Raw genomic sequence first — 115,343 nt, 5'->3', positions numbered from 1 at the left:
TGCTGATTGTCACATCGAGCCTCGCGTTAGTCTGGTGGGAGCGTCGCCAGGTCCTCGCCGCAAGACGCCTCATGGCGTGACCAGCAATCGCGGGTGTATGTTAGGCCATTGAGATCGTAATCCAAATGGATGATCTCGATACAGCCAAAAGAAGCTTGACTTCCTTGAAGCGTGCGGCCTCCCCCCGGCCATAGTGCTCGATATTCTTTCGATATACATATTAACTATACATGCTTAAGCGGGGTATTTTGGGACTGTCCCGACAAGAATATCGATTTAGCAAAAGGGAAGAGCCAACTGTCTACGCGAGAGAATTAGAAACAATCATTTACAATCAATCACTTAATAAACTCAAGGAAATTTCTAAAGTATATATTTATACTTTCGCTGAAAATCACATTCTATACTTTTCGAATTGAAATCGTGGCACCCTACACCACGGCGAATGCCAAGCATCTCCGATTTCTATCTTTACGTCTTCGTCAGATTTTTGTCTCCGATGACACAGGAGACAGAATTTCCAGCCCGTAGACTTACTCCATTGTGCGTTATTCTCACCACCACTCGTAGCCAGTAAGATGCAGCGAAATGTTGCCTAGTGGGGTGACGCTTTGAGAAAGATCCAACTCTTGGAGCGAAGCATGCGAATGAGATATGGCATAGCCGGACTATTGTACCTCATGCTTCTGGGCAGCGCCCATGGCGAGGAAAAGTATCTGCTGCAGCCCGGCGACAGCCTGGAAGTTTGGGTGGCTCAAGAAGACGACCTTCGTCGCAATGTCGTCGTCGAACCGGATGGTTGGGTCTCCTTCCCATTGGCAGGTCACCTCAAGGCCGAAGGCCTGACGGTTACCCAGGTCGAGGCCGCGCTCAGCGAAAAGCTGCGCCCCTTCTTCAAGGAGAACCCGAACCTCACGATCATGCTGCGCCCCGATCCGCTGCATCAGCCGAACGTATTCATGGCGGGGGAGGTCACGACCCCTGGATCGTTTCCCTATCGAAAGGGCATGACTGTCCTGCACGGCGTGAGCGTTGCTGGTGGTCTTCATCGTAGCGAGATGCTCGCTGCGGATCAGGACCGATCGATCGTGGTCAAACGCTCCATCGAAGCCGCTCAGAGCAAGCTGGAACAGCTGGCAGCACGCTACGCGCGCTTCCAGGCCGAATTGAATGGCGGCGCAACGGTCGAGGTAAACGACAAGAACAATCGTTTTATCGCACAGGAACAGACATTGCTGGACGCCTACCGGCAGAGCTTGACGGCACAGACGGCCGCCCGGCACGAGGCCGAAGCCATGGGCGCTCGCAACCTCGACTCCATCAAGGAGCAGATGGCCATTCTTGGACGGCGCATCGTCTTCGCGACACAGCGGCGGGACGCAACTGCGGCTCTGGTCGAAAAGGGTGCCCTTCAGGCGGGTCAGCAGTTTGACCGCGAAAACGAACTGGCTGAATTGCAGAGCGGCAGAAGTCAGCTCGATTCCGAAATGACCACTGTCCAGCGAGCGATGAATACTGAGATCGCCGTGATAGACACCGCCCTGCGGACGCAACGCGAGAAGCTGCTTTCGGATATCGTGGACCTTGAGCGCGACCAGCAGGCTACACGTGAAAGCCTCGCCGACGCGCAAAAGGTCATGCAAGTCTACGAAAACGGCATGACCGCGGCACGGCAGAGCAACCAGCGGACGACCGTGTTCACGATCATCCGGACCGTCGACGGCGAACCGCAGGAGATCGAGGCCAACGAAATGACGCCGTTGGAACCCGGCGATCTGGTCCGCGTCATGTATCAAACAATGGATACCGGTGCTGAGCTGAGCCTTCATACCGAAGCGCAACCTGCCAGCAATATAGCTAGTTCAGATGCATCCGCAGTTCGTTAAGAGCAGGGCTGCAAACCACCCGACGGTTTTTTCAGAGTAAGCGCACCAAAAGGGGGCGGCCGTGAATAGAGATTTCATCGTCCAGAATATCCAGTATTATTTGCAGCTGCTTTGGCGTCAGAAAATCTATTTCTTGATTCCGTCGCTGGCTATAATGGTTATCGGGTCGATATTGGTCTTCAGCCAGCCGCGAAGCTACTATGCTGAAGCGTTGCTCATCGTCGAAGGGCAACAGATTCCCTCTACTCTCGTACCAGCGACAGTGACCAATGAAAGGTTGCAGCTGCTCGAACAGCGCGTGCTGGCAAGAGACAGTCTTATCGATCTGGCCCAGCGCTACGACCTCTATCCCGCCCTACGCGGCGTTGTCAGCAACGACGTGATAGCGTCGCAGGTTCGCCTCGGCATTACGTTTACCGCTGTAACGCCTGAAGGAATGGACGCGACCGCGGCCAGTTCCATTGTCCATGTCGGCTTCAAATACTCAGACCCGAATGTCGCCGCGGCCGTGACTTCGGGGCTCGTTGACATGCTTATGAACGAAACGAAGCGCCTTCGGGTGTCGCGAGCCACAGAGACCGCGCAATTCCTGACACGCGAGGCAAATGATATCGAAGCAAAGCTGCGCGAAAAGGAAACATTCCGGGACCGTTTCGTCGAAGAAAACAAGGACTCGATGCCAAGCCGCATTCCTCAGCTGAACACGGAGCTGCAGGAAAAGGAACGGGACCTGTCGGCACTCGAAACGGTGATCGCCTCGCAGAATGAAGACGTGAGTTTGCTGGAGGCTCAGTTGCGCCTCGGCGTTGAAAATTCGGCTGACGCCGGACGTCGCAGGGCTCAGCTTGACCAGTTGCAAAACCAGATGGATGAAGCGCGGCTGATCTACTCGGACTCACATCCGCAGATCAGGGCTCTTCGGCAAAAAATAGACCTGCTGACGGCGCAAGCCGCGAGCGCAGCAACGGCCGACAGCACCGCAGCGACAACAGCCGTTCCGGCCAATCTGACGCCGGATCTCGCACTGATTTCCCAGCGCATCACGATCGCCAAGAGCCGCCAGACGTCTCTCCTGCAGCAGCGGGACCAGATGCGGGCAAGGATCACGACCCTCAAGACGGCGATTGGGCGCGGCCCCGATATCGAGGCTCAGGTGAGTGCGATCGAAACCGAGCGCGCAAGCCTTCAACGCAGCCTTGATGACATGAAGGTGAAGCTCGAAACCGCAAGGATCGGCGAGCGCCTTGAGAACGACCAGTCCGCAATGCAGATACAGGTTATCGAAACGCCGGTCGTACCTCAGTACCCGACACAGTCGCGCAAACTGTTTCTGATGGTCGTCATCGGTCTGGCGCTCGCCGCCGGCGCGGCTGCGGCGGTAGCTTCCGATATTCTGACCCCGACCATACGGGGAACTTTTGACCTCGCTGAGGCGCTCAGGGGCCAGACCCTTGTGGTGATCCCGGAGTGGTCACCCACTGACGCCACGCACGAATCGTTGCCGGCAAAGGTGGGCGCAATTTTCAGAAGGATGTTCGCGGGCATCTCCTTCGGAAAGAAATCGACTGCGTAACACACGTCCCAAGCGTGAGCGAACCAAACACGAGGTAGTGTCATGGAAATCATTGCCAGAGCTTTGCAGCGAGCGAGGTCGGTACCGCCAATCAATGTGGCACGCGCCTCGTTTCAAGAAGTGCCGAATGACCGGAGCGTGATGCTGCGCGACGGCCCAGGCGCGATCGACGAGGATATGACGGTCGAGCTTTCCCCGCGGGACCTGTTGTCCAAGCGGGTTGTTGCTTATGACAGCAATCATAGAACGACCCGATCCTATGACGTCCTGCGCAATCAGCTACAAACGATCACTCAGGATACCAGGTCGAGCCTGATTGCGGTTGCTGCGCCCACTGCGGGCTGTGGCACTACAACAGCGGCTATCAATCTGGCTCTGAGCTTCAGCCGTGTCCGCGGCACCAGCGTATTGCTGGTTGATGCAAACTTGCGAGCTCCCCGCATCCACACGATGCTCGGACTGCCCACAGCAACGTCGAACACGGATGTAGCCCAAGAACTCGCGCTCGCAGATGTCGCGGGGATACAGTTTCATGTGTTCTGCCCCACAGACCGCATCGGAAGAGCACCGAGCAAGCTCGATGTTACCGAGTTCTCGCGGCAAATGGATGCGATCCGGCGGTCGCTAAGTCCGTCGGTTACCATCATCGACCTGCCGCCAATGTTGATCGCCGATGAGGCTGCTTCCCTTGCGTCGAATGCCGACGCTGTCGTGTTGTTGTTGTCGGTCGGACAATCCAAATTGTCCGAGCTTGAGATTTGTAAGTCCTATCTGGGCGCAAAGGCCAATATCCAGGTGGTGCTGAACAAATGCCGCGCGCATGGATTGTGACCGCCTGAAAAGCGCCAATCGCCCTAGGCGAGCCAAGCCATCGACCGAAGCAAACACTGAGCGTATGGAGTTCGTGAATGTACGAAAAATACTACGGGCTAGCAGAAAAGCCGTTCTCGATTCTGCCTGATCCGAAATTTCTCTACTTCGGCCCCTCTCATTCCATGGCGTTCTCGATGCTGGAATACGGCTTGGTGAACCAAGCCGGTTTCACAGTCATCACGGGGGCGGTGGGCTCGGGAAAAACAACGCTGGTTCAGCACTTCCTTAACAGCATGCCGGAATCGACCCGCGTGGGAATGATTACGCACACCACACGCGCTGGCGGCAACCTGCTCGAGTGGATTTTGATGGCGTTCGAGCAGGGGTTCGAAGACGCCTCTTATCCGCGGCTCTACAAGCGTTTCTGCGAATTCGTCGAGAATGAGGTGAAGCGCCGCGGACGCGTTGTTCTCATCATCGACGAGGCGCAGAATCTCGCGCCCGACCGTCTGGAAGAATTGAGGATGCTGTCCAACATCAACACCAAATCCATGTTGATGCAGTTGATCCTCGTAGGCCAGGATGAATTGAGGACAACGTTGCGTCTGCCCGAACTCAGGCAGTTTGCGCAACGCGTTTCATCAGACTTCCAATTGCCCGAGCTACAGCGATCCGAGGCGCGTTCCTACATCGATCATCGTGTGCGTGTCGCAGGTGGGCAGGAGCAATTGTTTTCGCCGGCAGCGAAAACCATGATCTACGAGGCTTCGAAAGGCATCCCGCGTCAGATCAATGTTCTGGCTGATCGATGCCTCGTCTACGCCTTTGCCAAAATGAAGCAGCGTGTCAGCTCCAGTATCGTCAAGCGTGTTCTGGAAGATCGCAAGCGCCACGGGCTCTTCGCGCCCGACGAGAAGCCCTTCATGCATCAGGGGATACTGGAGCGGCGTTTTTTTGAGGATGCGGCACAATGAGACGTGCGGACCTCCTCCATATCGTCATCGTCAACTACCGCACGGCGGAGCTGGCGCTCGATAGCGTGGCCTCGTTGATGCAGCCGAACATGCTCCCTGAGGGAACACGTGTTGTTGTGGTAGACGGAGCATCCGGTGACGGCTCAGCGGTCAAGCTGCCGGCAGCGATTGTCAGCAACGGCTGGCAGGAGAGAGTCGATTTTCTCGCACTCGGTGTGAACGGCGGCTTCTCCTATGGGAACAACCGCGGCATCGAATTTCTGGCAGAACGCTACGGAAAGCCGAAATATGTACATCTCCTGAACCCTGATACGATTGCCAGGGCCGGCAGCATCACATCGCTTGTCGAGTTCATGGAAAGACACCCGCGATGCGGCATCGCCGGAAGCCAGCTCGAAGACCCTGACGGCACCCGTCAGGCCTGCGTCTTTCGCTTCCCTTCGGTGATTGGCGAGTTCGAAACCGGCATACAGTTCGGATTGCTCACCAAACTCCTCGGTCGATGGGCGGGCGTGCCCAAGCTTGCCGAAGCGCCCGCTCTCGCCGATTGGGTCTGTGGTGCCAGTATGATCATCCGTGACAGGGTTATCGACGACGTCGGCAGTCTGGACGAAGGTTATTTCCTCTACCACGAAGAGGTGGATCTTTGCCTGCGCGCGACACGCGCGGGCTGGGAGTGCTGGTATATGCCAGAAAGCCGCGTGGTGCACCTGGTCGGCCAGGCAACCGGCCTCGGCGCTCCTGGCAGACCCAAACGTCTTCCCGCCTACTGGTTTGAATCACGCCAGCGCTATTACATAAAGAACCACGGCAGTTTCTACACCGCGATAGCGAATTGCTCGTGGGTCGCGGGACACGTGCTCGGTCGTGTACGCAGAGCAGTGAAGCGCGAACCGAACTTCGACCCGCCATATCTGCTGCGAGATTTCGTCAAACATGCGCTGCGCGGGATCGGTCCGTCAGGAGCATTCCGTCGCTCCGCTACCGTCAATGCTCAATGACGCAATGGCGTGCTTTGCGCCAGCGCCCCGCAAAATCAATGCCTCCAGCAAGGCGGCCGACTGGGAAACGTCGTGCAGAGCCAGCGCGCGCTGGCGCGCCTTTTCCCCCATCGCCTCAAGGTGTGCCGCGCTTTCGCACAGAGCCGCCCGCATTGCCTCGGCAAGCGCGTCGGCGTCACCAGCAGGAACGAGCCAGCCGGTATCTGCGGTCACCAATTCAGGGATACCCGCAATATATGTCGAAATGACCGGGCGTCGGAGGGCCATGCTCTCCATCAGCACCACCGGTAGCCCTTCGGCAAAACTGGCAAGAACCATGGCACGTGCGCGCTTGATCTCGGCCATCACTCGCTCCTGGGAGACACTGCCGATGAGCGACACGACCCGTTGAAGCGAAAGACGCTCGATCTCCGCCTCGATCTGGGCACGGAGCGGCCCATCTCCCGCAAGCACCAGTTCAAAATCCACGCCTTGGCGGGCAAGTTTCGCTGCTGCCTGCAGGAGCACCAGATGCCCCTTCTGCTCACCGAGACGCGCGACGCAAACCAGGCGCTTCTCGGACGACACGCCGAACGCCGGGGCAGAGCGATAGCTACCGTCCACTCCACAACGCACGACGTGCAGCTTGTGCCAGTCCGCTGGATCGGTCCATCGCATGAGTTGGCTACGACCGAACGAACTGACCGCCACGACAAACGAGGCTGTGCCTGCCTTGAGACCAAGACCCAGCAGCGAAGCACGATCGAACTCCTCCGGGCCGTGAACTGTTATACTGTAGGGAATTCCGCAGATCTCGTGTGCAATAGCAGCGACGGTGGCAGAGTTCGTCCCGAAGTGGACATGAAGATGCTCGACTTCATCTTTCCGGCACCAGTTTGCGAGCAACATCGCTTCGACCGCATAGATCGTGTGAAGGATGTAATCGCCACGAGCGGTTGAAGCGAAACGAGACGCCAGCCGCAATGCTCTGCAGCTTCCCAGTGGCCGCCGCACCATCGTCGCCAAGCAGCCGAGCAGGACGCGAACAACCCCGAACCGCGTGATGTGAGTGGTTTTCTGAAACTCAGCCAGATCATCTGCGTCGCGAAGTTCGGCAGAATAAGGCCGTATGGCATACCTACGAACGGTATGTCCGCGCTCTTCCAGCGCTGAAATTTCGCGACGAATGAATGTGTGGCTCGGAGCGGGATACTGGTTCGTGAAATAGGCAATCTTCATGAATTGCTCGCCGGCCACTCTAAAAATACAGGATCCAGACAGGCACCTATATCAAACGCGTCTGGCAATTCTAATCTATACAAAAAGGGTAAGATTGCACCACCCTAAAGGCGGTGTAACTGTCGACTGGGATAAATATTATACTGAAACTATACTTTGACCCTGGAGGAATTTAGGTTGTACCGACGGGCTATTGCAAGAGCATCAACGACGGCCACTCCAACGGCGTGCCCGGAACAGTCCAATCGCCCTCATTGGGAGGACTCAACATCGTTGGGTCTGATGAGCACTAGTCGTGATCGCACGCTGTCTGGTGGTGCGCAGCCCTCCGAGAATGGATACGACACCACCGCTCTTGAGCTTGTGGCAGAGCGCGAGGGCAGCCCGAACACCGACGTCGGGATCGTTGTGATTGGCCGAAACGAGGGTCAGCGGCTTATCGACTGCCTTCTTTCCGTCAAAGCGCAAACCGCACGCGTCGTCTATGTCGATTCAGGATCGAAGGACGGCAGCCTCGAGCACGCCACGTCTCTCGGCGTCGTGTCGGTGGCACTGGACAATAGCCTTCCCTTCACCGCCGCGCGCGGGCGAAACACGGGTTTTGCGACGCTGACGGCGCGTTGGCCCGATGTCAGATTTGTTCAATTCATCGACGGCGACTGCCAACTCCATGAGGGATGGCTGGAACGCGCGCGGTCGTTTCTCGTTGAAAACGAGAAGGTCGCAGCCGTCTTTGGCGACCGTCGCGAACGCTTCCCGGATCGAACGGTCTTCAACGCGTTATGCGATCGCGACTGGAGCGGCTGGCCGGGTGAAGTCGACGGTTGTGGCGGCGATGTCATGATGCGGGTATCGGCATTTCGGGAGGCCGAGGGCTACTCCGACGCCGTGATCGCGGGCGAAGAACCGGAATTCTGCGTCCGGCTACGCGAAAAAGGGTGGAGCATCTGGCGCATTGCCGGTGACATGTCCCGCCACGACGCCAACATGCTGAGTTTTCGTCAATGGTGGCGCCGTGCATTGCGTGGCGGTTACGCCTTCGCAGAGGTCTCCTTTATCCATCGCAATTCGCCTTTTACGATCTGGAAGCACGATGTGACACGAACGGTGTTCTGGGCGGCTATCCTGCCGCTGATCATCGTCGTTTTCGACAGCCCAAGCATGCTCGCGCTCTACCCCCTGCAGATTCTGCGGTTGGCGTTGCGCGATGGCTTCTGGAAGGCGGAGAGCTGGCGAAACGCGCTGTTCGATGGACTGGCGAAATTCCCGGAAATGCAAGGGATCGCGAAGTTCTATCTCAACATGCTGATTGGTCGTTTGCAGACCATTATCGAATACAAGTAAGCGGAAGCGTGGAGGCAAGCGATCAAGGCAAGGGCAGAGTTTGATCTTGATCGAGCCTTCATCTTACGCTGGAATACGTACAGAAAATAGCAAATGCAAACCTCAGCATTATTGCACGAAACAAACGCTCCAAATATTTTTCGATTACATGAAAAAACAACAAACCAACACAAGAATGGATTTAATCTAAAATGACTTTGACGCATTGAATTATATATTACGCATTCTGCCACTCAGTCGAACACAACCTTGCTTCACGCTATTTTTGACTATTGCATACTCGAATATTTGCGCTTAGCATATTTGAATTCGGAAACAAAGACGTACGTGACCCATCATCTGGTTATGTGTTTCCATCGAATAAGGATGTTTAAGCTGGCGGCACACTCCCCAGTCGGGTGAACTGTGCGCATCTCAAGGTCTTCGGAACGGGCGTAATCAGTATGAAAATACAAAAGATACAGAGCCGAGCCGTTCACGCCGAGAGCTCCAAGGCCAGCGCAAATGCATTGGTTATCGAAATTGATTGGAACGCCCCAGCGACGCCAGGCGGCTCATCCGCCCTGGCGTCTCGCAAATATTCGATCACGTAGGCGTAGCATCAAATCAGGGGGTCGAGGCGATGGCGTGGCGGAATGATCGGAAGCGAAGTTTCACATTTCGCAAGCGCGTGCCACGCGGGCACGTCGCGGGTTTTGACCTAAACGGCTCTGGCGCGCACGTCTTCGCTTGCATGGCCTTGCTCATGCCGCTGCAAAGAGGGTCGAGCCTGGACCATATCCAGAATTGGGTGCTGCTGGTGAGGACCGTAGCGAGTGCGCGGGCGCATCAGAAGATGCTTGATGGCGTGAGCAATCACTCCGAAAACGAGAAGAATACTCGCTAGCTTTCCGCCGGCCCGACGCCGGACGCTCTATGCCGCCCCAGGCATACAAGCACTGTTCGACGCGGCATCCGCCCTTCGTCACCATACAGCCATAGAGCTGCAGCTCCTCCGCCCCAGGCAGCGAACGCTCGCCAGGGCGAACCATACCACTTTGGAAAAGCTTGAGCGCACAGCAGCGGGGCCCGCTTGGACCGCCCGAGGAGCGTACACGCTCCACGATTGTTTCAAATACTTTCCGGCTATACTTCGCGTTAAAGGTCGATGCATTCGAGGCGTACTTAATATTTACTTAATAAGGAGTACGTTCGGGCAATTGTTGCTCACGTTAATCCCATGTTAACTAGACTGGCGGGTTGAGGATTTTTATGATGGCCATGCCGGTCGAACAAAGCTGGAACGCCTACCGTGCGATCAGAGACAATCGCAAATGGTTCGGCTTCAATAGTGTTGCAATAACCTATGTTGCGGCAACGCTTGATTTCCTGATCTTGCTTGCGGCGAGCGCTGCGGGACACACGATCTACGAGAAAATAGCGTTCGGGACTTACGCCGACGCATCGCTATACGTTGGCATAGGCCTTCTCGTTGCAACGGTCTTCGTATTGGCGATGGGCGGAATGCATGCCTATCGTCCCTCGGAGGTTTTCTCCCTCCGCAATCAGATGGTCGCGATCTGCACCGTCCTGCCGGCAGTTATCATCTTCATGCTGGCAATCGTCTTCTTCCTGAAGATAGGTGAAACGATTTCGCGTGGCGCGATCCTGTCAACGGCGCTGCTCTCTGTCGCCGGCCTCGTATCTTCACGCCTGTTGTGGTCCGCTTATCTCAAGAAGGCGATCGCCCGCGCGTCGTTTCCAACGCGCCGCGCATTGCTGATCTGCCCTGATGCAACGCCCATGGAACCGATCATCAGGAAATCCGCCCTTGGTGGACTATCGATCAAGCACACAATGCATATCGGTGAGACCGGGACGACACGCAGTGCGTTGGTTGATGCCTACGAAAAGCATGGGATTGATGACGTCGACGAAGTCCTCATTGTCTGGGGCGACTATGGCAACCTTCCGGCCCTGGAAGAATGCCTTTCCGCGTTGAGACAGTTCTGCGTTCCTGTCAGCGTCATGTTTGGCGGCTTGGTGGGCGACATCGTCGAAGGCTTCCCGCAAGCTGTCGGAGAGAGCCGCAGCTTTCAGACGCACAGACCCCCTTTGGGCCTCTATGAGCGCGGTCTCAAGCGAGCCTTCGATGTCGTTTTCTCTGTCACGGCATTGACGGCGATGCTGCCGATTTGCCTCATCGTCGCGATCGCGATCAAGCTGGACAGCCCCGGACCGGTCTTCTTCCTGCAGTCGCGCAAGGGGTATAGCGGCCGTTCCTTCCGCATCGTGAAGTTCCGCAGCATGTCGGTCATGGAAGATGCCGCTGATATCCGGCAGGCAACACGCAATGACCCACGCGTAACCAGAGTAGGGGCGTTCATTCGTTCGTCGAGCATCGACGAGCTGCCGCAGTTCTGGAATGTGCTGAAGGGAGACATGTCCGTCGTCGGACCCCGTCCGCATGCATTGGCTCATGACAATCTTTACGGAGCCCTGATCGCCCAGTACGCTTCGCGCCGGCATGTGAAGCCTGGCCTCACCGGTTGGGCACAGATCAACGGCCATCGAGGCGAAACGCCGACCATCGAGAAAATGGCCGACCGGGTGCGTCACGACATCTGGTATATAAACAACTGGTCGCTCTGGCTCGACCTCAGAATAGTTCTGTCAACGGCACTTGGACTGAAAGATCGGAGTGACGTTTACTAAAGACTCATCGTTATCCTTGTGTTCGCGTTGGTATGAGAAGGTGCGTAGACGATGATACTTGTAACCGGCGGAGCCGGCTTTATCGGGTCGAACTTCATCCTGGACTGGCTGTCGCATAATGACGAACCGGTCTTGAACCTCGATGCCCTGACCTATGCAGGAAACCTGCACAATCTGGCATCGCTCAAGGGCGATCCGCGCTACACCTTCGTCCACGGCAATATTGCCGACGCCTCGTTGGTGGCCGGCCTGCTGTCGAGGCATGCCCCCACGGCCATTATCAATTTCGCCGCCGAGAGCCATGTTGATCGCTCGATCCACGGCCCGGAGGATTTTATTCAAACGAACATCCTTGGGACATTTCGACTGCTGGAGGCCGCCAGGGCCCATTGGTCCAGCCTCCCGAAAGGCAATGCTTTCCGGTTCCTGCACATATCCACCGACGAGGTCTTCGGGACGCTCTCTCCCGCAGATCCGGCTTTCGACGAACAGACGCCATACCAACCCAACAGTCCGTATTCGGCCAGCAAGGCGGCAAGTGACCACCTGGTGCGCGCCTACCACCACACCTACGGGATGCCGGTCCTTACGACCAACTGCTCGAACAACTATGGACCCTATCACTTCCCTGAGAAGCTCATCCCCTTGGTGATCCATAACGCGCTTCAAAGGCGCCCTTTGCCGATCTATGGCGATGGGCAGCAAATCCGGGACTGGCTCTATGTCCGGGACCATTGCAGCGCCGTTCGGCGCGTGCTGGAAGCGGGCGAGCCCGGCCAGACATACAATATCGGCGGCCTCAACGAGCGTACCAACCTGGAGGTCGTGACCTTGCTTTGCGACATCCTCGACGAACGCCGACCGAGGGCAGACGGGACGTCCTATAGCAGCCAGATCACCTACGTCACCGACCGGCCGGGGCATGACCGGCGATACGCCATCGATGCTCGCAAGATCCAGGAACAGCTCGGCTGGCGCCCTGCCGAAACATTCGACAGCGGCATTCGCAAGACCGTCGAGTGGTATCTCGAAAATCAAGCCTGGGTGAAGGATGTCACGTCAGGCAATTATCGCCACTGGATCGAGAAGCAATACGCATGAGGTTGCTGCTTCTCGGGAAGAACGGACAGGTTGGCTTGGCACTTCAGCAGTCGCTACAGCCGTTAGGCGAGGTGATCGCCTGCGGCCGAGATTCTGTCGACATCGGGGCCATAGACAGCCTTGCCGGACAACTCGACCGGCTCAACCCCGACGTTATTGTCAACGCCGCAGCCTACACCCAGGTCGACTTGGCGGAAACCGAAGTTGACGCCGCATTCCGCGTCAACGAGGCAGCCGTCAAGGTCATGGCGGATTACGCCCGCGATCATGGCGCGCTGCTCGTGCACTATTCGACGGATTATGTCTTCGATGGCCAGAAAGACGGTGCCTACGTTGAAACGGACGAGACACATCCGCTGAACGTCTACGGCCGGTCGAAACGGGCAGGCGAGGCCGCCATCGAGGCATCCGGCTGCCGCCACCTCGTGTTTCGCACGAGCTGGGTCTTTTCCGCCGATGGAACGAATTTCATCAAGACAATGCTGCGACTTGCCGCCGAACGATCGAGCCTGCGGGTCGTTGCCGACCAGTTCGGCGCACCGACAGCAGCCGAGCTGATTGCCGACGTTACGGCTCTTGCCGTCGCAGGCGATTCCAGGGGCGCGTTGGCAGGTGGGATCTACCATCTGACGTCCAGCGGAAAGACAAGCTGGTTTGAACTGGCGCGTCATGTTGTCCGGCGCGCAGGAGAGCTCGGCTTCGTCCTGAAGGCAGGCCCCGACGACATCGAGCCGGTTACGACAGAGGAATTTCCACGTCCCGCGACACGACCGAGGAACTCCTGCCTCGATACGGGCGCACTGCGTTCGGCCCTCGGCATCTCACTGCCCGACTGGACCTTGCATGTGGACCGGATACTCGATCAATTGCGAAAACGGGAACTCCAAGCGTGACAAGAAAAGGCATCATCCTGGCCGGAGGTTCCGGCACCCGCCTGCACCCGGCGACTCTTGCCATCAGCAAGCAATTGCTCCCAGTCTTCGACAAGCCCATGATCTATTACCCTCTCAGCACGTTGATGCTGGCGGGTATCAGGGACATTCTGGTTATCTCGACGCCGCAGGACATCCCGCGCTTCGAGCAGCTGCTTGGCAGCGGTCATGATTGGGGGATCAATTTCTCCTATGCCGCGCAACCATCGCCGGACGGCCTGGCACAGGCTTTCGTCATTGGCGAACAATTTCTCGACGGCGCGCCATCGGCCCTCGTATTGGGCGACAACATCTTTTACGGCCACGATCTTCCGCCACTCCTAAAGAGCGGCATGGCGCGGGAGACAGGTGCCACTGTCTTTGCCTACCACGTGCAGGATCCGGAGCGTTATGGTGTCGTCGAGTTCAACGGCGACGCACGGGTTCTATCCATCGAGGAAAAGCCTGCCAAGCCGAAGTCGAACTACGCGGTAACAGGGCTCTATTTCTATGACGGGCGCGCGGTGGAGTTTGCCAAGCAACTGCGGCCTTCGCCGCGCGGCGAGCTGGAGATCACCGATCTCAACCGTTGCTATCTCGACGATGGGAGCCTGACCGTTGAGATCATGGGCCGCGGCTATGCGTGGCTGGACACGGGAACCCACGATTCCCTTCTCGATGCGGGCCAGTTCATCTCCACGCTCGAGCGCCGGCAGGGTCTCAAGGTCTCGTGCCCTGAAGAAATTGCCTTCCGCAACCGCTGGATCGACGCGGCACAACTCGAACGCCTTGCAACCCCGCTTGCAAAAAGTGGCTACGGAAAATACCTGCTGCAGCTGCTCGCGGAGGCAGGTAGTCGATGAAGGTCACAGCGCTGGATATTGCCGACGTGTTGCTCGTGGAGCCGACCGTCCATGGCGACGAAAGAGGCTTCTTCTTCGAGAGCTTCAATCAGGCGCGCTTCGATGCAGCCGTCGGCAGAAACGTTACCTTCGTGCAGGACAATCACTCGAAATCCTCCAAGGGCGTTCTGCGCGGTCTGCACTACCAGATCGGGCAGCCACAAGGGAAACTGGTCCGCGTGGTTGAAGGCGAGGTCTTCGATGTCGCTGTCGATCTCCGCAAATCCTCACCCACCTTCGGCAGGTGGGCAAGCGCATTGCTTTCGGCCGAGAACAAGCGCCAGCTTTGGGTCCCCGAGGGCTTCGCGCATGGCTTTCTGGTGCTCTCGGAGACGGCACAATTCCTCTACAAGACAACGGACTTCTACTCGCCCGAGCACGAGCGTGCGCTGATCTGGAACGACCCGACCCTTGGCATTCGTTGGCCTGGCGACATATCGCCGGTTCTTTCACAAAAGGATGCGGTCGCACCAACGCTCGAAGCGGCAGATCTTTTCGACTAAGTTCCTTCCGGCCCTCTTCCTCCAGATTGCAGATCTGCCATCTGGACCCACAACGACCTCGCCACACACGCTAAACGCTTTCCGGAAACGTTTTGATGTGGCAAGTAGTAGGGATAAGGCTATTGCAATCGAGGAGGAAGATTGCCGCAGATGAGGGGAATTCGCCAACTCGCCAAGCACCTCGATATTTCCATCGGGACAGTTTCGCGCGCGCTGAATGGCAAGCCGGATGTCAACGAGGAGACGCGCAAGCGCGTGCTTGCCGCAGCTGAAGAGCTGGGCTACGTGGCCAACCAATCCGGTCGCAGCCTGCGACAAGGCACGACCAACGCCATCGGCATGATGGTGGAATCCAGCAAGGAAACGGTCGAAAACAGCGACAACTTCTTCCTGGGTGTGACGGGTGGCGTGCAAAGCGTGCTCTCGCGGCACAATCTCGACCTGTTCATGCTGCCGTGCCCCAATGATGAAGACCCATACGAATACATGAAGCGCATGGTTGCGCGGCAGGTTGTCGATGCGATGATCATTTCGGCGACGCAGCGGATCGACAAGCGTATCGACCTACTGGTGAAGGCGCAGATCCCGTTCGTCGCATTGGGCCGCAGTTCGTCAGGCGGCGACTACAATTGGATCGACCTGGACTTCGAGGGCGTGGCGACGAAAGCCGTCGATCGGCTTGTCTCCAAGGGGCACAGGCGCATCGCGGTCGCCGCTCCGTCGAGCGACATCAACCTCGGCTATATCTTTGTCGATGCCTACCGTCGCGCACTGGAGCGACACGGGATCGAATACGACCCCTCTCGAGTGATCCGCGTTCAATCGAGCGAGAATGGCGGCTATCATGCCGCCGAGACGATGCTTCGCCTGGAGGACCGGCCAACGGCGATCATCCTGATCTACGAACTGATGGCCATCGGCTTCTACCGGCGCATGGTGGAGGAAGGGATCTTTCCCGGGCGGGACGTGGCCGTCATCGGTTTCCGTGAGGAACCGCGTGCCAAGTTTCTTCAGCCCAGTCTGACCCGCTTTCGCATGTCGCTCGCCGATCTCGGGGTCGAACTTGCCGAAACACTTCTCGCGACCATGCCGGCCTATGCCGCGCACTATCCGGCAAGTGCCCGCAATACCATCTGGCCGCTCGAACTCGTTCCCGGCGAAAGCGACGCGTTCATACTCAAAGCGTGAAAGTTCTGCCCATGCAGCCCCGCGATCTCTTGAAGAGCATGTTTTCGGCCGCAGTCCAGGCAGCCGATCCCCTGACCGGGATAAAGGCTCACCTTCCCGCAAAGCCACAGGGAAAAACCGTCGTCATTGGTGCCGGCAAGGGCGCGGCGCAGATGGCCGGGGCACTCGAGACCGTCTGGGACGGCCCCATCGAGGGGATTGTGGTGACGCGATACGGCTATGGTTGTGAGACGAAACACATAAAAATCATCGAGGCGTCGCACCCGGTTCCCGACGACGCAGGGCTGGTCGCCGCCCGGCGCCTGGTCGCTGCCGTCAGTGACCTTACCGCCGACGACCTCGTCATTGCCTTGATCTGCGGTGGCGGCTCGGCGCTACTGCCCGCACCCCCAGAGGGTATGACGCTGGAGGACGAGATCGCGGTCAACGAGGCGCTCCTCGCCTCCGGCGCGCCGATCTCGAGTATGAATGTCGTGCGAAAACATCTGTCCACCATCAAGGGTGGGCGGCTCGCCGCGGCAACCAAGGCCCGCGTCGTCAGCCTCATTGTGTCCGACATTCCGGGCGACAATCCCGCCTATGTCGCATCGGGCCCGACGGTGCCGGACGGCTCGACCCGCCACGACGCGCTGGCGATCGTCAACCAGTACAAGCTCGCCCTGCCGCAAGCGGCCGTCGCGCATCTGTCATCGCCAGCGGCGAATGCTCCGCGTCCCGATGACCCTCGCTTTATCCGAAACGAGCACCACGTCATCGCCTCTGCCAGTGTCTCGCTCGAAGCGGCTGCCGCAGTCGCGCGATCGCACGGCATAACGCCCGCCATCCTGTCCGATTCGATCGAGGGCGAGGCGCGCGATGTCGCGCTGGTTCATGCCGCGATCGCCAGGGAAGTCCTCGGCAAGGACAGGCCATTTGCAAAGCCCGCCGTCATCCTGTCTGGTGGAGAAACGACGGTCACCCTGCGAGGCAAGGGGGGCAGGGGAGGCCGCAACGGAGAGTTTGCGCTTGCCATGGCCCTGGCGATCGATGGGCACGATCTCCACCTCCTCGCTGCCGATACCGACGGCATTGACGGCTCCGAAGATAATGCGGGCGCGTTCGCGGACGGGCAGACCGTCACGCGTCTTCGCGACGCTGGCCTTGATCCCAGACGCCTACTTGATGGCAACGACAGCTATAGCGGCTTTGCGGCGATCGGTGATCTTTTCGAGACCGGTCCGACGGGCACCAACGTCAACGACTTCCGCGCCATATTGATCGTCTGACCTCCTCAGTTGTCGATTCCGGCTTGGCGCGCCCGCCTATGTGAGAAGTGCGCCATTCTCGACTTCAATCGCGCCTATATTTTTTCATGCTGCGCTGCGATAACACCCAGCCTAAATGCCCGCATTTCCACGTGTTTTCCGCAGCATTCATGCCGCCATATCGCACTATTGACATCAAGAAACGTTTCCGCTTAGTATCGTAAACGTTTACGGGACACGTTTCGGGAGGAAAACCGGAAACTGTCCACCGGAGGAAATCGTGACATTGAATGCCGTTCTCTGCGGTTGCGGAGCCATGTCCAAGGGCTGGTTGCGCGCCATCAAGGAAACCCCGGCTCTCGCAGCCGAAATCGAGGTCAAGGGCCTCGTTGACGTCAACCCGGCGGCAGCTGACAAGCTTGCCGAGGAATTCGGACTGACCGATGCCGTGATCGGCACCGACCTTGCCGACGTCATTGCCAAATCCAAGGCCGATATCGTCTTCGACGTGGTCATCCCGACCGCGCGCTTCAACGTCGTTTCGACCGCGCTGAAGGCGGGTTGCCATGTGCTCAGCGAAAAGCCGATGGCCACATCGCTCGCCGATGGCGCCGCGCTGATCGACCTTGCTGCCGAGACCGGCAAGATCCACGCGATCATCCAGAACCGCCGCTTCATCTCCGGCGTGCGCCGCATGCGCCGCTTCGTCGAGAGCGGTGCGATCGGTGACATCACCGCCATCCATTGCGACTTCTTCCTCGCGCCGCATTTCGGCGGTTTCCGCGAGGAGATGCAGAATGTGCTGCTGCTCGATATGGCGATCCACACCTTCGACGCGGCTCGCTACGTCGCCGACAAGAAGCCGCTTGCGGTCTACTGCGTCGAGCGCAATCCGAAGGGGTCGTGGTACCAGCATGGTGCATCGGCCAACGCGACCTTCGAATTTGCCGACGACGTGGTCTTCACCTACCGCGGCTCCTGGTGCGCCGAAGGCGAGCGCACGAGCTGGGAGAGCCAATGGCGTCTCGTCGGCTCCAAGGGAATGCTAAGCTGGGACGGTGAAGAGACCTTCCGCGCTGCCGTTGCTGGCACGGAACCGGGCCTGTTGCACGGCTTCACGCCAGTTGACGTTCCGGCACCCGCACATGATGAAGAGACGCACGGCCATGCCAGCGTCATTGCCGACTTCGTGGCAGCTATCAAGACCGGCAAGACGCCGGAAACCGTCAGTTCAGACAACATCCGAAGCCTGGCCATGGTCTTCGGCGCGATCGAAAGCGCCAAGACCGGCAAGCGCATCGAAATTTCAGCATAAGGATCGAGATTGTGAGCAACCCCGCCAAGTCCATTCGTGTCGGCACCATGGTCAGCGCCTCCAAGGGCGGCGCCGATAAGCGCATCGGCCAGATCGCCGACCTGGGCTTTGAAAGCTTCGAACCCTTCTTCTGGCAGACCACCAACGGCCAGGATCTCGCAGAGCTCGGCAAGCGTTCGCTTGAGGCGATCGGTGATCGCGACATCACCATTTCCACGCTCGGCATGTTCGGCAATCCGCTGGAGACCACGGCAATCGATCTGGACACGCTGCAGGGCTGGAAAGACTGCATCGACAACGCGCATCACTTCGGCGCCACCTGCGTGGCCGGCTTTACCGGCCGTATCCGCAACAAGCCGCTGACGGACAGCCTGCCGCGCTACAAGGAAATCTGGAGCGAGCTTGCCAAGCGCGCTGCCGACAAGGGCGTGAAGATCGCCTTCGAGAACTGCGCGATGGACGGCAACTGGGCAACCGGCGACTGGAACATCGCTCACAACCCCGACGCCTGGGAACTGATGTTCAACGAGACGCCGGATGACAATATCGGCATCGAGTGGGAACCCTGCCACCAGATGGTCTATCTGATCGACCCGCTGCCGCAGATCCGCAAATGGGCGTCGAAGATTTTCCACGTCCATGGCAAGGACGCGACGATCCGCTGGGATGTCATCAAGGAGCATGGCATCTTCGGCAAGGAAAAGTTCGTTTTCATGCGGACCCCGGGCTTCGGCGACAGCAACTGGACCGACATCATTTCCGAACTGCGCCTTGCCGGCTGGTCCGGTTCCATCGACATCGAGGGCTGGCATGATCCGGTCTACCGCGATGCGCTTGAAATGACCGGTCAGGTTCATGCACTGAATTACTTGAAGCATGCCCGGGGCGGCGATTTCGTCGTCGATCCGGTCTGATAGTATCGCGGCCGGCGAGGAGGAATCGCCGGCCTTCGACAGGGATAACCACAAAGGAGGAGAACTATGGGTATCCGCAAGTTTGCAATGATCGGCGCCTTGGCGCTCGCAGGCGTCTCGCTCTTCGGTCTCGCAGCGAGGGCCGAAGACGTCACCTTGACCGTCTGGTCGCTGGACAAGGACATCCAGCCAGCACCGAACCTCGTCAAGGAATTCAATGCCCAGAACAACGGCATCAAGATCGAATACCGCCTGATCCAGTTCGATGACGTCGTCACTGAAGCGATGCGCGCCTATGCCACTGGCCAGGCTCCCGACATCATCGCGGTCGACAATCCTGAACACGCGCTGTTTTCGTCGCGCGGCGCCTTCCTCGACCTGACGGACATGATCAAGGCATCGTCGGTCATCAAGCCTGAAAACTACTTCCCCGGCCCGCTGAAGTCGGTCGAGTGGGACGGCAAGTACTACGGCATCCCGAAGGCGACCAACACGATCGCCCTCTACTATAACAAGGACATGTTCAAGGCGAAGGGTCTCGACCCGAACAAGCCGCCGCAGACCTGGGACGAACTCGTCGAGGATGCGCGCAAGCTGACGGATCCTGCCAAGAACGTCTACGGCCTAGCCTTCTCTGCCAAGGCGAACGAAGAAGGCACCTTCCAGTTCCTTCCCTGGGCGCAGATGGGCGGCGGCGGCTATGAGCACATCAACTCCGATGGTGCAGTCAAGGCGCTGACAACCTGGAAGACCATCATGGACGAGAAGCTTGCCTCCCCGGATACGCTGACCCGCGGTCAGTGGGATTCGACCGGCACCTTCAACTCCGGCAATGCCGCGATGGCCATCTCCGGTCCGTGGGAACTCGACCGCATGATGAAAGAAGCCAAGTTTGATTGGGGCGTCGCCCTGCTTCCGGTTCCGCACGAAGGCGCAGAACGCTCGTCGGCAATGGGTGATTTCAACTGGGCGATCTTCTCCAGCACCAAGCACCCGGCGGAAGCCTTCAAGGCGCTCGAGTTCTTCGCCTCGCAGGACGACAAGATGTTCAAGAACTTTGGCCAGCTGCCGGCCCGTTCCGACATCACCATCCCGGCGACCGGCGAAAAGCTTAAGGACGAGGCGCTGCAGGTGTTCATCGAACAGCTGAAGTACGCCAAGCCGCGTGGTCCGCATCCGCAGTGGCCGAAGATCTCCAAGGCAATCCAGGACGCTATTCAGGCTGCCCTGACCGGCCAGATGAGCCCGAAGGACGCGCTCGATCAGGCTGCTGACAAGATCAAGGCCGTGCTCGGCTAATCTCTCCCCGCATAACCGGATGGCCCTTGGGCCATCCCACCATTTCCTCCCGGCAGGGGCTGTCTTGAAGCGAGAGCGCAGGGCAGCCCCGTTCGGAGTATCGGAGGACCGATGAAAAGGATTCTTTCCAGCGTCAGGGACGGCCGCGGTTTCGACATCGCGCTTGTTACCTTTCCACTCCTGTTTCTCTTCGTGATGGCAGGTCTGCCGCTCATCTACAACGTCGTGATGAGCTTCCAGGAGGTTGACATGTTCAGCCTTGGAACCTTCTCGCGTCCCTTCGTCGGCTTTAGAAATTATACCGACCTTTTCGCACAGCCTGAAACCTGGCCGATCTTCCGCAACACGGTGATCTTCGTCGTCGGTTCGATTGCAGGCCAGTTCCTGATCGGCTTTGGTCTTGCGCTGTTCTTCTGGGTCAATTTTCCAGGCGCCTCATGGCTGCGCGGCCTGTTCCTGGTGTCCTGGGTCATGCCCGGCCTCGTCGTCGGCGCCATCTGGAACTGGATCCTGTCGGGCGACTTTGGTGTCCTCAACTTCATCCTGAAGGAGAGCGGCATCATCAGCAGCAACATCTTCTGGCGCTCGGATCCGCATTTCTCGCTCTATGCCGTCATTATCGCAAACGTCTGGCTCGGCACGGCCTTCAACATGATCCTGCTCTCGGTCGGCCTGTCCGGCATCCCGGGCGATCTGTATGAAGCGGCAGAACTCGACGGTGCCAACGCATGGCAGCGCTTCTGGACGATCACGCTGCCGATGATGCGCTCGACCATCGGTGCCATCGTCGCCCTCGGCCTGATCTTCACGCTTCAGCAGTTCGACCTATTCGCCGCGATTACCTCGGGCGGGCCGAACAACTCATCCAACGTCACGCAATACTGGGCCTGGGATTTGTCTTTCCGCCAATATGATTTCGCCAAGGGTGCGACGATCTCCGTCATCATGATCGTCTTCGTCATGTTCGCCTCGGTCGTCTATGTCCGTTCGACACGCCATGAGGTGCGCGGATGACCGAGACGACACGCAATCGCCTGATGCTTGTGATCGCCATCATCATGGCGGCGGTCTACCTCTTCCCGCTCTACTGGATGTACATCACGGCCCTGAAGAGCGGTTCGGAGATGTTTGCGACGCCGCCGAGCTTCTGGCCGAACCAGCCGCAGTGGGGTACCTACGGCGAAGTCTGGGAAAGCCGCGGCATGGCTCGCTACATGTGGAACTCCCTGGTCATCGCGATCGGCTCGGTGACGCTCATTACCGTTCTCGGCGTCGGCTGCGCCTACGTGCTGGCGCGCTATCGGAATGTCTGGGTGGATATCGGCCTGTTCCTGATCCTTATGCTGCAGGTCCTGCCGGCGTCACTCATGGTCACGCCTATCTTCGTGGGCTTCTCGCAGTTCGGCATGCTGAACTATCCGCGCATCGCCGTCATCATCGCGATCGCGGCAAAGAGTATGCCCTTCTTCGTCGTCCTCGTTCGCGCCACCTTCATGGCGGTGCCAATGGAACTCGAGGAAGCAGCCCTGGTCGACGGCAACTCTCGCGTCGGCGCCTTCTTCAGCATCGTGCTGCCGCTTGCCCGAAACGGCATCCTCGTCAGCGCCATCCTCATCTTCATGCAGGCCTTCGGCGAATTCGTCTATTCGAAGTCGATGATCCAGGCGGCCGAGCTTCAGCCGGCGAGCGTCGGTCTCAATTCCTTCATGGGACCGAATACCAACGAGTGGAACAACATCATGGCCTACGCCACGATGTACGTGACACCGATCCTTGCCATCTTCGTTCTCTTGCAGCGCCGCATCGTATCCGGCCTCACCTCTGGAGCCCTCAAATGACCAATCAGATCGAGCTCAGCGGCGTTAACAAGCACTACGGCGCCTTCCATGCTCTCAAGAACATCAACCTCTCCATCGCCAAGGGCACGTTCGTCGCTCTCGTCGGACCGTCAGGCTGTGGCAAGTCCACCCTGCTGCGCTCTCTCGCAGGCCTTGAAAGCATTTCCGCAGGCGAGCTGAAGATTGCAGGCGAACTGATGACCAACGTGCCGCCGCGCAAGCGCGACGTCGCCATGGTCTTCCAGTCCTATGCCCTTTACCCGCACATGACGGTCGAGCAGAACCTGACCTACAGCCTGCGCATCCGCGGTGTCGCCAAGGCGGAAGCCAAGAAGGCAGCGGAAGAGGTCGCGGCGACCACCGGCCTGTCGCACCTGTTGAAGCGCTACCCGCGCGAACTCTCGGGCGGCCAGCGCCAGCGTGTCGCCATGAGCCGTGCCATCATCCGTCATCCCAAGGCGTTTCTCTTCGATGAGCCGCTGTCGAACCTCGACGCCGCCCTGCGTGTCCACATGCGCAAGGAAATCCGCGCCCTGCACGACCGCCTGAATGCAACCTCGGTCTACGTCACCCATGACCAGATCGAGGCCATGACCATGGCCGATCACGTCGTCGTCATGCGCGAAGGCATCATCGAGCAGCAGGGCCGCCCGCTTGATCTTTATGACACGCCCGCCAACAAGTTCGTCGCCGGCTTCATCGGCTCGCCGGCCATGAATTTCATTCCGGCGGTTGTTGCCGAAGATGGTAGCAGCGTCACGATCGATCTCGGCACGGTAAAACACACCTTGTCGGTCGATCACCAGCTGCAGCCGGGTCGCAAGGTCACGCTCGGCGTTCGCCCGGAGCACATCACCATCACCTCGCCGGGGCAGGGGACATTCGATGTTCCGGTCGGCGTCGTGGAATCGACTGGATCCTCGACCTTTGTGACGGCGGAAACGACCCCCGAATTGACGATCGTCGAGACCGGGCGCGGCAATGCGCGCGCCGGCGAGACCATCGGGATCAGCGTCAATGCCGCCCAGCTCCATCTCTTCGACGAGACGAGCGGCATCCGCATCTAGTGTAAAGCGAGCGGCGGCTCCTAAACCGGGCCGCCGCATTGCAAGAGCTCAGCGTCCGCCTTCGATTTTCCGGTGGCGCTGATTGATGCCCCCCGCGCCATAAGGGTAGTCAAAGGGATGTGGCGCGCTGATGTCCGTGAGTTTCGACATTTCCTCCTCGGAAAGCGCAAGCTTGCCGGCGCCGAGGTTGTCTGCCAGCTGCTCCGTCGTGCGCGCGCCCAGGATAACCGACGTGACAGCCGGGCGAGCCAGCGTCCACGCAAGCGCCACCTGCGCCATGCTGACGCCGCGTGACTCGGCGATCTCTTCCACCGCTTCGATGATCGCCCAGGTCCGCTCCTGCGCATTGCGCTGGGCATAGGATTCCATACCGCGGCTGGGATTTTCGCCGAGACGCGTCGCTCCCTTCGGCATCTGGTCGCGCTTGTATTTTCCGGTCAGCCAGCCGCCGCCCAGAGGCGACCACGGCAAGAGTCCCATTCTGGCATCCTGGCAAGCAGCCACAATCTCCAGCTCGATATCGCGTACGAGCAAGCTGTATTGCGGCTGCAAGGTCACGGGGCGTGTATAATTCCGCGCCTTGGCAATCTCGACTGCCTTGGCGATATGCCAACCGACGTAGTTGGAGAAGCCGTAATAGCCGATCTTTCCTGCCGAGACCGCGTCATCGAGGAAGCGCAACGTTTCCTCGATCGGGGTTAGCGCATCCCAGGCATGCATCTGATAGAGATCGATGTGATCGACACCGAGCCGCTTCAGCGAGTCATCGAGCGCCTGGTTGAGATGCCGCCGCGACAGACCGATATCGTTGGGTCCCGACCCCATCGGAAACCGCCCCTTGGTGGCGATCACCGCCTGTCGCGCCTCCGTCGGACGCGCCTTCAGCCAGCGGCCGATGATCTCCTCCGATACACCGGCGCTATAAACGTCGGCGGTATCGATGAAATTGCCGCCCCAGGCGAAATAGGCGTCGAGGATCTTATGCGAGTCCTCTTCGCTTGCCTCCGCGCCAAATGTCATCGTGCCCAGGCAAAACGACGTAACCACTGCCCCGCTGGGGCCGAGCTTGCGATAATCCATGAAACATCCTCCTAGCTTGCGACCATCCCTCAACGCTGAGCGTCAGGTCGCGGATCCACTCGTCGTCGTTTCCTCCAGAACCTCATCCGGAATATCGTCGAACGAAGCGTAATTGAGATGGTAAAGGCGGGAATAGAGCTTGCGGTTCGTCATCAGCTGCTGATGGTTGCCGCTCTCGATCAGTTCCCCATTCTGCAGCACGATGATGCGATCGGCCTCGCGGATCGTCGCCAGCCGGTGGGCAATCACCAGGCCGGTGCGATTTTCCAGGAGCTTCACCAGTGCTTTCTGGATCAGCATCTCGGTATAGCTATCGATATTGGCGGTTGCTTCGTCCAACACCAGGATCTTTGCGTCGGCCACCAGCGCGCGAGCAAAGGACAGCAACTGTCTCTGCCCGAGCGAGAGATTGCCGCCGCGCTCTCCAAGCATGCTGTCATAGCCCTCCGGCAAGCGCATGATGAACTCATGCGCGCCCACCGCCTTGGCGGCCTCGATCACCTGCTCGCGCGTTGCGTCGAGCTTGTGATAGCGGATGTTCTCGAACACGGTGCCAGTGAACAGGAAGGGTTCCTGCAGCACCATGGCGATCTGGTCACCAAGTGAATCCTGCGTCAGCCTACGAACGTCGTGGCCACCAACCAAAACCTGTCCCTGCTGAACATCATAGAAGCGGTGGATCAGCGACATGCAGCTCGACTTGCCGGAACCGGTCGGGCCGACAAGAGCCACGGTTTCCCCCGGCTTGACCTTGAAGCTGACGTGCTTCAGCACCGGGTGCTGCGGATTGTAGCCGAAGACCACATCCTTGAATTCGACCGACCCATCCATGTCCTTCGAGAGCGTGACGGCGTCGGGCGCATCCTTGATGTTCACCGGAACATCGAGCACCTCGGTCAGCCGCTGGCCGGACGCCATTGCGCGCTGCATCACGGAGTACTGCAGTGTCAGCGAACGGATCGGGTCGAAGAAGCGCTGAATGTAGAACAGGAAGGCAACGAGGACACCGACGTCGAGCGCCTGATTGAGCACACGGGCCCCGCCAACGACGATAACCAGCGCCATGGCGATGCCCGTGAGGGAATCGACGATCGGAACCATCACCTGCGCATAGCGCGCCGCCGTCAGATGGGTCTGAAGATTGGCCTTCGCCTTGTCATCGTAGAGCGTGAAGTTGATCCGCTGCCGGTCCATTCCCTGCACTGCACGCACGCCATGGATCGCTTCGGCCAAGGCACCGTTCGCAACCGAGTTCGTCTCGTGCGCCGCCATGAAGGACTTTCGCGCCAGTGGTAGCCAGAAGAGGCGCACGATGAACAGGATCGGCAAGGCCGAAAGGGTCAGCAGACCGAGCTTGAAATCCAGGGAAAGCATGACGAAGACGATGCCGAACAACAGCGCGATGTCGCCGACCGACAGCACGGACGTCTCAAGGAATTCCTGCATCGAATTGACATCGCCCTGAAGGCGCGACATCAACCGGCCGACTTCGGTCTTGTCCATGAAGGAGAGCGACACCCGCTGGAGATGCGAAAACATCGCCTTGCGCATGTCGAACAGAACGTTTTCCGCGACACCCCCGACCAGCGTTTCCTGCGCGTAGCTGGCCGCGTAGTTGATAAGAATGGCGACGAGGAAAAGGATGATGGACCAGGTCAGCGCCGCATGGCTCCCACCGCGCTGCATGCCATGGTCGATGGCATAGCGAATGATCAACGGGATCAGAAGCTGCATCGCGGTAAAAGTCAGCACCGCCACCACCGACCACATGATCTGGCGCTTATAGGGATGAACGAATGCCCATATGCGTTTGATAATGTTGCCATCAAAGGCCTTGCCGAACATCTCCTCCTCGATGCGCTGCGAGCCGACGACCGCGCGCGGCGGGCGGCGTCCATCGTCGCGAACGTCGGAGCGTTCGGTCTCAAGTTCCTCGGCCATTCCATTCCTCCCTAGGCGCTGAGGGCGTCGTCGCCCGGTCGCACCTGCAGATCATAAAGTGCCTTGTACCGCCCCCCAGCGGCCAAAAGCTGTTCGTGGGTGCCGCGCTCGACGATCTCGCCGTTCTCGAAGAAGAAGATCTGGTCGGCGTGCATCAGCGAGCTCAGGCGATGAGCGACGATTATGGTGACGCGGTCGGCCGCGTATTTGCGCATGGCGGCGCGAATGCGCTGCTCCGTCGCGGCATCGATGGCCGCGGTCGAATCGTCGAACACCATGACGGCCGGCTTCAACATCAACGCGCGCGCTATCGACAGGCGTTGACGCTGGCCGCCGGACAGCGACACGCCGCGCTCGCCGACGACAGTGCCGTAGCCCGTCGGCAGGCCGAGGACGTAGTTGTGAAGCTGCGCGCTTTCGCTGGCGCGCTCGATCCGCCCCTCCTTCGCCCATGGGTCGCCGTAGGCAATGTTGTTCTCGATCGTCGTCGTGAACAGGAAGGAATCCTGCTGGACGACGGCAATCGCCCGACGCAGCGACTGGAGTGTCGCCTTGCGAATGTCCTGGCCATCGAGGGTGATCCGGCCAGCCGTTACGTCATAAAAGCGCGGAATGAGATGCGCGAGCGTCGATTTCCCGCTCCCCGGAGGACCGACGATACCGATCGTCTGGCCGCGCTTTGCTTCGAACGAAATGCCGCGAAGCACGTCGTGGGTGGGCGAGCTCGGATAGGCAAATCCGACGTTTTCGAAGCGCAACGTGCCTTCGGTCAGCGCCAATTCCTTTGCGCCGGGTTCGTCGCGGACCGCAATCTCAAGATCGAGCAGATTGAACAGCCGGGTACCGCAGGTGGATGCGCGGGCAAAGGCGTTGACCATCAGGCCGAGCTGGCGCACCGGCATCTGCAGGATCGTCATGAAGGTCAGGAACGAGGCAAGCGTGCCGACCGTAATCTGCCCCGACATCACCTTTCCGCCGCCGACCCATAGCACCAACCCCATGGCTGCAAAGAACGAGAAGGTCATGGCACTGGTGTTGACCACGCGGATGCCGACGCGCTGGTGGGCGAGCGTCAACGCGTTCTTAGAAGCCGCTTCGAACTTCATCATTTCATAGGCCTGCGCCGCAAAGGCGCGCACGACGCGGATGCCGCCAAGGTTTTCTTCCATGATGCGGGTCAGCACCGAGAGCCGTTCCTGCAGATCGAGCCAGGTCGCGCGCAACCGAAGCTGCGTTATCGAGGAGCGCCAGGCGACGAAAGGCACGAAACTCAAGGCAAGCAGGCCCAGCACCACGTCGGTCGACAAGAGCATATAGGCGCCGATACCGATCAGCATGGTGAGCAAAATCATGCGGACCAGCGCGGTGGAGAAGTACATGCGCACGCCTTCCAGGTCGAGCAGCCCCACCGTAATCAGGTCGCCGGAGTGGACGCTGTCGTGGAAGCTGAAGGAAAGGCGCTGGATTTTCTCGTAACAGGCAAGGCGCAGCTCATAGCCCATATGGTGGCCGACGCTCTCGCTGTAGTAGTTCTGGACCATCGTGAACAGGCCGCGTAGCACGCTTGCACCAAGCAGCAGCAATGCCGTCGTCAAGAGTGCGTCCTGGGCGATCTGCCCAGCCGCGCCGCCTTCCATGGCGACCTGCGTGTTGTCCACGGCGCGTCCGAGCAGGCGGGGGATCATCAGCTGGAAGGTGGATGCGATAAGGGTCGCGCCGATGGCGAGACCTGATTGCCAAGGGTGGCGAAAAGCCATGACCGTGATGCGGACAAGCGTATAGAGGCCTTTGCCCCAGCCTGCCGCAGTCGCTTTCGCCATCGAAGCCGAAGGCTTCGTCACGCGTGTTAAAGCATCGCTGCTCACAGTATGATTCCAAAACAGAGGTGTGGTCGGACGCTGACCTGAACGGCAGTAGATCCATGGACCAATTGGTTAGCGCACTTACTTTTGACGATTCGAATCGGGCATTCAAGTAAACAATTCACCAGTTGGTTATTTTATCGTGAGTGTGTCGCGCCGATGCCTGAGCGAACGAGTATGCGGCGGCTCCCGAGCCCCCGGCTACAAGGGTCGGAAGCGTCCCTCCGAACAAAAGCCTTGCCAACCCGCCGATTTCGAGCTTTCATACACTACCATTTCAATAGACTTTGCGTCGATTGAACTGCCGCCAATAGGTTGAGCGTTGGCTGACAAGGCTCCGACAGTGCCAAGCGGCAGGATGCGCTAAGGCGCCGGAAGACTTTCTCGACGCGTGAATGGCGACGCGTTGAACCCATGATCGAGACACGATGCGGATGAGCCGCAGGGGAGTTGAGATGACGGTTCAGGGACTTTTTTCTACCAGGTCGAAAGCGGCGGGACGCATCAGTTCCCTACCGCGCATTGCCATCGTCGGTCGCGGCTTTTCGGGAATGATGGCGGCCATCGCATTGATGAAGTCGGTGCGCACGCCATTTCACCTGCAGCTGTTCGATCCCAATTCGTCGGTCAGCGGCGGCGAGGCGCTGGCATCGACCCGGTCCTCCACCATCCTCAACACCCGTGTGCGCGATCTGTCGGTGGCCACAGGAAATGCCGATGATTTCAACGATTGGCTCTGTACCAACGCGGAATTCCGGGCTGCAGTGCCTGCCGCGATCCCGGGCTTCCGCCAGATATTCGTGCCCAAGCAGCTTTTCAGCGATTACGTCTATCGACGCTTTGCCGATGCACTGTCGGCCCGCAAGGACATTACCGTCCAGGTCTGCCACGAGCCTGTCGTAGCCATCCGCAGGAGCCACGGCGACCGGTTTCTCCTCGAAAGCGCAAACCCTGCAAATCCCCTGTTCGACACTGTGATCCTTGCGACCGGCTACGGCCTTCCGGCCAACGACATACCTGAGCCCGAGCCATCGCCCATCAGGGCCCAGCGTCTTGTTGCCCGGCCGCACACCGTGCTTTGCGGCAGCGGCATCCGGGTCGTCGATCAATTGCTGCAGTTGCGCGATGCCGGCTATACCGGGCAGATCACCATCATTTCGAAGCACGGCTTCCTGCCGCAGAGCCACACGCCCAACTCGGCCGATCCGGTCTTTCCCGCGGACGAGCTGCCGCAGGACCTGCCAGATATCGTTCGCTTTATCCGCGCGGCCTGCCGCCGGGCGGAAGAGGATGGGCATAGCTGGCAGGCGGTCATGAATGGCCTGCGCAAACATGCAAGATCACTCTGGCGCTCGCTGCCTGCCAGACAGAAGCACCAGTTCAACCGGCACCTGCGCGCAATTTACGACAGCCACCGCAACCGCCTGCCGGAAGCCATGTATGCGCGGCTGCGCAGCGAACTCGCCGACGGCAATACCGTTCTTCGACGCGGCACCGCGGGCAGAAGAGGACTGAGCGGCATGTTCTTCCGCCCGGCCGGCTCCTCAACGGAGGAGGTCATCCACGCCGAGCGCATCGTCGACTGCCGGTGTCGGGCACCCGACCTGAACTCGCTGCTGATGCGCAGCCTGTTGGCTGAAGGGCTGGCGGCGCGCGATGAGCTTTCACTCGGCCTTGCGGTCAATCAACGTGGCGAACTGTGCCTCGAGGGAGGCTCGATCACGGACGGGATCTTTGCAATCGGCCCACTTGGTCTTGGCAGCCTGCCTGACATCGACCTCGTCCCGGAGATCGTCAGCCAGGCCTACGCCGTTGCCGAAGCGATGGAGAAAAGGTTCTACCCGAGAAGCAAGGTGGTCTGATCAGGTGCGACGCGAGCGTCGTTCGCTGCGAACCACGAAAGCCAGCAGGCCTGCCGCCATGATCGCGAGAATGAACCAGGTGATCGCATAGACGAGGTGGTTGTTCGGGAATGAGGTCTGCGTCAGGCCACCCACCGGCAGACCACCGGGATTGGGCGTTGCATCGGCATCGATGAAATAGGGCGCGACGTCGGAAACATGCCGTTGTTCTGCAATCGCTGCCACATCACGCGCGTACCAGCGGTCATTGGCCGGATCGTTCGACTTGATCAGCGTCCCTTTAGGCTCGGTGATCCGAAGCAGGCCGGTGATCCTGACCGGACCCGAGACCTGGCCTTCAGCGCGCGAAGCCGGATCGCGTTTTTCCGTTGGAACGAAGCCGCGGTTGATCAGGATAGACGTTCCGTCGGCGAGCACCAGCGGCGTCAGGACCCAATAGCCGGGCCCAAGGGTGGTCGACGCGTAGACCAGCGTCTCCTTGTCATGAGCGAAGGTCCCCTGCGCGGCAACGCGGCGATATTCGTCGTCGGCGCGGTTGACCCCGTCCCATTGGGCGCGGGCGGGAGCATCGACGGATTCTGCATGAACTCGCTGGTCGACGCGCGCAATCAACGCCTCTTTCCAGGATAGACGTTCCACCTGCCAATAGCTCAACCCGAGCAAGGCAGCGATCAATAGCGCCATCAGGCCGCAAAACAGTGCCAGGCCGATGATCGAATGCTGTTGTTGTGCTTTTGGGGAGGTGGGATTGGTCATATCCAAAACCGTAGCGGGCGGCGTTTCCGCCGCCCGCCTCTGCCATTACGGCATGTTCTTCATCATTTCCGGGCTCATCGGCATCATGTTGGTATTCAGATGATGCATGACCCAGAGCGAACCCGAAAGCGCGATTGCGACGAGGAGAAGCGTGAAGATCAACGCCATCATCGTCCAGCCGCCTTCCGAACGCGGATTCATGTGCAGGAAGAAGACCATGTGCACGACGATCTGGATGGCGCCGAGGCCCATGATCCAGGCGGCCGTGACCGCATGGTTGTCGAAGACATCAGCCATGACCATCCAGAAGGGGATGGCCGTCAGGATAACCGACAGCACGAAGCCGATGACATAGCTCTTCAACGTGCCGTGGGCAGCCTCGTGTCCGTGGCTGTGACCATGATGGGCTTCGTGAGCATCCTCATGTGCGGGTGCGTGCGAACTCATCCGAGTACTCCCATAAGATAGACGAAGGAAAAGACGCCGATCCAGACAACGTCAAGGAAGTGCCAGAACATCGACAGGCACATCAGGCGACGACGGTTTTCCGGGATCAGGCCGTGCATCGAAACCTGGACCATCAACGTGATGAGCCAGATGATACCGAAGGTGACGTGCAGTCCGTGGGTGCCCACCAGCGTGAAGAAGCAGGACAAAAACGCACTGCGGGACGGGCCTGCACCTTCGTGGATCAGATGCGAGAACTCATACAGTTCCAGTCCGAGGAAGGCCGCGCCGAAGAGACCGGTAACAGCCAGCCAGAACAGGGTCTCTGCCTTTTTCTGACGCTCCATCTGCAGCATGGCGAAGCCATAGGTGATGGAGGACAAAAGCAGCATCGAGGTATTGATTGCCACCAGCGGCAGATCGAACAGATCCGCCGGCGACGGCCCGGCCGCATAATTGCGACCGAGGACGGCGTAGGTTGCAAACAGCACCGCGAAGATCAGGCAGTCGCTCATCAGGTAGAGCCAGAAGCCCAGCATGGTGCTGCCTTCAGGATGATGCTCTTCCGTCATGTAGAATTCAGGCTTGTCGGCCTTGTCGATTGCAATATCGCTCATGGTCTTACACCTGCTCGGCAAGCAGCGTCGTGCGCTTGCCTTCCGTTTCGATGACCTCTTCCGCGGGGATGTAGAAGTCACGCTTGTAGTTGAACGTATGGCCGATCGAGATCGCAATCATTGCGACGAACGAAAGTACCACCAGCCACCACATGTACCAGATCATCGCGAAGGCGAAGACCACGCTGATGCCGCCGAGGATGACACCGGTGCCGGTGTTCTTCGGCATGTGGATCGGCTTGAAGCCTTCCAGCGGGCGGGCGTAGCCGCGTCCCTTCATGTCATACCAGCTGTCGTGGTCATGCACGACCGGCGTGAAGGCAAAGTTGTAGTCCGGCGGCGGCGAAGACGTCGACCATTCCAGCGTACGCGCATCCCACGGGTCGCCCGTGGTGTCACGCAGCTGATCGCGCTTGAGGTAGCTGACGACGAGCTGGATCAGGAACGAAGCAATACCGATCGCAATCAGCACTGCACCGAAAGCAGCGATGATGAACCAGATCTGCAACGAAGGATCCTCGAACTGCGACACGCGACGGGTCACGCCCATCAGGCCGAGCACGTAGAGCGGCATGAAGGCGAAGTAGAAGCCGATCAGCCAGAACCAGAAGGACATCTTGCCCCAGAACGGATCGAGCTTGTAGCCGAACGCCTTCGGGAACCAGTAGGTCACGCCTGCCATGAGGCCGAACACCACACCGCCGATGATGACGTTGTGGAAGTGGGCGATCAGGAACAGCGAGTTGTGCAGCACGAAGTCTGCCGGCGGAACGGCAAGGAGAACGCCGGTCATGCCACCGATGACGAAGGTGACCATGAAGCCGATCGTCCACAGCATCGGTACTTCGTAGCGGATACGACCGCGATACATCGTGAACAGCCAGTTGAACATCTTCGCCCCCGTGGGGATCGAAATGATCATCGTGGTGATGCCGAAGAACGAGTTGACGCTTGCACCCGACCCCATCGTGAAGAAGTGGTGCAGCCACACGAGGTAGGAGAGGATGGTAATGACGACGGTCGCATAGACCATCGAGGCATAACCAAAGAGGCGCTTTCCGCAGAAGGTTGCAACGACTTCCGAGAAGATACCGAAAGCCGGCAGCACCAGGATGTACACTTCCGGGTGACCCCAGATCCAGATGAGGTTCACATACATCATCGGATTGCCACCAAGGTCGTTGGTGAAGAAGTTGGTACCGGCGTAGCGGTCAAGCGAAAGCAGCGCAAGCGTTGCCGTCAGAACCGGGAAGGTCGCGACGATGAGTACGTTGGTGCAGAGCGACGTCCAGGTGAAGACAGGCATCTTCATCATGGTCATGCCGGGAGCACGCATCTTCACGATCGTTGCGATCAGGTTGATCCCCGACAGCGTCGTTCCGATACCGGCCACCTGCAGGCCCCAGATATAATAGTCGACCCCAACCCCAGGGCTGTAATCGGAACCCGACAGCGGCGGATAGGCCAGCCAGCCGGTCTGCGCGAATTCGCCGACGAACAGCGAAATCATGATGATGATCGCGCCTGCCGTCGTCATCCAGAACGAGAAGTTGTTCAGGAAGGGGAAGGAAACGTCGCGCGCACCGATCTGCAGAGGAACCACGAAGTTCATCAGACCCGTGACGAACGGCATGGCCATGAAGAAGATCATGATGACACCGTGGGCGGTGAACACCTGGTCGTAGTGGTGCGGCGGCAGATAACCCGCCGATCCGTTGAAGGCCAGCGCCTGCTGCAGACGCATCATGATGGCATCGGAGAAACCGCGCAGCAGCATCACGAGCGCCAGGATGACGTACATGATGCCGATCTTCTTGTGATCGACGCTGGTCAGCCAATCGTTCCAGAGATAGCTCCAGAGCTTGAAGTAGGTAATGAGACCCAGAACAGCGATACCGCCGAGCGCAACCGCCGTGAACGTCGCGACCAGAATCGGCTCGTGATAGGGGATCGCTTCTAGGGTCAACCGGCCGAAGATGAACTTCAGAAGGTCAGGATTGGAAAACATGGAATAACCCGTTCATTGATGTCTTATCGACGCAAAGCGCCAGGTCTAGTTGTTGGTCTGCGGAGCAGGAGTTGTTTCGCCGGTGCTCTGGTTCATCCCGGGTATGCTATGCCCGTCATGCTGCATTCCCGGCATGTTCTGCATGTCGTCGGCCTGGCCGGCGTCGCTGGCATTGCCTGCGGCGGGTGCCGCTTCGGTGTTGCCCCGACCTTCGGTCGCTGGCGCAGCTGCACCGTGGGCGCCTTCGTTACCGTCGGCATGGCGATCGTCGTATTTGAGCTTCTCGCGGTTTTCGGCGCTTTCCTTGCCGCCGCCGCCCATCATGTCGATGTGCATCATCTCGTTCATGCACATCTTGCCCGGTGCCGCGCACATGTTCAGGATCGCATTGAAGAGATCCTTGTCGGCAGACGCGAAGTAACGCACCGGCTCGCGCTCACTCGGACGCTCAAGCTTGAGGTAGGTATCACGGTTCAGCGCCGTGCCCTGTGACTTCACCTGTGCAACCCAGGCATCAAAGCCCTGCTGGTTGAAGCCGTGGAACTTGAAGCGCATGTGCGAGAAGCCCGCACCACTGTAGTTCGCGGAAAAGCCGTCGTAGACGCCTTCCTTGTTGATGACTGCATGCAGCTTGGTCTGCATGCCCGGCATCGCATAGATCTGCCCGGCGAGCGCCGGGACATAGAACGAGTTCATGACCGACGACGACGTGATCTCGAAATTGATCGGCACATCAACCGGCGCTGCCAGTTCGTTGACAGTCGCGATGCCGAGGTCCGGATAGAAGAACAGCCACTTCCAGTCGAGCGCGACCACCTGAACGGTCAGCGGCTTGGTATCGGCAGGGATGCTCCGCTCCGCATCGATTCGATCCAGCGGACGAAACGGATCGAGCTTATGGGTGCTGATCCAGGTAATTGCGCCAAGCGCGATGATGATCGCCAGCGGAGCGGACCAGATGACCACTTCCAGACGCGTAGAATGGTGCCACTCGGGATCATAGGTCGCAGCCGTATTCGACCGACGGTACCGCCAGGCGAAAAACAGCGTGAGGAAGATCACCGGAACAATGATCAGCAGCATCAGCACGGTCGATACGACGATAAGGTCGCGCTGTTGCATGGCTATGTCGCCCGACGGCGACATGACCACCAAATTGCATCCCGCCAGCGTCAGCAGCAGCGGCAGAATGAGGAGATGGCGGGAAAACTTCGGCAGTTTTTGCACGTCTCTATGCTCTTGTTGTTTCGTCCAAACCGCGACTAAAGCACTGTATCTGATATCAACATGAGGTGTTTGGTCGCAGTGCAGCAGATTTGCCGCACTGCGGGATAAGACAGGCTGCGCCCGATGTCAAAATCCTGATATCGGCTGGAAGGATTTTTTCGCAACCCAAGCACTTTTGAAGCGCTAATATATCCGCGCGAACCGCTCCGACCACCTTTTTCGCGGCGTTTTACGGCCAGCGGACCGTAATTTTTCATCCACACCTAATTTTGCGATCGGATGATGAACTATTTACTTCGACCGGACTTGATAAGCGTGCGGGTTTGTTCAAGACTCGCTATGAGGCGCTTTGCCGCAAGCGCCTTAACGAGGGAGGCGTTGAATGGCAAATGCATCACACTATGGACCGTCGTCCACGTCGATGGAACGCGACGCAAGACAAATTCACGCGGACAAGCCGATATCGCCCGGCAGTATCGCGATCGGTGTTATCATTGGACGCATGTCGGAATTCTTCGACTTCTTCGTCTATGGTCTCGCCTCGGTCCTGGTCTTTCCGCAGCTCGTATTCCCCTTCGCGCCGGATCGCCTGACAGGCACCCTTTATTCCTTTGCGATCTTCTCGCTGGCCTTCCTGGCGCGCCCCGTCGGTTCGGTTGTGTTCATGACCATCGACCGGCTTTACGGTCGCGGAACCAAGCTCACGATCGCACTCTTCCTGCTTGGCGGCTCGACGGCCTCCATCGCCTTCCTGCCGGGATATAACGAGATCGGTGCATGGTCGATTGCGCTTCTCGCACTCTTCCGGCTCGGGCAGGGCTTCGCGCTCGGTGGCGCATGGGACGGCCTTGCGTCGCTCCTGGCGCTGAACGCTCCGCAAAATCGCCGCGGCTGGTACGCGATGATTCCGCAGCTCGGCGCACCGATCGGCTTTGCGCTGGCAAGCATTCTGTTCGGCTATTTCATCGCCAACCTCTCCAGCGAGGACTTCCTGAGCTGGGGCTGGCGTTATCCGTTCTTTGTCGCCTTCGCGATCAACGTGGTTGCGCTGTTCGCGCGTCTGCGTCTCGTCATGACCACCGAGTTCGGCACGGCCCTGGAAAAGCATGAGCTGGAAGCAGCACCGCTTCGCGACGTGCTGCGCATCCATGGACGTGACATTCTCATCGGTGCCTTCGTGCCGCTGGCAAGCTTTGCGATGTTCCATCTGGTGACCATCTTCCCGCTGGGCTGGATGAGCCTTTACGGCAACCAGCCGATCGGCACCTTCATGGTCGTCCAGATTATCGGGGCAATGGTCGGCATCGTCGCCATCATCGCGTCCGGCCTGATCGCCGACCGTATCGGCCGCCGTGGACAGCTGGCAGTCTGCGCCGTCCTCATCGCAATCTTCAGCTTCATCGGCCCCATCCTGATTGGTTCCGGATCAGAAGGACAGGATGCCTTCGTCATCATCGGCTTTGGCGTTCTCGGTCTTTCCTTCGGCCAGGCTACCGGCTCGATCTCGTCGCGCTTCGGCCGTGGCTACCGCTATACGGGCGCCGCGTTCACGTCTGACCTTGCCTGGCTCGTCGGCGCCGGCTTTGCGCCGTTGGTTGCGCTCAGCCTGTCCAGCCGCTTCGGTCTGACCTTTGTCGGCTACTACCTGCTGTCCGGCGCCATCTGCACGCTCGCAGCGTTGGCATTCAGCAAGGCGCTCGAACAGCGAGATTGAGCGCACGCATCAAAGAAAAAGCCCGCCTGGATTGCTCCAGACGGGCTTTTCTGTTTCTCGAAAGATCGGTCAGGCGTTTTCCGGCTGGGGACGCTTCGCAGCCTTCGCCGCGGTCAGTTCCGCCGTCGTGTGGTTCAAGCGGTCAGCCAGAACGCGCATGATCTCGACGGCCATCTCCGGAAAATCGCTCAGCAACTTCAAGAAATGCTCCTTGCTGATCCGAAGGACTTCGAGCGCGGAGGTCGCGCGCACAGTCGCCGTTCGCGACACGTCGCAAAGGATGGCAATCTCGCCAACGATGGAATTGGGATCGACATCGGCAACCTTGATGTCGCCTGCCGGCGAATGCACCAGAATGTCGGCAGTACCGGAAAGAACGACATAGGCCGCATCGCCTGGGTCGCCCTGATGGAAAAGATCTTGACCTATCTTGTAGGTCATTCGATCCGAGGTGAAGGCCAAAAGCTTGAGCTTGGCCGGCGCGATCCTCGAGAAGATCGGCACCCGCCGCAGCATTTCGACTTCGTCTCTCAACAGCATGAGCGTACTTACCCCCTGCCGCACATCATCAGGTGCGCCTGCTAGAATTCCATTGCGCCCCTCGTAGGGCGCTCTTACGCCGCCCTATTAAGATATTACGATAACAGTTCCTTGAACATACCGTTTTGTTCCGAAAGTTCCGGAAAATTGCCGGCTTCAACCAGTGTTCCCCGGTCAAACAGCAAAATTCGATCAAAGATCTCGGCGAGCTTCGCGTTTGAAAGCACCCAGATGATGCCAGGGCGTTCGCCTTCCTTGTGGAGACCACGGACAATGTTGTGGGTGATCTGGTCCTGCAGTCGCTGGTCGAGCGCAGAAAGCGGACGATTGAACACGAAATAATCGGAGCGCCGGATGAGCGCGCGCGCTAGGTTGAGCTTCTGGCGCTGGGCCATCGTCAGACGCTTGCCGCCGGATCCGACGTCGAACTCCAACCCGATGGAGAGCACATCGTCAAACAGGTCGAGCGAGTCGAACAGATCGCCCATGATGGCACGGATGCGATCGGAGGCATCGGCCTGCTGGTAGGCGATGCGTCCGAACAACACGTTGTCCATCAGGCTGGCCGACGAAATGAAGTGTTCCGGATCGTAACGCTCGATGAGTGCGGCCAGATCGTCTGGAATGTTCTGATGGAATTGCTTTCGGGCGCTGACGATCTTGGCCATCAGCTCATCCGTCAGCAGACCGAAACGGTGACGAGGCTCGATATAGGCAAAGCTCAGCCGGATGATCGCCTGGCGCTCCTCCGGTGTCGCATCATCGAATCGCCGGCTCTGCAGCTTCTGGAGCAGTCCCTGATAGGTGGGAATGTCATCCGCCGTCATGAACGTCAGCTGCTGGAAGAACGGATGGTCCGGCGGCAGGTCATGGAAGAGCTCCACCGCGTTCTCGGCAATCTCGAGACCCATGGCGTACAGGTCATCGCTGAGACCGGTTTCGCGGAAGAGCGCCTGGAAATAGGGATGCGCCGCAAGCCGCCGATTGTTCATCATCGGCCGCTTCATCGAGCCGAAGAGCAGGTTCTCGCCAACTGTCGCCTGCGAGTTGTAGGCATCGAAGTCGAACGGCACGACGATATTGCCGAGCTCAGATTCCTCCATACGCTTACGCAACGCGGCACGCAGGTCGACGATGTGATCGGCAAGAGTGACGTGGATGCTTGTGTCAACGACCGAACGAAGAGCCAGATCCAAGACGCCCTCCGACATCAACACGGCATCAAGCACCGGCCGAATGGTTTTCAGGATGTCCTGCGGGCCCGTGGCGCCGGCCGCGCGGTAATCCACCCAGTCGCTATTCAGGTCAAGCGCAGGATTGCCTGCCTTTTGCGCTTCGATCGCATACCACTTGGCTTCAAGCGCTGCCTGATCGTCATAGCTGGGCGTCGTCAGTGGCGCGTGCTTCAATCCATAGAGCAGGTTGTCCAGCAACGTGCCGTGGAAGAAGTAGGTATCGGCGGATGCATAAGAGATCCGGCGCCCTGTAATCGATTCCGGAAGCTCCAGCAGATCCTTGCCGTCAATGGTGATACGCCCGGTATCCGGCCACACCAGTCGCCCGAGCGCCTCGGCGAAGGCCTCGATGCCGCTCGCATTGGGCCCGACGACGGCGACCGTCTCATTCGGCCGAATCTCAACCGAGACGTGGTCGACCAATCGCGCACCGCTATCGTCGCTGACGGTGAGGTTCGTCACGACAAGCGGATAGGCGAGGGGGCCGATTGCTTCGGTCGGAACCTCCTGGATCTTGCCGTCGATAAGCGGCTCGATGTTGAACTGCTCGTAGACCTGCTGATACTTGACCTGCACGTCCTGGCGCATCTGATCCCAGTCGATCAGTTCCTTCAGCGGCCCGGGAAGATCCTTGTAGGCGCTGATCACCGCCACCAGCTGCCCGATATCCAGGCGTCCCTGTAGCGCGAGATAGCCGCCGATGGCATAGAACAGAAACGGCGTGACCTGCGCCAGGAAGTTGTTCAGAAACTTGACCAGAAACTTCCACTGATAGAGGTCATAGCGGATCGAGAAGATCAAACCGAGCCGCGTCGCAATGTCCGCACGCTCCAGGTTCGAGGTATCGTTGCTGTGGATCGTCCCGATACCGTCAACGATTTCGCCGACGCGGCCGGACAGCTCCCGCGCTGTCAGCTGGCGCTGGCGACCGAGTTCAAGCAGCCGCTTTCTCATGCGGGGAATGACGACGGCCTGAACACCGACGATCGCAGCGGCAATCATTCCGAGCCAGAAATTCTGGATGATGATGAAAGCCAGTGCCGTCAGTGCTTGCCCACCGAGAAGGGCTGGCGAAACGAAGGCGTCGCCGGTGAAGCCGCCCATTGGCTCCACCTCGTCCTTGATCATCGTGGCAATTTCGGCGGATTTTACCCGCTTGAACTGGCTGGGCGGAAAGCGCAGCACCCTGTCGATCAGTTCGAAGCGAATGCGCCGGAGCATCCGTTCGCCCAATCGGCCCTTGTAGGTGTTGATGTAGAACTTGAACAATCCGTTGAGCACGACCAGCGCAAGGAAAACCAGGCTGAGCGCCATCAGCATCTGAAGACGGTCAAGCTGAATGCCTTGGAAGAACTCGACCTTGCCGATAACAGGGAAGGTGTAGGACAGATGAAAGAAGGTCTGGGTCGCGCCTTCGCCTTCGAAGCCGGAGCCCTGGATCGGGCCGTTGACGATCTGCTTCGGGAGGTCGAATGATAGGAAATACGGTATCATCGACAACGCTACGACAGTCAGAATCCAGAGCTGCTGCAGCCGCGTGTTCGACCAGATATAGCGCGCGAGGCTTTTTTCCATTGTTAACCGTCAATTGTCTGGAAACGCCGGGGGCCGCAATCCTGTAGCGAAACAGGGAAGGAACGCCGAGAACAAGATCATGCTGTCGACCACCGGATAGAATAACAAAAACAACGCGAAGCGACGTGCGTTGATCGCGCCGATTCCCGTTGGGATTCTTTTTATATCATAGGAATTTGATAAAGTGCGAGCGTTTCAGCCGGTCATTGCGCGAATGATCTGGGCTGTTGTGTTTGCACCATCAAGATCCAAGGGCACCGAGACTTTACGGGGGTGCGCAAGCGCAGTCTCGACCGCCTCGGCCACCATCTTTGCCGTCAGGCCGCTTTCCGGCAAAACGTCCGCCAGCCCCAACATCTGGAGCCGCTCGGCCCGCACGGTCTGCTCGGTTTCGCCCCCGGCCACGAACGGGATTAGGATCGCACGGCAATCGGTTTGCAAGAGGTCTCCGACCGTGTTGTAGCCGGCCTGCGAAATCGAAACGCGCGCACCACGCAGTAGAGACGGGAAGTCCTTGCGGAAGCGCACCAGCGTCACGTTGTCAGTCGCCTGCTGCGAAAGGGCAACGAAATCCGCCTCGGGAAGATTGGGACCGCTGATCAGCAGCCACCGCAACTCCTTCGGCAGATCGGCGGCCGCAGCGTTTACAGCACGCAGAAGATCCGATCCGACCGCCCCACCGCCGGCCGATGCGATGATGTCGAAGCGCTCGGTTGGTTCCGGTGCCTGGTCAGCCGCAACGATGCCGGTATAGCGGATTTTCGAGGCAATCTCCGACGTCAGCGGGAAGGTATCTTCGAGACGAACGAAGGCAGGATCGCCGTGCACAAGCACCGTATCGAAATGATTGCGAACAAGATCAACCGTTTCGGAATCGCGGCCGGGCTTTCTGTTTTCCTGCAGGATGTCGCGCACGGAACTCAGCAGTTTTGGCCGAGGGCTTGCCTTTTCGATGGCATCGAGAAGCGGCAGAATCTCGAAGCGCATCTGGCGACGACCAAACGGAAATGCCTCTATGATGACAACATCAGGCTTGGCTTCCTCAAAAGCGGCAAGCAGGAGATCGCGCCGCCGCTCCAGAAATACCGCGTCGGCATCAACACCATTTTTGTCGGCAAGACCGGAAAAACCGACATTGCTGGCCACAACAGGCGGCAGGGCCACGGTCTTGATCCCGTCTCCGGGGAAGCCGGGAACCGGCAAACCGCCGGTTACGACTGTTACATCGAAACCATTGCGCACCAACGCATTCGCGATACGGCTGGCACGCGCGATGTGGCCGATGCCCAGCAGATGCTGAACGTAAAAGAAAATGCGCGGTGCACTCATGCGGTCTTCCGCCATTCTTCCTCAAAGAGCTTGCTGAGCTGATCGATGCTTGAGTGGTAATCGAAATGCGCGCGCACGCGTTTTTCGGCTGCCTCGCCCAGCTTGAGACGCAGCGCCGGGTCGGCTATCGCCATATGAAGTGCCTTTGCCAGGGACTCGGGGCTTTCGGGAGGAACCACCAAGCCATTTTCGCCATGGATAAGGAGTTCCGGCACACCGGATACCGACGTGGAGATGCAGGGCAGGCGCTGGCTCGACGCTTCCACCAGAACGTTTGGCAATCCATCGCGATCGCCGTTTGCCGCAATCCGGCAGGCCAGCGCGAAGATATCGGCGCGGCGGTAGTGATCGAGCACGTCCTCCTGTGCGAGCGCACCCTTCCAGGTAGTCCGCTCCGCGATGCCCAACGTCGCTGCCATCGCCTTCAGCTTCGTCAGTTCGTCGCCTCCGCCGATATGCTCGAAACGCCAGTTCAAGTCCGCCGGCAAAAGCGCCAGTGCTTCAAGCAGCGTATCGTAGCCCTTCTTCTCGACCGCCCGGCCGACGGAGAGAATGAGAACGGGATCGACCGGATCACGACCGTTCCTGTGCGATCGCTGGCCTGGGAAAGAACCGAAGCGGCCGAGATCAAGACCATGATAGCTGAGATAGACGGCATCGGTGCGAGCCGTCAGCGTGCGCATGTGATCATAGCCGTTGCGCGTGCACGTAACGGTCCAGCGTGCGCTGTTGAGCTTCTCCCCGAGATCCCAATCCGGCGACGTCCAGATGTCCTTGGCGTGGGCCGAACACGTCCAGGGAACGCCGGTCAGAATGCTCGCATATTCGGTGACTGATGCGGGCGTGTGAATGAAATGCGCGTGCAGCCAACCGCCATTGTCCGGCCACTCGCGGGCCAGCACGAAAGCCTGCCCCAGCCGCCGGAAGCGGTTGCGGGAAATGTCGCGAGGCAGGTCCTTGAAGAACCGCTTCCAAAGCGCCTTCGCGCCGGGTCTTGAAAAGCTGTGAAACAGGCCCTTCAGCACCCGGATGGGTTCCTCATGCAGATATTCAGGCAAGTAGAGGACCTTGGCCTTTATCTCGTCGTGAACCGGATGCCGCTTCTTGTCGGTCGGGCGGCGCATCGAGATCAAGGTCAGATCGAAGCCGGCCTTTTCGAGACCAAGCAATTCCTGTGCGATGAAGGTTTCCGAAAGGCGTGGGTAGCCCTTCAGGACGACAAGGATATTCCGGCGGAGCGGCAACAGGGTGACTTTCACTCGGCACTGACAATGGAGAGATGGCGGCCGCGGCTGTCCAGCCAGTGTCCAACGGTCTGCGAGATGTGGTTCAGGCCGTCGAGCTGAAGCGTGCAGCCACTCTCCGAGGGCGGCAGCCGCTGCGGCAGACGCTTCAATGCTGCAGCCATGACAGCAGGATCGGCCGATTGCTCGGGCAACAGAACATCCACCAGGCCCAGTTCGCTCGCCCGCTGGGCGCGCAGCAACTGTTCCTCGCGCGGCTTGATGCGGGGAACGATCAACGCCGGTTTGTCGAAGGACAGGATCTCGCAATAGGTGTTGTATCCACCCATGGCGACCACGCCGACGGCGCCGGCGACCAGTTCTTCCATGTGGTTGTCGAACTCGATGACCTCGACATAGGGAATCTTCGCGCCCTTTTGAACGAGCTTGGCGCGCTCGGCGGCGGGCATGTATGGCCCCAGCACGACCAGCGCTCTCTGCTGCAGGCTGGCATCATGTTCGTAGGCGTTCATGACGTCTTCGACGAGATCCGCGCCGTCGCCACCACCGCCTGTCGTCACCAGGATATAGTTGTCGTTGCGCGCGTTGATCGACGTCTTGCTGGTGGAGACGCTGCGCTGCAGGAAGCCGACGAAATCCATCTTCCGTCGAACACTGACCGGCACATCGAGGCCAACGAGCGGATCATAGAAATCCGGGGGGCCATAAACCCAGATCGAATCGTAATACTGATCGATCTTCTGCATGATCCCGTTCTTCTTCCACTCGGCGTCCAGAAGGTGCGGAGCGTCCATGATTTCGCGCAGCCCCAGCACCAGCGTCGCGCCTTGCGCCTTCAGATAGGCGAGCGTGTCTTCCACTTCGCCCTTCAAGCCCATCGGCTCCTTGTCGACGATGAAAACGTCGGGCTGAAATGTCTCCGCCGTGTGGCGAATGATCGATTCCCGCATCTTCAGGGTCTCCTGAAGATCGATATGGCTTGCCATCGACGTATATTCGCCGTTGCGAAGCTTGATCACGCTCGGAATTTTCACGAAGTCCACGCGGGCGCGATAGTCGAACGCGCCGGCGATCGTGGCTCCGGAGACAATCAGGATACTGAGCCCCCTGTAGTCCTCCACCAGCGCATGCGCGATCGCCCGACAGCGGCGCAAGTGCCCGAGTCCGAAGGTATCGTGGCTGTACATGAGGATACGGGCATCTTCCAGGCGCCGTGCCATGGGCATTCCTTCTGGGCTATTAAACACCTAGCACCGCCGGTTTCCGCGTGCCGTTGCGGCAGAGCAGCGCTCCGTCCGACTGCGCGCTATTTGTAGGGATCTGCCGCGTCACGCAAGCCGTCTCCCAGAAAGTTGAACGCCAAAATCACCAGAACGACCGGTATAATAGGAAAAAGCAACCATGGATAGAATGCAATGACGCTCACGCTCTTTGCCTCGGTGAGCAGGATGCCCCAACTGGTGATCGGCGGGCGCAGACCGAGCCCGAGGAAGCTGAGTGCGGTCTCCCCGAGAATCATGCCCGGGATCGAAATCGTCGCTGATGCGATCAGATGCGACATGAAGCCCGGAACAAGATGCCGGCCGATCACGCGGGCGGTGCTGGCGCCCATAAGCTGCGCCGCCTGAACGTAGTCCTCCTCTCGCAAGGCCAACAGCTTCGAGCGCACCGCTCGCGCAAGCCCCGTCCAGTCGATGATCCCGAGGATCACAGTAATACCGAAATAGATGACGATCGGGCTCCAAGTCACCGGCATGACGGCAGCCAGCGCCATCCAGAGTGGCAGGCTTGGCAAAGACTGCAGCACCTCGATCAGGCGTTGAACAACCAGATCGAAAATCCCGCCCCAGTAACCGGCCAGACCACCGATCACGATGCCGAGGCAAAAGCTGATCGCAATACCGATCAACCCGATGGTCAGCGAAATGCGGGCGCCATACATGATGCGCGACAGCACGTCGCGCCCCAACCGATCGGTTCCCAGAAGGAACATCTGCCCCCCAACGGCCGGGCACACCAGATGCAGGTCAGAGCTGATGAGCCCCCAGAATTTATAGCCGTCGCCGCGGCAGAAGAAGCGGATCGGCTGCACGTCGTTCGGCCTGTCCGTATACAGGCGGTGCAGCGTATCCAGATCGAGCGACATGCTGCGACCATAGACGAACGGACCGACGAACTTCCCCTCGTGGAACAGATGTACGCGCTGCGGCGGCGAATGGATGAAGTCGACATTTCGCGTGTGCAGCCCGTAGGGCGCCAGAAACTCCACGATGATGATCATGAAGTAGATCGCAACCAGGAAGATGCCCGAGGCAAGCGCCAACCGGTGTTGCTTGAACTTCCACCACATCAGCCGCTTTTGCGACGCGAGGTGCATACGCGACTGAGCAGCGGTCGCCGTCTCCGTTGCGAAAGGATCGAAGGGCGCGGTGGAAACGTAGTGCGGCAGAGGCGCACCGGGCGGAGGCAAGGGCGACATTATTTGGTGCTCCTGCCTTGAAGACGGATGCGCGGATCAAGAAACCCGAGTGCGATATCCGAAATGAGAACGCCGATGACATTCAAGAAAGCGAGGAACATCAGGAACGAGCCCGCGAGATACATGTCCTGGCTCTGCAGAGCCTTGATAAGCATGGGTCCGGTTGTCTCCAGCGACAGAACGATCGCCACGATCTCGGCACCGGATATGATCGACGGAAGGATCGACCCGATATCCGCCACGAAGAAGTTGAGCGCCATGCGCAAAGGGTATTTGATCAAGGCGCGCAGCGGATGCAGGCCTTTTGCGCGCGCGGTCATCACATACTGCTTCTGCATTTCGTCAAGCAGGTTCGCGCGCAACCGGCGGATCATCCCTGCCGTGCCGGCGGCACCGACGATGATGACCGGGATCCACAGGTGCGACAGGATCGAGCGCGCCTTTTCCCAGCTCATTGGTTCCGACAGGAACTTCTGATCCATCAGATGCCCAATTGAAATGCCGAACCAGATGTTTGCAAAATACATCAGGATCAATGCCAGCATGAAATTGGGAATGGCGATGCCGAGCAGGCCGACGAAGGTCAGCCCATAGTCGCCCCAGCTATATTGATGCGTGGCGGAATAGATACCGATCGGAAACGCGATCAGCCACGTCAGCAGGATCGTGGAGAAGGAAACCAGGATCGTGAGCCACAGGCGATCGCCGACAACATCAGACACCGGCAGCTGGTATTCGAAGGAATAGCCGAAATCGCCGTGAAGCATTCCGCCGACCCAGTAGAAGTAGCGCACGACCGCAGGCTTATCGAAACCGTACTGTTTGCGCAGCTCTTCGATTTCCTGAAGGTTGGCGTTTTCGCCCTGCGCCCGCAGCTCGGCGATCTGGCTCTCGAAGAAGTCGCCCGGCGGCAGCTCGATGATCGTGAAAACCAGTGCTGAAATGACGAAGAGCGTCGGCACCATCGCAGCAATGCGCCACAGGATGTATCTCAGCATGGATCAGGCCTCCTTGAACCAGAAGGTGTCAGGCATGTAGATGCCAAGGAAGCAGGTCGGATCGAAGCCGTAGAGTGCGCGGTCCGGCACGTTCTGAAGCTTTGCCGAGTGCAATATCGGCTGCAGGGTACTGTTGATCAGGCCGATCGAGAACACTTGCTGGGTATAGAGCGACAACATCTGATGCCAGATCGCCTCGCGCTCCTCGAACCGTGCGGTCAGGCCCCATTGGTTGAGCAGGTCAACCAGCTGCTTTGCCTCCGGCAGATCCGGTGCCGCGCCTTCCTGGCCGGCCGACAGGTAGTGCATACCCCAGAGCGGCCATTGCAACTGATCGTCGAACGTTGGCGCCAGCTGGTTCGGCACCATGTCCGCCGTCGCGACGCCGTTGTCGATCCCGAACCAGATGGACATCATGATCGTGCCGCCCATCGCCCGGTTGCGGAACACGTCGCGTTGCGAGGTCCTCACATAGAGCGCGAGGCCAACCTGGCGCCAATGGTCGCGCACAAGCTCAAGCACATCGGTATCAAGCGTGCTCTCACCGGCCGTTTCGACCGTGATTTCAGCACGGCGCCCGTCCGGCAGGAAACGGATGCCATCGCTGTCGCGCTTGGACAAGCCCAGCTCGTCGAATAGGCGGTTCGCCTCATCCGGGTCGTGGTTGATGAAAGCATCGGCGTATTCGGATTTGTAGAGCGGGCTCTCTGGCAGCACGGTATCGGCGCTCGCCTTTCCAAGACCGTAGAAGGCGACCATGTTGATCTCGTGCCGGTCGACGGCGAGCGAAAGCCCGCGGCGGAAACGGACATCCCGGAACAGATCGCGCCACACCTCATCCGCACAATTGAGGTTCGGCAGCAGGGCGACGCGCGAACCGCGGATCTGTTTCCACAGATTGACCTTCACCGGGAAACGCTTCTCGGCATCCTTCAGGAAGGTGTAGTCGTTGAAGTCGACGCCGGTGGACTGGAGGTCGGATTCACCCGCTCCCGCCTTGGCAGCAATGATCGAAGACGAACTTACATTCAGTACGAAGCGATCGACATAGGGAAGCTGGAGACCGTTCTCGTCGATGCGGTGGAAAAACGGGTTGCGAACGAACACGAACTGATCGGCCGGCGGGGCGGTCGTGTTCAGCCATGGATCGAGGGTCGGAAGCTCCGGATTTTCAGGGCGCGAAGCGCGCGACATCTTGATGTGCAGGTCGGCCCACTTCTTGACCCGGTTCTCCTTCATCAACGCCGATAGGCGAAAATCATCCTGATACTTCTTGTGGAACTGCTTGAGGTAGTGACCCGGACCATAGATCACCAGCGGCAGGGGACCCGCAAGCGCCGGCATGAAGTTTGGATTGGGCTTATCCCAGCTGTAGCGCACAGTCAGCGGATCGAGCATTTCGAAGCGCGGCAGGTCGCCATGCGGCCTGAGCTCCAGCGCACCGCCGCCTGGCGTCAGCGCCTTGTCGAGAATGACGTCTTCCCACCAGTACCTGAAATCATCCGCCGTAAATGGCGCGCCGTCCGACCAGCGATGCCCCTCGCGAAGATGGAAGGTAAAGACGGTATCGTTCTCCGACGTGAACCCCATCACGATGTCAGGCTGGAGCTGCAGACGGGTATCGTAGCCGACCAGGCGCGAATAGCCGTTAACGGTCATGTACCGAATGTCTTTCGCGCTACCGATGATCGTGCGCACGGTGCCGCCATAGACGCCGGGCTCGCGCCCCATGTTCTTCATGTTTACGATGCGCGGATGCGTCGGCAGGCGATCGACCATGGCCGGGATACGGCCGGCGCGCAGCCAATCGGTCAGGAATTCGGGCTCTATGTCGCGGTCGCGATCGCCGTTCGCCCCGGCGATCGATGGTGCCAGTACCGAACCCACAAGGCCGCCCAAAAAGGTGCGCCGACTTACCATGCCCGTAGCTCCTTGGTATCCGCACCCTTGCGGGCGCGGACGAAATGACCGTTGCCGAGATCGGCATAGTCGAGCTCCGACGCGTCGTCGTGTTCGGCGGTAAAGGTTATGCCCCAGTTCTGCTTGTCGGCAGCGCCATTCTTTCGCAGCGCCTCGAAATCGAGCGGTCGGTCAAGATCCGGGAACGGCACGGCCGCCAGCAATGACTTGGTATAGGGATGCACCGGATCGCGCAAAATGATCTCGCGCGGCGCAATCTCCACGATGCGTCCCTTGCACATGACGGCGATGCGGTCGGCCATATAGTCGACAACCGCCAGATTGTGCGAGATGAACAGATAGGTCAGCCCAAGTTCTTGCTGCAAATCCTTGAGAAGGTTGAGGATCTGAGCCTGGACCGAAACATCGAGCGCCGAAACCGGCTCATCCAGAATGATCAGCTTGGGTCCCAATGCCAGCGCGCGTGCGATCCCGATGCGCTGGCGCTGGCCGCCCGAGAAGCTGTGAGGATATCGGTTCAGGTGGCGACGATCGAGGCCGATCGCTCCCATCAGCGCCTCGACCTTCTTCTTGCGATCCGCGCTGTTACCGCGATCGTGAATTTCCAAAGGCTCGCTCAAAATGTTGCGAACCGTCATGCGCGGGGAAAGCGACGACACCGGATCCTGGAACACCATCTGGATCTTGGTGCGCAGCTCCTGCAATTCGTCGCCGCTCGCAGACAGGACGTCAATCACATCCTTGCCATCGTTGAACACGACGGAGCCGCTGTCCGGCGTGATCGCGCGCATCAGGATCTTGCTGACGGTCGTCTTGCCGCAACCGGATTCCCCGACCAGCCCGAGGCATTCCCCGCGACGGATATCGAAGCTCACATCATCGACAGCCCGGAACGCAACCGTTTCACGGCTGCCGAACAGACCACGATTGCGGCTCTTGAAGGTCTTTGTCAGGTTCTTGACCGACAAAAGCACCGGCGGACCTTCGACCTCGACCTTCTTCTTGCCGATCAAGGACTCCAGATTGACGGGCACATCACGCAACGCCTTCAGCCGCTCGCCCGCCCTCATATCGAAATGCGGCACTGCGGCCATCAGGGCCTTGAGATAGGGGTGCTGGGGGTTGCGGAAAATCGATTCCACCGGCCCGGCTTCCAGGATCTCGCCGTGATAGATCACCACGACCTCGTCGGCCATATTCGCCACGACACCCAGGTCATGGGTGATCAGCAACATCGCCATTCCGAGTTTGTGCTGCAGATCACGCAGCAGTTCGAGGATCTGCGCCTGGATCGTCACGTCGAGAGCCGTTGTCGGCTCGTCGGCGATCAGCAGCGCGGGATTGCAGATCAGCGCCATCGCGATCATCGCACGCTGGCGCATGCCGCCAGAGAGCTCGAAGGGATACATGTCGAATGTACGCTTCGGATTGGGAAAGCCCACGAGACCCAGCATTTCCTCGGTCTTTTCCCGCGCCTGCTTCTTGTCGGCATCGGTATGGATGAGAAGCGCTTCGCTGATCTGGTTTCCGACCGTGTGCAACGGCGACAAGGATGTCATAGGCTCCTGGAAGATCGTCGCCATGCGCCGCCCGCGCAGATCGCGCATTTCCGCGCTGTCTCGGGAGAACTGCAGAAGGTCTGTCGTCTTGCCGTCCAGCGGGTCGGTAAACAGGATGCGCCCCTCCGCCCGCGCGGGCGTCGGCAAGATCCCCATGATGCCCTGGCTGATGACAGACTTGCCGGAACCGGACTCACCGACGAGTGCCGTCACCTTGCCCGGCAGAATGCGCAGATTGGCGTTCTTTACGGCACGCAGACGGTCGCCGAAAATCGAGAAGGAAATGTCGAGATTTTCAATGCGCAACAGATCGGAGGCGGGCGCCATACCAATGAAATTCCCCAGTTTTTCTTCGTTCCCGTTGAGGGCACACTAGCGTACCGCAAACGGGGTGTCCAGTTGATGACACACACGCAAAAAACCAGGCTGCACCTCGTCCCGGCAAGGGGCTAGGCGGGCCATTTTAATGGCGGTTTGTCCCGCCTACATGAGCTTTTCCGCCACCGGCGCCTTGGCCTGTTTGCGAGCGTCGCGATGGAGAAGAATAACCTGCTCTGCCTCCGAAAGACCGCTTGGCGCCACCTCGTCGAAGCCATCCTCGAGCGCCACCAGAGGCGTCGGCGCCCGCGGCTGCAGCACCGTCACTTTCTGGCGCACACCGCGCAGCTTTTCCTCGCCAAGGGTCGTCCACTCGCCGCCGCAATAGCCCGCAAATGCCTGGCTTGCCACAACCTCACGGGAATATTTCTTCGTCAGCGACTGCAACCGCTGGACTTCATTAACCGCAGACCCGAATGCCGAAAATGTCAGGCGGTCCTTCAGGCCGACATTCCCGAACATCACATTGCCGACATGCAGGCCGATACCGTAGGAGATCTTGCTGAGCCCCTTGTCCTGCCGTTCCCTGTTGAGCTCCGCCACGTGTGTCTGCGCGACATGCACGGCCGACAGCGCGGCCTGACAGGCGATGGAAGAGGGGTCCTTGTGGCGCCCGCACGGGTAGACGGCCAGAAAACCATCGCCGATGAAGCTCAGGATCTCGCCACCATTGCGGTTGAAGGGCGCCGCGATGGCATCGAAGAACTGGTTCAGCGTATCGATATAGGTCTGTCGGCCTTCCTTTTCCGCGTACATGGTCGACTGTCGCATGTCTCCCATCACCAGTGCCGCACGGATCGTTTCACCGTCTCCACGACGGATCTGGCCGTTGAGAACGCGCTTTCCGGCATCGCCACCTAGATAGGTTGTCAGCATGTTGTTGGCGAGCTTGCCGAGGACGGCCATCTTCGCGGCAACAGCCAGATGGTTCTGCATGCGCAGTAACGCATCGATCATGTCGTCGGAGAAGCCGGAATAGCTGTCGGTCGACCAGGACCCCATCATTCCCTGCACGGAACCGTCGCCGAACGGCTGCACGAAGGCGAGGTAGTCGGTGATCTTCTCCTCGCGCAAATCCTGAAACACCGGAAATTCCGCGGGACCATCGGCCGGAATACGGCGGCGGATGTGCTGGAGATTGTTGTCTAGCAGATAATAGTAGGGGCTTTGCAGAAACCGGTCCGGCTTCTGTCCCGCCGCATGCCGGTATCCTTCGATCGTCACCCCGCTTGCCCGTCGCCAGGTGAAGCTGAGCGCATCGTAGAGCGGATGCAGCATAGAAAAGGTGAGATGCACCCGCGCGATCGGCAGACCGGCGGCGGCTATGCGTTCGCAGAAACCGCGAACGATACTTTCAAGGTCGTCGCCGGCCAGCGAAGAATTCGTCAGCCATTCAGCAACCCGATCCAGCAAAATCGATGAAACACGGAGGTCGATCGCGCCCATTCTCGGTAATATCCTCATAAGGCACGCCACCCCCTCAAAGAGTCGACAGGCCGTCATGCAGCATGGTCATGCGCAAGGCGGACAATCAGGATGGACGAGCGGTATTATTGTGTCAACAATCTGCCGGGGGAGGCAGCGGCACCTGTCAAACCCTTGATATTCCGGGCTGGATAGGAGTCCTTTCTGGTGGTTTGTTATCCAACGTAAATAGGCATGGCACGAACGCCAGACAATGGCTCTTGCATATTTTCTGGCCTCCGGATGGCATCTCTTTAGGCATCCGAGCCATTTTCGCCACACCACGCAACGCCGGGAGAGGCGGCTCGAAGCTGTGATCGCCCACACAATCTCTTGCGGGTTTCATTCGCGCAGAACTTCCATTAGACCGTAAACCGATCTTCCGGAATCCAGACGAGACCCTGCCTTGGCCAGCTCCCCTACCTTCGACGCACTTCTCTCCAAGATCGAGGCCCGCAGCGCGCGCGCCGGCATTATCGGCCTCGGCTATGTCGGCCTGCCGCTCGCCATGGCCATTGCACGCAGCGGCTTCCCGGTGACAGGTTTCGACATCGATCCGGGGAAAATCGTCTCCATCGAAGCGCGCCGTTCTTATATCGACGCCGTGACCAGCGCTGATCTTGCCACCCAAATCAACGTCGGGCGTTTTTCTGCCACCACGGACTTTGCCGCGCTGAAGGACTGCGACGTCATTGTCATCTGCGTTCCGACGCCGCTTACAAAGCATCGCGACCCCGACCTCTCTTTCGTAGAGGCGACGTCGCACGCCATTGCCGCACATCTGCGCGCCGGCCAGCTTATTGTACTGGAATCGACCACCTATCCAGGCACGACCGACGACATCGTCAAAGTCATTCTCGAGAAGACCGGCCTCAGATCAGGCAAGGACTTCTTCGTCGGCTTTTCGCCGGAACGGGAAGACCCCGGCAATCAGCATTTTCACACAGCAACCATCCCCAAGGTCGTCGCCGGTGACGGTGCCGAGGCCCTCGCGTTGATGACAAGCTTCTACGGCGCGGCGGTCAAGACCGTCGTTCCGGTGTCTTCGAATGCCACGGCCGAGGCCGTGAAGCTCACCGAAAACATCTTTCGCTCGGTCAATATCGCGCTCGTCAATGAGCTGAAGACCGTCTATGCCGCCATGGGCATCGACGTCTGGGAAGTGATCGATGCCGCCAAGACAAAGCCGTTCGGCTACATGCCGTTCTATCCGGGACCCGGCCTCGGCGGACACTGCATCCCGATCGACCCGTTCTACCTGACCTGGAAATCGCGCGAATACGAACTGCCCACCCGCTTCATCGAACTCGCCGGCGAGATCAACTCCGCCATGCCGCGCTACGTGGTCGGGAAGCTTGCCGAGGCGCTCGACATCCGCGCCGGCAAGGCGCTCAGCCGTTCGCGGGTGCTCGTTCTCGGCCTTGCCTACAAGAAGAACGTCGCCGACATTCGCGAAAGCCCTTCGCTCCGGCTGATCGAGCTGATCGAAGAGCGCGGCGGCAAGGCGGATTACCATGATCCCCACGTCGCGGAGATCCCGCCAACCCGCGAGTACCAGGCCTTGAAGGGCCGCAAGTCCATCAGCCTTGAAAACCTCGCCGGCTACGACGCCGTGCTTATCGCCACCGACCACGATGGGATCGACTACAGCGCGCTCGCCAAGAACGCGCCTCTTATCATCGATACCCGCAACGTCTTCGCGCGGCAGGGCCTTCAAGGCGATCACATCGTCAAGGCGTGACCTCCACGCCCGACAATTGCTTGCCCGTGATCTGGCTGGCGGCGACGGCATAGCCGCCGCTGGCGCCATCGATGAAGTGCATGTGATCGCGCGATAGCGGCGTTGGCACGAAGCACGTCATCAGCGCCGAGCTTTGACGATGGAGACCGTAGCGAGCGATCCCCTTGTCCTGGGCCTCTTGAAGCAGCGCCTGGATCCGCGTGAGATGATCGCGGTCGACATCGATGGTCATCTTCAAGCCGTCGTCGAACTTGCGAAAATCCGAATTCTCCGAAACGTCCCGCCGGTATCGCCGGGCATCGAAACGACCAAGCTTGATCCCCAGCGTGTGGAGCGCGACCGTCAACGCGATCTGCAGCATGATGGAAAATCGCTGCCTCCAGCGCCGCCCGTCCTTGGCGGTTGCCCGCGCCTCGCGATTGATGCCGTGAAGCGAAAAGCCAAGCGCCGGCCCATCGACGGGAACAGGGTGAGCGCCTCGATTCTGCTCTGCCGAGATCGCCACGATCTGTCCGACGAGGTCGCGGAACTCGGCGCCGGAGCCTCCCTTGCCAGGCACCGCGATGATCGACACGATCTCGCCGTTCTGCGCCTGAATGGGATCCCACCGGCAGGAAAGGCCGCTGAGGTCAGGGCGCGTTCCGGCGGGTGCGGGTTCCACGCCGTAGCGTCCAAGCTTCATCTGGCGCTCGGCCCAGCTGGTCCCGCCGCCAGCAAACATTGCGTAGGTAACAAACGGGCTGGCGGCATAGCGTGCGACGCGGACATCAAGACCCTCGTTCCTGATGTCCCCGAGTGGCACGACGGCGATCCGCAACGTCAGCCCCAGATCTTCTTCCACCCACCGCTGCGCCGCTGCGAGCGCCTGGCGGGCTGTCGCCTCCAACGAACTCGGCAGCGCGACCAATGCGCCATCGCCACCGAAGACAAAGGGGTAGTCCTCCTTGCCGACCGCGTTCAGTACCGCGGAGATGACACTGGCGCCGGCCATGTTCACGTCCTTGTAGCGCCCGTCCATGATCGCCTGCGTCGATCCGACAATATCGGCGAGCGCGAGGATCCAGCCCTCGGGCAGCGGACGATAGTTGCCCGTGTCCGCAACACCCTCGAAATCCGTGAACACCGGCACGCCGGCAAAGAATCTGTCGTTCGAAATATCGTTCATACGCAGAAGCCTAGCACAGACCCATGTTGCCGCCGCAAGGGCATTTTGCATTTACGGCAATCGACTTTCCAAGGTTTGGTGTGATAGCACCGACGTCGAAAACAAGAGAACGGACAAGGACATAAATGAGCCGCCTCGACAGCTTCATTCGCCGCCTGACGGCTCAGCGCGATATTCTCAATTCGATCTTCGACCTGGTGAGAGAAACCGAGGGACCCGTCCTCGAATTCGGCCTCGGTAACGGCCGGACCTACGATCATCTGCGCGAGCATCTTTCCGATCGACGCATCATCGCCTTCGATCGCGAGGTCCGCTCCTATTCCGCTTCGACGCCGCCACAGGCGGATATGGTCACCGGCGACATTCGCGAGACCGGCCAGGCCTATCTCGGGATCGGCGCCTCGCTCGCGCATGCTGACATCGGCACCGGCCATGACGATATCGACGCCATCACGTTGACCTGGCTGCCGCAACTGATGGCGGGCGTTCTGGCCACGAACGGGATCGCCGTCAGCGGCCTGCCGATCGACCGGCCGGATCTCGAGCCTCTGCCGCTGCCGCCCGGCATCAAGGAAGGCAGGTACTACCTCTACCGGAAGACGTGATCAGGGAAGAAACAGGACGTCATATTGATCGATGCCACCCGGCAGATCGATGACCTTCATTTCCTGCTCGTGATCTTCGAAGAAAACCAGGCAATTATCGTAGAATGCTGCGAGATCGTTTATGAAAGCAGCCGTCTGCGCCGGCCCGTAAAAAAGCGGCGTGAACTCCATGTAGAGCGGCACGCGGCGAGACATCAAAGGCAGCATGGAACGGCAGGCAACCGGCTCGTAGCCTTCGATATCCATCCAAACGAGGCCGATATCGGCCGGATCGATGGCAAGTTCCGCGAGGACCTGCGTGACCGGCTTCACCGGCACGCTGATTTTCACGTCGGTTTTGCTCTGGCGAAATGCGCTGCTCTTGCCGTGGTTGTTCGCATTCAGAAAGAAATCGATCTCGCCCGCGGTCTCGCCGGCCGCACAGTTGACCAGCGTGACACACTCTTCAAGCCGGTTCTGGCGTATGTTCGTCTGGAGGAGAGGAAAATTGCGAGGATCGGGCTCCATGCTTACGATATGAGCATAGGCCCTGGCGAGCGCGAAATACACCGTCTGGGTCCCGATGTTGCCGCCAATCTCGAGGAGCGTGGATGCCTTGCGCATCAAGCCTCGCGCTTCCAGAACCTTCAGCAGGCGATCGACATGATCCCGTTCGAAATGCCCCTTCCGGAAGACCTTGCGGCCAATGTAGTCGCCCGGCGAAAACGTCATCAGATGGTCGCCGGCATCCACCGTCATGGAAACGACGCGCGGGCCCACATTTTCGATGAGCAGGCGACGACCGGTTCTGGTGTCGAAGAGGCGGCTTGCAACGGCGTTTCGCATCTTGCGAAGGCGTTTCTGCCAGTATTTGGCGGCAAGCCAGCTGGAGCCGGGCATCAGTTCTTCCCTGTGAACAGTTCCAGCGTCTTGTCTCTCGAAACCACATAGACTTTCAAGGGCAAGGCCCGACCGCGCACGCTGATTTCACGACTTTCGACACCGGTTACATCAGCGCCGGCGCGCAACGCGACCGGTTCGGATATCACAAGCGCAACGTCGAATTCCTTCGCAGCGCTTTCAAGCCGGCTCGCCACGTTGACGGTGTCGCCAATGGCCGTCGTGCTGCGAACGCGACCATACCCCAGCGTGCCGACAACCGCGGGACCGGTATGAATGCCGATTGCGATCCGAAGCGGAATGGAGAGTTCATCCGACAGTTCAGCGCTCAGTTTTTCGATGTCGCGGGCGATCGCCGCGGCTGCCGCCAACGCCTGCCGGCACGCTTCCTCGGGCGAATTGCCGATCCCGAACAAGGCCATGGCGCCGTCGCCGATGAACTTGTCGATGCGACCGCCAGCCTGTTCCACCGCATTGCCGACCAATGCGAAATACCGGTTCAGCAGGAAGACGATATCGAAGGGTAGCCGGGTCTCCGTCAGCGTCGTGAAATTGCGGATATCACAGAATAGGACGGCTATTTCGCGTTCGCGCCCCGGACTGGTCTCCTGGCTGTTGGCGGGAAGAGAGGTCTCGGTGGCCGGAACGAGCAGCGGAACCACCGTGATGTCCTCGACAGGGTGGAGCTGACAGGCAAGACGCACATCGGCGGCAGCATTGATGCGCTTCAGCGTCGACTGCTCCAGCTTGTCGGGCGGTGGCAGGTTTTCGTAGTTGCTGAGAACCTGCACGCGACAGGTCGAGCACTGCCCCTTTCCCCCGCACACCGAGTAGTGAGGGACGCCGCCGAGGCGACTGGCCTCAAGCACTGTGAACCCACGCGGGACCTGGATCGACTCTCCGCTTTGATAGTGGACCGTGATCTGATCGACCCGTTCCTTCCACCGTCTCCGGGTTCGCGCGGCAACGACAATCAGCAGCGCCCCTGAAAACGACCCGTACAATCCGGCGCGGATCATGGCGATCTGCCGCTGTGCCTCGGGGTCGGAGTAGTAGCGCGCGTTGATGTTTTCTTCGTAGCGCCGCCTGTCGACGGTACCTTCATAGGCCGGCTCGGCGATCGTGCGTCCCATTTCGATAAAGCCAAGAATGGCGAGGACCGGAACAAGGATCGCGACCGCCAGCAGGGGTGCTGCGATCTGCGCATACCAGACGCGGTATCGCAGCCAGAAATGCAAGCCAATACAGCCGTGGATCCAGATCACCACAAGTGCCGTGATCTGTCGGACCGCATTTGCCGGCGCCGTAATCCAGAGAAGGCGAACGATCGCCTCGTAGTCATCGCGGAAGTGAAAGAGGGAATGCGCGATGCGGGTCCCGATCACATGATCGATCAACAGCAGCGGTATCGCAAGGCCCAGCACGATCTGGGCCATCTCGGTCTTTGGCATGACCAGACTTCGACGGACATAGATCGAGCGGAGCACCAGACCGATATGTGTGAATATGGCCCCATAGAGCAGCAACGTGCCGAGCGGGTTTCGCCACAAGGCCATAAACAGCCGCCGACCATCGTCGGCCGCGTCAACGGAGATCAGTCCCAATGCATGGTTGGAAAAATGCAACGTGGCGAAGACGAACATCACCAGACCCGAGCCGAGCCGGGCTCGCCTGATCGAGCGCTCCGAAAAAATGCTGCTGACTGCGAGGGTCGCCATTCAATCCCGTTCTTGAAACCCAAATCACAAATACAATAGAGATGACGCACTTGAGGTGGAATTGCCGCGTTGTCGTGGCAACAGCATTTCACATATTCGTCAGCAGCTTGTAAGGAAGTGCATAATAGCAGAGTTTTTTCCGGCAGGCGCCCTCGTGGGATGTGAACAGACCGTTTCAGCGGGAGCAATGTGGTGCGAATAGCGTTTTACGCTCCGCTGAAGTCGCCGAACCATCCTGTGCCATCAGGCGACAGATTGATGGCTCGGTTGCTCATCCGCGCGCTGACATTGGCCGGCCACTCCGTCGAGGTTGTCTCCGAGTTTCGCAATTTCGCGCCATCGCCGGAGGCCGCGCACCAACTGCGCGGCCAGGCACGCAAAGAGCTGACGCGACTGCGGGCAAAATGGGCCGACATCGACAGGCCGCAGCTTTGGTTCTGCTACCATCCCTACTATAAATCCGCGGATCCCTTCGGGCCGGCGATCTGCGCCGAATTCGGCATTCCCTGGATAACGGCGGAGGCCTCCTACTCGCCAAAGCGCGACGGCACCGATTGGGCGCCGTTCCAGCGGCTTGTCGCCGAGCAGGTGGAAGGAGCAGCGATCAATATCGCCTTCACCCAACGCGATCGATCCGGACTGGAGCAGGCGATCCCGCGGGCGCGCCTCGCAGCGCTTGCACCCTTCATCGATACCGCTCCATTTGAGGCGGCAGTAATGAGACCGGTTCCCACCCGGTTGATTACCGTCGCCATGATGCGCGCCGGCGACAAGATGAAAAGCTATGCCATGCTGGCAGACTCCCTGCGGCGCATCGAACACCGTCCCTGGACATTGGCCATTGCAGGCGATGGTCCGATGCGCGCCGAGGTGGAACAGCTGTTTACTGGCTTCGCACCGGAGCGCATCGAGTGGCTCGGGGAGCGTTCCGCCGACGAGATCGTGGCCGAGCTTGTTGCTTCGGGCATCTATGTCTGGCCGGGTTGCGGTGAGGCTTATGGCCTTGCCTATCTTGAAGCTCAAGCCGCCGGGCTGCCTGTGGTGGCGCAACACACGGCAGGCGTCCCCGAAGTCGTTCAGAACGGCGCGACCGGCTATCTGACGCCGGACCGCGATATCGAAGCTTATGCCGCCGCGATCGCCACACTGCTCGACGATTCGCTCAAGAGGTCGGAGATGGGGCAGCAGGCGCGCAACTTCGTGCTGGAGCAGCGATCCTTGACAAGGGCGGCCGCAACATTGGACAGCATCTTACGCGCATATGCAGGAGCAACGGCATGACGGACGATCGGATTTGGAGCCCGCTGAGGCAGGAGCTCGACCGCTGGCAGGCAGCCAACCGCGTCGCCCGGCTATGGCTTCGAGATGACGACGCCACAGAGCCCACAGAGGCACTGGATAGGCTGTTGGCATTGGCAGGGCGGGCCGCGATTCCGGTCACGCTTGCTGTCATACCCGCGCCCACCGGTGCGGCGCTCGCAGAAAGGCTGGCGGATGAGAGCCATGTGCTGGTCGCACCGCACGGCTGGTCCCATACCAACCATGCCGGACCGGACGAAAAGAAACAGGAACTCGGCAATCACAGGCCGGCTGCAGCTGTGCTCGGCGAGCTGGGTGAGGGTCTCGACAAGCTGCGGCGGCGTTACGAGGATAAGTTCGTCTCGATGCTGGTGCCGCCATGGAACAGGATCAGCCGACCCCTGATCCCGCAGCTTCCGGCGCTCGGCTTCGAAAGCCTGTCCGTTTACGGTAGGGTGAAGCCCGGCGGTCCGATGCCGCTGCTCAATACCCACGTCGATATCATGAACTGGCATGGCGCGCGGGGCGGCCTGCCGCATGCCGATCTCGTCGCAGCGCTCGTTGCGGAACTACGCGACCGTTTTGACGGCAACGCCGAACCGATCGGCATTCTCACGCATCATCTGGTCCACGATGGCATCGCCTGGGATTTCCTGGAGCGGCTTGCCCACGAGACCGCCGGGCATCCGGCAGTCCAATGGAAGACATCGCGGGAGCTGCTGGCAGCCTAGAGTTCGATCACCTGGTTATCGCGCGCAGCAAAGGACTGCGCAAAGGCCGCCTGCGCGTCCTTTTCCATGCCCTCCAGCTGCGCATCCGTGCGCGAGGGCGCGTGATGGAACAGCGCAAACTGCTTGGTGCCCGCCATTTTGGCGAGTTCGATGCCGTGCTGCCAGGTCGAGTGGCCGAAGCCCTTGAAGCGCTGCATCTCGTCTTCGTTATACGTACAATCGTAGACGGCGAGATCCGCGTCCTTCATCATCTCCAGCGCCACGGGATCGTAGGTTCCGGGGATATGCTCGATGTCATAGATCAGCGAGACCGACCGCCCGTTGTATTCGATACGGTAGCCGATCGCCCCACCCGGATGATTGAGCATATAGGTCTTGATCTTGATGCCCGGGTGCGGCTCCAGCGTCTGGCCAGCATGAAAATCACGGAAGCTCATCGTCGCCTGGCAGATGTCTGTCTTCACCGGGAACCACGGCGGGCTGATGAACTGCTCGATCATCTCGCGCGTGCTCATCTTGCCGTCGAGGTGGCCGGACCAGATGCGCAGATCGATCGAAGGATAGTAGATCGCCTTGAAGAAGGGCAGGCCGATGATGTGGTCATAGTGGCAGTGGCTGAAGAACAGATCGACGTCCTTCACCTCGTCATTGAGCATGGCGAGACCCGCTTCGCGCACGCCGGAACCGGCGTCGAAGATCATGCGATGCTCGCCGCAGCGAATTTCGATGCAGGAGGTGTTGCCGCCATAGCGATCGAATTCAGGGCCGGAAACCGGAATGCTGCCACGAACGCCCCAGAATTTAACTTGAAAGAGATCTTTACTCATAGCGTTTTCAAAATGGCCGACCGTACCGCGTTGTCGCAATCACTGTTCGAGCCGGAAGCGAAGCGTGGTATTCCATGAGCCGCATGTATCCTTGGTACCTCATCCACCGGCTATCAGGAGAAACCGTAGATTTTCCTAAGCAACCGGTTTTTGTTCCAGAAAGCAACCGGTTATGGTTGGAATTCCGTAAAGAGGCTGCGGTCACGACGAAACGGGAGCGGCAAATCCCGTGTTTCGTCTCCAATACATGGTCATTCTCGCTCGAGAATACAATTGCGTCGAAATTCGCCGAAAGTATCAGATGGCAGACGCGCGGCTGCATTGCCGCGCGATCGCCTCAATGCAGGCCGCCGACGCCAAGCAAGCGCTCAACGGCATCGTGGTCATCCGAGAGCGCCTTCGGCGTCCCGCTCCAGGCAAGACGTCCACGCTCGAGAACGATGACGTGGTCGGCAAAATCCAGCGCGCTTTGAATGCGCTGCTCGACCAGCAGGATCGTCATGTCGCCGGTCTTCGCCAGTTCGGCGAAGGCGCTCATCAGCTCCTCGCAAATGACAGGCGCAAGCCCTTCCAGAGGCTCGTCGAGCAAGAGGACCGTCGGGCGCCCCAGAATAGTACGCGCCGTCGACAACATCTGCTGCTCGCCACCGGAAAGCTGGCCGCCGAGATTGCGACGGCGTTCCTTCAGGCGCGGAAACATCGAATAGGCTTCCTCGAGAGCGCTCTTGGGCCGACCCTTCAGGCCCACGAACAGGTTTTCCTCGACGGTCAGCGTCGGAAAGATGCAGCGCGCCTGCGGAACATAGCCCAGTCCCTGATGCGCCCGCGATGCGCTAGGCATCGATGACACGTCCGCGCTCCCGAGGCGAATAGTCCCGTCGTAGCGCTTGGTCTGTCCGGCAAGGGTTGCAAGCAGCGTCGTCTTGCCCATGCCGTTGCGTCCGAGAACGGCAAGCCGGGCACCGGCAGGGACGGAAAACGACACGCCTTCGAGAACCCGCGTGGGGCCGTATCCCGCGCAGAGATTTTCGACTTCAAGCGGCGTGGCTGGCATTGGCATAGCTCCCGAGATAGGCCTCGCGCACGCGGGCGTCCTTTGTGACATCGGCGGGCAAGCCGTCGAAGATGATGGTACCTGCCGCTAGCACCACGACGCGCGTGGCGAAGCGGAAAACGAGATCCATGTCGTGCTCGATCATCAGCACCGCCAGATCGGAGGGCAGGTCCGCGAGCGCCTTTTCGATGCGCCCCGTGTCGCTCTGCGGCACGCCGGCGGCCGGCTCGTCGAGCAGCAGCACCTTGGGCTTCAGGGCCATTGCGACGGCGATTTCGAGAAGACGCTGCTGGCCGTAGGCGATCTCGTTGACCTTGCGATGCATGAGTTCGCCGATGCCCAGCGTTCCAAGCAGTCCTGATACCTCGGCCATCACATCCGGCATGGCAAGGAAATTGCCGAACATACGGCCGGTGCGGCCTTCGCGCTGAAGGATGGCGAGCCCGACATGCTCGGCCGGCGTCATGTCATGGAACAGCCGCGTGACCTGGAAGGACCGGACCAGCCCGCGCTTCACACGGCCGTTCGCGCCGATCTTCGTGACGGTCTCGCTGCCCAGCCGGACATCGCCGGAATCGGGCGCAAGATTGCCGGTCACGAGGTTGACGAAGGTTGTCTTGCCGGCCCCGTTCGGACCGATCAGGGCGACCCGATCGCCAGGCGCCATGGAAAGCGACACATCGTTGGTCACCGCGAGGCCGCCAAAGTTCTTCCTGAGATTGATGACTTCGAAGACGGCGCTCATTTGCCTGCACCCTTCCTGCGGTTCAAGAGATCGACCGCGGTACCGTAAAGGCCCTTCGGCGCGAAGAGGACGACGACGATCAGCAGCGCGCCGACCATGGTCAGCCAATGGAACGGATTGGCCGCCGACACATAGTCTTCGAAGAGCATGAAGACGACCGTGCCCGACAGTGCGCCGAACAGGGAACCGGTGCCCCCGAGCACGAGCATGACCAGCGATTCCGCGGACATGGTGAAGGAGAGGCTGTCCAAGCCAACCACCTGCGTGGTGATCGCGTTGAGCGCGCCACCAATGCCGGCGACCGCACCTGAAATGACATACATCTTGATCAGGGCAGCTTTCGGCGATGCTCCGAGCGCCTTGATGCGCACCGGGTCTTCCTTGATGCCGCGACACAGCATGCCGAACGGCGAGCGAACGAGAAAGCGCAGGGCAACGAAAACGACCACAAGCAACACGACACCGAAGACATAGGCGGTGTGACCGTAGAGGTCGAACTCGAACATGCCGAAAATCGGATCGGAGGAAATTCCCGAAAGGCCGTCGCTGCCACCCGTCCAGCTCGACGCCTTGTTGGCGAACTCGTGGAAAAGATTGATCAACGCGATCGAAAGGACAAGCTGCGGCAGGCCGTGGCCGCGCAGAATGATGGCACCGCTGATCAGCCCGGCTACCGCACCGCCGGCGATACCTGCAAGCGTCATCAGCAACGGATCGTTGATGCCATAGTGAGCCGAGACGATACCGGCGGCATAGGCGCCGGAGCCGAACAGCGCGGCATGGCCAAGCGTTGCCACGCCGCAATAACCGGTCACGAGGTCGAGCGAGAGCACGAACAGCGCAACGGCGATGATGCGGGTCAGAAGCGCCAGATTGTCGGGAAACAGGAGATAACCGACGACGGCGACCAGAAGAATGGCGGCAACGCCGGCAATATCGCGACCCAAGGTCCGCGACGGCCGGACAGCACCTGATTTGACAAGGTCGGTGTTCAAGACGTGAGACATCCTATTTCGTCCTTCCTGCGAGACCGCGTGGGAAAACGCAGATGATGGCGATGACCGCGAGGTAGAAGAAGAACTCGCCGAATTCCGGCATCAGGTAACGCCCTGTCGTGTCGATACCGCCAAGCACAAGACAGGCAATCAGTGCGCCCGGGATAGAGCCCGCCCCGCCAACCGAGACGACGACAAGGAAGGTGACCATGTAGCGCAGGGCGTAGTAGGGCTCGACCGGCAGCAACTCCGCGCCGACGACACCGCCGAAAGCGGCAAGTCCGACGGCGACCGCGAAGCTCAGCGCGTAAATAATCTGGGTGCGCACACCCAGCGCCGCTGCCATTGCCGCGTTATCGACCGAGGCGCGCAGCTTCACGCCGAAACTGGTGCGCTCGATCGCGTACCAGAGCCCGCCCGCCACAGCCAGGCCGCAGAGAATGGCAAAGAGGCGATGCACGGGGATGGTCCTGAAACCAAGATCCGCAGAGCCCTGCAGACCTGTCGGGAGTGGGATGGTCTTCAAGGTCGGACCGAAGACGTAGTTGGCGATCCCGATGATGCAGAAGGTAATGCCGATGGTCATTAGCACCTGCGTCAGTTCCGGCGCGCCGTAGATCCTGCGGTAAAGGAAGCGTTCGATCGGCACGGCAATGATGACTGTGCCGACGACGGCGGCAAGGACGCCCAAGCCGTAGCCGAGCCCAAGATCACGAACCGCATAGGATGCAATGTAGCCGCCAATCATCGCGAAGGCGCCATGGGCCAAGTTGACCACCCGCATCAATCCCATCGTGATCGACAGACCGATTGAAATCACGAAGAGCACCATGCCGTAGGCAAGCGCATCGACTGCTATGCTGAATATTGTTTGCATGACTGGATTCCGCTTACCGTTTCTCAGTTCGGGCGTTGTTTGATGCTTCAACCAGAAGCACCGGATGGATACTAGCCGGCTCTCCCCGCCCGAAAGAGGAGCGTGGGCCAAACTCCAGCGCCGTTGGATTGATGTATCTCATCGTCGTCGATCCCTGCATTTGCGACGCAACCCGGCGGTTATGCTGTCGTATGGGCAAAACCCGGCTGCCGCGTCATTTGGAGATCATATCATTCAAGTTTGGCACGAGCCTCTTGCGATCATTGGGATGCGGTTTGCGGGGCCTTCCCTGAGGTGACCGCTACCGGGATTCGCCAACCCCGCCGCGTCCGTCCTCTCGCCGAGAGACGTGCTCTGGCTATCCTTGCTCCGGGCGCCAGTCGGCACGGAGCAAGGATTGGCCACGCTTTGGCTACTTGGCAGCCGCCAGACCCGGATCGCCCTGCTTTTCGAAGGTCTGGACTTCCTTGTTGTAGTACGTTCCGTCATCGGCCTTCGCGACTTCGCGCAGATAGATGTTCTGCGTGATGTGGCGTGTTTCCGGGTCGATCGAGACGGGGCCACGCGGGCTGGTCCAGGAGAGACCCTTGACGGCATCGACTGCCTTTGCCGCGTCCTGCTTGCCGCCGGTCGCTTCGATCATCTTGTAGATGACATGCATGCCGTCATAGGCGCCGACCGCAGGGAAGGACAGCTCGGCCTTGTTGCCGATGGCCTTGGAAGCAGCCTCGACGAACGCCTTGTTCTCCGGCGAGTCGTGCGACACCGAGTAGTGGAACGTCGTCTGGATACCCAGCGCCGCGTCACCGAGTGCCGGAAGGTCTGGTTCTTGGGTAAAGTCACCGGGACCGAAGAACTTGATGCCGGCAGCCTTCAGGCCATTCTCGTTGTAGGCCTTGACGAAGCCGAGAGTCGTCGGGCCCGACGGCAGGAAGGCGAAGACGCCCTGTGCGCCGGAATCCTTGATGCGCTGCATGATCGGGCTGAAATCATTGGTCGAAAGCGGCATGCGGATCGCTTCGACGATCTGTCCGCCTTCCTTTTCGAAGCCGGCCTTAAATGCGTTCTCAGCGTCAACACCCGGGCCGTAGTCACTGACGACGGAGATGACCTTGGCAACGCCGGCGTCATGCGCGACCTTGGCGATCGGCGTCGATGTCTGCCATGTCGTGAACGACGTGCGCACGACGAGCGGGCTCTTCGTCACGATGGCGGATGTCGCTGCATTCATGATCACGAGCGGCGTGTTCGCCTGCTTGAGGATTGGCGTCACCGCCATCGCGTCCGGCGTGAAATAGAAGCCGGCGAGATACTGCACCTTTTCCTTGACGACCAGTTCCTGCGCCAGGGCCTTCGACTGCGCCGGGTCGGCGGCAGGAAGATCGCGATAGATAACCTCGACCGTGTTGTCACCGACCTTGTCGCCGTTAAGCGCCATGTAGGCATCGATGCCGGCCTTGAAATTCTTGCCCTGCAGCGCGAACGGACCGGAGAATGGCCCGACGACCCCGACCTTGATCGTGTCGGCATAGGCTGCCGTGCTCATGACAACAGCCGCAACGGCGGCGAGAACAGTCCGTTTCATAATTCCTCCCAGAGACATGGCGCACTCCTACACCAAGGTTAGCACGCAGCTAGAACCATTGGGATAATGTCTTATCCAAAACGGTAATGTAAAATGAAATAACAGCCGACATACATATCGCTTTGGTTATTGTTTCCGACCAATACGCCGGATGTTGGCTGCGAGTTCCAGCGCAAGGCGGAGCGAGGCGGCCGTTGCCATAACCATTTGCGGCAGAATGAGCCATTCCAGCGTCCATGCCGCGCCGGAGCGCTCCTGCTCATGCACCAGCGACTGGTGGATGCCGGCAAGCTGCGTCGCGTTGAAGCGTGCAAGTGCCACCAGGGCTTCCGCAGCCACGGGATTTTGCTTGTGCGCCATGGCCGACGAGCCGCCGCCGCCCGCAAGCTCGATCTCCTCCCCGGCCTGTGCGAGCAGTGCAATATCCTGCCCGAATTTTCCGAGGCTTCCCGATATCAACGACAGGAGATTGGCAAAGTCAGCAACAGGCACGCGCTGGCTCTGCCATTGCTGCTCGTCGGCAAGACCGAGTTCCTGTGCGAGAGCTGCGCGTACCTCGGCCGCCTTGTCTCCCAGCTTTTCCAGTGTCCCCGCGGCGCCACCGAACTGCAGCGGAAAGCGCTGTTCACTCAGCCTGTCGACATAGGCCTGCAGAGGCGCACTCCAGGCACGCAGACGATCGGAAACGGTGATCGGAATGGCGGCTTGCATGCGTGTGCGCCCCATCAGCGCGTCGCTGCCGAACGAGCGATCGAGCTGATCGAAAAGATCGACGACCGCCGACAGACGCGTCGAAAAGACTAGCGCCACGGCCTTCAGTCGCAGCATCAGGCTGGTGTCGATAACGTCCTGGCTGGTCGCGCCGACGTGGACCGACTTTGCAAAGTCGCCGCCGACGGCGTCCCGCAACTGCCTGACGAGGTCGGCAACGACAACGCCGTCACGAGCCGTTGCAGTTCTGAGCGAGAGGATATCGGGAGCAAATTCGCTGCAGACGGCACTGATGCGCCCAGCAGCGTCGGCGGAGATCACACCTTGGGTCGCTTCGACCTTGGCAAGGGCGGCCTCAAACGCCAGCATCGCACGGACGTCAGCCTCCACAGAGAAATACGCGCCGACCTCGCTATCCCCGAGCAGGCCGGACAGGAAGGGGTGGTCGAAGGCCGATGTCGTCATGCAATCCAGTTCCATCTCCCCATTGCGGGCCGGGCCCCGCCATCCCATTCGAGACGGCACGAGCCGGAGAGGTTCCCCTTTCCCTCGGGGAAGGGCAGGAGAGGGGAGCCGCTTCGCAATTCAGGCTTAACCGAACGCGCTTCAGATATCCAGAAACACCGTTTCGCCATCGCCCTGCAGGCGAATGTCGAACGTATATGTCGACCCTTCGCGCGACGCGATCATCGTTGCCACGCGCTCGCGGTGTTCGATGCGCAAGAGCAGCGGATCGGCGGCATTCGCCTCGGTCTCCTCGGGGAAATACATGCGGGTGTGAAGCCCGATGTTGATGCCGCGCGCGACGATCCACACTGTGATATGCGGCGCCATCTTGCGGCCGTCCTTGAACGGAACCTGGCCGGGCTTGACGGTTTCAAACGTGAAGACGCCGTCTTCCGCGCGCGTCGCGCAACGACCCCAACCGGTGAAATTGGGATCGGCCGTGCCGCGCATTTCCGAGGGGCTGTTGTAGAGGCCCGCGCTGTCGGCCTGCCAGATCTCCAGAACGGCATCGCGCACAAAGGCGCCGGCGCCATCGAAAACCCGTCCCGTTACCGTGATGCGTTCACCAAGCGTCTTGTCGTTGACCATCGCAGTGCCGAGGTCGGCTTCATAGACGCCGTTGATGTCGCAGAAGTTCGGCGTGAGGCCGATATGGACATAGGGACCGGCCGTCTGTGACGGCGTTTCCTTGAGGTATCCGAGTTCCTGGACCATCTCAGTTTCCCTCCATCCGGTTTTCGAACATGGTCGAACGGCGGCCACGCAATACGATGTCGAACTTGTAGGCACGGGCATCCATGGGAATGGTGTTGCCCCAGTCCAGCGGCGCAATCAACTGCTCGATCGCGCGCTTGTCCGGGATCGTGCCGACGATCGGACATTTCCAGATCATCGGATCTCCCTCGAAATACATCTGCGTGATCAGCCGCTGGGCAAAACCATGGCCGAAGATCGAGAAGTGAATGTGCGCCGGACGCCAGTCGTTGACACCGTTCGGCCAGGGATAGGCGCCCGGACGCACCGTGCGGAAGGCATATTGGCCGTGCTCGTCGGTGATGCATCGTCCGCAGCCGCCGAAATTCGGATCGATGGCCGCGAGGTAGGTTTCCTTCTTGTGGCGATAGCGACCGCCGGCATTGGCCTGCCAGAACTCGACCAGCGCACCCGCCACCGGTCGTCCACGCTCGTCCAGCACGCGGCCGTGAACGACGATGCGCTCGCCGATCGCGCTTTCGCCGGGCTTAGCGAAATTGTGGATGAGGTCGTTGTCGAGTTCACCGATCATCGAGTGGCCGAACACCGGTCCGGTGATCTCCGAGATCGTGCCGTCGAGGGAAAGCAAGGCGCGCTGTGGCGAACGCAAAACGGAAGTCTTGTAGCCCGGCGTGAACGCAGGCGCATGCCACTCGCGGTCACGGGCGAAGAAGGCCCCGGTTTCAGGCTTGCGGTTGGTTAAGTCGGACATCGTCTACCTTTCAGGCCGCCTTGCCGGCGTCCATCTGCTCGAATACCTGCTTGGCGATCTTGATGGCATGATTGGCGGCCGGCACACCGGCGTAGATCGCCACATGCAGAAGCGCTTCGCAAACGTCGTCGCGCGTCGCACCCGTGTTGGCCGTGGCTCGAACATGCATTGCGACTTCGTCGTCCTGGCCAAGGGCAGCGAGAAGCGCAATCGTCACGATCGATCGCTCACGATGCGTCAGACCCGGGCGCGACCACACGTTCCCCCAGGCCGCTTCAGTGATCAGTTCCTGAAACGGCTTGTCGAAGGCCGTCGAACTCGCCTCGGCCCGATCGACATGGGCGTCGCCGAGCACGGAACGACGCGTCGCCATCCCTTGGCTGTAGCGTGCGGAAGTCAGTTGGGGATCAGTCATGGGTGCTTTTCTCCATGCAATGCGAAATCGATGAAAGCGCGGATCACCTCCGTCAGCGCTTCCGGCTGCTCGACGCAGGGGATATGGCCGGCATCGCGGATCACTTCGAAGCGTGCGTTTGGAATGAGCTGCGCCGTCGACTTCATCAGGTCCGGGGGTGTCGAACCGTCCTGGTCGCCGACTATGCAGATGGTCGGCACGGCGATCTTGCCAGCAGCCTCGGTGTAGTCGGCGTCGCGGATAGCAGCGCAGGTCGCGACATAGCCTTCGACCGGCTGGCGCACCAGCATGTTGCAGTATCCGGCATAAGCAGTGTTCTCAGGGCGCCGGAACGCGGGTGTGAACCAACGCTCCATAATGGCATCGACGATACTGCCGATACCGGATTTCTCGATGGTGGCAATGCGCGTGTTCCAGCTCTCCGCCGTTCCAATCTTGTGCGCTGTGTCACAGAGGACGAGGCCCTGCACGAGATCCGGGCGACGCTGGTAGAGCGCCTGTGCGATCAGGCCGCCGACGGAAAGACCGCAAACAAAGGCTTTCTTGACCGCCAGCAGATCGAGGAGACCGGCGAGGTCGGACGCATGATCTTCGATCGAATAGGGCACCTGACCGACATCCGACAGTCCGTGGCCGCGCTTGTCGTACAGGATGATTGCATAATCGCCGGCGAGCCGAACGATGACGTCCCGCCAGATGCGGAAATCCGTGCCCAATGAGTTGGCAAAGACAATGACCGGCTTATCGGCAGGACCGCTGATAAGCTGATAGTGAATCGTGACGTCGTTGATGCGGGCAAACTGCACTGAACTCTCCTCCCTGCGTGCGGATCCTTCATCGCAATTATATCGCGAACAGGCTGCTGCGCAGATCCAGGGTCAAATTGGATGTTTAATTTGGTTAGGTAAAATGATATTTTGTGCCGTTTCGATAACTTCGGAGTTATGAACCTTCATGATCGACAGCCGTGTGAAGTTTCGCCATCTGCAGACGTTTGTCGAGGTCGCGCGCCAGAAAAGCGTGATGAAGGCAGCGGGGCTGCTGAATGTCAGCCAGCCGGCCGTCACCAAGACGATTCGCGAACTCGAAGAAGTGCTGGGCGTCGACGTCTTCGAGCGTGACGGGCGCGGCATCAAGATCACCCGCTATGGTGAAGTCTTCCTGCGGCACGCCGGCGCGGCACTGACTGCGCTGCGGCAGGGTCTCGATTCTGTGTCGCAGGAGCGCTTCGGCGAGGCTCCCCCGATCCGCATCGGGGCATTGCCCACCGTCTCGACGAGGATCATGCCACGCGCGATGGAACTGTTTCTCAAGGAAAACACCTGGAGCCGGATCAAGATCGTGACCGGCGAAAATTCGGTCCTGATGGAGCAGTTGCGCGTCGGCGATCTCGACCTCGTCGTTGGCCGCCTCGCGAGCGCGGAGAAGATGGCGGGCTTCTCCTTCGAACACCTCTATTCCGAACAGGTCGTCTTCGTGGTTCGCGCGGGGCACCCACTGACCAAGACAAAGGGCTCCCTGTTTTCAAATCTTGGCCAGTACACAGTGCTCATGCCGACGCGCGCCTCCATCATTCGCCCCTTCGTCGAAAGCTTCCTGATCGCCAACGGCGTCGCAAGCCTGCCGAACCAGATCGAGACCGTGTCGGATTCCTTTGGACGCGCCTTTGTCCGCGCCAGCGATGCGGTGTGGATCATATCGTCAGGGGTTGTCGCCATGGACGTCGCTGACGGTCTGCTGGCCGTCCTGCCGATCGATACCAGCGAAACCAAGGGTCCGGTCGGCCTGACGATGCGAACCGACGCCATTCCTTCGCTGCCGCTATCGATCCTGATGCAGACGATCCGCGAGGCCGCCGAGGGCGTTTCAGGATAACGGCAGGACACTGAGATCGAAATGGAGCTTGATCCGCTCCGGTGCATCCAACGGATGCGGGCCTACCTTGACGAGCCTGCCCCCGTTGCGTTCTATGACGCGCCTTGAGCCAAGATTGTCCTCGTTGCAGAGCACTGTAATCCTGCTCAATCCCTTTCCTGCCGCAACAGGCAGAAGCTGCCCGAGCGCTATCGTCGCGTAGCCACGCTGTTGTTTCCACGGCACGACCGAGTAACCGACATGCCCGGCCACGTAGGGTGGAAGATCGTCAGTGCCGGGCTGGAAACGCAGTTCGATCGTTCCACAGAAGGTGCCGTCCCAAATCCAGAAGAAGCAGGTGGGCAGGCGCGGCACTGTCCGCCCGTCGGCAAGCGTGACTAGGTCGTCCGTCCGGATCAATTCTTCGAAGAAGCCCCGGCGATCGCACCGGAGTTCGGCGAGCAGCATAGCCGTAAACGCTTCGTCGGTCCGGCGCGGATCCGGCGACCAGCCGTTGCCGAGCGCGGCTTCATAAGCGGGCAACTTACCGAACTCCGGACTTATCAGTTCCACGTTCACAGTTGGCCCCGCACCCGGATCAGGCAAAACGTTTCTTGAAAAAATACCTGGCAAATGCACCCGGTCCGCCCTCGAGTTGCCCGAAGACTTCATAGCCAAGTTTTTCGTAGAACGGCTTGGCCTGAAACTCGAATGTGTCGAGCCAGACGCCGAGATAGCCGCGCTGGCGGGCGATCGCTTCCGCTTCGGCCATCAGCCGCGTTCCAAGCCCGGCGCCACGATAGCCTTCCGGCACGACGAGAAATTTGATGAAGGCCCAGCCATATCCATCCATGGCATAAAGGCCGCCGATGACGTCACCACCCGCGCGATCGCGGACAAGGACAGCGAAATCGGGCTTGTCTTCGATGTCGCCGATATTGGCCATGTTGTATGCGTCGAGCGCCCTTACAATGGCGTCACGACATTCGCGGCTGGGATTGGAGGCGATAACCTCGATCAGTGGTTCTGTGAGTTGTGTCATGAAGGGAATGCTCGCACGATCGCCATCCGATTGAAAGAGATAGAGTTCGACCCGCACAGCGCGTGACGGCGACCCTGTCGCGCGCAGCCGCCTTTTGCTAGAATGCCCGCGCGAACCTTTAAAGGGGGGATCGATGGGAAATACGGCCGGACTGCACGGAACCTGGCGAATGATCTCATGGACACGCAAAGCGGTGGCATCAGGTGCTGTGACCGATGCCATGGGCCCCGATCCAGTGGGATACCTGTCTTATCAGCCCGACGGACGCATGATGGCGGTGGTGGTCAACCGACATCGCCCGTCATCGAAGGGGCGGCTGCCGACAGATGCAGAAAAGATCGAGCTGTTCGACACAATGCTTGCCTATGCCGGATCCTACACCTTCGAAAACGGCAGGGTCGTCCATCACGTGGACGCCAGCTGGAACCCGGCCTGGGGCGTGACCGATCTGATCCGTCCCTTCTCGATCGACGGTAACAAGCTGGTCATCAGTGGTGCACCAGGGGTCGATCCGACGACAGGCGAGGAGGTCACCTACCGGATCGAGTTCCGCAAGGTCTGATCCCGGGCGCAATGAGAACGCACGGTTGCGTGCATTTTGATGGCCGCCTGCGCGCCATGCAAAGTGCCTCCAAAATTGGTCAGGAGCGCCCGATTGACGATAAAGATGGGCGCATGCTCCTGCTATCGACATGAATTGGTGAGCACGCCGTCTCCGCAAGGCGACGGAATTGGTCGGCGCAGCCGATAGCATGCAACGGCAACGTCGCGTCGCCAGTGCTTGCGCGTCGGCACGGATTAATATTGATGAGGCTTGTCGTGGCATATGGGGGCGATCGCGGGCGGACCGCGCGAAAGACCGGATACTTCATCAGCTTCATGATCCTGGCGATGCTGGCCGGTCTGCCGATTGCCGTCTGGATGGATGTCAGCACCCTTTCGCAAGGGGCGCTAAAACGCCAGGCCGAGGACATGAGCTCGCTGATCACAAGTATCCGCTCCTACTATGCCAGCAATGTCGTCGGACGCATCCTCGCGGCCCACGCCGCCGGAGGTGACACCGGCACCGTTGTCACGCACGAGTATGCCGACATTCCGGGCGCAATCCCGATCCCGGCCACGCTTTCGCTCGAGCTCGGGGACGTGATCCGCCAGCAGCAGGCCAACATCACCTATCGGTTCCTCTCCGACCTGCCATTCAAGCGACGCCCGCCTCATCCCCTCGACGCTTTCGAAACGCAAGCGCTCACTGAGCTTCGGCAAGACCCCAAACAGACGCCAACCCAGATCAGCCGTAGCGGCTTCACCAACACCTTTCGCCTCGTCACCCCCGTCATCATGGGCAAGGCCTGCGTTGCCTGCCATAACACGCATCCGGAGAGCCCGAAAACCGACTGGAAGGTCGGAGATGTGCGCGGAATCCAGGAAGTGATCATCAGCCAGCCGTTTGCCCGCAACGTCTTCGCCTTCAAATACCTGCTGGCCTATTTCGGGTGCATGGCAGCCCTCGGCATCGGCTTCGTCGCCTTCCAGCAACGCCAGACCGCATTGATCGAGGGCTTCAACCATGAACTGGAATCGACGAACGAGTTCCTGGCAAGCATCTCCATGAAGATCTCGCGCTATCTGTCACCGCAGGTCTACAAGAGCATCTTCAGCGGCCAGAAGGATGTCGTCATCCAGACGGAACGCAAGCGGCTGACGATCTTCTTCTCCGACATCAAGGACTTCACCGCCACGACGGAGCGCCTGCAGCCGGAAGCGCTGACGGAGATGCTGAACGAGTACCTCACCGAGATGTCGGCGATCGCGCTCAGGCACGGCGGCACGCTCGACAAGTTCATTGGCGATGCGATTCTCGTGTTCTTCGGCGATCCGGAGACCAATGGATCCGTCGAAGACGCCAAAGCCTGCCTGCGCATGGCGGTGGACATGCAGCGGCGTCTTGGCGAACTGAAGGAGAAATGGCGCCTGGACGGCACGGAAGAGCCGTTCGTCGTCCGGATGGGCATCAATTCGGGCTACTGCAACGTCGGCAATTTCGGCAGCAATGACCGGATGGACTACACGATCATCGGCGCCGAGGCCAACCTGGCCGCGCGCCTGCAGTCCATTGCCGAAGGCGGCAAGATCGTCATCAGCTACGAAACCTACGCGCTGGTGAAAGACATCGTCGACGCAACGCCCCTCCCACCGATCACCATGAAGGGCATTCAGCGCGAGATCGTCCCCTATGCCGTCAACGGCCTCCTGGGAGCGGATCGAAACCTTCGTGTGATGAGCGAACATTTCGCCGGACTCGATCTTCACCTGGATATGGCACAGCTTGACCCGGAGGAACGTGCGCGGGTGCGGGCGGCACTGGCGGAGGCGATCGCGGCGGTCGATGCAGAGACCAAACCGTCCTCCTGACGTCTGGCAGCAACCAGATGTCGGGCGAGCGGTGGTGTGACGCATGAACCACCACCGCTCCCCATCGCCCTTCCGTGGATGGCGGAAGGGATCTCTAGTAGGGCAGACCTACGTAATTCTCCGCAAGGGCGGTCGATGCAGCTCGCGAGTGCGTGAGATAATCGAGCTCGGCTTCCTGGATCTTCTGGTCGAAATCGCCGGTATCGGGGAACCGATGCAACATCGTCGTCATCCACCAGGAGAAACGAACCGCTTTCCACACTCGTGCGAGCGCACGTTGCGAATAGGCATCGATGCCAGCGTTCGAGCCGTCCTGATAGTATTCCGCGAGGCCCGAAAACAGGTAATGTACATCGCTCGCGGCAAGATTAAGCCCCTTTGCGCCCGTCGGCGGAACAATGTGCGCTGCATCCCCAACCAGAAACATCCGGCCAAAACGCATCGGCTCGGCCACGAAGGACCGAAGCGGCGCGATCGATTTTTCGAAGGACGGCGCGGTAATCAATGCCTCGGCGTGCTGAACCGGCAGCCGGCGCCGCAGCTCGTCCCAGAAGCGGTCATCACTCCAGTCTTCGATCTTCTCGTCCACGGGACATTGCAGATAGTAGCGGCTGCGGTGCTCCGAACGCATGGAACAGAGGGCAAAACCACGCGGATGGTTGGCATAGATCAGTTCATGGCTGACGGGCGCCACTTCGGCCAGAATGCCGAGCCAGCCGAAAGGGTAGACCTTCTCGAACGTCCGTATCGCCTTCTCGGGAACGGCCTTGCGGCTTGGCCCGTGGAACCCATCGCAGCCTGCGACGAAGTCGCAATCGATACGCTGTGAAACACCATCCTTTTCATAGGTGACATAGGGCGTCGCACCCTCGAAGGCGTGTGGCTGAACGTTTGCAGCGTCGTAGATGGTCTGGCCGCCGCGCATCTCTCTATGCTCCATGAGATCGCGCGTCAGTTCCGTCTGGCCGTACACCAGAACCCGTTTTCCGCCGGTCAGGCCGAAGAGGTCGATGCGGTGATCCCGGCCATCAAAGGCGAGCGAGATGCCGTCGTGCGGCAAGCCCTCGGCGTGCATCCGGGCACCAGCCTTCGCCTGATCCATGAGGGCGACAGTACCCTCTTCGAGAACACCTGCGCGCACACGTCCGAGAATGTAATCCTTCCCGACCCGATCGATGATGACGTTGTCGATGCCAGCTTCGGTCAGCAACTGACCCAGCAGCAATCCCGAGGGTCCAGAGCCGATAATGGCGACTTGGGTGCGCATTTGTATCCTCCCGCACTTGTCTTTTGCTAAATTGTGCCGGGAGGTGAAGGTTGCAGCAATGGACATTTCGGTCAGGAAATTGCACTAATCGAACATCAAAACGGCAGACGACGATGGCAAAAGCTGTTCCGACCTACGAACTCTATGGCGAGAAAACCGGCAAAAAGCCGGACTTCTGGCTTCATTCCGAGACGATTCCATCTCGCAGCAGTCTACATCACTGGGAGATCCGTCCGCACCGGCACGACAGTTTCTTTCAGATATTGTACATAGATAGCGGATCGGGCGAAGCTCTGTTCGAGGGCAGTTGGCACCAGATGTCAGCACCTGCGGTCGTCACCGTGCCGCCGGGCCTCGATCACGGATTTCGCTTTTCGAAGGACGTCGACGGCTTTGTCGTCACAGTCCTGGCGTCGCATCTGAAGGCCATGCCGGGTGACCGCAGCCGCCTTGGAGAATGGCTGGCAAGTCCGCACCTGACGGCACTCGACATGACGAATGAGGACGCAGCCTATGTCGCTGGCTCTTTACGCCGCTTGGGACAGGAATTTGCCGAGCGCCGTGCTGGCCGCAGCGATCTGCTGGAGGCATACCTGACTGCCGCTCTGCAGTTGATCGTGCGACTGTCGTCCGACCAACGCGAGGAGGGGAGTGCCGCGGATGAAAACGAGCGTCGGATGGAGACCCTGAACGATCTCATTCAGCGCCACTTCCGGTCACACCAGCCCGCCGCCTTCTACGCCGCCGCGCTCGGCATTTCGCCGACGCATCTGAACCGCATCGTGCGGGCGAAAACCGGGCACGGCACCCATGATCTCATCGCCCGGAAATTGATCGACGAGGCAAAGCGCGAACTGGTCTTCACCTTCGGCAGCGTACAGGAGATCGGCTACCGCCTGGGCTTTGCCGATCCCGCCTATTTCTCCCGTTTCTTCCACCGGCAGACGCGGCAGACACCGCGAGCCTGGCGCATGGCAGAGCGCGCCAAGCTTGCGGCCTGAGCCGATCGCTGCAGCGCGGCACCGAGCAGTCGCGCTGCTCAAGAAATCGTTGCAAGCCCGGTCAGGGCATCAATTGTCCGCCGTTGACCTCGATGATCTGGCCCGTGACGTAACCTGACAAGGTGGGGGAGGCAAGGAACAGGTAGGCGCCGACGCAATCTTCAGGCGTGCCCACAAAGCCCATCGGTATGGACTTTCGCTGCAGTTCCATCTGCTCGTCATTGGTGTAGCGCTCATGAAATGGCGTGGCGATAACGCCGGGCGCCACGGCATTGACGCGAATGCGATCCGCCACGAACTCCTTGGCGTGACCATGGGTAATCGTCGAGACGAAGCCCTTCGACGCCGCATAGAGGATAGCGCCGTTGCCGCCACCGTTGCGCGCTGCAATCGACGTGGTGTTGATGATGAAGCCGCCCTGCTTTTTCAGCCACGGATGCGCCGCGCGCGTGGCGGCAAGGACAGAGCGCGCATTGAGATCCATTACCTTGGCGTAGTGCTCGTCGGTGTATTCCGACGTCGGCTTTCGACCCAGCATGCCACCCGCGTTGTTGACGAGACCATCCAGATGACCAAAGGTCTTCGCGGTTTCCTCGACCACACGCTCGCTTTCGCCTTCGCGGGAGACGTCGCCGTGTATCAGATGCACCGTCCCGCCTTCAGCCCGGATCTCTGCTGCCAGTGCCTCGGCCGCGTCGCGGCTCGAATTATAGTGGATGCCGACCTTCATGCCCTGCGCCGCAAACGCGCGCGCGAGTGCCGCCCCGATCCCGGTCGAGGCACCGGTAATCAACACGGCCTTGCCGGCCAGATCTGGAATCTTGATTGAGGTCAGCATTTGAGCAAGGTTTGCCATGGCAGCAATGATCTCCAGCGAATGATTGGTGGCTTCGAGCGGGTAGGGTGGCAACCCTAGCAGCGCCCGTCGCGGTTGCGCAATCGATTCTGCTCAGCCTGCAGAATCGAGCTCCGGATAGTGCCGAAAGATCCCGTCCTCGTTGAAGGCAAGGCGTCGCGGGGAAGCCAGATAACCCGCAATATTCGACCTTTGCCGCACCGACTCATGGAGTGCCGCAAGTCCGGGATAGCGTTTCGCGTAGCCGCGCATGGCAACCGGGAAGGCGTAAGACAACCCTTCGATGACTTGAAACAACGACAGATCGACATAGGAAAGAGCCGTTCCGACGATATGCCCGCGGCCATCGGAATTTTGCTGCAGGACGCGTTCGAAGTAGCCCAGAAACTTCGGTACCCGATCCGCGATAAAGGCCGCCGAGCGCGCCTTTGCCGCTTCCTTCTGGTCCTCGTAGTAGAGCGATGTCGCAATCGGATGATGCGTGTCGTGCACCTCGGCGACGAAATCGGTGATCGTCAACTGCAGGCCGTTCGCCACATATCGCAGCACTTCGTCCTGCGGTGCCAATTTCAGTTTCGGCCCGAGATAGAAAAGGATGTTGGCAACGTGGGGAATGATGACGTCGTCGACCTTGAGAAACGGCGGCGCGAATGGTGGGCACGCAGCACCCCTGTCATCCATGATCTTCAGCATGGCCGCTGTTCCTCGCCCCGGTTGGCGAGCCACGTCGACATAGTCGGCACCGGCCTCTTCAAGTGCGAGGCGCACGAACTCGCCCCGCCCCTGGATACCGTCCCAATAATAAAGCTCGTAGACCATTGTTCCCTCTCACTCGGGCTGTTCACACTTTGCTGAGGAGAATTGGCGCCACGGACCGTGGTGCTACTTGCGGTAATACCGTCGGGATATTGCAATGACCTTGTCAAAGGTCGTGGCGCGGAGGTCGAGAGACGGGCGCGTGTCGCGGAAAAACAGTGCAACGACATTGTCGACGGCAACGACAACGATCAGAGCAAGCGCCAGATAGGCTACCGCGGCAAAAATCAGAAGGGACATGGCCTCTCACATAGGAGCGATAAACAGGTAGCAGCCTGTAACGATCAGCGAAACGAGAATTGCATCGAAGTAACTTCTGTTCATGGCGCATCTCCTCCTCTTGCAAAACGTCGCGACCCGACTTTTGTTCCCATCGCAGGGCAGTCGTCGCTGGATTTTTCAAGAACACCGATCCGCATGCTCAACGAACATCCGCACGGCTAAAGGAATAGACCACAATTAATTCAAGCGTATGACGCGCGCAGCTAGGCCTGCGAGCGCCTCAGGCAAACACGCTTGTCGTGATGGGGATTTCAGACCGGCTTGCTGACTGCAGCAGACTTCTTTGCGGTGGTCTTGCGCACGGCTGGCTTGGCAGCACCATTGCCCTTGGGAACCGCAACCGCCCGCTTGGTCCGCGTCTTGACTTCCTTGCCATCGAGCGATGCCGCAGAGCCTTCAAGCGCCTCGCGCTCCTTCAGGGCCTGATGCCAGTGGGCGGAATCTCTCCCTGCCGGGCGACCTTCCTCCTCCCAAAGCGCATAGGCACGCTTCTTGATCCACTCTTCCTGAGTTTCCGTCATCGCCGATCTCCAGTCACAAGCTGCCGCAGTGCTAACGCGATACTGAGAGCAGAGTTCCAGACGATGCGCCGCGTTTCAAGTATTTTCTGACACACTGCAAAAATATTTGTCGCAGCGCAGCATTTTGCGACACTTCCACCTTCGAGGGCATCGCTTGCCATGGCGGGAAGCGCTTCCTCGCCTTCAGCCGCGCGTTGCGAAGCGCGATTGAACGGCACCATTTTACCGCTATATTCGCCGTGCATGTTTTATCTCTTATCGACCTATTGGCCTCATATTCTGTTCGTTGTCTCATTGGTCATGGGAACGGCGGCGGCGATCCATGCCACCATGACCAAGGAGGAGGTGCGAGCTGCCACCGGCTGGGTCGGTGTGATCCTGCTGTCGCCGATCGTCGGAGCCGTTATCTACGCGATTGCTGGCATAAACCGCATTCGCCGGGCATCGCTCAGCCTGCGCCGTGACGCGTTGATCCCCGAGGCCGATCTTGACGAGCTGGAGCGGTTCGACGCCGATCCCGAGATCATCATCACCGGATTCGGCCGACGGTTTTCGGCCCTACAGACACTGGGCGATCGGGTCGCTCGAAATCCCATCGCCACCGGCAACACCATCGACATTCTGGAAACCGGCGATGACTGCTACGCGACAATGAAGGCCGCGATCGACGGCGCCGAACGAAGCGTGCTTCTCGAGACCTACATCTTCGACCGAGATCGCATCGGTATGCGGATCGCGGATTCGCTGATCGCGGCGGTCAAGCGCGGGGTCGAGGTTCGCGTCCTGATCGATGCCGTCGGCGCCCGCTATTCGGTTCCGAGCATCCTTCGCTATCTCGGCAATGGGGGCGTCAACGTCGCCGTATTCAACGGCAACGTCATCATGGGCCTGCGTCTGCCCTACGCGAACCTGCGCACCCACAGGAAAATCCTGATTGTCGACGGCCACACCGCGCTGACCGGCGGCATGAACATCAGGGAAGGGTTTACTCGGGAGGTTGCAGGCGAGAACTTCGCCAGGGATACGCATTTCGTCGTGACCGGCCCTGTTATCGCCGATCTCTTCAATGTGGCCGCCGAGGATTGGCGGTTTACAACCGGCGAGATCCTCACCGGCGAAGCCTGGAAAACGGCGATGCCCGAAAGGCAGCCGGGCGATCCGGTGTTCATACGCGTGATCGCGTCCGGCCCCGACAGGAGCATCGAGACGAGCCACAAGATGCTGATGGGCGCCTTTTCGGTTGCCCGCAAATCCATTCGGATCATGTCACCCTACTTCCTGCCGGACCGCGAGCTGATCAGCGCGCTGGCCACGGCCGCACGACGCGGGGTCGAGGTCGATGTCGTGGTGCCGGCTGTCAATAACCTCGTGCTCGTGGATCGCGCGATGACGGCACAGTTCGATCAGATCGTCAGCAACTACTGCCGTATCTGGCGCTCCAGCGGCACCTTCAGTCACTCCAAGCTTCTCTCCATCGACGGCGCATGGTCATACGTCGGCTCGTCCAATCTCGACCCTCGCTCGCTGCGACTGAACTTCGAGATCGACCTCGAAGTGTTGAATGAAGGGTTTGCAGCAGAGATCGACGAACATATCGAAGAGGCGATCAAGGGCGCGTCGCCAGTCACGCTGCAGAGCTTGCGCGGCCGACCGTTTGCGGTGCGCCTCTTCGACAAGATCTTCTGGCTTGGCTCGCCATATCTTTAAACTTTGCGTCCATTGCCTATACTGCTCAGCAGAGCACCTTCGATCCACGGAACGCCCGGCACATCCCGATGCATGCCAAGAAAGCCAGCCTGCCCGCGAGCATCCTTGCCTCCATCAGGAACCGCAAGAGACGCTTGACTGCGGCGCATGCGGAAGCGCCACCAAGGGGCGCGAGCACGCTGATTGCGTCCTATAACGTCCACAAGTGCGTCGGAAACGACAGGCGCTTTGACCCTGAGCGCACCAGTCGTGTCATTCACGAGATCGACGCTGACGTCATCGCCCTGCAGGAGGCCGACACGCGCTTCGGTGAGAGAACCGGGATCCTGGACCTCGCGAGGCTGGAGCGGGAAACGGGGCTGCTCCCCGTACCTGTCAGTGGCATGGCCAAGGCGCACGGGTGGCACGGCAATGTCGTGTTGTTCAAGAAGGGTCTGGTACGCGACGTCCACCAGATCAACTTGCCGGGGCTGGAGCCGCGGGGCGCACTGGTCGCCGAACTCGAACTGGAGCAGGGCGGCGCGTTGCGCATCATTGCCGCCCATTTCGGCCTCCTGCGGCACTCCCGCGCCCAGCAGGCAAAGATGCTCGTCGAGCTGATGGCCGACAAAGTCGAGACGCCGACCATCCTCCTGGGTGATCTCAACGAGTGGCGGCTCGGCGACCGCTCGTCGCTGCACACGTTCCAGTCCGCGTTCGGACCGCAGCCAGCCGCCGTCCCGAGCTTCCCGGCGCGCCTGCCGGTTCTTGCGCTGGATCGCATCATGGCCAATCGCAACGGCGTGCTGACGCGCGTCGAGGCGCACGACACGCCGCTCGCCCGCATCGCTTCCGACCATCTGCCGATCAAGGCGCTCCTCAACCTGGAGACTGCGGACAACCAGGAACCTGTGCCGAAAAAGGGAAGGCACAGCGCTTGACTCCACAGGCCGTCATGGCACGTTCTGAGAAGAGCGAGGCGGACGCCTATCGGGGAGAGTAGCAGCATGTTGAGGGCGTGGGTGGTGCGGTCGCGAGGTAACAGGCAACCGCACGCAGCTTCGACTGCGCAAATCGTCAGGCGGATCTGTCTGCTGCTGATGGTCGCGGCAGGCCCGTCCGCGCTGCCGTTCGACACCGTTTCGGCCCTTGATCCGGCATCTCAGAGTCAGGCGTCGAAGGCTCAGATCGAGAAGCTCTCCGGCATGTTGCAGCAACACTTTGCCGGTGCCGATAGCCTCATGGAACGCCGCTCGGCCTTCGAAGAGCTGATGGCGTCGACACCGGGACCGTCTCGTGTCCAGATCAGGCACGTCGATGCCGGCGGCGTGGACGCGGAACTTATCTGGCCGGCTCGCCTGCATCATCCCATCGGTCGACGCGCGATCCTTTACGTTCACGGTGGTGGCTTCTATGGCGGATCGCTTCAAACCCACAGGGCCTTCGCCGCCGCGCTTGCCAAGGCGTCTTCATCAGACGTCCTGCTGATCAATTACCGGCTTGCGCCGGACTATCCGTTTCCGGCACCGATCGACGATACGCTGACGGCATACCAGTGGCTGCTCGAATCCGGCTACGACAACGACAATGTGGTCATCGCGGGAGATGCCGCCGGTGGAAACCTCGCCATCGAGGCCACGCTGAGACAGATGCAACTCAAGGGGCCGCTTCCGGCCGCCGTCATCGCGGTCAGCCCGATCACTGATCTTGCCGGGACAGGCAACTCATTTGCAGCCAACATCAAGAGCGACCCGCTGTTGAACGCCACGCAGATGGAGGCGGCGCGAAAGGCCTATCTCGGCAGCCGTGCGCCGACCGACCCGCGCGCCTCGCCGCTCTATGCCGACATGACGGGTTTTCCCCCGATCCTGATGCAGGTGGGCTCGAGCGAAGCCCTGCTGGATGACACGTTGCGGCTTGCCGACAAGGCACGCAAGGCCGGCGTAGACGTGACGGCCGAGGTCTGGCCGGGCATGATCCACCAATGGCAGCTCTTTCCCTTCTGGATCGACGATGCGCGGCGCTCCAACCAGAACATGGCCGAGTATGCGATACAGCACTTCGCCGACAAGCCGAAGGAATGACCGCCGCCTCCCGCCTAGATCAGTCCCGGCGCCGATTGTCCTTGCGCCGTGGCTGAAAGGTCGCGATGCGCATGACGTCGTCGATGATCATCAATAGATGCGTCCACATGGCAACTCTCCTTCAGTGCCATCTTGACCGCTCTTGCCCTCTGTCTTCAAACGAGCTTATCGTCGCCTTCGAATGACTTGAGGTTATGCGATGAAGCGCGGACATCTGCCTTTGACAGCACTGCGAAGCTTCGAGGTGGCGGGACGTCTCGGCAGTTTCACGCGCGCGGCCGACGAGCTTTTCATTTCGCAGGCAGCCGTCAGCCGGCAGATCAGAGATCTGGAAACGACGCTCGGTGAGGCACTTTTCGAACGCCGCCATCGAAGCGTCCACCTGACCGACGATGGCCACAGGTTGCTCACTATTCTTACGACGTCGTTCGATAAGATTGGCGATTGCCTGGACGGGATACGCAGCAGCAGAAAACAAAACAGCCTGTCCATCAGTGCGGAACCATCGTTTGCCGCATCCTGGCTGGTGCCGCAATTGCCCGACTTTCAGGCGCTACACGCTGATATCGATGTCACCGTCGATTCAGATTCACGACTGGCGGAATTTCGAAGCGGTGAGGCGCAGATCGCCATTCGCCACAGCGTCACGGACACATCTTGGCCGAGAAGCCAGAGCAGGCATCTGGCCGATGTCTGGATGATCCCGGTCGCAGCGCCGGTCGTGCTCACGCAGTCGGTAATCCGCGCGGCCGGTGACTTGCTCAGTCTCCCGCTGCTGCACGAAGAAAACCGTGACGTCTGGAACCGGTGGTTCGAGGCTGCAGGCGTCACGCCGTCAGAGGCTGTCCGCGGAGTTGTCTATGCAGACGGCGGCCTGGTTCTTCAGGCCGTCCTGCGAGGTCAGGGCATCGGTCTCGTGGACCGGATATTTGCCGAGGACGAAATTCGGGCGGGCCGGTTGGCCTGCGTTTTCGATCTCGCCATTCCCCACGGCGCCTACTTCCTCGTGGCCCGTCGCTTCGATCAACTGACGGATCCCGCCCGGCTGTTCTCGACCTGGATTACGTCGAAATTTCAATGATCCGATGGCAGCCAGAACGCTTGACCTCCTTGAGCATTGCGGCTCTGTTGACGTGATTGCTGCTGAAGAGCAGCGGTGAACACCCGTGCCGATGATTTTCAAGGATGAGCCGATGACTGCCAATTTCCACCAGCCGGTCGATGCAGCCGAGGTGCCCCGCTTTGCCGGGCATACGACCTTCATGAGGCTCCCCGCCGTCGCGTCAGCCAAGGGCCTCGACATTGCACTGGTCGGCATTCCGTGGGATGGCGGGACGACCAATCGCGCCGGCGCGCGGCATGGGCCGAGAGAAGTCCGCAGCCAGTCGAGCCTGATGCGACGGGCGCATCATGTGTCGGGTATCGAACCCTTCAGTGCTGCCAATGTCGCAGACGTCGGAGACCTATCCGTCAATCCCATCGATCTCCAGGATGCACTGAAGCGCATCGAAGCCGGCATGGCCGCGATCGTCGGCGAAGGAGCCATCCCGCTGTCGGTCGGCGGCGATCACCTCACGACGCTTCCCGTCCTGCGCGCCGTCGCCAGGAAAGGCCCGGTCGGCCTCATCCATTTCGACGCACATTCCGATACGAACGATACCTATTTCGGTGACAATCCCTATACGCACGGCACCCCGTTCCGCAGGGCGATCGAAGAGGGGCTGCTGGACCCCAAGCGCATCGTGCAGATCGGCATCCGCGGCTCGGTCTACGAGCCGGGCGAGCACGATTGGGCAAGAGCTCAGGGCGTACGCGTCATCTACATGGAAGAATTCGTCGAGCGTGGCGCGGTGGCTGTCATGGAGGAGGCGCGCAGCATCGTTGGAAGCGCTCCGGCCTATGTCTCGTTCGATATCGACAGCATCGATCCGTCGATGGCCCCAGGGACCGGCACCCCTGAAATTGGAGGCTTCAGCACGCGAGAAGCGCAGCAGATGGTGCGGCTCCTCGATGGCGTGAGGATCGTGGGCGCCGACGTCGTGGAAGTGTCCCCGCCATTCGACATCGGCGGCATCACCGCGATTGCCGGCGCGACGATCATGTTCGAGTTGCTTTGCGTGATCGCTGGTCAGGTAGCGGCGACGCGAGAGCGCTAGGCCACAAAGAGAATGGTCGCCGGCAGCAGGCACGGGCGACCTCGCTTCACACATCGATGACGATCTTGCCGTCCGACTGCCGGCCCTCAATAAGGGCATAGGCCTGCTGGGTCGTTTCCAACGTGAAGCGGCGGCCATCGAGCCTGGGAACAATCTGTCCGGCTTCGACAAGCTTGGTCGCCTCCCGCATGATATCCCCGTGATGATCCCGACCTTCGCCTGTCAGCAGCGGAAGCAGCGTGAAGACGCCGGAATAGGTTGCCGCCTTGAATGACAAGGGGGCGAGCACGTGGGCGCCCCAACCGAGACAGCTGACGACATGTCCGAACCGCCTGACGGCCTTGAATGCCATGTCGAGCCCGACCCCGCCGATGGTGTCATAAACGATATCGAACCCTTGGCCCGCGGTCAGGCGATCGACGTAGGCCTCCACGTCTTCCTTATCGCGATCAATGGCCGTTGCTCCGAGGGAGGCAAGATATTCCGCCCGCCGACCGTGATCGACTGCAAAGACCTTGGCTCCCCTGGCTCTGGCGATCTGCACGACCACGTGACCAACGCCGCCAGCCGCGCCGATCACCAGAACGGTCTGATCCGCAGAGACCTTTGCCCGATCCACCAGCCCTTCCCATGCCGTGACGAAGGCCAGAGGAAGGGCGGCGGCATCCCGCATGCTGATATTGCCGGGCTTGCGAGCAAGAAGCGATGCGTCGACAGCCGCGTACTCGGCAAGCGACCCCTGATTGCCACCAACGCCGCCTGTCATGCCGTAAACGTCGTCACCCGGCCGAAAATCTGACACGCCTGAGCCCACCGCCTCGACGGTTCCTGCCATGTCGACACCGAGGATGGCGGGGAGGGGATGATTGGCGTGCGCGGCGCCCCCGATGCGGATCTTCGTATCGAGCGGGTTGATCGCGCTTGCCTTCACGCGCACCAAAACCTGTCCCGCCGCCGGCATCGGCCTTTCGATCTCGGCAAGACGAAAGGGGGTGCCAAAGCTTTCAAGTAGCAGAGCCTTCATGGTCTCCTGCGACGCCATCTGTTGTTCTCCTTGTTCCGATGGCTAGAAGATGGACATTTCACTTCCGTTTGGAAATGAAATAAAATGACATAATACTATGCAAAAATGTTTGGAGTCGTCATGGAGTGGAGTGACCTGCGCGTCTTTCTCGCCATCGCCCGCGAAGGCACCCTGGGCGGGGCAGCGCGAAGAACGGGACAGACCCAGCCCACGATGGGCCGGCGCCTGAAAGCATTGGAGGAAGCGATGGGAACGACCTTGTTCCATCGCACCTCCGAGGGTTTCGTCCTGACAGAGCAGGGCGCTGCGGTTCTTCCTCATGCGGAGCGGATGGAGGAGGAAGCCCTTTCCCTGCAGCGCGAGGTCAGCGGCAAGACCAGGGACCTCAGCGGGCTGATCCGGGTCTCGTCGTCGGATTGGTTCGGCGTACACGTTCTGTCTCCGGTCCTGGCGTCATTCTCGCTGGCATTCCCCCGGATCATTGTGGAGCTGGTGACCGACTCGCGGCTCCTCAGTCTCGCCCGACGTGAAGCCGATGTCGTCTTTCGCATCCGGCCGTTCAGCGAGGCTGACGTCATCTCCAGGCGTCTCCTTCGCATCAACTATGGGCTTTATGCACGCGCCGACGACGAGGTCGGCGATCTCGGCGACGGATCCGGACACCGGCTCGTCACCATGGATGAAGCCTTTGGCGGCATGCCCGACGTCGAGTGGGCACACGAAGTCCTGCCGAATGCGCAGATTGTTGCGCGCAGCAACAACAGGGACGTTCAGGCGAGCCTTTGCGCCCATGGTGCCGGCATCGCCATCCTGCCGCGCCCGCTGGGCGACGCGCGTGCGGATCTCAAGCGCCTCCTATTCGACAGGACACCACCAAGCCGGGACACCTATCTCGGCTACCACAAGGACCTGCGCCGTTCCCCGCGCCTGCGCGCCCTGCTCGATCATGTGGTCAAGCGGCTGTCACGCTGAAGCTTTCCATTTCACGACACGACAGCTCTCGCGGACAACTTCGTGCTCGCCCGCAACACTTAAGCCGCCTACAACAGCACGACGGTTGCCCGAGAAAGAGGTAACTGATGACAGGGAGAAGCTCATGACGTTCGACGATCTCGCCAAGCCACCCTACAATCTCGACAGTCAGCGGATCGGCTGGGTGAAGGACGCTCTTTCCCGTCTCTCCGACGACGATCGGCTATCTCAGCTCTTCAACCTCGTGCTGTTCGGCAATGATCCCGGTGAGGTCGAGCGTATCAAGAACTTCCGGCCGGGGAGCATCACCCGCTTTGGCGGCGCCGACGCCACCACGGAGCGGGCCCTGATCGCGATGTTGAACAAGGCTCTCCCGGTGCCGCTCCTCGTCTCCGCCGATCTCGAGGGAAGCAGGCTCAGCCTGGCGGGCGCCGCCGAGATGCCCAACCCGCTGGGCCTCGCCGCGCTCGACGACGTCGAAGCAACCGAGGAAGTCAGCAGCATCATGGCGCAGGAAGCGCGCGCTGCTGGCATCAATTGGTCGTTCACGCCGGTGCTCGACATCAATGCCGCCTTCCGAAGCTCGATCGTGGCGACCCGCGGTTTCGGCTCGGACATCGAGACCATCGAGCGGCATGCCATCAAGCAGATGGAGGTCTTTCAGAGGCATGGCGTCGCCTCCGCCGTCAAGCATTGGCCCGGCGAGGGGTTCGACGACCGTGACCAGCATCTCCTGACGACGGTTAATCCGCTCGATTTGAAAAGTTGGGAGGAGAGCTTCGGCAGGCTTTACCGACGGGCAATCGATTCCGGCGTGCTGTCGGTCATGTCCGCGCACATCGCGTTCCCCGCCTTCATCCGTTCGCTGGTACCGGACGCAGGGCTGGAGGCTTATCGCCCGGCATCGATCAGCCGGCTGCTCAACGAGGATCTGTTGCGCAAGCGGCTGGGCTTTAACGGCGTGATCGTCTCCGACGCCACGCCGATGGCCGGCCTCGGGTCATGGTCGAAGCGTTCCGAGCATCTGCCTGAAATCATTGCATCCGGCTGCGATGTCATTCTCTTCTCAGACGATTGGGAGGCGGATATCGGCTATCTGAAGGCGGCACTTGCCGATGGCCGCCTGACCGCGGCGCGGATCGAAGACGCGCTCATCCGGCAACTTGGCCTGAAGGCTGCACTTGGCCTGGACCGACCCCAAACCGCACCGACGATCGACAAGGCCAGCAACAACGCGTTCGGCGAAGCGCTTGCCCGACGCATCCCGACCTTGGTCAAGGACGTCACCGAAACCCTGCCGCTCAATGTGAGGGATCACCGGCGAGTTCTGGTCTTCTCCGGCGACATCGTCATTCCCTTCCTCCGCGAACCATTGCAGTTCGCGCTTCCCGATATGTTGCGCCAGGAAGGCTTTGAGGTGACGGTGCACACGCCCGACAGCGACCTCGACCCCCGAAATTTCGATCTGGTTCTCTATCTTCTCGGAGACGAGACGCTTCTGACGCGCGGACGTGTATTCCTGGACTGGCTGAAACTTACCGGCAGTTTCGGCAATGCCATGCACAGGAGCTGGCACGAAGTTCCGACGGTGATGATTTCGTTCGGATATCCGTATCTGCTTTACGATGCGCCGCGCGTACCGACCTACATCAACGCCTACTCGACAACCGAGACGATGCAGCGCGCGGTCGTCGATGCGCTCATGGGCAGGGTGCCATGGAACCGCAACAACCCGGTCGATCCGTTCTGCGGACTGGATGACGCACGGTTCTGATCTAAAAGCCGGGCCATGAGCCATGACCCGGCGTTGACGTTACCGAGGCGCTCCGTCGAGCGCCTCGTCTTTGGTATCAAAGGCGACTAAACGCGCTCAAGGGCAATCGCGATCCCTTGACCGACCCCGATGCACATCGTTGCCAGGGCATATTTGCCGCCACGCAGGGAAAGTTCGAGCGCCGCGGTTCCGGAGATACGGGCACCCGACATTCCAAGAGGATGGCCAAGCGCAATGGCGCCGCCATTCGGGTTCACGTGGTCGGCGCCTTCCGCCACTCCGAGATCGCGAAGAACGGCGATGCCTTGTGAGGCGAAAGCCTCGTTGAGTTCGACAACGTCAAAGTCCGCCGGGGAAAGGCCAAGAAGAGCGCAGAGCTTTCTGGTCGCCGGAGCTGGGCCAAAACCCATGATCCGGGGTGCAACGCCGGCCGTTGCGCCACCCATGATACGAGCGATCGGGGTCAGGCCATACTTCTTGGCGGCGGCTTCGGATGCGATGATGAGAGCGGCAGCGCCGTCGTTGACGCCGGACGCGTTACCCGCGGTCACCGTGGCGCCTTCGCGCTTGTTCACCGGGTTAAGCTTCGCGAGCGCTTCCATGCTCGTCGCGCGCGGATGCTCATCCCTAGACACGATGATGGGATCACCCTTGCGCTGCTTGATGGTGACGGTGGTGATTTCCTTCGAGAGGCGTCCGTTGGCCTGTGCGGCCGCCGCCTTCTCCTGGGAGCGCACGGCAAACGCGTCCTGATCCTCTCGCGAGACCTTGAAATCGATCGCCACGTTGTCCCCGGTCTCGGGCATTGAATCGACGCCGTATTGCTGCTTCATCAACGGATTGATGAAACGCCAGCCGATGGTCGTGTCATAGATTTCCGCGTTGCGGGAAAAGGCCGAATCCGCCTTGGGAACGATGAAGGGGGCACGGCTCATGCTTTCCACCCCGCCGGCGATCATCAGCTCGGCTTCGCCGGCCTTGATGGCGCGCGCTGCGGTGATCACGGCATCCATGCCAGAACCGCAAAGCCGGTTCATGGTCGTGCCCGGAACGGATACCGGGAGACCCGCGAGCAGTGAGGACATGCGAGCAACGTTGCGGTTGTCTTCGCCGGCCTGGTTGGCACAGCCGTAGATAACGTCCGCGACAGCTTCCCAGTCGACGCCCGCGTTGCGCTCCATCAGAGCCTTGAGGGGAATGGCACCCAGATCATCGGGGCGCACAGCCGAAAGAGCACCTGCGTAACGTCCGATCGGCGTACGAATGTAGTCGCAAATAAATGCATCGGTCATCGGTCGTTTCCTTAAAGTTCCGGGACAACCAGGTCGCCGATTGGACCATCGACGATCAACGGAGCGCCGGTCATCGCTTGGAGTTCCTCGACCGTCATTGCCGAGAGCTTTTCCCGCACCACGAAGCGCCCGTTGACGACATCGATTACGGCGTGGCTGGTATAGATGCGGGTGATGCAGCCGACCCCTGTGAGCGGGAACGTGCACCGGTCGACGAGCTTTGGCTCGCCGTTTTTGGTGACATGCTCGGTAATGACGAAGACCTGCTTGGCCCCATGGACGAGATCCATCGCACCACCGACAGCCGGAACACCCTTGCTGCCGACCCGCCAGTTCGCAAGGTCACCGTTCTGCGCGACCTGATAGGCACCGAGGATCGCCACATCCAGATGCCCGCCGCGGACCATGGCAAAGCTGTCGGCATGATGGAAGAAGGCCGAACCCGGCTTGAGGGTGACCGCCTTCTTGCCGGCGTTAATCAGATCCCAGTCTTCTTCGCCTGCAGGCGGAGCCTCGCCGAAATCGAGGATGCCGTTCTCCGTATGAAAGATCGCCTGTCGGCCTGGAGGCTGATACTTCGCGACCATCTCTGGAAAGCCGATGCCGAGATTGACGTAGGCGCCATCCTCAATGTCCTGTGCCGCACGCCAGGCGATCTGCGAATTCGTCAGCTTGATATCTTCACGAGTATCGACGGTCATACGTAGGCCACTCCTGCGCGAATAAGATCTTCTTCCTGTTTCGGATCGGTGACTTCGACAACCTTGTCGACAAAGATGCCGGGCGTCACAACGTGCTCCGGATCGATGCCACCCAGAGGCACGATTTTCGAAGCCTGCACGATCGTCTTCGCGGCCGCCATGCACATCAGCGGATTAAAGTTGCGGGCGGCCTTGTTGTAGGTGAGGTTGCCGTGAATGTCGGCGACGTGGGCTTTGACGATCGCAAAATCGGCTTTCAACCAACGTTCCTGAACATATTGGCGGCCGTCGAACTCGGCGATCGGCTTGCCGACCGCGAGTTCAGTGCCAAAGCTGGTCGGCGTGTAGAACGCCGGGATGCCGGCCCCACCTGCACGGATGCGTTCGGCCAGTGTTCCTTGCGGAACGAGTTCAAGCTCGATTTCACCGGCGAGGTACTTTTCGGTAAAGGCGCGGGGATCTGAAGAGCGCGGAAAGGAACAGATCATTTTCTTGACCATGCCCGCATCGATCATGGCGGCAATGCCGATCCGTCCGTTGCCGGCGTTGTTGTTGATGACCGTGAGGTTTTTCGGCCCCTTGTCGATCAGCGCATGGATGAGCTCGATCGGCGCGCCCGAACCACCGAAGCCACCGATCATCACAGTCGCACCATCGCCAATTGCAGAGACGGCTTCCGCCGCGCTCCCAATAGTCTTGTCCATAGATGTCTCCTTGCCGATGCACGCACCTTATGCCGGCCGCGCCTCCTAGCCTTTAAATAAATCCAAGGGGCGAGTTGCAGCAATACCGAATGTGCGATAATTGATATTTGTTCATATAACGCACAAAGGCCGCCCAGTGACGAAAAATGAAATGCGCGCCACGTTGAAGGAAACCGATTTTGTCAGCGGCTTCGCAAAGGGCCTGCGCGTAATCGAGTCCTTCGGAGAACAGGATCGGCGCCTGTCCATCAGCGACGTTGCCAGGAAGACGGAACTTGACCGGGCAACGGTCAGGCGCTCGCTGCTGACATTGGTCGAGCTCGGCTATGCCGACTACGACGGGAAATTCTTCACCCTGACGTCGCGCGTCCTGAGGCTGGGGCATTCCTACCTGTCGGCGACGCCGCTGCCCTTGCTCCTGCAGCCCCATTTGGACCTCTTGTCCGACAAGACAGGCCAGAGCTCATCCGCCTCCGTTCTCGACGATACCGAGATCGTCTACATCGCGCGCGCATCCCAACGGCGGGTCATGTCGATCAACCTCAACCCCGGCAGCCGATTGCCGGTCTACTGCTCCTCCATGGGGCGCGTTCTTCTTTCGGCGCTTCCTGAAGATGACATCCGCAGCGCCCTGTCGAGAACGGAGCTGAGGGCCAACACCGATCGCACGATCGTCGACATCGATGAGCTGATGGCGGAGATCCGGCGCGTACGGGAGCAGGGCTATGCGGTGATCAATCAGGAACTCGAGCTGGGCTTGTGCTCGATCGCTGTTCCTCTTCGCAACAGAAGAGGTGTCACCATCGCAGCCTTGAATGTCGGCGCACCCGCTGCACACGTCTCGCCCGAACAGATGGTCAGCCTGTTCCTCCCGCTGCTGCAGGAAGCTGCCGAGAACATTCGCCTGTCCTTGGGTTGAGCGCGCCCCCGCTCTCGGATGAGATTCGCGCTGTCAGAGCATCCCGAATAGCGCGCTCTTGCGCTGTGGATATCGCGCGGCGCTCGTCGCGTTTAGGCCCCACAAGAACCTGAGCCGCCTCAACAAATTCGCGCGTCACTGGCATAGCGCCAACCTTGCGAGAGATGGCTTCGGGCGAGTTTAGTTCTTCAATATAAATCATTTAAAACAGTAGCTTAGGACGACACCCTCCACTGCCTGCAGGTTGCGTTAGCCAGATTTAGTTCCAAGATCTGGGACCGGATGGCCGCACCGCTCCACGCAAAATCACACAACTTAGAAGACGGCTTGACGCGTCGAAATCTTTGAGAAATGCTAAGATGTCAGACCAATTTATAAGGTCGGCTGCCTATAAGAATTTTGGGGAACCATGAAGGCACCAATCAGCCAGAGGCCGATCATTCGGCCGCTTCCGACGATGGATCGCGCGCGTCAGGTCACCGATGCGCTGGCGGACTACGTCAAGGACGCAGCGCTCGAGGCCGGCGACCGCCTGCCGGCGGAACGTGAGCTGATGGCGGCCCTCCAGGTCGGGCGCTCCACCATCCGTGAGGCGATCCGCCACTTCCAGGCGCTCGGCGTCATCGAGACCCGGAAGGGAAGCGGTACCTATCTGCTCAAGCCCGTCTCCAAGGCGACGATCCACATGCCGCTGTCGCTCGACACGACGCATCTGCGCGACGCGCTGCTGCAGACACTCGAAGTTCGACGCGGCATCGAATGCGAAGCCGGCATGGTGGCTTCCCTGAAGCGCACGCCACAGGACCTCGTCGTCATCGAGGAAAAGCTCAGCGAGATGGAGCGGGTCCACATCAAGGAAGGCACGTCGGGGCCGGAAGACCTTGCCTTCCACCTGGCCATCTACGACGCGACCCATAACCCACTGTTTCGCCAGCTTCTCGAGCAGATGCGCGAGACCTTCTGGCAGTTCTGGCAACACCCCTTCGAGCGGCAGGATTTCGCCCGCCGCTCCTTTCCGTTCCACCGCACCCTCTTCAACGCGATCGCCGCCCGCAATCCCGAGGCAGCGCGCGCAGAGACACTGAAAATCCTCGAAGTTGTCGAGGAAGACATTAAGGAAATGTCCAAATGAGCAACGGCGCAGACCCGTTCGAAATTGCATCCCTCATCACGGCGCACGACGAAGGAAACTTCGCCGAAGCTGTGGTGCCGCCGATTTTTCAGACATCGCTTTTCACTTTCTCCGACTATGACGACATGATCGCGTCCTACCGAGGCGAGAAGGTCCGGCCGATCTATACCCGTGGCCTCAATCCCACGGTACGCATGTTCGAAGAAATGCTGGCCAAACTCGAGGGTGCTGAAGATGCTCTCGGCTTTGCCAGCGGCATGGCGGCCATCTCGTCGTCGGTCTTGGCCTTTGTCGAGCCGGGCGACCGTATCGTCGCCGTCAAGCACGTCTATCCCGATGCCTTCCGCCTGTTCGGCACTATCCTGAAGCGCATGAAGGTCGACGTCACCTACGTCGACGGTCGGGACGAAGAAGCCGTCGCCAAGGCACTCCCCGGCGCCAAGCTGTTCTACATGGAAAGCCCGACCAGCTGGGTGATGGAAGCCCACGACGTCGGCGCGCTTGCCGCGCTGGCCAAGCAACATGGCGTCGTGTCGATGATCGACAACAGCTGGGCGAGCCCGGTCTTCCAGCGGCCGATCACCCTCGGCGTCGACCTCGTCATCCACTCCGCCTCCAAATATCTCGGCGGCCACAGCGACGTCGTCGCCGGCGTCGTTGCCGGATCGAAAGAGATGATCGCGCGGGTCAAGGCTGAGTCCTATCCCTATCTCGGCGGCAAGCTTTCGCCATTCGATGCATGGCTTCTCATCCGCGGCATGCGCACGCTGCCGATCCGCATGAAGGCGCACGAGGCGGCGGGCATGACCATCGCAAAGCGCCTGCAGGAACTGGATGTGGTGGAGACCGTCTGCCATCCGGGTCTCGCCAACCGCCTGCCGGCGGGCCTGAACGGCACGTCCGGCCTGTTCTCGTTCATTTTCCGGGAGGGCGTCGATATCCGCGCCTTCGCCGATCATCTCAAGCTCTTCAAACTGGGAGTGAGCTGGGGTGGACACGAAAGCCTGATCGTACCAGGCGAGGTGGTCCTTCAACAGAAGGCACAGCCAAACTCCGCGCATACCTTCGGGATCCATGCGCGGTCCGTACGCCTCCATGTCGGCCTCGAAGGAACCGAGGCGCTGTGGAGGGATATCGAAGAGGCGCTCGCCGTCGCTTCGTGACGCCTACAACCCGAGGAAAAACCTGGAAGGGGGAACCAAGCATGAAAAGACTGATCACCGCAACGCTATTCGCCACGATGATGGCCGGTACGGCGTTTGCCGATACCACGCTGAAGCTTGTCGAAGTCATCACCAGCCCGGAGCGCACCGAGACGCTGAAGTCGATCGTCGGCAAGTTCGAAGCCGCCAATCCCGGCACCAAGGTAGACATCATTTCGCTGCCGTGGAACGAAGCGTTCCAGAAGTTCGCGACAATGGTATCGGCAGGCGACACGCCTGACGTCATGGAAATGCCGGACACCTGGCTCTCCCTCTATGCCAATAACGGCATGCTGGAAAGCCTCGAGCCTTACCTGGCGAAGTGGGAATACACCGCCGGCCTGACGCCGCGTGCGCTTGAACTCGGCCGCGACGTCAAGAACACCGCTTACATGCTGCCCTACGGCTTCTATCTGCGCGCCCTGTTCTACAACAAGAACCTGTTCAAGGAAGCCGGCGTTTCCGAGCCGCCGAAGACGATGGACGAATTCGTCGCGGCCTCCGAGAAGGTCTCCAAGCTGCCGGGCAAGTCCGGCTACTGCCTGCGCGGCGGTCCGGGCGGCCTGAACGGCTGGGTGATGTTCGGCGCCACGATGGCGGGCTCCAACAAGTTCTTCAACGAAGACGGCACCTCGACCATGAACAGCGAAGGCTGGGCCAAGGGCCTGGAGTGGGTGGTCGACCTCTACAAGAAGGGCCTGGCACCGAAGGACAGCGTCAACTGGGGCTTCAACGAGACCGTCGCCGGCTTCTATTCCGGCACCTGCGCGATGCTCGACCAGGATCCGGATGCTCTGATCGCGGTTGCCCAGCGCATGAAGCCAGAGGATTTCGGCGTCACCAAGATGCCGGTCGGTCCGAGCGGCAAGGGCTTCACGACGATCGGCTTCGCCGGTTGGTCGATGTTCTCCACCAGCCAGAACAAGGACCTGTCCTGGAAGCTGATCGAAACGCTCGAATCGCCGGAAGGCAACATCGAGTGGAACAAGCGTACAGGCGCGCTGCCGGTTCACACCGCCGCGGCAAAGGACCCCTTCTACGCGAGCGAGCAGTTCAAGGGCTGGTTCGACGAACTGGCCGACGCGAACATCGTGCCGACCGTCATGCCGACCTACCTCGAGGAATTCGCCTTCTTCAAGGATTCGCTTGCCATCAAGACAACGCAGCAGGCGCTTCTCGGCGACATCACGCCGAAGGAACTGGCTGACCAGTGGGCAGACTACCTGACCAAGGCACAGCAGAAGTACCTCGCCAAGAAGTAATCTGACCTCCCGGGGCGGCGGCATCATCCGCCGCCCCGACCATCAGTGACCACAGCGCAAACGCTGCGAAACCGGAATTTTTGCCCGATGACCATGACCGCCGATACGCTCGACAGTCGCCGCGACCGCAGGCCGTGGCTGAAGCGCGTCGCCGATGCCTCGGAACCCTATCTCTACAGCGCGCCGTCGCTGATCCTCATCATTGCCGTGATGCTGGTGCCATTGACGATCGGTGTGTCCTACGCGTTCCGCGACATTCAGCTCCTCAATCCTTTCTCCGGCGGCTTCATCGGCCTCGATCACTTTCGCGCATTGTCTCAGGATGCGGCTTTTTACGGCGCCTTGAAAAATACGCTCTGGTGGACCGGCGCCTCCGTCATGTTGCAGTTCGCCTTCGGCCTGATCCTGGCCCTGCTGCTCGACAAGCCGTTCTGGGGCCGCGGTCTCGTGCAGGCGCTGGTGTTTCTTCCCTGGGCCGTGCCGTCGTTCCTCGCCGGTCTCAATTGGGCGTGGCTGTTCAATCCTGTTATCGGGCCAATTCCGCATTGGCTCTACGCCCTGGGCCTGATGAGCGAGCCGGGCAATATCCTGTCGGATCCGCACTATGCGATGTGGGGCCCGATCATCGCCAACGTCTGGTGGGGCATTCCGTTCTTCGCCATCACGCTGCTCGCGGCTTTGCAGGCGATCCCGCGCGACCTCTACGAAGCGGCCTCGATTGACGGCGCCACCTGGTTCCAGCGTTTCCGCTCGATCACCCTGCCGTTTCTGGCGCCGACGATCGCGATTACCGTCCTGCTTCGCACCGTCTGGGTTTCCAATTTCGCCGACCTGATTGTCGTCATGACCGGCGGCGGCCCGGCAGATCGCACGCAGATCGTCGCCAGCTATATCTTCACCCAGGCCTTCAAGCGGCTCGACTTCGGCTACGCCTCGGCCATCGCGCTGGTGTTGCTGGCGCTGCTGCTTGCCTATTCCATGCTGATCATCCTGCTGCGGCAGACCCTGCTGAACAAGGATTGAAGCCATGAGACGCATCCTTCCTACCATCGCACACCGCTTGGCGATCCTCTGCTACATCGTCTTCGCGCTGTTCCCGCTTTTCTGGCTGCTGAAGGTGTCGGTCACGCCGAACGACCTTCTCTATTCGGAAGGCGTACGCATGTGGCCATCGCGGACGACCTGGGAGCACTATTCCTTCGTCATCCAGCACAGCTCATTTCCGACCTTCTTCAAGAACAGCCTGATCGTGTCGGCCTCGACCGCGGTCGTCGTCACCATCTGCGCATCGCTGTCGGGCTACGCCCTGTCTCGCTTCAATTTCCGGGCGAAGTACTGGATCGTGGCGCTGATGCTGCTCACGCAGATGTTCCCGCTCGTCATGTTGGTGGCGCCGATCTTCAAGATCCTGACGCCTCTGCACCTGACCAACAGCCTGACGGGCCTTGTCGTCGTCTACACCGCCTTCAACGTGCCTTTCGCGACCTTCCTCATGCAGTCGTTCTTCGACGGCATTCCGAAGGATCTGGAGGAAGCGGCGATGATCGACGGCGCCACGCAGTTCACGGCCTTCCGGCAGATCATCCTGCCGCTGACCCTGCCGGGGATTGCCGCGACGCTCGGTTTCGTCTTCACGGCCGCATGGAGCGAACTGCTCTTCGCGTTGATGCTGATCAACGGCAACGACGCAGCAACCTTCCCGGTCGGACTTCTGACCTTCGTCTCGAAATTCTCGGTCGACTTCGGACAGATGATGGCAGCGGGCGTTCTCGCACTCATCCCGGCCGGTCTCTTCTTCCTTCTCATCCAGCGCTATCTCGTCCAGGGCCTGACGGCCGGCGCGGTCAAGGGTTAATCACATGGCATCGATCGACATCCAGAACGTCAAGAAGGCCTACGGCCACGTGCAGGTCCTGCAAGACGTGGACCTCAAGATTCAGGACGGCGAGTTCGTCGTCCTGGTCGGCCCCTCCGGCTGCGGCAAGTCCACGCTGCTGCGCATGATCGCCGGCCTCGAGGAAGTGACATCGGGCGAGATCCGCATTGCCGGAAACCGCGTCAACGAGTTGCACCCGAAGGACCGCGACATCGCCATGGTGTTCCAGTCCTACGCGCTCTACCCGCACATGAATGTCGCGGGCAACATGAGCTACAGCCTGAAGCTGCGCAAAACGGCAAAGGACAAGATCGCGAGCGCCGTTGGTGCGGCAGCCTCAAAGCTCGGCCTCGACCCCTTGCTGGAACGTCGCCCGAAGGCGCTCTCCGGCGGCCAGCGCCAGCGCGTCGCCATGGGCCGCGCTATCGTGCGCCAGCCGAAGGCCTTCCTCTTCGATGAGCCGCTGTCGAACCTCGACGCCCGCCTGCGCGAGCAGATGCGCGCCGAGATCAAGAAGCTGCACGGTGATCTGAAGGCGACTTCGATTTACGTGACGCACGACCAGATCGAGGCCATGACACTGGCCGACCGTATCGTCGCCATGCACGGCGGCGTGGTCCAGCAGGTTGGCAGCCCGCTCGAGCTCTACGATCGCCCTGCCAACCTGTTCGTGGCTGGCTTCATCGGTTCGCCCGGCATGAACTTCCTGGAAGCGACTTACACCGCTGGCGGTATCAAGTTGAAGGACGGAACGGTCGTTGCCCTGCCCGCACCCCTGTCTCTCGCCGACGGCGCCAAGGTGACGCTCGGCATTCGACCGGAGCACGTGCAGCTCAACGCAGATGGCAACGGCATCCAGGCCGGCGTCGAACTCATCGAGCCGACGGGCTTCGGGATCATCCTGCATCTGTCGCTGCATGGCCTGCCGTTCAAGATCTTCACGCAGAACCGCGAGGCGTTGTCGGCGGGGCCGCAGGTGACCGTGACATTCCCTGCCCAGCATCTGCACGTCTTCGACGACAGCGGAAAGCGGGTCGGCTGAGGCTTGCCAGCCTGCGCCGGGGTATCGGCGTAGGCTACATTTCTTCTGCGAGTGCAGACCGTAGCGCTTGTACCTGCCGGTTCAGCGCCTCGAACTGAGCCGGCGTCATCCCTGCGCGCGCAACCAGCGTTTCGCCAAGGCAGTTGCTTCTGACCAAAAGGTCGCGGCCGGCGGTCGTCAACCACACGTGAACCTGACGCTCGTCGGTCGTGCTGCGGCGACGTTCGACGAGACCTGCCTGTTCCATGCGCTTCACCGGCGGCGTGATCGTGCTCGATTCCAGAGACAGGCGATCGGCTATCGCGCCAACCGTCATGCCATCGTTTTCTCCAAGCACACTGAGAACCAGATACTGCGGGTAGGTTATACCCATTTTATCGAGCATCGGCTTGTAGGTGCGGTTGATCGCAATGCTTGCGGCATAGAGCGAAAAGCACAGCTGATCGTCCAGCGGGACGGTCTTTGAGTGGGCCATGAACGGCCTCCTGATGTTTCATCCTTAATATTCGTACCACGAAAAATGATATCGCGATAATCTTTTCTATGGACAGGCCCGGGAAAACCCGCTACCTATCTCGTTATCGCGATAACAACTATCGCGGCATAAATCGGATGGAGATCACGATGAGCCAGTCGAACACCGAAGCTACCCGCCGCACCGTCATGACCGCCGGCCTCGGCATTGCCGCTGCCGCGGTCGCAGCACCCCTTGCCTCGACCGCCCAGGCGGCGACGAAACAGCACGCGAAAGCCGAGGAAACCATGAGCAGCGGCACCATCACGACCAAGGACGGCACCGAGATTTTCTACAAGGACTGGGGAACCGGTCAGCCTGTCGTATTCCATCACGGCTGGCCTTTGAGCGCCGACGACTGGGATGCCCAGATGCTGTTCTTCCTGAACCAGGGCTATCGGGTGATCGCCCATGACCGCCGTGGCCATGGCCGGTCGAGCCAGACGGCTTCGGGCAACGAGATGGATACTTATGCGGCAGATGTCGCAGCGCTCGTTGCGCATCTCGATCTCAAGGATGCCATCCACGTCGGCCACTCCACAGGCGGCGGTGAAGTTGCGCGCTACGTCGCCCAGTATGGCGGCAAGGGCAGGGTGGCCAAGGCAGTGCTCATCGGCGCCGTTCCGCCCGTGATGGTCAAGTCCGCCGCCAACCCCAGCGGTCTGCCGATCGAAGTCTTCGATGGCTTCCGCACGGCGCTCGCAGCAAACCGCGCCCAGTTCTTCTACGACATCCCGGCCGGCCCGTTCTACGGCTTCAATCGCCCGGATGCGAAGGTGTCGCAGGGCATCATCAACAATTGGTGGCGCCAGGGCATGATGGGCGGTGCGAAGGCGCATTACGACTGCATCAAGGCCTTTTCCGAAACAGACTTCACCGAAGACCTGAAGAAGATCGAAGTGCCGGTCCTAGTGATGCATGGCGACGACGATCAGATCGTACCGATCGCCGATTCAGCCCTGCTGTCGGCCAAGCTGCTGAAGAACGGCACGCTGAAAGTCTACAAGGGCTTCCCCCATGGCATGGCGACCACCCATGCCGACGTCATCAACGCCGACCTGCTCGCATTCTTCAAGGCCTGAGCCAGCTCAAGCACATCAAACGGGAACGCCCTCAACGGAGGGCGTTCTCTTCGTTTTTGCGAGAGCAGGATTGCCGCTCTGGAGCAACAATCAGACTGCCGATCACGCCGATTTTTCCTGTGATTTTTCTGTGCCGCCCTATATCGCTATCGGGAGGAACGAACATGTCACCCGAATGGCCAATGTTCATCATGCAGTGCATTGTCCTCGCAGCGCTGGCGGGCGTTTTCGTCATAAGAGGCGAGGGGGACTGAAGCTCAAGCTTTGACGACCATCATTTTTCCTTGACGAAAACGTTGGCCTCAACCGCCGCGGCGATAAACGCACGCCTTGCCTCGACGGCAGGGCGCTTTCCTTCCAGAACCTCCAGGCAGATCTTCCGGGCATCGCGCAATTGCTTGCCCGCAACCACCGGCCATTGCCCACGCAGGACGGCCATCGCCTCACTCGTACTACCGATCGTCTCGAAGGCACCGGTTTGCGGTGACGTGTAGGAAATCGGTCGGCTCCACTTTTTCGTATCCATAGCGCATACCTCTCGCGAGACTAACGCAACGATAGGGATGCCGTTCCAAACTTTCCCACGACTATTGGATGTACGACACGCAAGCGAGGGCAGGGCAATTGACCTTGCCCTGCGACTGGAGCCTGCCACTACCCACCGAGACGGCTTGCGCTCACCTTCAACGGTGTTCCCGGCTCGTCGACGGCACCATCGGCTTGATGGCTGGCGCGATAGGACCGCTTCTGCTCGTACATGGCGAGATCGGCCCGTCGGACCATCGCCTCGATCGTTTCACCGCTCTCGCTCGTCGCCGCCCCTACGGAAATGCTGAGCGGCGCATTGGAGTAAAACTGGTTGTTGATCTTCAGGAGCTCGTGAATGGTTTCGACCATGGCGGTGGCCGCCTGCTTGTCCGCGCCGGGCATGAGAACGGCAAATTCGTCGCCGCCGATGCGTGCGGCATGGTCAGGCGCAGTCACGACACCATTCAACACTTCGCCAAAACGGCGAAGCAATGCATCGCCAGCGTCGTGACCGAGCTGATCATTGTTGGCCTTCAGCCCGTTCAGATCGATAATGACGGCCGAAACCGGGCGGAGCGACTTCCGCTCAAGCCTGTTCAGCTCATCCATGTAGAAGGCACGGTTGTGCAGCTTTGTCAGGACGTCGTGCTTGCCCAGATACTCGAGATAGGCCTCAGCCTTCTTGCGCGCGGTGATATCCGTCAGCGCGACCTGCACGAGTGACCAGTCGTCTTCATGTCCCGGCAGGACCGAAAACTGCAGCAAAACGAAGCGCTCAGAACCATCCAGCGCGTAATTGATCACTTCGCGCTGGTGGAAGAGGTTTCCATTCCAGAGTTCGATCAGTTGCTCGCGAAAGTGCTTTTCCATGTCGTCGCGGAAGATATCGCCGATGCGCTGGAACAGCGTATGCCGGTCCGGGGCACAGAAAAGCCCGAGCGTCGCCTGGTTGATATCGACGACCCTGATCTCGCTCATGCACTGGCGCACGAATTCCGGATGAACGTCCGTGAAAACACGAAAATCGACGATGCCGCGATTGCGCACATCGGTCAGCAGCGCCTTGATATGACTGAAGTCCTCGACCCAGAGCGACACCGGAGAATGCTCGAATATGCCTTCGGCATAGCGCCGGTTCTCACGTTCGGCGCGTCGTGCCTCTTCGCGATCCGTCACATCCTCGGTTGTGAGGAGCAACTTGCCAAGGGTGTGTTCATAGCCCGGCAGCACAGCGCCGCGCAGCTGAATATCCAGCCGCCGACCGGAAAGCGTATAGTTGACGGCACTGCCGCTGAACTCGGTCTTTCCTTCAAAAAGTGCGGCCAGTTCGTTGACATGGCTTTCCAGCATCTCGTCGCGAAAGACGCTGGAGAGGTTTGCCGTCAGATGGTCCACATCGTCCGCTTCGAACAGCTCGAGCGTCTTGCGGTTGACCTTGAGAACACGGATCTGCCGAGAACATGCCGCAACGCGACTGACGTCCTCCCTTAGGAACGCCCTGATATCCTCGACACCGTCGGCCCGCCAGCGTTCAAGCTGCTCCTTTACCCCGCTGAAATCCTCGAGCCACATGGAGATTGGCGCCAGATCAAAAATGTCGAGATCGGAGGCAATGCTTGTCATCAGGTCATGTCTCTCGCTGCAATCGGCATTGGGTGCACGGCCCGCGTCCGTGCACCCATCCGCTAACTCATCGGCTTTTAAGGCTGATTCGTAAATCGCAGTTTGAAGACAAAGTTATGGCGGCAGGTTGCTACCGCCCTCTCAAGCGCTCCGAAAGAGCTTCCAGCGGGTCGGGCGGAAGGCGATGCGATTGCGGTCGAGACCATCCGCCTGCGTTGGCGGCAGCTCGATCTCGATCGGCGGATGATCCCTGCCGATATTGACCTCGATATGCCGGGTGCCGGCGACACGACGGCTGCTCGTCAAAAGCCCGGCGATGCAGCCACCGCAGCCGTCACGCAGCTCGATGTCATGAGGACGGAAGTAGAGCTGGGCCTCGCCATCCGGCTGCCCCTCCGCCTTCAAGCCGAGCGGGCGATCCTCGAACCAGATCTCCCCACCGGTAATCTTGACCTGCAGACAGTTCGACTGACCGACGAAACCGAACACGAAGGGCGAATTGGGATTGTCGTACACCTCGTCGGGCGTGCCGACCTGCTCGATCGCGCCCTGGCTCATGACCACAACGCGGTCGGCGAGTTCCATCGCCTCGTCCTGGTCATGCGTGACGAAAACCGTCGTGTGCCCGGTCCTGTCGTGGATTTCGCGCAGCCATTTGCGCAGATCCTTGCGAACCTGCGCGTCGAGCGCCCCGAAGGGCTCGTCGAGCAACAGCACATTGGGCTCAACGGCCATCGCGCGAGCAAGGGCGACGCGTTGCCGCTGGCCGCCGGAGAGCTGTGTCGGATAGCGCTTCTCCAGACCGCCAAGCTGCACGAGCTCGATGAGTTCAAGGGCGCGCCGGCGGATCTCCGCCTTTGGCGGCCGGCGGGAGGCATGCCGAACCTTCAGGCCAAAGGCCACGTTGTCGAGCACGGTCATGTGGCGAAACAGGGCGTAGTGCTGGAACACGAAACCGATATTCCGTTCCTGCACGGTCTTTTTCGAAGCATCCTCGTCGCCGAAGTAGATCAGGCCCTCCGTCGGGCTCTCGAGACCGGCAATCAGGCGCAACAAGGTCGTCTTGCCCGAACCGGAAGGCCCAAGCAGCGCAATCAGCTCGCCGGAGCGAATATCGAGCGACACGTCATGCAGAGCCGGAAACCGCTCGAATTCCTTGCGCAGGTGTTGAACGCGAACTTCCATTCTAGATCCTTCAGTGCCGCCGGCTGGCGGCGATTTCGTCGCTGTATCGCATTTCGAGCAGCGTCTTCAGAACAAGGGTTACAAGCGCCAGCAACGCAAGCAAGGTGGCGACGGCGAAGGCTCCGGTGAAATTATACTCGTTGTAGAGGATTTCCACCTGCAGCGGCATCGTGTTGGTCTGTCCCCGGATGTGGCCTGAAACCACCGAGACAGCACCGAACTCGCCCATGGCGCGGGCGTTGCAGAGCAGCACACCGTAAAGCAGGCCCCATTTGATGTTGGGCAGCGTCACATGCCAGAAGGTTTGCCAGCCGCTGGCGCCGAGCGAGATCGCCGCTTCTTCGTCGCCCGTGCCCTGTTCCTGCATCAGCGGGATCAGTTCGCGCGCGACAAAGGGAAAGGTGACGAACATCGTTGCCAGAACGAGGCCCGGCACCGCGAAGAGGATCTTGATGTCATGCGCGCTAAGCCACTGCCCGAGATGGGTGTTGGCGCCGAGCAGCAGGACGAAGACCAGGCCCGAGATGACAGGAGACACCGAAAACGGCAGGTCGATCAGGGTCGTCAGAAACGCCTTGCCCTTGAACTCGAACTTGGCGATCGCCCAAGCGGCGGCAACCCCGAAGACAAGGTTCAGAGGCACGCTGATGCCGGCGACGATCAGCGTCAGCCGGATAGCCGAGAAGGTCTCGGCATCCTGCAGCGCAGTGAGAAACGCTCCCAGACCTTTGCGAAAGGCCTCCACGAAGACCGCTGCAAGCGGCAGCAGCAGGATCAGCGTCAGAAAGACCAGCGAAACGAGAATGAGCGTCCAGCGTGCAACCTTGTGCTCGGTCACGACCGAGCGAACCTTTGCAGCCGGCGCAAGCCCAGTATCAAGCGCCATAACCATACCTCCGCCTGCTCCAGCTCTGGATGAGGTTGATGACAAGCAGCATCACGAAGGACAGAACCAGCATCACGGCTGCAATCCCTGTTGCGGCCGCATAGTTGTATTCCTCCAGCTTGATGACGATGAGCAGCGGCGCGATCTCCGATTTGAACGGCAAGTTGCCGGCAATGAAGATGACCGAGCCGTACTCGCCAACACCACGCGCAAAGGCGAGCGCGAAACCGGTGAGCACCGCCGGCGCAAGCCCGGGCAAGAGAACCCGGAAGATCGTCTGCAGACGATTGGCACCCAGCGTGGCGGCGGCTTCCTCCACTTCCTTGTCGATCTCCTCCATGACAGGCTGCACCGTGCGCACGACGAAGGGCAGGCCGACGAAGACAAGGGCAACAACGATGCCGACCGGCGTGAAGGCGATCTTGATGCCAAGCGGCGTCAGGAACTGCCCGATCCATCCGTTCGGGGCGTAAAGGGTTGCAAGCGCGATACCCGCAACCGCGGTCGGCAGGGCAAAGGGCAGATCGACCATGGCGTCGATCACGCGCTTGCCGGGGAAGCGATAGCGCACAAGCACCCAAGCAAGAACGATGCCGAACACGGCATTGACACAGGCTGCGGCAAAGGCGGTGCCGAAGCTGATACGCAGCGCGTTCAGCGTTCGCGGATCAAGCGCAATCGCCAGGAATTTCTCCCAGCCGAGTTCGCTCGACCGCCAGGCAAGGCCAGACAGCGGGATGAGGATAAGCAGGGTGAGCCAGGTCAACGTAAGACCGAGCGCCATTCCAAATCCTGGAATGACGCTCGGCCGTCTGAACCGCCACCGCGTGGGGCTATGTGCTTTCATGCTGCGTATTATTGGGCCGGCTTGTAGATTTGGTCAAATACGCCGCCGTCTCCGAAGAACTTCGGCTGGGCTTCCTTCCAGCCACCGAAGTCGTCGATGGTCGCAAGCGTCAGCTTGGGGAACCGGGCGATATCGGCCGGATCGGCCGCTTCCGGCTTGATCGGGCGATAGAAGTGCTTGGCAGCAATCTTCTGGCCTTCATCGGCATAGAGGTAGTTGAGGTAGGCTTCGGCGACCTTGCGCGTGCCCTTCTTGTCGACATTGCCGTCAACGATGGCGACCGGCGGATCGGCGCGGATCGAGAAGCTCGGGGTCACGATCTCGAACTGGTCGGGGCCAAGTTCTTCAAGCGAGAGATAGGCTTCGTTTTCCCAGGCCAGCAGGACGTCGCCGAGGCCGCGCTGAACGAAGGTCGTGGTCGCGCCGCGGGCACCGGTATCGAGAACCGGAACGTGCTGCAGCAGCTTGGTGACATATTCCTGCGCCTTGGCGTCATCGCCACCATTGGCCTGCTTGGCCCAGGCCCAGGCCGCCAGGAAGTTCCAGCGGGCGCCGCCGGAGGTCTTCGGGTTCGGCGTGATGACCTGAACGTCATCCTTCACCAGATCGGCCCAGTCCTTGATCCCCTTCGGATTGCCCTTGCGGACGAGAAAGACGATCGTGGAGGTATAGGGCGTCGAATTGTTCGGGAACTTGGTCTTCCAGTCAGCCGGGATCTTGCCGGTCTTCTTGGCGATGGCATCGATGTCGCCTTCAAGCGCGAGCGTCACCACGTCGGCATCCAAACCGTCGATGACCGAACGGGCCTGTGCGCCGGAACCGCCGTGCGAGGCCTGTATCGTCACCTTCTCACCGGTGTCCTTTTCCCATTTCGCAGCGAAGGCGGCGTTGAAATCCTTATACAGCTCTCTCGTCGGATCGTAGGATACATTGAGAAGCGTCTGGTCGGCGAATGCGGGCGCGACGGCCCCGATCGCGACACTACCTGCCAGAACCGCGGCCGCGAGGAGCCGGGTGATCCGTATTGACTGCATGGAAACCTCCTTCGTTTATACCCAAACTCTACCAACTTGGTCGTATAATGAAACGAAGATTGTTTCTGTTCCGCGCGGGCCTCCTAGAATTGAGTCCCATTTCAAATGGCCTTTCGGAATGATTCTTCCGGCATTCGCCGCGATTAGCCCGCCGGGGGTGGGCCGGCTCACCCGGCCCAAACACGCACCTGTCACATTTTGCATACAGCCGAATCATTCGGTTTCACTTATAAAGTGCGAAGCGCTTGCACGCGTCTGGATTAGATAGCGCCCACTCTTGAAACCAATGGGTCATTGCATGTCTTTGAAAGCCGCCATCCTCGCATCCGCCGCTGCCCTGGCAGCCATCTCCACGGCGCAGGCCGCCGACGCCGTTGTTGCCGCAGAGCCGGAACCAGTCGAATATATTCGCGTCTGCGATGCTTATGGGACAGGCTATTTCTACATTCCAGGCACAGAGACGTGCCTGCGCATGGAAGGCTACATTCGCGTCGAGGAGCGTTTCGGCCGCGATGAATCCGAACCGTCGGACTGGTCGTCCTGGACGCGCGCTCAGGTCACGTTCAGCTCGAAGAGCGATACCGAATGGGGAACGCTCACCGGCCTGATCACCCTGCGCAACGAGGCTGAGAACGCCTCGGATTTCGACCCGACGCTCGACGAAGGTTATATCGACATCGCCGGTTTCCGGTTCGGCATGCAGTACAGCTGGTGGGATGACGACCCGAGCGGCGAAACCGACGTCGTTGCCAGCAACGAAACCAACCACAATTCGATCCGCTATCAGTACGAAGGCAGCGTCTTCACCGCGGGCGTTTCGCTCGACGAACTCGAAGACGAATACGCCACCAAGCCCGGCGAGGGACCGAACGATCTCGGCATCGCCGCGCAGGTCTCGTTCAAGGCCGGCGGCTTTCAGGGCTACCTGCTCGGCGGTTATGATACGGATACGAGCGAGGGAGCGATCCGCGCCATTCTCTATGCCGAGTTTGGACCGGGCCAGCTTGGCCTCTACGGCGTATGGGCAAGCGGCGCCAACTACTACTACGAGGAATCGGAGTGGACGGTCGGCGCACAGTACGAATACAAGGTCAACGACAAGCTGACCCTCATTCCCGGCGCGCAGTATTTCGAGAACATTGCGCTTGACGCCGATGGCGAAGGCTTCAGCGGCGGCAACGCCTGGACCAGCGGCATAACGGTGAACTACAAGATCGTTGAAAACCTCGCGACACGCCTGAGCCTCCAGTATCACGACGAGGAAGAAGGCGAGGATCAGGTCGAAGGCTTCCTCCGTTTCCAGCGCGATTTCTAAACACCCCAAAGACCGGCAGCCCCACGCTTGAACCCGTGTGGTGCTGCCGATCCATTTCTGAGCATTTTACCAACGCACGGGCAAAAGCCTCCGATTCAGAATTGAACCTGGCCGAGGTTGCGTCCTATAACCCTTCCCACATGCCGCTCGACTCGAGCCGGCGCCATGGGAGGAAACAGCATGACCAAAGTCCGCGCGCTGGTGCTCGAACGCCAGCATGAACTCGCCTTGCGCGACATCGATCTGCCGCTGGAAACAGGCCCGGGGCAGGTGAAGATCAAGATCCACACGGTCGGCGTTTGCGGGTCCGATGTTCATTACTACACGCACGGCAAGATCGGCCCCTTCGTCGTCAACGAGCCGATGGTCCTTGGACACGAGGCGGCGGGAACCATCATCGAGGTCGGCGCCGGCGTCACACACCTCAAGATCGGTGATCGCGTCTGCATGGAGCCGGGCATTCCCGATCCGAACTCGAAGGCCAGCCGCCTCGGCATGTATAACGTCGATCCGGCCGTGACGTTCTGGGCAACCCCGCCGATCCACGGCGTGCTGACACCCGAGGTCGTGCATCCGGCCAACTACACCTTCAAACTCCCTGACAATGTCAGCTTCGCCGAGGGCGCGATGGTCGAGCCCTTCGCCGTCGGCATGCAGGCAGCAACCAAGGCCAAGATTGTCCCCGGCGACACCGCTGTCGTGCTTGGCGCCGGCCCGATCGGAACCATGGTCGCCATCGCGGCGCTTGCCGGCGGCTGCGCCCGGGTCATCGTTGCCGACCTCGCACAGCCCAAGCTCGACATCGCCGCGAAATACCAGGGCGTCATTCCGGTCAACATCAGAGAGACGGACCTGAGGAAGGAAGTGGCCCGCCTGACCGACGGCTGGGGCGCTGATGTCGTCTTCGAATGCTCCGGCTCACCAAAGGCTTGGGAGACGGTCATGGAACTGCCGCGGCCCGGCGGCGTCATCGTCGCTGTGGGACTGCCGGTCAATCCGATCGGCTTCGACGTGTCGACCGCATCCACCAAGGAAATCCGCATCGAGACGGTGTTTCGCTACGCACACCAGTACGAACGCTCGATCGCGCTGCTCGGCTCCGGCCGTGTCGACCTGAAGCCGCTGATCTCCGCGACCTTCAGCTTCGAAGAATCGATCAAGGCGTTTGATCGTGCGGTCGAAGCGCGCCCCAGCGACGTGAAACTGCAGATCGTGATGGAATAGGCCTGAAGTGGCTGCCTTTTGGCAGCCGCTTTCTCACGCTTCCGCGAGATCAGATGGTCCTCATCATGAAGACCTCGGTGTGTTTCATGCTGTCAGGGATCGGGTAGAACGGCTGGCAGCGCGTAAACGCGAAGGACTCGTAGAGCGCAACCGCCTCCTTCATGTAAACCGTGGTGGCAAGCAGGACCGTTCGCCGCTGTCCCTTTTCGATCTCGCCCATGACCGTGCGCATGAGCGCGCGGCCGATGCCCTTGCCGCGATATGCGGGATCTACGTAGAACTTGTGGAGTTCGGTGGCGTGGTCGTCAAAGGGTGAAAAGGCGAGACATCCAGCGGGCATCCCATTCCAGGTCGCGATGAATAGGGCCGCATCGGCCGCCATGAATTTCGCCGCCAGGGTTTCGCTGGTATCTGTATGATACATGCCGAGCACGAGATCCGGCGAGAGACCATGAGCCTCGCTCTGGACCGCATCCCATTCGGCAAATGTCCGGCAAAATGCCCCGGCGATCTCGAAATCCCGTCGATGCTTCGCATTGGAGATGGAAATCATGCCATGCTCCCCTGACCGCGAAATGATGTGCCGTCATACCATGCCAAGGTACAAGTGGCCAAATGCACAACGTTGCGGCCTGGAGAGCGGGGACGAGGCGGGAGTAACAATTCAATTAAGTCAATCAGTTGAGTGACAATTCTCCTCTTCTGCGTCCTCGCGGCCGCACGTCGTGCGATTGTTGCTCTGTCCTGTTGTCGGATACCCCGCAAGGCGTTGCGGCGAAACGGGACCGGCGCCGGTCGAGGAAGGAAGACGCAAGCTTCTTCGTCAGGGGTACGCAGAATATGGCTCCCCTCCGGCGACGGCGCGTTGCGGCAACGCAGCCCGAGTTTCGCTTCGGACGTGCCTGTGTGGCACACAAGGTTCCAAGGGCAAGCGACACTTTCCCGAAGAAATGCAGAGGAGCCGGAGTTGCGCGCAAAAACCGCCGAACGGGGCGCTGGAAAGCGCCATTCTTGTTTACTCCAACGCGGCAATTTCCAACGCCTCGTCCGAGTGAATGCCATGCTCAAGCCACGGGCTCCTTGAGGCCGCGTCACGGCGTGCTCGGCGAGCTGCCGGTCACTGCACGATCTTCATGTCTCCCAGCAAGGTTGGAATGATTTCCGAGACTGTCGGATGGATCGGGACCGCCCATTTGAGGACCGGGTAGGGCGCCTTTGCGTTCATCGCGTCGATAAACCCGTGGATCGCCTCGTCACCCTCGATGCCGAGAATAGCAGCGCCGAGAATCTGCTGGCTGTCGGCGTCCGCGATCACCTTCATGAAGCCCTTGGTCTCGCCGCGTTCATTGGCTCGGCCGACGCGGCTCATTGGCCGGGTGGAGATCATGATCCTGCGACCAGAAGCGCGCGCCTGCTTTTCCGTCATCCCGACGCGGCCGAGCGGCGGATCGATGTAGAGCGCATAGGCCAGGATCCGGTCGCTGAGCTTCCTGCTCTCGCCGTCCAGCAGGTTGGCCGCGGCGATCTCGAAGTCGTTATAGGACGTATGCGTGAAGGCGCCGTGGCCGTTGCAATCACCGAGAGCCCAAATGCCGTCGACATTGGTGGCAAGCGTGTCATCAATGGTGATGTAGCCGCGCTTGTCGGTCGCGACCCCGGCTCGATCCAGGCCGAGGTCGTCGGTGTTCGGCGTGCGCCCGGTGGCGATCAGCACATGGCTTACTTCAATGTCAGGAACACCGGCGCCGACCTTGACGGAAATTCCGTCACTTCCTCGCGCAAAGGCAATACCATCGGCATTCGTGTGGACGCCAATTCCCTCGTCACGCAGAATGTCGGCTATCGCGTCGGAGACATCCTCATCCTCGCGCGGCGCAAGCTTCGGTCCGCGCTCGATAACAGTCACCTCGGCCCCGAAGCGGCGATACATCTGCGCGAACTCGAGGCCGATATAGCTGCCGCCAATCACCGCCAGATGCCTGGGCAACACGTCGAGATGGATGATCGAGGTGCTGGTCAGATAGCTGATATCGGAAAGCCCCGGCATGTCGGGGATGGTCGGCCGAGCGCCGACATTGAGGAAGATGCGCGGCGCCGTCAGCCTTTCGCCATTGACGGCAACGGTCCTCGCATCCTCGAAACGAGCTTGGCCATATATGACGGTCATGCCCTCCATGGCGTCGAACCAGCTGATCAGCCCGTTGCGGGCGTTCATCGTGACCGTCTCCGCCCGCTTGCGCACGACGCTCATATCGATGCCGATTTCGCCGGGGACCGTCACGCCGTAGTCGGCGGCCCGCCGGGCGACATGGGCGGCCCGGGCGCTCGCCACCAGCGTCTTTGTCGGCATGCAGCCGGCATTGACGCAGGTCCCGCCGAGAAACTTGCGCTCGATCAGGGCCACCTTCATGCCCTTTTCGACCATGCGCGCGGCAAGGAACGGTCCGGATTGCCCGGCACCGATGACGATGGCGTCGAAACCAGGCATCAGACGGCTCCTACGATCAAAAGAGCGCCGACAACGGCAATGATATCCTCGGTGATCGCCGCGGGCGCGTCCTTGCCGAAGGCGGCAGCCAGCCTGCCGCGCGCCGCCGCCCCGCCAAGCGTACCGACGATGGCACCTATGACGCCGGCAATCAGGCCGCCAACCAGCAAGCCGCCGGATGCGCCGATCGTGGCGCCGGTGAGCGCCCCCATGACGATCCGGGCGCTGAATTGTACCGGCACCTTGCGCGATGGCGTCGACGGCAGCTGGTCGGTGATCAGTTCGACGATCGCGAGCAAGGTGAAGACCCACGGGGTCCACTTGAAGCCCATGAAGGCCAGCGACGTCTGCGAGACGTCGAACCACCCCAGTGCGGCGCCCCAGGCAACAGCGGCGGGAGCGGTCATGGCTCTAAGGCCGGCGACGATACCGATCAGAAATGCGAAGGCCAGAAGCATGTGCAATTTCCCCCTGCCACGCCACGATCGCACGTGGTCACGAGAAGCTTGCACATTGTCACTCAGGATTCAATTTCCCGGCGACGATTGCGCCCTAATTCGCGAAGGCGGCGATGCCGGTGATGGCGCGGCCGAGGATCAGCGCATGGATATCGTGGGTTCCCTCGTAGGTGTTGACCACCTCGAGATTGACGAGATGACGCGCCACGCCGAACTCATCGGAAATCCCGTTACCGCCGAGCATGTCGCGGGCAAGCCGCGCAATTTCCAGCGCCTTGCCGCAGCTGTTGCGCTTGACGATCGAGGTCAGCTCGACCGGCGGATGCCCATCCTCCTTCATGCGGCCGAGCCGCAGGCAACCCTGAAGCCCGAGCGTGATTTCGGTGGCCATGTCCGCAAGTTTCTTCTGGATCAGCTGGTTGGCGGCCAGTGGACGGTCGAATTGCTTGCGGTCCAGCGTGTACTGACGGGCCTTGGCATAGCAATCCTCGGCAGCACCAAGCGCACCCCAGGCAATGCCGAAGCGGGCGGAGTTCAGGCATGTGAACGGCCCCTTCAGCCCGGTGACGTCGGGCAGCAGGTTCTCTTCGGGAACGAAGACCCCATCCATCACCACTTCGCCGGTAATCGAGGCGCGCAGCCCCACCTTGCCGTGGATCGCGGGAGCCGTCAGACCCTTCCAGCCCTTCTCGAGAATGAAGCCGCGGATCACGCCGTCCTCGGTCTTCGCCCAGACGACGAAGACATCGGCGATCGGCGCGTTGGAGATCCAAGTCTTGGCACCGGTCAGGCTGTAGCCGCCATCGACCTTACGGGCACGCGTCACCATCGAACCCGGATCAGAGCCATGGTTTGGTTCGGTCAGTCCAAAGCAGCCGATCCACTCGCCGGTAGCGAGTTTCGGCAGGTATTTCTGCTTCTGGGCTTCCGAGCCAAAGGCATCGATCGGCACCATGACGAGGGAGGACTGAACGCTCATCATCGAACGGTAGCCGCTGTCGACACGCTCGACTTCGCGGGCGATCAGACCATAGGCGACATAGCCAAGGCCTGCCCCGCCATACTCAGGCGCGATCGTTGGCCCGAGCAAGCCGAGCTCGCCCATCTCGCGAAAGATCGTCGGGTCTGTCTTCTCATGTCGGAAGGCCTCGAGCACGCGGGGAGCAAGCTTCTCTTGTGCATAGCCATGCGCCGTGTCGAGCACCATGCGCTCTTCATCGGTCAGTTGCTCGACAAGTCGGAAGGGGTCGGCCCAATCGAACATCTCGCGGGTATGCTTCATATTTCATCCTCCTCCGCACTTGGTCGGGCAACGCCGACGTCCATTCGGCATAGCCCTGCGGAAAGGACGCGTCAACACGCGCCGGCGCCGCGGCCATGCTCGTGGATGGGGCGCGTTTTCTCGCGGCGCGTCACCTGCCCAACGCCCTGGTTCGCCCTAATTGTCAATCTGTACCGACCACATGAAAGCATTTGGGGCCGCCGACGACAGACAGGGAGAATGGCATGGCAAAGATCGCGTTCATCGGCCTCGGCAACATGGGCAGGCCCATGGCGGCAAACCTCGTCAAGGCAGGACATGAGGTGATGGGCTTCGATCTCGCGGCGCCCATGCTGCAGGCTGCCGAAGCCAGTGGCGTCCAGCCGGCAAGCCATATCAGCCAGGCCGTTGCCGACGCGCAGACCATCATCACCATGCTGCCGCAAGGCAAGCACGTGCTGAGCGCCTGGACGGATATCCTGCGCGCCATCCCGAAGGGAACGCTGGTGATCGACTGCTCGACGATCGACGTCGACAGTGCTCGCAAGGCGCATGAGATGGCGGCGGCTGTCGGCTGTCTCTCGCTCGATGCACCGGTTTCCGGCGGCACCAGCGGCGCGGCCGCCGGCACGCTGACCTTCATGGCCGGCGGGCCACAGGAAAGCTTTGCCAAGGCAAAACCGATCCTTGAGGCGATGGGCAAGAAGATCGTTCATTGCGGAGAAGCCGGCGCCGGGCAAGCGGCCAAGATCTGCAACAACATGATCCTTGGCATCTCGATGATCGGCGTCTGTGAAGCCTTTGCGCTCGGCGAGAAGCTCGGCCTTTCGAGCCAGGCGCTTTTCGATGTCGCCTCGACCTCTTCGGGCCAATGCTGGTCGATCAGCACCTATTGCCCTGTCCCCGGCCCGGTGCCGACATCGCCCGCCAACAACGATTACAAACCGGGCTTTGCCGCCGCGCTGATGTTGAAGGACCTGCGCCTGTCGCAGGAAGCGGCCCTGTCGACGGGAGCCTCGACGCCACTCGGCGCCGAGGCGGCCCAGCTCTATGCGCTTTTCGCAAAGCAAGGGAACGCCGACCGCGACTTTTCAGCCATCATCGAGATGCTGCGCGGCTGACGATCCGCTCAGGGCAGCCTGACATGTAGCCCGCCGACCCAGGTAGACGCGATATTCGGCTTGGAGGCGGTGTAGATGATCTTCTGCAAGATCTGTTCGCCGGCATCCAGTTCGTCAAACAGCCGCACCGATCCCTTTTCCGCCTTCGTGTCGATGACGATCGCGTCGAAGAGATAGCCGGGCTTGAACTGGCCCACAGGCAGGTCGAGCGCAATGCCGCCGCCGGCGGTGGCGATATGGAAGGCATCGCGAAAATCGATCTGCGCGGGACCGAAGGTCGAACGCGTCGTCGCGTCGAGACGCGGATCGACACCTGTTTCCAATGCTCGCGACATCAAGATGGCGCCACGGCAATTCTCGAGCATAGACGCACTCGGGCCGCCCGAAATATCGGTTCCGAGACCCACATGCACGCCCTTGTCGAGCGCAGCGCGCAGCGGAAAGACGGCGTTGGCGAAATAGACGTTCGACAGCGGGCAATGCGCAACCGCCGCTTCGCGCATGCGGACCCGCTCCATGTCTTCGGCGGTCAGGAAGTTCGCGTGGGCAAGCACGCTGCGA

General features: G+C 60.2%; 105 protein-coding genes (2 of these 105 cut by a window edge). 48 read left to right on the top strand and 57 right to left on the bottom strand.

Annotated features, from left to right (window positions below):
- The 6 genes from A6U87_RS18885 to A6U87_RS18860 all read left to right on the top strand — a co-directional run.
- Nucleotides 1-80: the 3' end of a DMT family transporter gene (locus tag A6U87_RS18885; RefSeq protein ID WP_065692819.1), read on the top strand. Its footprint begins 823 nt before the window's first position; 80 of the gene's 903 nt are visible here — the last part of the coding sequence; its start codon lies beyond the left edge, outside the window; it ends in the stop codon at nt 78-80.
- A 561-nt stretch (nt 81-641) separates the two neighbouring features.
- Entirely contained in the window at nt 642-1,886 is a 1,245-nt protein-coding gene (locus tag A6U87_RS18880) for a polysaccharide biosynthesis/export family protein (protein ID WP_083199551.1), read from the top strand.
- Between the two features lie 61 nt (nt 1,887-1,947).
- Nucleotides 1,948-3,459: a hypothetical protein gene (locus A6U87_RS18875; protein ID WP_065692817.1), complete on the top strand. Its 1,512-nt coding sequence runs from the start codon at nt 1,948-1,950 to the stop codon at nt 3,457-3,459.
- Between the two features lie 42 nt (nt 3,460-3,501).
- Nucleotides 3,502-4,290 carry a hypothetical protein gene (locus tag A6U87_RS18870; RefSeq protein WP_065692816.1) on the top strand — a complete coding sequence of 263 codons (789 nt, stop codon included), beginning with the start codon at nt 3,502-3,504 and terminating at the stop codon, nt 4,288-4,290.
- A 77-nt stretch (nt 4,291-4,367) separates the two neighbouring features.
- The gene (locus A6U87_RS18865) at nt 4,368-5,246 is read left to right on the top strand and encodes an ExeA family protein (RefSeq protein WP_065692815.1); all 879 of its coding nucleotides are present in this window, start codon (nt 4,368-4,370) and stop codon (nt 5,244-5,246) included.
- Entirely contained in the window at nt 5,243-6,247 is a 1,005-nt protein-coding gene (locus A6U87_RS18860) for a glycosyltransferase family 2 protein (protein WP_065692814.1), read from the top strand. The genes A6U87_RS18865 and A6U87_RS18860 overlap by 4 nt, the downstream gene beginning before the upstream one ends.
- Here A6U87_RS18860 and A6U87_RS18855 read toward each other — a convergent pair.
- Nucleotides 6,206-7,465 (bottom strand): glycosyltransferase, encoded by a 1,260-nt coding sequence (locus tag A6U87_RS18855; RefSeq protein WP_065692813.1) that lies wholly within the window; start codon nt 7,463-7,465, stop codon nt 6,206-6,208. The genes A6U87_RS18860 and A6U87_RS18855 overlap by 42 nt on opposite strands.
- 282 nt (nt 7,466-7,747) lie before the next feature.
- Between A6U87_RS18855 and A6U87_RS18850 the strand changes: the two genes are divergently transcribed.
- The 14 genes from A6U87_RS18850 (at nt 7,748) to A6U87_RS18780 (ending at nt 23,785) form a co-directional block, all read left to right on the top strand.
- Nucleotides 7,748-8,809: a glycosyltransferase family 2 protein gene (locus A6U87_RS18850; RefSeq protein ID WP_083199549.1), complete on the top strand. Its 1,062-nt coding sequence runs from the start codon at nt 7,748-7,750 to the stop codon at nt 8,807-8,809.
- Between the two features lie 1,254 nt (nt 8,810-10,063).
- Nucleotides 10,064-11,503, top strand: a complete 1,440-nt coding sequence (locus A6U87_RS18840; protein ID WP_065692991.1) for an exopolysaccharide biosynthesis polyprenyl glycosylphosphotransferase — start codon at nt 10,064-10,066, stop codon at nt 11,501-11,503.
- A 51-nt stretch (nt 11,504-11,554) separates the two neighbouring features.
- Entirely contained in the window at nt 11,555-12,604 is a 1,050-nt protein-coding gene (gene rfbB / locus A6U87_RS18835) for a dTDP-glucose 4,6-dehydratase (RefSeq protein WP_065692811.1), read from the top strand.
- Entirely contained in the window at nt 12,601-13,497 is an 897-nt protein-coding gene (gene rfbD, locus A6U87_RS18830; protein WP_065692810.1) for a dTDP-4-dehydrorhamnose reductase, read from the top strand. The genes rfbB and rfbD overlap by 4 nt, the downstream gene beginning before the upstream one ends.
- A complete protein-coding gene (rfbA, locus tag A6U87_RS18825; RefSeq protein WP_083199547.1) occupies nt 13,494-14,378 on the top strand; it encodes a glucose-1-phosphate thymidylyltransferase RfbA in 885 nt (294 codons plus the stop codon). Before rfbD ends, rfbA begins: the two co-directional genes overlap by 4 nt.
- A complete protein-coding gene (gene rfbC, locus A6U87_RS18820; protein ID WP_065692808.1) occupies nt 14,375-14,920 on the top strand; it encodes a dTDP-4-dehydrorhamnose 3,5-epimerase in 546 nt (181 codons plus the stop codon). The genes rfbA and rfbC overlap by 4 nt, the downstream gene beginning before the upstream one ends.
- 150 nt (nt 14,921-15,070) lie before the next feature.
- Entirely contained in the window at nt 15,071-16,108 is a 1,038-nt protein-coding gene (locus A6U87_RS18815; RefSeq protein WP_065692807.1) for a substrate-binding domain-containing protein, read from the top strand.
- An 11-nt stretch (nt 16,109-16,119) separates the two neighbouring features.
- A complete protein-coding gene (locus A6U87_RS18810) occupies nt 16,120-17,373 on the top strand; it encodes a glycerate kinase (RefSeq protein ID WP_065692806.1) in 1,254 nt (417 codons plus the stop codon).
- A gap of 259 nt (nt 17,374-17,632) precedes the next feature.
- Nucleotides 17,633-18,667, top strand: a complete 1,035-nt coding sequence (locus A6U87_RS18805) for a Gfo/Idh/MocA family protein (RefSeq protein WP_083199545.1) — start codon at nt 17,633-17,635, stop codon at nt 18,665-18,667.
- An 11-nt stretch (nt 18,668-18,678) separates the two neighbouring features.
- Nucleotides 18,679-19,581 (top strand): sugar phosphate isomerase/epimerase, encoded by a 903-nt coding sequence (locus tag A6U87_RS18800; RefSeq protein WP_065692805.1) that lies wholly within the window; start codon nt 18,679-18,681, stop codon nt 19,579-19,581.
- A gap of 66 nt (nt 19,582-19,647) precedes the next feature.
- A complete protein-coding gene (locus A6U87_RS18795; RefSeq protein ID WP_065692804.1) occupies nt 19,648-20,880 on the top strand; it encodes a sugar ABC transporter substrate-binding protein in 1,233 nt (410 codons plus the stop codon).
- 111 nt (nt 20,881-20,991) lie between these two features.
- Nucleotides 20,992-21,894, top strand: coding sequence for a carbohydrate ABC transporter permease (locus A6U87_RS18790; protein ID WP_065692803.1), 903 nt, complete (start codon nt 20,992-20,994; stop codon nt 21,892-21,894).
- A complete protein-coding gene (locus A6U87_RS18785) occupies nt 21,891-22,718 on the top strand; it encodes a carbohydrate ABC transporter permease (protein ID WP_065692802.1) in 828 nt (275 codons plus the stop codon). The genes A6U87_RS18790 and A6U87_RS18785 overlap by 4 nt, the downstream gene beginning before the upstream one ends.
- On the top strand, nt 22,715-23,785 hold the full coding sequence (locus A6U87_RS18780) for an ABC transporter ATP-binding protein (RefSeq protein ID WP_065692801.1): 1,071 nt from the start codon (nt 22,715-22,717) through the stop codon (nt 23,783-23,785). The genes A6U87_RS18785 and A6U87_RS18780 overlap by 4 nt, the downstream gene beginning before the upstream one ends.
- A 48-nt stretch (nt 23,786-23,833) precedes the next feature.
- Here A6U87_RS18780 and A6U87_RS18775 read toward each other — a convergent pair whose 3' ends face one another.
- The 3 genes from A6U87_RS18775 to A6U87_RS18765 are packed head-to-tail and all read right to left on the bottom strand — an operon-like array spanning nt 23,834 to nt 28,626.
- Nucleotides 23,834-24,865 carry an aldo/keto reductase gene (locus tag A6U87_RS18775; protein ID WP_065692800.1) on the bottom strand — a complete coding sequence of 344 codons (1,032 nt, stop codon included), beginning with the start codon at nt 24,863-24,865 and terminating at the stop codon, nt 23,834-23,836.
- Between the two features lie 42 nt (nt 24,866-24,907).
- A complete protein-coding gene (locus A6U87_RS18770) occupies nt 24,908-26,806 on the bottom strand; it encodes an ABC transporter ATP-binding protein (RefSeq protein ID WP_065692799.1) in 1,899 nt (632 codons plus the stop codon).
- 11 nt (nt 26,807-26,817) lie between these two features.
- Nucleotides 26,818-28,626: an ABC transporter ATP-binding protein gene (locus tag A6U87_RS18765; protein ID WP_065692798.1), complete on the bottom strand. Its 1,809-nt coding sequence runs from the start codon at nt 28,624-28,626 to the stop codon at nt 26,818-26,820.
- 497 nt (nt 28,627-29,123) lie between these two features.
- Between A6U87_RS18765 and A6U87_RS18760 the strand changes: the two genes are divergently transcribed.
- Nucleotides 29,124-30,530 (top strand): FAD/NAD(P)-binding protein, encoded by a 1,407-nt coding sequence (locus A6U87_RS18760; protein ID WP_065692797.1) that lies wholly within the window; start codon nt 29,124-29,126, stop codon nt 30,528-30,530.
- Here A6U87_RS18760 and A6U87_RS18755 read toward each other — a convergent pair whose 3' ends face one another.
- Genes A6U87_RS18755 through cyoA form a run of 5 tightly spaced genes read right to left on the bottom strand, consistent with a single transcriptional unit; the run spans nt 30,531 to nt 35,585 of the window.
- Nucleotides 30,531-31,286, bottom strand: a complete 756-nt coding sequence (locus tag A6U87_RS18755; protein ID WP_065692796.1) for an SURF1 family protein — start codon at nt 31,284-31,286, stop codon at nt 30,531-30,533.
- Nucleotides 31,287-31,331: 45 nt separating this feature from the next.
- Nucleotides 31,332-31,733, bottom strand: coding sequence for a cytochrome o ubiquinol oxidase subunit IV (cyoD, locus tag A6U87_RS18750; RefSeq protein ID WP_065692795.1), 402 nt, complete (start codon nt 31,731-31,733; stop codon nt 31,332-31,334).
- Nucleotides 31,730-32,350: a cytochrome o ubiquinol oxidase subunit III gene (gene cyoC, locus A6U87_RS18745; protein ID WP_065692794.1), complete on the bottom strand. Its 621-nt coding sequence runs from the start codon at nt 32,348-32,350 to the stop codon at nt 31,730-31,732. The genes cyoD and cyoC overlap by 4 nt, the downstream gene beginning before the upstream one ends.
- 4 nt (nt 32,351-32,354) lie before the next feature.
- Entirely contained in the window at nt 32,355-34,358 is a 2,004-nt protein-coding gene (cyoB, locus tag A6U87_RS18740) for a cytochrome o ubiquinol oxidase subunit I (protein ID WP_065692793.1), read from the bottom strand.
- Between the two features lie 45 nt (nt 34,359-34,403).
- On the bottom strand, nt 34,404-35,585 hold the full coding sequence (gene cyoA / locus A6U87_RS18735) for a ubiquinol oxidase subunit II (protein ID WP_065692792.1): 1,182 nt from the start codon (nt 35,583-35,585) through the stop codon (nt 34,404-34,406).
- Nucleotides 35,586-35,967: 382 nt separating this feature from the next.
- On the opposite strand from cyoA, the gene A6U87_RS18730 reads away from it, so the two are divergent.
- Nucleotides 35,968-37,299: an MFS transporter gene (locus A6U87_RS18730; RefSeq protein ID WP_065692791.1), complete on the top strand. Its 1,332-nt coding sequence runs from the start codon at nt 35,968-35,970 to the stop codon at nt 37,297-37,299.
- 69 nt (nt 37,300-37,368) lie between these two features.
- Here the strand turns inward: A6U87_RS18730 and A6U87_RS18725 are convergent, their stop codons facing one another.
- The 10 genes from A6U87_RS18725 to A6U87_RS18680 form a co-directional block, all read right to left on the bottom strand.
- Entirely contained in the window at nt 37,369-37,839 is a 471-nt protein-coding gene (locus tag A6U87_RS18725) for a cyclic nucleotide-binding domain-containing protein (protein ID WP_065692790.1), read from the bottom strand.
- 95 nt (nt 37,840-37,934) lie between these two features.
- Nucleotides 37,935-40,649, bottom strand: a complete 2,715-nt coding sequence (locus tag A6U87_RS18720; RefSeq protein ID WP_065692789.1) for an ABC transporter transmembrane domain-containing protein — start codon at nt 40,647-40,649, stop codon at nt 37,935-37,937.
- Nucleotides 40,650-40,844: 195 nt separating this feature from the next.
- Complete coding sequence (locus A6U87_RS18715) at nt 40,845-41,978, bottom strand: glycosyltransferase family protein (protein ID WP_065692989.1); 1,134 nt, start codon at nt 41,976-41,978, stop codon at nt 40,845-40,847.
- On the bottom strand, nt 41,975-43,222 hold the full coding sequence (locus A6U87_RS18710; RefSeq protein WP_065692788.1) for a glycosyltransferase family 4 protein: 1,248 nt from the start codon (nt 43,220-43,222) through the stop codon (nt 41,975-41,977). The genes A6U87_RS18715 and A6U87_RS18710 overlap by 4 nt, the downstream gene beginning before the upstream one ends.
- Before the next feature lie 11 nt (nt 43,223-43,233).
- Nucleotides 43,234-44,442 carry a glycosyltransferase family protein gene (locus A6U87_RS18705; RefSeq protein WP_065692988.1) on the bottom strand — a complete coding sequence of 403 codons (1,209 nt, stop codon included), beginning with the start codon at nt 44,440-44,442 and terminating at the stop codon, nt 43,234-43,236.
- Nucleotides 44,443-44,528: 86 nt separating this feature from the next.
- Nucleotides 44,529-45,701, bottom strand: a complete 1,173-nt coding sequence (locus A6U87_RS18700; RefSeq protein ID WP_065692787.1) for an ABC transporter permease — start codon at nt 45,699-45,701, stop codon at nt 44,529-44,531.
- A complete protein-coding gene (locus tag A6U87_RS18695; RefSeq protein ID WP_065692786.1) occupies nt 45,701-46,699 on the bottom strand; it encodes an ABC transporter permease in 999 nt (332 codons plus the stop codon). The genes A6U87_RS18700 and A6U87_RS18695 overlap by 1 nt, the downstream gene beginning before the upstream one ends.
- A 3-nt stretch (nt 46,700-46,702) precedes the next feature.
- Nucleotides 46,703-48,619, bottom strand: coding sequence for an ABC transporter substrate-binding protein (locus A6U87_RS18690; protein WP_065692785.1), 1,917 nt, complete (start codon nt 48,617-48,619; stop codon nt 46,703-46,705).
- Nucleotides 48,613-50,505 carry an ABC transporter ATP-binding protein gene (locus tag A6U87_RS18685; RefSeq protein ID WP_065692784.1) on the bottom strand — a complete coding sequence of 631 codons (1,893 nt, stop codon included), beginning with the start codon at nt 50,503-50,505 and terminating at the stop codon, nt 48,613-48,615. The genes A6U87_RS18690 and A6U87_RS18685 overlap by 7 nt, the downstream gene beginning before the upstream one ends.
- Before the next feature lie 156 nt (nt 50,506-50,661).
- The gene (locus tag A6U87_RS18680; protein WP_065692783.1) at nt 50,662-52,002 is read right to left on the bottom strand and encodes an adenylate/guanylate cyclase domain-containing protein; all 1,341 of its coding nucleotides are present in this window, start codon (nt 52,000-52,002) and stop codon (nt 50,662-50,664) included.
- 424 nt (nt 52,003-52,426) lie between these two features.
- On the opposite strand from A6U87_RS18680, the gene A6U87_RS18675 reads away from it, so the two are divergent.
- Entirely contained in the window at nt 52,427-53,761 is a 1,335-nt protein-coding gene (locus A6U87_RS18675) for a nucleotide sugar dehydrogenase (RefSeq protein ID WP_065692782.1), read from the top strand.
- Here A6U87_RS18675 and A6U87_RS18670 read toward each other — a convergent pair.
- Nucleotides 53,751-54,926 carry a DUF3095 domain-containing protein gene (locus tag A6U87_RS18670; RefSeq protein WP_065692781.1) on the bottom strand — a complete coding sequence of 392 codons (1,176 nt, stop codon included), beginning with the start codon at nt 54,924-54,926 and terminating at the stop codon, nt 53,751-53,753. The genes A6U87_RS18675 and A6U87_RS18670 overlap by 11 nt on opposite strands.
- A 125-nt stretch (nt 54,927-55,051) precedes the next feature.
- On the opposite strand from A6U87_RS18670, the gene A6U87_RS18665 reads away from it, so the two are divergent.
- A complete protein-coding gene (locus tag A6U87_RS18665; protein WP_065692780.1) occupies nt 55,052-55,531 on the top strand; it encodes a class I SAM-dependent methyltransferase in 480 nt (159 codons plus the stop codon).
- Here A6U87_RS18665 and A6U87_RS18660 read toward each other — a convergent pair whose 3' ends face one another.
- Both A6U87_RS18660 and A6U87_RS18655 read right to left on the bottom strand, forming a co-directional pair.
- A complete protein-coding gene (locus A6U87_RS18660) occupies nt 55,532-56,410 on the bottom strand; it encodes an FkbM family methyltransferase (protein ID WP_065692779.1) in 879 nt (292 codons plus the stop codon). It lies immediately after the preceding gene.
- A complete protein-coding gene (locus tag A6U87_RS18655) occupies nt 56,410-58,128 on the bottom strand; it encodes an adenylate/guanylate cyclase domain-containing protein (RefSeq protein ID WP_065692778.1) in 1,719 nt (572 codons plus the stop codon). Before A6U87_RS18655 ends, A6U87_RS18660 begins: the two co-directional genes overlap by 1 nt.
- A gap of 192 nt (nt 58,129-58,320) precedes the next feature.
- Between A6U87_RS18655 and A6U87_RS18650 the strand changes: the two genes are divergently transcribed.
- Together A6U87_RS18650 and A6U87_RS18645 are read left to right on the top strand one after the other, a co-directional pair.
- On the top strand, nt 58,321-59,409 hold the full coding sequence (locus tag A6U87_RS18650) for a glycosyltransferase family 4 protein (RefSeq protein ID WP_065692777.1): 1,089 nt from the start codon (nt 58,321-58,323) through the stop codon (nt 59,407-59,409).
- The gene (locus A6U87_RS18645) at nt 59,406-60,158 is read left to right on the top strand and encodes a polysaccharide deacetylase family protein (protein WP_065692776.1); all 753 of its coding nucleotides are present in this window, start codon (nt 59,406-59,408) and stop codon (nt 60,156-60,158) included. The genes A6U87_RS18650 and A6U87_RS18645 overlap by 4 nt, the downstream gene beginning before the upstream one ends.
- Here A6U87_RS18645 and A6U87_RS18640 read toward each other — a convergent pair.
- From A6U87_RS18640 to pcaD, 11 genes are all read right to left on the bottom strand, one after another.
- A complete protein-coding gene (locus A6U87_RS18640; RefSeq protein ID WP_065692775.1) occupies nt 60,155-60,985 on the bottom strand; it encodes an MBL fold metallo-hydrolase in 831 nt (276 codons plus the stop codon). The two genes, A6U87_RS18645 and A6U87_RS18640, sit on opposite strands and share 4 nt — an antisense overlap.
- Before the next feature lie 337 nt (nt 60,986-61,322).
- On the bottom strand, nt 61,323-62,039 hold the full coding sequence (locus tag A6U87_RS18635; RefSeq protein ID WP_065692774.1) for an ABC transporter ATP-binding protein: 717 nt from the start codon (nt 62,037-62,039) through the stop codon (nt 61,323-61,325).
- Nucleotides 62,020-62,784: an ABC transporter ATP-binding protein gene (locus A6U87_RS18630; protein WP_065692773.1), complete on the bottom strand. Its 765-nt coding sequence runs from the start codon at nt 62,782-62,784 to the stop codon at nt 62,020-62,022. Before A6U87_RS18630 ends, A6U87_RS18635 begins: the two co-directional genes overlap by 20 nt.
- Complete coding sequence (locus A6U87_RS18625) at nt 62,781-63,791, bottom strand: branched-chain amino acid ABC transporter permease (protein ID WP_065692772.1); 1,011 nt, start codon at nt 63,789-63,791, stop codon at nt 62,781-62,783. The genes A6U87_RS18630 and A6U87_RS18625 overlap by 4 nt, the downstream gene beginning before the upstream one ends.
- Nucleotide 63,792: 1 nt before the next feature.
- Nucleotides 63,793-64,656: a branched-chain amino acid ABC transporter permease gene (locus A6U87_RS18620; protein WP_065692771.1), complete on the bottom strand. Its 864-nt coding sequence runs from the start codon at nt 64,654-64,656 to the stop codon at nt 63,793-63,795.
- A gap of 412 nt (nt 64,657-65,068) precedes the next feature.
- On the bottom strand, nt 65,069-66,241 hold the full coding sequence (locus A6U87_RS18615; protein ID WP_065692770.1) for an ABC transporter substrate-binding protein: 1,173 nt from the start codon (nt 66,239-66,241) through the stop codon (nt 65,069-65,071).
- 126 nt (nt 66,242-66,367) lie between these two features.
- Nucleotides 66,368-67,417: a 3-carboxy-cis,cis-muconate cycloisomerase gene (locus tag A6U87_RS18610; RefSeq protein ID WP_065692987.1), complete on the bottom strand. Its 1,050-nt coding sequence runs from the start codon at nt 67,415-67,417 to the stop codon at nt 66,368-66,370.
- 141 nt (nt 67,418-67,558) lie between these two features.
- Nucleotides 67,559-68,173, bottom strand: a complete 615-nt coding sequence (gene pcaG, locus A6U87_RS18605; RefSeq protein ID WP_065692769.1) for a protocatechuate 3,4-dioxygenase subunit alpha — start codon at nt 68,171-68,173, stop codon at nt 67,559-67,561.
- 1 nt (nt 68,174) lies between these two features.
- The gene (gene pcaH, locus A6U87_RS18600; protein WP_065692768.1) at nt 68,175-68,924 is read right to left on the bottom strand and encodes a protocatechuate 3,4-dioxygenase subunit beta; all 750 of its coding nucleotides are present in this window, start codon (nt 68,922-68,924) and stop codon (nt 68,175-68,177) included.
- A 10-nt stretch (nt 68,925-68,934) separates the two neighbouring features.
- The gene (gene pcaC / locus A6U87_RS18595) at nt 68,935-69,339 is read right to left on the bottom strand and encodes a 4-carboxymuconolactone decarboxylase (protein WP_065692767.1); all 405 of its coding nucleotides are present in this window, start codon (nt 69,337-69,339) and stop codon (nt 68,935-68,937) included.
- Nucleotides 69,336-70,145 carry a 3-oxoadipate enol-lactonase gene (pcaD, locus tag A6U87_RS18590; protein WP_065692766.1) on the bottom strand — a complete coding sequence of 270 codons (810 nt, stop codon included), beginning with the start codon at nt 70,143-70,145 and terminating at the stop codon, nt 69,336-69,338. The genes pcaC and pcaD overlap by 4 nt, the downstream gene beginning before the upstream one ends.
- 148 nt (nt 70,146-70,293) lie before the next feature.
- On the opposite strand from pcaD, the gene pcaQ reads away from it, so the two are divergent.
- The gene (pcaQ, locus tag A6U87_RS18585; RefSeq protein WP_065692765.1) at nt 70,294-71,214 is read left to right on the top strand and encodes a pca operon transcription factor PcaQ; all 921 of its coding nucleotides are present in this window, start codon (nt 70,294-70,296) and stop codon (nt 71,212-71,214) included.
- Here the strand turns inward: pcaQ and A6U87_RS18580 are convergent.
- Nucleotides 71,206-71,736, bottom strand: a complete 531-nt coding sequence (locus A6U87_RS18580) for a GNAT family N-acetyltransferase (protein WP_244499530.1) — start codon at nt 71,734-71,736, stop codon at nt 71,206-71,208. The two genes, pcaQ and A6U87_RS18580, sit on opposite strands and share 9 nt — an antisense overlap.
- A gap of 55 nt (nt 71,737-71,791) precedes the next feature.
- Nucleotides 71,792-72,235 carry a GNAT family N-acetyltransferase gene (locus A6U87_RS18575; protein ID WP_065692986.1) on the bottom strand — a complete coding sequence of 148 codons (444 nt, stop codon included), beginning with the start codon at nt 72,233-72,235 and terminating at the stop codon, nt 71,792-71,794.
- A gap of 133 nt (nt 72,236-72,368) precedes the next feature.
- Here A6U87_RS18575 and A6U87_RS18570 point away from each other — a divergent pair, with 133 nt between their 5' ends.
- Both A6U87_RS18570 and A6U87_RS18565 read left to right on the top strand, forming a co-directional pair.
- Complete coding sequence (locus A6U87_RS18570) at nt 72,369-72,797, top strand: lipocalin-like domain-containing protein (protein ID WP_065692763.1); 429 nt, start codon at nt 72,369-72,371, stop codon at nt 72,795-72,797.
- Between the two features lie 245 nt (nt 72,798-73,042).
- Entirely contained in the window at nt 73,043-74,647 is a 1,605-nt protein-coding gene (locus A6U87_RS18565; protein ID WP_065692762.1) for an adenylate/guanylate cyclase domain-containing protein, read from the top strand.
- A 94-nt stretch (nt 74,648-74,741) separates the two neighbouring features.
- On the opposite strand, the gene pobA is transcribed toward A6U87_RS18565, so the two are convergent.
- Complete coding sequence (gene pobA / locus A6U87_RS18560) at nt 74,742-75,914, bottom strand: 4-hydroxybenzoate 3-monooxygenase (protein WP_065692761.1); 1,173 nt, start codon at nt 75,912-75,914, stop codon at nt 74,742-74,744.
- A gap of 113 nt (nt 75,915-76,027) precedes the next feature.
- Between pobA and A6U87_RS18555 the strand changes: the two genes are divergently transcribed.
- Nucleotides 76,028-76,915, top strand: coding sequence for a helix-turn-helix domain-containing protein (locus A6U87_RS18555; RefSeq protein ID WP_065692760.1), 888 nt, complete (start codon nt 76,028-76,030; stop codon nt 76,913-76,915).
- A 61-nt stretch (nt 76,916-76,976) separates the two neighbouring features.
- Here A6U87_RS18555 and A6U87_RS18550 read toward each other — a convergent pair whose 3' ends face one another.
- The 5 genes from A6U87_RS18550 to A6U87_RS29760 all read right to left on the bottom strand — a co-directional run bounded on the left by A6U87_RS18550 (nt 76,977) and on the right by A6U87_RS29760 (nt 79,635).
- A complete protein-coding gene (locus tag A6U87_RS18550; protein ID WP_065692985.1) occupies nt 76,977-77,771 on the bottom strand; it encodes an SDR family NAD(P)-dependent oxidoreductase in 795 nt (264 codons plus the stop codon).
- 93 nt (nt 77,772-77,864) lie between these two features.
- Entirely contained in the window at nt 77,865-78,590 is a 726-nt protein-coding gene (locus A6U87_RS18545) for a glutathione S-transferase (RefSeq protein WP_065692759.1), read from the bottom strand.
- Between the two features lie 63 nt (nt 78,591-78,653).
- On the bottom strand, nt 78,654-78,827 hold the full coding sequence (locus A6U87_RS30195; protein ID WP_198928727.1) for a hypothetical protein: 174 nt from the start codon (nt 78,825-78,827) through the stop codon (nt 78,654-78,656).
- A gap of 293 nt (nt 78,828-79,120) precedes the next feature.
- A complete protein-coding gene (locus A6U87_RS18540) occupies nt 79,121-79,390 on the bottom strand; it encodes a DUF2934 domain-containing protein (protein ID WP_065692758.1) in 270 nt (89 codons plus the stop codon).
- The gene (locus A6U87_RS29760) at nt 79,387-79,635 is read right to left on the bottom strand and encodes a hypothetical protein (protein ID WP_141683993.1); all 249 of its coding nucleotides are present in this window, start codon (nt 79,633-79,635) and stop codon (nt 79,387-79,389) included. The genes A6U87_RS18540 and A6U87_RS29760 overlap by 4 nt, the downstream gene beginning before the upstream one ends.
- On the opposite strand from A6U87_RS29760, the gene A6U87_RS18535 reads away from it, so the two are divergent.
- The 5 genes from A6U87_RS18535 to speB all read left to right on the top strand — a co-directional run bounded on the left by A6U87_RS18535 (nt 79,634) and on the right by speB (nt 85,316).
- Nucleotides 79,634-81,097: a phosphatidylserine/phosphatidylglycerophosphate/cardiolipin synthase family protein gene (locus tag A6U87_RS18535; protein ID WP_065692757.1), complete on the top strand. Its 1,464-nt coding sequence runs from the start codon at nt 79,634-79,636 to the stop codon at nt 81,095-81,097. The two genes, A6U87_RS29760 and A6U87_RS18535, sit on opposite strands and share 2 nt — an antisense overlap.
- 68 nt (nt 81,098-81,165) lie before the next feature.
- Nucleotides 81,166-82,017, top strand: coding sequence for an endonuclease/exonuclease/phosphatase family protein (locus A6U87_RS18530; RefSeq protein ID WP_065692756.1), 852 nt, complete (start codon nt 81,166-81,168; stop codon nt 82,015-82,017).
- Between the two features lie 66 nt (nt 82,018-82,083).
- Nucleotides 82,084-83,160, top strand: coding sequence for an alpha/beta hydrolase (locus A6U87_RS18525; RefSeq protein WP_083199539.1), 1,077 nt, complete (start codon nt 82,084-82,086; stop codon nt 83,158-83,160).
- A gap of 199 nt (nt 83,161-83,359) precedes the next feature.
- Nucleotides 83,360-84,241, top strand: coding sequence for a LysR substrate-binding domain-containing protein (locus A6U87_RS18520; protein ID WP_065692755.1), 882 nt, complete (start codon nt 83,360-83,362; stop codon nt 84,239-84,241).
- A 112-nt stretch (nt 84,242-84,353) separates the two neighbouring features.
- Nucleotides 84,354-85,316, top strand: coding sequence for an agmatinase (gene speB / locus A6U87_RS18515; RefSeq protein ID WP_065692983.1), 963 nt, complete (start codon nt 84,354-84,356; stop codon nt 85,314-85,316).
- Between the two features lie 46 nt (nt 85,317-85,362).
- On the opposite strand, the gene A6U87_RS18510 is transcribed toward speB, so the two are convergent.
- Nucleotides 85,363-86,358: a zinc-dependent alcohol dehydrogenase family protein gene (locus tag A6U87_RS18510; protein ID WP_065692754.1), complete on the bottom strand. Its 996-nt coding sequence runs from the start codon at nt 86,356-86,358 to the stop codon at nt 85,363-85,365.
- 102 nt (nt 86,359-86,460) lie between these two features.
- Between A6U87_RS18510 and A6U87_RS18505 the strand changes: the two genes are divergently transcribed.
- Both A6U87_RS18505 and A6U87_RS18500 read left to right on the top strand, forming a co-directional pair.
- Nucleotides 86,461-87,312 (top strand): LysR family transcriptional regulator, encoded by an 852-nt coding sequence (locus tag A6U87_RS18505; RefSeq protein ID WP_065692982.1) that lies wholly within the window; start codon nt 86,461-86,463, stop codon nt 87,310-87,312.
- A 124-nt stretch (nt 87,313-87,436) separates the two neighbouring features.
- Nucleotides 87,437-89,086, top strand: a complete 1,650-nt coding sequence (locus A6U87_RS18500; RefSeq protein ID WP_065692753.1) for a glycoside hydrolase family 3 protein — start codon at nt 87,437-87,439, stop codon at nt 89,084-89,086.
- Between the two features lie 86 nt (nt 89,087-89,172).
- Here A6U87_RS18500 and pcaF read toward each other — a convergent pair whose 3' ends face one another.
- From pcaF to A6U87_RS18485, 3 genes are read right to left on the bottom strand one after another with little or no spacing between them, the layout of a single operon-like run.
- Nucleotides 89,173-90,378: a 3-oxoadipyl-CoA thiolase gene (pcaF, locus tag A6U87_RS18495; RefSeq protein ID WP_065692752.1), complete on the bottom strand. Its 1,206-nt coding sequence runs from the start codon at nt 90,376-90,378 to the stop codon at nt 89,173-89,175.
- 11 nt (nt 90,379-90,389) lie between these two features.
- Nucleotides 90,390-91,079 (bottom strand): CoA transferase subunit B, encoded by a 690-nt coding sequence (locus A6U87_RS18490; RefSeq protein WP_065692751.1) that lies wholly within the window; start codon nt 91,077-91,079, stop codon nt 90,390-90,392.
- Complete coding sequence (locus A6U87_RS18485) at nt 91,076-91,783, bottom strand: 3-oxoacid CoA-transferase subunit A (protein ID WP_065692750.1); 708 nt, start codon at nt 91,781-91,783, stop codon at nt 91,076-91,078. The genes A6U87_RS18490 and A6U87_RS18485 overlap by 4 nt, the downstream gene beginning before the upstream one ends.
- 163 nt (nt 91,784-91,946) lie before the next feature.
- Here A6U87_RS18485 and A6U87_RS18480 point away from each other — a divergent pair, with 163 nt between their 5' ends.
- The 7 genes from A6U87_RS18480 (at nt 91,947) to A6U87_RS18450 (ending at nt 99,216) form a co-directional block, all read left to right on the top strand.
- Nucleotides 91,947-92,702, top strand: a complete 756-nt coding sequence (locus A6U87_RS18480; RefSeq protein WP_065692981.1) for an IclR family transcriptional regulator C-terminal domain-containing protein — start codon at nt 91,947-91,949, stop codon at nt 92,700-92,702.
- 409 nt (nt 92,703-93,111) lie between these two features.
- Nucleotides 93,112-93,834, top strand: coding sequence for a FadR/GntR family transcriptional regulator (locus A6U87_RS18475; RefSeq protein WP_065692749.1), 723 nt, complete (start codon nt 93,112-93,114; stop codon nt 93,832-93,834).
- Entirely contained in the window at nt 93,831-94,997 is a 1,167-nt protein-coding gene (locus A6U87_RS18470; protein ID WP_065692748.1) for a PLP-dependent transferase, read from the top strand. The genes A6U87_RS18475 and A6U87_RS18470 overlap by 4 nt, the downstream gene beginning before the upstream one ends.
- A 41-nt stretch (nt 94,998-95,038) precedes the next feature.
- Nucleotides 95,039-96,298, top strand: coding sequence for a sugar ABC transporter substrate-binding protein (locus tag A6U87_RS18465; protein WP_065692747.1), 1,260 nt, complete (start codon nt 95,039-95,041; stop codon nt 96,296-96,298).
- A gap of 87 nt (nt 96,299-96,385) precedes the next feature.
- Nucleotides 96,386-97,321, top strand: a complete 936-nt coding sequence (locus A6U87_RS18460) for a carbohydrate ABC transporter permease (protein ID WP_065692746.1) — start codon at nt 96,386-96,388, stop codon at nt 97,319-97,321.
- Between the two features lie 4 nt (nt 97,322-97,325).
- Nucleotides 97,326-98,153, top strand: a complete 828-nt coding sequence (locus tag A6U87_RS18455; RefSeq protein ID WP_065692745.1) for a carbohydrate ABC transporter permease — start codon at nt 97,326-97,328, stop codon at nt 98,151-98,153.
- A 4-nt stretch (nt 98,154-98,157) separates the two neighbouring features.
- On the top strand, nt 98,158-99,216 hold the full coding sequence (locus A6U87_RS18450; RefSeq protein WP_065692744.1) for an ABC transporter ATP-binding protein: 1,059 nt from the start codon (nt 98,158-98,160) through the stop codon (nt 99,214-99,216).
- A gap of 34 nt (nt 99,217-99,250) precedes the next feature.
- Here the strand turns inward: A6U87_RS18450 and A6U87_RS18445 are convergent, their stop codons facing one another.
- Nucleotides 99,251-99,691 (bottom strand): MarR family winged helix-turn-helix transcriptional regulator, encoded by a 441-nt coding sequence (locus A6U87_RS18445; RefSeq protein ID WP_065692743.1) that lies wholly within the window; start codon nt 99,689-99,691, stop codon nt 99,251-99,253.
- Nucleotides 99,692-99,978: 287 nt separating this feature from the next.
- Between A6U87_RS18445 and A6U87_RS18440 the strand changes: the two genes are divergently transcribed.
- Nucleotides 99,979-100,812, top strand: a complete 834-nt coding sequence (locus tag A6U87_RS18440) for an alpha/beta fold hydrolase (protein ID WP_244499540.1) — start codon at nt 99,979-99,981, stop codon at nt 100,810-100,812.
- Between the two features lie 274 nt (nt 100,813-101,086).
- Here A6U87_RS18440 and A6U87_RS18435 read toward each other — a convergent pair whose 3' ends face one another.
- The 6 genes from A6U87_RS18435 to A6U87_RS18410 form a co-directional block, all read right to left on the bottom strand.
- Nucleotides 101,087-101,338 (bottom strand): DUF982 domain-containing protein, encoded by a 252-nt coding sequence (locus A6U87_RS18435; RefSeq protein WP_065692742.1) that lies wholly within the window; start codon nt 101,336-101,338, stop codon nt 101,087-101,089.
- 128 nt (nt 101,339-101,466) lie between these two features.
- Nucleotides 101,467-102,963, bottom strand: a complete 1,497-nt coding sequence (locus A6U87_RS18430) for a sensor domain-containing diguanylate cyclase (RefSeq protein ID WP_065692741.1) — start codon at nt 102,961-102,963, stop codon at nt 101,467-101,469.
- 141 nt (nt 102,964-103,104) lie between these two features.
- Nucleotides 103,105-104,148 (bottom strand): sulfate/molybdate ABC transporter ATP-binding protein, encoded by a 1,044-nt coding sequence (locus A6U87_RS18425; protein ID WP_065692740.1) that lies wholly within the window; start codon nt 104,146-104,148, stop codon nt 103,105-103,107.
- A gap of 10 nt (nt 104,149-104,158) precedes the next feature.
- Entirely contained in the window at nt 104,159-105,034 is an 876-nt protein-coding gene (gene cysW / locus A6U87_RS18420; RefSeq protein WP_065692739.1) for a sulfate ABC transporter permease subunit CysW, read from the bottom strand.
- The gene (cysT, locus tag A6U87_RS18415) at nt 105,024-105,881 is read right to left on the bottom strand and encodes a sulfate ABC transporter permease subunit CysT (RefSeq protein ID WP_065692738.1); all 858 of its coding nucleotides are present in this window, start codon (nt 105,879-105,881) and stop codon (nt 105,024-105,026) included. The genes cysW and cysT overlap by 11 nt, the downstream gene beginning before the upstream one ends.
- An 8-nt stretch (nt 105,882-105,889) precedes the next feature.
- Nucleotides 105,890-106,915, bottom strand: coding sequence for a sulfate ABC transporter substrate-binding protein (locus tag A6U87_RS18410; protein ID WP_065692737.1), 1,026 nt, complete (start codon nt 106,913-106,915; stop codon nt 105,890-105,892).
- A 298-nt stretch (nt 106,916-107,213) separates the two neighbouring features.
- On the opposite strand from A6U87_RS18410, the gene A6U87_RS18405 reads away from it, so the two are divergent.
- Together A6U87_RS18405 and A6U87_RS18400 are read left to right on the top strand one after the other, a co-directional pair.
- Nucleotides 107,214-108,230, top strand: a complete 1,017-nt coding sequence (locus tag A6U87_RS18405) for a porin (RefSeq protein ID WP_065692736.1) — start codon at nt 107,214-107,216, stop codon at nt 108,228-108,230.
- 180 nt (nt 108,231-108,410) lie between these two features.
- Nucleotides 108,411-109,454 (top strand): NAD(P)-dependent alcohol dehydrogenase, encoded by a 1,044-nt coding sequence (locus A6U87_RS18400; protein ID WP_065692735.1) that lies wholly within the window; start codon nt 108,411-108,413, stop codon nt 109,452-109,454.
- A gap of 49 nt (nt 109,455-109,503) precedes the next feature.
- On the opposite strand, the gene A6U87_RS18395 is transcribed toward A6U87_RS18400, so the two are convergent.
- The 4 genes from A6U87_RS18395 to A6U87_RS18380 all read right to left on the bottom strand — a co-directional run bounded on the left by A6U87_RS18395 (nt 109,504) and on the right by A6U87_RS18380 (nt 113,682).
- Entirely contained in the window at nt 109,504-110,007 is a 504-nt protein-coding gene (locus A6U87_RS18395) for a GNAT family N-acetyltransferase (protein ID WP_065692734.1), read from the bottom strand.
- A gap of 564 nt (nt 110,008-110,571) precedes the next feature.
- Nucleotides 110,572-111,942 carry an FAD-containing oxidoreductase gene (locus A6U87_RS18390; protein ID WP_065692733.1) on the bottom strand — a complete coding sequence of 457 codons (1,371 nt, stop codon included), beginning with the start codon at nt 111,940-111,942 and terminating at the stop codon, nt 110,572-110,574.
- Nucleotides 111,942-112,400: a DUF4126 domain-containing protein gene (locus A6U87_RS18385; protein WP_065692732.1), complete on the bottom strand. Its 459-nt coding sequence runs from the start codon at nt 112,398-112,400 to the stop codon at nt 111,942-111,944. The genes A6U87_RS18390 and A6U87_RS18385 overlap by 1 nt, the downstream gene beginning before the upstream one ends.
- Nucleotides 112,401-112,494: 94 nt before the next feature.
- Nucleotides 112,495-113,682 carry an acyl-CoA dehydrogenase gene (locus tag A6U87_RS18380; protein WP_065692731.1) on the bottom strand — a complete coding sequence of 396 codons (1,188 nt, stop codon included), beginning with the start codon at nt 113,680-113,682 and terminating at the stop codon, nt 112,495-112,497.
- Between the two features lie 224 nt (nt 113,683-113,906).
- On the opposite strand from A6U87_RS18380, the gene mmsB reads away from it, so the two are divergent.
- Nucleotides 113,907-114,782: a 3-hydroxyisobutyrate dehydrogenase gene (gene mmsB, locus A6U87_RS18375; protein WP_065692730.1), complete on the top strand. Its 876-nt coding sequence runs from the start codon at nt 113,907-113,909 to the stop codon at nt 114,780-114,782.
- A gap of 8 nt (nt 114,783-114,790) precedes the next feature.
- On the opposite strand, the gene guaD is transcribed toward mmsB, so the two are convergent.
- Nucleotides 114,791-115,343 carry the end of a guanine deaminase gene (gene guaD, locus A6U87_RS18370; RefSeq protein WP_065692979.1) on the bottom strand. Its footprint extends 815 nt past the window's final position, so the window shows 553 of its 1,368 coding nt (coding positions 816-1,368); the start codon falls outside the window, past its right edge; it ends in the stop codon at nt 114,791-114,793.

The organism is Rhizobium sp. AC44/96 (assembly GCF_001692185.1).
Lineage (GTDB): Bacteria > Pseudomonadota > Alphaproteobacteria > Rhizobiales > Rhizobiaceae > Rhizobium.
The sequence above is the reverse complement of the archived record's forward strand: the minus strand, read 5'-3'. Positions and strand labels throughout refer to the sequence as shown.

Excerpts from the sequence above, each read along its gene's own strand:
- pcaC (WP_065692767.1), bottom strand. The coding sequence starts at position 69,339 with ATGACTGATCCCCAACTGACTTCCGCACGCTACAGCCAAGGGATGGCG.
- A6U87_RS18630 (WP_065692773.1), bottom strand. The coding sequence starts at position 62,784 with ATGAGCGCCGTCTTCGAAGTCATCAATCTCAGGAAGAACTTTGGCGGC.
- A6U87_RS18450 (WP_065692744.1), top strand. The coding sequence starts at position 98,158 with ATGGCATCGATCGACATCCAGAACGTCAAGAAGGCCTACGGCCACGTG.
- A6U87_RS18395 (WP_065692734.1), bottom strand. The coding sequence starts at position 110,007 with ATGATTTCCATCTCCAATGCGAAGCATCGACGGGATTTCGAGATCGCC.
- A6U87_RS18555 (WP_065692760.1), top strand. The coding sequence starts at position 76,028 with ATGGCAAAAGCTGTTCCGACCTACGAACTCTATGGCGAGAAAACCGGC.
- A6U87_RS18670 (WP_065692781.1), bottom strand. The coding sequence starts at position 54,926 with ATGAACGATATTTCGAACGACAGATTCTTTGCCGGCGTGCCGGTGTTC.
- A6U87_RS18635 (WP_065692774.1), bottom strand. The coding sequence starts at position 62,039 with ATGCCAGCCACGCCGCTTGAAGTCGAAAATCTCTGCGCGGGATACGGC.
- A6U87_RS18725 (WP_065692790.1), bottom strand. The coding sequence starts at position 37,839 with ATGCTGTTGAGAGACGAAGTCGAAATGCTGCGGCGGGTGCCGATCTTC.
- A6U87_RS18615 (WP_065692770.1), bottom strand. The coding sequence starts at position 66,241 with ATGAAACGGACTGTTCTCGCCGCCGTTGCGGCTGTTGTCATGAGCACG.
- A6U87_RS18665 (WP_065692780.1), top strand. The coding sequence starts at position 55,052 with ATGAGCCGCCTCGACAGCTTCATTCGCCGCCTGACGGCTCAGCGCGAT.
- A6U87_RS18465 (WP_065692747.1), top strand. The coding sequence starts at position 95,039 with ATGAAAAGACTGATCACCGCAACGCTATTCGCCACGATGATGGCCGGT.
- A6U87_RS18715 (WP_065692989.1), bottom strand. The coding sequence starts at position 41,978 with ATGAGTGCACCGCGCATTTTCTTTTACGTTCAGCATCTGCTGGGCATC.
- A6U87_RS18620 (WP_065692771.1), bottom strand. The coding sequence starts at position 64,656 with ATGCAAACAATATTCAGCATAGCAGTCGATGCGCTTGCCTACGGCATG.
- A6U87_RS18680 (WP_065692783.1), bottom strand. The coding sequence starts at position 52,002 with ATGGGCGCGATCGACCTCCGTGTTTCATCGATTTTGCTGGATCGGGTT.
- cyoB (WP_065692793.1), bottom strand. The coding sequence starts at position 34,358 with ATGTTTTCCAATCCTGACCTTCTGAAGTTCATCTTCGGCCGGTTGACC.
- A6U87_RS18695 (WP_065692786.1), bottom strand. The coding sequence starts at position 46,699 with ATGCTGAGATACATCCTGTGGCGCATTGCTGCGATGGTGCCGACGCTC.
- A6U87_RS18500 (WP_065692753.1), top strand. The coding sequence starts at position 87,437 with ATGACGTTCGACGATCTCGCCAAGCCACCCTACAATCTCGACAGTCAG.
- cyoC (WP_065692794.1), bottom strand. The coding sequence starts at position 32,350 with ATGAGCGATATTGCAATCGACAAGGCCGACAAGCCTGAATTCTACATG.
- pcaH (WP_065692768.1), bottom strand. The coding sequence starts at position 68,924 with ATGTCCGACTTAACCAACCGCAAGCCTGAAACCGGGGCCTTCTTCGCC.
- A6U87_RS18470 (WP_065692748.1), top strand. The coding sequence starts at position 93,831 with ATGAGCAACGGCGCAGACCCGTTCGAAATTGCATCCCTCATCACGGCG.
- mmsB (WP_065692730.1), top strand. The coding sequence starts at position 113,907 with ATGGCAAAGATCGCGTTCATCGGCCTCGGCAACATGGGCAGGCCCATG.
- A6U87_RS18790 (WP_065692803.1), top strand. The coding sequence starts at position 20,992 with ATGAAAAGGATTCTTTCCAGCGTCAGGGACGGCCGCGGTTTCGACATC.
- pobA (WP_065692761.1), bottom strand. The coding sequence starts at position 75,914 with ATGCGCACCCAAGTCGCCATTATCGGCTCTGGACCCTCGGGATTGCTG.
- A6U87_RS18625 (WP_065692772.1), bottom strand. The coding sequence starts at position 63,791 with ATGTCTCACGTCTTGAACACCGACCTTGTCAAATCAGGTGCTGTCCGG.
- A6U87_RS18425 (WP_065692740.1), bottom strand. The coding sequence starts at position 104,148 with ATGGAAGTTCGCGTTCAACACCTGCGCAAGGAATTCGAGCGGTTTCCG.
- A6U87_RS18380 (WP_065692731.1), bottom strand. The coding sequence starts at position 113,682 with ATGAAGCATACCCGCGAGATGTTCGATTGGGCCGACCCCTTCCGACTT.
- A6U87_RS18490 (WP_065692751.1), bottom strand. The coding sequence starts at position 91,079 with ATGACCGTCGATACTCGTGAAGATATCAAGCTGACGAATTCGCAGATC.
- A6U87_RS18475 (WP_065692749.1), top strand. The coding sequence starts at position 93,112 with ATGAAGGCACCAATCAGCCAGAGGCCGATCATTCGGCCGCTTCCGACG.
- A6U87_RS18720 (WP_065692789.1), bottom strand. The coding sequence starts at position 40,649 with ATGGAAAAAAGCCTCGCGCGCTATATCTGGTCGAACACGCGGCTGCAG.
- A6U87_RS18855 (WP_065692813.1), bottom strand. The coding sequence starts at position 7,465 with ATGAAGATTGCCTATTTCACGAACCAGTATCCCGCTCCGAGCCACACA.
- A6U87_RS18610 (WP_065692987.1), bottom strand. The coding sequence starts at position 67,417 with ATGACGACATCGGCCTTCGACCACCCCTTCCTGTCCGGCCTGCTCGGG.
- A6U87_RS18815 (WP_065692807.1), top strand. The coding sequence starts at position 15,071 with ATGAGGGGAATTCGCCAACTCGCCAAGCACCTCGATATTTCCATCGGG.
- A6U87_RS18810 (WP_065692806.1), top strand. The coding sequence starts at position 16,120 with ATGCAGCCCCGCGATCTCTTGAAGAGCATGTTTTCGGCCGCAGTCCAG.
- A6U87_RS18445 (WP_065692743.1), bottom strand. The coding sequence starts at position 99,691 with ATGGCCCACTCAAAGACCGTCCCGCTGGACGATCAGCTGTGCTTTTCG.
- A6U87_RS18405 (WP_065692736.1), top strand. The coding sequence starts at position 107,214 with ATGTCTTTGAAAGCCGCCATCCTCGCATCCGCCGCTGCCCTGGCAGCC.
- A6U87_RS18840 (WP_065692991.1), top strand. The coding sequence starts at position 10,064 with ATGGCCATGCCGGTCGAACAAAGCTGGAACGCCTACCGTGCGATCAGA.
- A6U87_RS18400 (WP_065692735.1), top strand. The coding sequence starts at position 108,411 with ATGACCAAAGTCCGCGCGCTGGTGCTCGAACGCCAGCATGAACTCGCC.
- A6U87_RS18525 (WP_083199539.1), top strand. The coding sequence starts at position 82,084 with ATGTTGAGGGCGTGGGTGGTGCGGTCGCGAGGTAACAGGCAACCGCAC.
- speB (WP_065692983.1), top strand. The coding sequence starts at position 84,354 with ATGACTGCCAATTTCCACCAGCCGGTCGATGCAGCCGAGGTGCCCCGC.
- A6U87_RS18775 (WP_065692800.1), bottom strand. The coding sequence starts at position 24,865 with ATGGATTATCGCAAGCTCGGCCCCAGCGGGGCAGTGGTTACGTCGTTT.
- A6U87_RS18535 (WP_065692757.1), top strand. The coding sequence starts at position 79,634 with ATGTTTTATCTCTTATCGACCTATTGGCCTCATATTCTGTTCGTTGTC.
- A6U87_RS18550 (WP_065692985.1), bottom strand. The coding sequence starts at position 77,771 with ATGGCAAACCTTGCTCAAATGCTGACCTCAATCAAGATTCCAGATCTG.
- A6U87_RS30195 (WP_198928727.1), bottom strand. The coding sequence starts at position 78,827 with ATGTCCCTTCTGATTTTTGCCGCGGTAGCCTATCTGGCGCTTGCTCTG.
- A6U87_RS18770 (WP_065692799.1), bottom strand. The coding sequence starts at position 26,806 with ATGGCCGAGGAACTTGAGACCGAACGCTCCGACGTTCGCGACGATGGA.
- A6U87_RS18390 (WP_065692733.1), bottom strand. The coding sequence starts at position 111,942 with ATGCCTGGTTTCGACGCCATCGTCATCGGTGCCGGGCAATCCGGACCG.
- A6U87_RS18660 (WP_065692779.1), bottom strand. The coding sequence starts at position 56,410 with ATGCCCGGCTCCAGCTGGCTTGCCGCCAAATACTGGCAGAAACGCCTT.
- A6U87_RS18730 (WP_065692791.1), top strand. The coding sequence starts at position 35,968 with ATGGCAAATGCATCACACTATGGACCGTCGTCCACGTCGATGGAACGC.
- A6U87_RS18655 (WP_065692778.1), bottom strand. The coding sequence starts at position 58,128 with ATGGCGACCCTCGCAGTCAGCAGCATTTTTTCGGAGCGCTCGATCAGG.
- A6U87_RS18795 (WP_065692804.1), top strand. The coding sequence starts at position 19,648 with ATGGGTATCCGCAAGTTTGCAATGATCGGCGCCTTGGCGCTCGCAGGC.
- A6U87_RS18570 (WP_065692763.1), top strand. The coding sequence starts at position 72,369 with ATGGGAAATACGGCCGGACTGCACGGAACCTGGCGAATGATCTCATGG.
- A6U87_RS18640 (WP_065692775.1), bottom strand. The coding sequence starts at position 60,985 with ATGAGTAAAGATCTCTTTCAAGTTAAATTCTGGGGCGTTCGTGGCAGC.
- A6U87_RS18440 (WP_244499540.1), top strand. The coding sequence starts at position 99,979 with ATGAGCAGCGGCACCATCACGACCAAGGACGGCACCGAGATTTTCTAC.
- A6U87_RS18410 (WP_065692737.1), bottom strand. The coding sequence starts at position 106,915 with ATGCAGTCAATACGGATCACCCGGCTCCTCGCGGCCGCGGTTCTGGCA.
- A6U87_RS18505 (WP_065692982.1), top strand. The coding sequence starts at position 86,461 with ATGGAGTGGAGTGACCTGCGCGTCTTTCTCGCCATCGCCCGCGAAGGC.
- A6U87_RS18760 (WP_065692797.1), top strand. The coding sequence starts at position 29,124 with ATGACGGTTCAGGGACTTTTTTCTACCAGGTCGAAAGCGGCGGGACGC.
- A6U87_RS18565 (WP_065692762.1), top strand. The coding sequence starts at position 73,043 with ATGAGGCTTGTCGTGGCATATGGGGGCGATCGCGGGCGGACCGCGCGA.
- A6U87_RS18545 (WP_065692759.1), bottom strand. The coding sequence starts at position 78,590 with ATGGTCTACGAGCTTTATTATTGGGACGGTATCCAGGGGCGGGGCGAG.
- A6U87_RS18880 (WP_083199551.1), top strand. The coding sequence starts at position 642 with ATGCGAATGAGATATGGCATAGCCGGACTATTGTACCTCATGCTTCTG.
- A6U87_RS18485 (WP_065692750.1), bottom strand. The coding sequence starts at position 91,783 with ATGGACAAGACTATTGGGAGCGCGGCGGAAGCCGTCTCTGCAATTGGC.
- A6U87_RS18700 (WP_065692787.1), bottom strand. The coding sequence starts at position 45,701 with ATGTCGCCCTTGCCTCCGCCCGGTGCGCCTCTGCCGCACTACGTTTCC.
- cysW (WP_065692739.1), bottom strand. The coding sequence starts at position 105,034 with ATGGCGCTTGATACTGGGCTTGCGCCGGCTGCAAAGGTTCGCTCGGTC.
- A6U87_RS18575 (WP_065692986.1), bottom strand. The coding sequence starts at position 72,235 with ATGACACAACTCACAGAACCACTGATCGAGGTTATCGCCTCCAATCCC.
- A6U87_RS18455 (WP_065692745.1), top strand. The coding sequence starts at position 97,326 with ATGAGACGCATCCTTCCTACCATCGCACACCGCTTGGCGATCCTCTGC.
- A6U87_RS18520 (WP_065692755.1), top strand. The coding sequence starts at position 83,360 with ATGAAGCGCGGACATCTGCCTTTGACAGCACTGCGAAGCTTCGAGGTG.
- A6U87_RS18645 (WP_065692776.1), top strand. The coding sequence starts at position 59,406 with ATGACGGACGATCGGATTTGGAGCCCGCTGAGGCAGGAGCTCGACCGC.
- A6U87_RS18780 (WP_065692801.1), top strand. The coding sequence starts at position 22,715 with ATGACCAATCAGATCGAGCTCAGCGGCGTTAACAAGCACTACGGCGCC.
- A6U87_RS18685 (WP_065692784.1), bottom strand. The coding sequence starts at position 50,505 with ATGGCGCCCGCCTCCGATCTGTTGCGCATTGAAAATCTCGACATTTCC.
- rfbB (WP_065692811.1), top strand. The coding sequence starts at position 11,555 with ATGATACTTGTAACCGGCGGAGCCGGCTTTATCGGGTCGAACTTCATC.
- A6U87_RS18755 (WP_065692796.1), bottom strand. The coding sequence starts at position 31,286 with ATGACCAATCCCACCTCCCCAAAAGCACAACAACAGCATTCGATCATC.
- A6U87_RS18870 (WP_065692816.1), top strand. The coding sequence starts at position 3,502 with ATGGAAATCATTGCCAGAGCTTTGCAGCGAGCGAGGTCGGTACCGCCA.
- A6U87_RS18860 (WP_065692814.1), top strand. The coding sequence starts at position 5,243 with ATGAGACGTGCGGACCTCCTCCATATCGTCATCGTCAACTACCGCACG.
- A6U87_RS18705 (WP_065692988.1), bottom strand. The coding sequence starts at position 44,442 with ATGGCACGGCGCCTGGAAGATGCCCGTATCCTCATGTACAGCCACGAT.
- cyoD (WP_065692795.1), bottom strand. The coding sequence starts at position 31,733 with ATGAGTTCGCACGCACCCGCACATGAGGATGCTCACGAAGCCCATCAT.
- A6U87_RS18460 (WP_065692746.1), top strand. The coding sequence starts at position 96,386 with ATGACCATGACCGCCGATACGCTCGACAGTCGCCGCGACCGCAGGCCG.
- A6U87_RS29760 (WP_141683993.1), bottom strand. The coding sequence starts at position 79,635 with ATGCACGGCGAATATAGCGGTAAAATGGTGCCGTTCAATCGCGCTTCG.
- rfbC (WP_065692808.1), top strand. The coding sequence starts at position 14,375 with ATGAAGGTCACAGCGCTGGATATTGCCGACGTGTTGCTCGTGGAGCCG.
- rfbD (WP_065692810.1), top strand. The coding sequence starts at position 12,601 with ATGAGGTTGCTGCTTCTCGGGAAGAACGGACAGGTTGGCTTGGCACTT.
- A6U87_RS18540 (WP_065692758.1), bottom strand. The coding sequence starts at position 79,390 with ATGACGGAAACTCAGGAAGAGTGGATCAAGAAGCGTGCCTATGCGCTT.
- A6U87_RS18510 (WP_065692754.1), bottom strand. The coding sequence starts at position 86,358 with ATGGCGTCGCAGGAGACCATGAAGGCTCTGCTACTTGAAAGCTTTGGC.
- pcaG (WP_065692769.1), bottom strand. The coding sequence starts at position 68,173 with ATGGTCCAGGAACTCGGATACCTCAAGGAAACGCCGTCACAGACGGCC.
- pcaF (WP_065692752.1), bottom strand. The coding sequence starts at position 90,378 with ATGACCGATGCATTTATTTGCGACTACATTCGTACGCCGATCGGACGT.
- A6U87_RS18865 (WP_065692815.1), top strand. The coding sequence starts at position 4,368 with ATGTACGAAAAATACTACGGGCTAGCAGAAAAGCCGTTCTCGATTCTG.
- A6U87_RS18850 (WP_083199549.1), top strand. The coding sequence starts at position 7,748 with ATGAGCACTAGTCGTGATCGCACGCTGTCTGGTGGTGCGCAGCCCTCC.
- cysT (WP_065692738.1), bottom strand. The coding sequence starts at position 105,881 with ATGAAAGCACATAGCCCCACGCGGTGGCGGTTCAGACGGCCGAGCGTC.
- A6U87_RS18435 (WP_065692742.1), bottom strand. The coding sequence starts at position 101,338 with ATGGATACGAAAAAGTGGAGCCGACCGATTTCCTACACGTCACCGCAA.
- A6U87_RS18430 (WP_065692741.1), bottom strand. The coding sequence starts at position 102,963 with ATGACAAGCATTGCCTCCGATCTCGACATTTTTGATCTGGCGCCAATC.
- A6U87_RS18765 (WP_065692798.1), bottom strand. The coding sequence starts at position 28,626 with ATGGCGAAAGCGACTGCGGCAGGCTGGGGCAAAGGCCTCTATACGCTT.
- A6U87_RS18690 (WP_065692785.1), bottom strand. The coding sequence starts at position 48,619 with ATGGTAAGTCGGCGCACCTTTTTGGGCGGCCTTGTGGGTTCGGTACTG.
- A6U87_RS18785 (WP_065692802.1), top strand. The coding sequence starts at position 21,891 with ATGACCGAGACGACACGCAATCGCCTGATGCTTGTGATCGCCATCATC.
- A6U87_RS18530 (WP_065692756.1), top strand. The coding sequence starts at position 81,166 with ATGCATGCCAAGAAAGCCAGCCTGCCCGCGAGCATCCTTGCCTCCATC.
- A6U87_RS18385 (WP_065692732.1), bottom strand. The coding sequence starts at position 112,400 with ATGCTTCTGGCCTTCGCATTTCTGATCGGTATCGTCGCCGGCCTTAGA.
- pcaQ (WP_065692765.1), top strand. The coding sequence starts at position 70,294 with ATGATCGACAGCCGTGTGAAGTTTCGCCATCTGCAGACGTTTGTCGAG.